A 113,382-nucleotide genomic window follows, 5' to 3' on the forward strand; every position below is an offset into this window, starting at 1 on the left:
CGCGGGCGAACAGCGCGTTGTAGATCGGCGACAGGAAGGCGCGGACCATGCCGGTCAGGGCGATGGCTGCATAGATCGGCCACACCACTCCGCTCTGCTTTCCGGCTGGCCGCTCTGCTTCCCAGGCGGCCTGCCCTGCCTTTCAGGCGGTCCGCTCGATCACCAGACGACTCGCCCTGTCTGCCGGCTGGACCGCGCGGGGTGGCTGGCCGGGCTGGCTTGGGGTTGGTGGGGTTAGGCGGCTTTCAGGGACCAGAGGGTTTGTTCGGAGAGCTGCCACAGGTGGGCTGCGGCTTCTGGGTCTTGGGCGTAGGGGGCCACGCCGGAGAGCACGCCGCCGGTGTTGGGCAGGGCCTCGTTGCCGTCCTCGAAGTACTTGCCGGAGATGCCTTCCAGGAGCGGGGAGGTGGCTACTACGAGGGTGGTGGCGGCGCCCTGTTCTGGGGTTTTGACGCGGCGATTGGTGGCGGCGCCGCTCAGGCGGATGCGTTTTTGGAGTTCGGCCTGGGTCAGGTGGCGCTGGAGGTTGGTGGCGATGCTGCCGGGCATCAGGGCGTTCATGGTGATGCCTTCGGAGGCCCAGCGGTGGCCGGCTTCCAGGCCGAAGAGGATGTTTGCGGTTTTGGACTGGCCGTAGGCCTGCCAGCGGTCGTACTCGCGGCGGGTGTAGTGGAGGTCGTCGAAGACGACTTCGCTCATGAGGTGGGCGGAGGAGCTCACGTTCACGACGCGGGCGCCCTCGGCTCGGAGGGAGTTGAAGAGGCCTGCGGTCAGGGTGAAGTGGCCGAAGTGGTTGGTGGCGAACTGGAGTTCCCAGCCCTCTGCGGTGCGCGTCAGCGGGGTGGCCATCACGCCGGCGTTGTTGATCAGGAGGTGCAGCGGGCCGTCCCAGTTGCGGGCGAAGGCTTTTACCGAGGCCTGGGAGGCCAGGTCCAGGCGGGCTACTGAGATTTTCTTGTTGCAGGTGGAGGCGGTCAGGGACATCGCCACGCGTTGGGCGGCGTCGATGTCGCGGGCGGCGATGGTCACCTCGGCGCCGGCGGTGGCCAGGGCGCGGACGGTTTCCACGCCGATGCCCGAGGCGCCGCCGGTGACGATGGCGCGGCGGCCGGAGAGGTCGATGCCTTCTACTGCTTCCAGGGCGGTGGTGTCGAAGCCGAAACCAGTGGTGATCATGCCTGCACCTTCAGTGTTTCCGCGGAGACCTTCCACAGCTGGGCAGCCGCTTCGGGGTCGATCGCGTAGGCGGCGAGGCCGTTGGTCATGCCAGGGGTGTTCGGCAGGGCCTCGTTGCAGTCTTCGAAGTAGAGGCCCGAGCGGCCTTCGACGAGCGGCGACACGGCCAGCACCAGCGTGGTGGCTGCGCCCTGCTCCGGCGTCTTGAGCTGCAGCGGCTTGTCGCCGCCGCCGCGGAGCCGGATGCGTTCGGCCAGTTCCTCGGGCGTGATGTGGCGCTGCAGGGCCGTCAGGATGCCGCCGGGCATCAGCGCGTTCATCGTGATGCCGTCGGACGCCCAGCGCTTGCCCGCCTCGACGCCGAACAGGATGTTCGCGGTCTTGGACTGGCCGTAGGCCTGCCAGCGGTCGTACTCGCGGCGCTCGAAGTGGATGTCGTCGAACACCACGGGGCTGGACAGGTGGCCCGCCGAGCTGACGTTCACGACGCGCGCGCCCTCGGCGCGCAGCGAGTCGAACAGGCCCAGCGTCAGCGTGAAGTGACCGAAGTGGTTCGTGGCGAACTGGAGCTCCCAGCCCTCGGGCGTGCGGGTCAGCGGAGTGGCCATGACACCCGCGTTGTTGATCAGCAGGTGCAGCGGGCCGTCCCAGTTGCGGGCGAAGGCCTTCACCGAGTCCTGCGAGGTCAGCTCCAGCGGAGCGACGAGGACGTTCTTGTTGCCCGTGGCGGAGGACACCTCGGCGGCGACCTGCTCGCCCGCCTCGACGTTGCGCGCCGCGATGGTGACCTCGGCGCCCGCGGCGGCCAGTGCCCGCACGGTCTCGACGCCGATGCCGGACGCCCCACCGGTGACCACGGCGCGACGGCCCGAGAGGTCGACGCCCTCGACGACCTCGAGAGCGGTGCTCTCGAACCCGAACGGGGTGGTGATGCGCTCACTCATTTCAGATCCCCAACCTGTGTCGTACACTGAAACGGAGGTTCCTCCGGTTCGAGTTCCACAGTAAACGGAGGACCCTCCGTTTGGCAAGTGACACGGTGCGAGTTACCCAGTGGAGTGAATGAAGTGCGCGCTGACGCTGTCCGCAACCGCGGGTTGCTCGTCGAGGTGGCGCTCGACGCCTTCACCCACGAGAAGGACGTGACACTCGGCGCCATCGCAAAGAAGGCGGGCGTCGGGATCGGCACGCTGTACCGGCACTTCCCCACGCGTGAGGCGCTGATCGAGGCGGTCTACCGCACGGAGCTGGAAAAGCTCTGCGACGCGGCCCCCGAACTGCTGGAGACCCACGGGCCAGAAGCGGCGCTCCGCGAGTGGATGGACCGCTTCATCGCTTACGCCGCCACGAAACGCGACCTCAAGGAAGCGCTGCAGGCCGTGATCGCGGCGGGCATCAACCCGTTCGAGCACAGCCGCGCGAAGATGACCGAGGCGGTCGCCACCCTGCTCGCCCCACTGGGCGCACAGACGGAACCGATGGACCTGATGGCGTTGCTGATCGGCGTCGCCCAGAACGGCGACCCGGATCAGGCGAAGCGGATGCTCGACCTGATCATGGACGGCGTCCTTCACGGCGCTGCTGCTCGAAGCGCTCCACCAGCGCCGGCGCCTCGTTGAGCAGGTAGGTGTAGAAGTCCCGCATGTAGATGAGCCGGTCGTGCGCGGGACCGGACTCGACCGCGTTCACACCCTTCTCCACCGCGTTGAGCACGTCGTCGACGACCGAGTGCTGCCGCGAGTACAGCGTGGTCCAGGCGTTGTCCCGCATCCGGAAGTGCTCACGCCTGCTGCCCGCCACGAAAATGCGCTCGATCAGCCCCATCTGGACGACCATCTTGATGGCGCCGGACACCGATCCGGCGCTCACGCCCAGCTCGTCGGCGAGATCTCCCGCGGTCAGCGAGTCCTTGTCGGAGAACAGGAACGCCGCCAGAGCCCGCGCTCCCATCCGCTGCATCCCGGCACCGACCAACGTGAGCGCCAAATGCTCGGCAGCCTCCTTGCGATCTGTCTCGCTCGTCACAGCGTTCCTGTCTTCAGAAATTTCTGAACGTTCGCTAGCCTCAATCCTAGGGGGAAGGGGCTGGTCATGGCCACAGCACTCGTCGTCGGCGCCGGGATCGCGGGCCTCGCGACCGCACTCCGGCTGAGCCGCAGCACGTGGGACGTCGTCGTGCTCGACCACGGCCCGCACCCGAATCCCGTGCCGCTCAAGGGCCCTGACCTGCACGCCGCGAAACGACTCGCCGCCCTGCCCTACCCGCTGCACTACGAGACCCGGCACAGCAAAGTCACCGCGCTGCACCCGGACCGGTTCGGCGTCACGGTCGCGTTCAACGACCACGACGACGAATGGTTCGACATCGTCGTGTGCGCCCAACCGTGCTGTGAAGCCGAACGATTACCCGGCCTAAGACTCGAATCCTGGTCCCGCGACCACGTGGCCCTGCTCTACCGCGCCGTCCGCGACACCGGCATCCCGCTGTGCGCCGCAGAGCTGCTCGCCGACGCGTTCGACATCCACCTCGACGACCACGACGCTTTTGCTTGGTGGGAAACCACTCTGAAGCCGCACACCGTTAGGCGGGCCTTTACCCGCGTTCGGTAAGCCTGCTCCTCATGACCACGTTACGGAGACGCACCTTCATCGTGGGCGGCCTCGCGGGAGCGAGCGCCGTAGTCCTCAGCCCGAGCACCGCCAGTGCCATCGGCTACCCCTTCACCCTCGGCGTGGCGTCCGGCGAACCCTCCGCGGACGGGTTCGTGATCTGGACCCGCCTCGCCCCCAACCCCCTCAACGGCGACGGTCTCGGCGGCATGCCGAACACCAACACCGCAGTCGAGTGGCAGGTCGCCACCGACGAACGCTTCACCGCCATCACCCGCACCGGCACGTTCACGACGCAGCAAGCGAGCGCGCACTCCGTCCACGTCACCCTCACCGGCCTCGAGCCCGGCCGCGAGTACTGGTACCGCTTCCGCACCGACGGCCACATCTCCCCCGTGGGCCGCGCCCTCACCGCACCGGCCGTCGGCACCTCCCCCGAACTGAACATGCTCTTCGCCTCGTGCTCGCACTTCGAGGAGGGCTACTTCACGGCCTACCGCCGGATGGCCGAGGAACACCCCGACCTGATCCTGCACCTCGGCGACTACATCTACGAAGGCGCCGCCACCACCACGAAAGTCCGCGAGTTCGCGCCCGCCACCGAGATCAGCACTCTTGCCAACTACCGGGTCCGGCACGCCCAGTACAAGACCGACCCCGACCTGCAGGCCGCGCACGCCACCGCGCCCTGGCTCGTGGTCTGGGACGATCACGAGGTCGAGAACAACTACGCCAACCTGATCCGCAACGACACGAGCCCGGCCGGCGACTTCAAGGCCCGCCGCGCCGCCGCCTACAAGGCGTACTACGAACACATGCCGCTCCGAAGCGCCCAGGCCCCCACCGCGGAGAACATGTTGCTGCACCGCAGGGTTCGCTGGGGCAGCCTCGCCACGTTCCACATGCTCGACACCCGCCAGTACCGCAACGACCAGGCGTGCGGCGACGGCACGAAGGTCTGCCCTGCCGCCGACGACCCCACCCGCACGCTCACCGGCACCTCGCAGGAGACGTGGCTGATCGACGGCCTCCGGCAGAAGCTCGGCACCTGGGACTTCCTGGGCCAGCAGGTGTTCTTCGCCCAACGGCTCGCCGCGGCGGACGGATCGAAGAGCATGGACGCGTGGGACGGCTACACCGCCAACCGCACCCGCCTGCAGAACGCCTGGGACACCAACGGCAACAAGGGCACCGTCGTGCTCACCGGCGACGTGCACCGCAGCTGGGCCGCGAACCTCATGCAGAGCTACCAGTCGCAGAACCGGATCATCGGCACCGAGCTCGTCACGACGTCGATCACGTCCAGCGGTGACGGCAACGCGGCCGACAACGGCCTCAACCCGACGCTGAACCCGCACGTCAAGTACTACAAGAACCTGCGTGGCTACGTGAAGACCCGCATCACCTCCACCGAGATGCGGGTCGACTTCCGCGCCGTCGACAAGGTCACCGTCCGCGACTACCCGGTGAAGACCGTCGGCAGCTACGTCGTCGAGGCGAACAACCCCGGATTGCAGGCGCCGTGAAAACTCTTCTGATCGCGAGCCTCCTGCTGGCACCAGCGCCCCTGACGTGGTCCACGGTCAACAGCGACTCGACCGGCGACCAGGACAACGCGTCCGTCTCGGCCACCCGCAACGGCTACACGGCCGTCGTGTGGGAGGACGACCGCGACACCGCCACCCCCGCGGACCCGATCCACTCCGACGTCTGGATCCGGCTGTACAAGGAAGGAACGTCGCTCTACGAGAAGAAACTGAGCACCGGCGGCACCGGGAACTGGCGCCACTGGCAACCGGACGTGTCGCTGCACGAGGACGGCAGCGCTGTCGTCGTGTGGTCGGAAGACCCGGACGGCAACGGTTTCTACAACATCGCGGTCCGCTCGGTCAGTGCCGCGGGCGCCGTCTCGGGTTCCGGCACGGCCAACGCCAGCGCGGACGGCCAGCAGCACTTCCCCAGCGTCGCGGCGGACCCGGACACCGGCGGCTTCGCCGTGACGTGGGAGGACCAGCAGGGCACGAACCCGCCCACCGTGCGGGTGAGCGGGTTCGCGTCGATCAGCTCCAAGACCTACGAGGCCCAGGTCAACAACGCCGGCGGCACCCACGCGAAGCCCCAGACCGCGATGGGCGCGGCGGGCAACGCGATCGTGGTGTGGGAGGCGGACGCGAACATCGCCCGCAAGATCCTCACCCCGTCCGGTGGCGTGAAGCAGGCGCAAACCACGACGGGGCAGGGAAAGCACCCCGCCGTGGCGGCCAACTTCAACGGCGACTTCGCGGTCGCCTGGGAGCAGTCCGGCGTGAAGTCGCAGTCCTTCACCGCCGCGGGTGCCGCCCGTGGAACCGCCGCGAGCACCACCGGTGCGGACCCGCAGATCGGCATCGACGACCAGCTCGGCGTCGCGGTGACCACGGCGGAGGCGCAGGACGTCTACACCCACGTCTACAACCCCGACGGCACCACCACCGGCCGGCCACCGAGGCAGCTCACGGTCTCGAACGCCACCGGCAGGCAGGACGAGCCCGCCGTGGGCGTCGATCCGTGGGGCCGCGTCACCGTCGTCTACACCGACGACAACGACGGCAACGGGTTCGACCAGATCTACCTCGGCACCGGCTTGAGCACCCAAGCCTGGTGAGCTACCCCAAGTGATCTACCTCTGGTCGAGAGGCCTGCGTCGCTGGTGGACGTCCAGCAGCGACGCGGGCTTCCAGAAGCCGTGCACGTCGTAGGTGTCGGTGCCGGGCGGCACGATCTCGTCGATCCGGTCCAGCACGTCGTCGGTCAGCACCAGCGAAGCGCCTTCCAGCAACGACTCCAGCTGCTCCATCGTGCGCGGCCCGGTGATCGCCGAGGTCACCGCCGGATGCGTCGTCGTGAACGCGATCGCGAGCGCGGGCAGCGACACCCCCATCTCGTCGGCGAGCTTCGCGAACGCCTCCACGGCGTCGAACTTCGCCGCGTTGCCCGGCAGCGACTCGTCGAACCGCTCCGGGCTCAGCGTCGCCCGGAACGCCTCGGCCGACGCGCCCCTCCGGTGCTTGCCCGACAGGAAACCGCTGGCCAACGGACTCCACACCAGCACACCCATGCCGAGCCGCTGACATGTCGGCAGCACCGACCGCTCGATCCCGCGCGCCAGCATCGAGTACGGCGGCTGCTCGGTCCGGAACCGCATCAGCCCGCGGTTCACCGCCACGTGGTGCGCCTCGACGATCTCCTCCGCCGGGAACGTCGAGCAGCCGAACGCCCGGATCTTGCCGTCCCGCACCAGGTCGGTGAGCACCGAGAGCGTTTCCTCGATGTCGGTCTTGTAGTCCGGCCGGTGCACCTGGTAGAGGTCGATCCAGTCCGTGCCGAGCCGGCGCAGGCTGGCTTCAACGGCGTTCACGATGTAGCGACGTGAGTTGCCGCTGCGGTTGCGCCCCTCCCCGAGCGGGAAGTGCACCTTCGTGGCCAGCACGACGTCGTCCCTGCGGTCTTTCAGTGCCTTGCCGACGATCTCCTCCGACTCCCCCGCCGAGTACATGTCGGCGGTGTCGACGAAGTTGATGCCGGCGTCGAGGGCGCGGTGGATGATCCGCACGCCCTCGTCGTGGTCTTTGTTGGCGACATCGCCGAACATCATGGCGCCGAGGCAGTGGTGACTGACCTCGATGCCGGTTCCCCCAAGTACGCGATAACGCATCGTCATGAGCGAGAACCTACGAACTAGAGTCGTCTCTAGGTCAAGGACCGAGCTCCCAACTTATGCTCACTGTCATGCAGTTGAGCATCGGACAGGTCGCCGAACGCACCGGGCTGAGCGTGCACGCGCTGCGGTTCTACGAGAAGGAGGGCATCCTCGCCCACCAGGTCCACAGAGGACCGGGCGGACGCCGGGTGTACACGCAGCAGGACATCGACTGGCTGCGCATGTGCATCATGCTGCGGATGTCCGGGATGCCGGTGCCCGAGATCCGCCGCTACACCGAGCTGGTGCGCGCGGGTGACGGCAACGAGCTGCAGCGCCTGGACATCCTCAAGGAGCACCAGGAACGCGTCCGGCAGCAGATGGTCCAGCTGCAGGAGTGCATGGACCTGATCACGTACAAGGTCGGCAAGTACGAGGACTACGTCAATTCGATCGCCCCGAAAGCGGTCGGCCAATAGGCTCGGGCCCATGCCCGTCGTGCTCTCACTGAACGTCGCCCACAGGACGGTTCCGGTCGACTACGCCCAGAAGGGCATCACCGGTATCGACAAGCGCCCCGTCGACACCCCGCTGGAGGTCTTCGCGCCCGGCCCGAAGGGCAGCGCGGGCAGCGGTGTCCGGGGAGACGCGATCGGCGACCCCGACCACCACGGCGGCGACTACCAGGCCGTGTACGGCTACGCCCGCGAGGACCTCGACTTCTGGCAGGCCGAGCTGGGCGTCGACCTCCACAACGGCCAGTTCGGCGAGAACCTGACCACGCAGGGCATCGACCACACGCACGCCCTCGTCGGCGAGCAGTGGCGCGTCGGCACCGCGTTGCTGGAGGTCACCGGGCCGCGCGTGCCGTGCCGGACCTTCGCCGGCTTTCTCGGTCAACGCGGATGGGTGAAGCGGTTCACGCAGGTCAAGCGGCCCGGCGCGTACTTCCGGGTGCTGGAGGCCGGCCTCATCGCGCCCGGCGACGAGATCGCCGTCGTACACCGGCCGGACCACGACGTCACGGTCGAGATGTTCTTCCGGGCCGTGCTCACCGAGGCCGACCTGCTCCCCCGCCTGCTGGAGGCGGGGGATTCGGTACCGCCAGAGGTGATCGAACTGGTGCACAAGCGCACCGTCGTCGAGCTCGATTCCTAAAGAGGTGGAAAGCGCCTGACCCAGCGCTTTTGCCACGGCGTTTCGACCGCGCGCTTGTGGTAATTCGCGCGCGTCCAGGCGACGGCTTCATCCGCGGGAACACCCGCCAGTACGGCGAGGCACGAAATGACGGTTCCGGTGCGGCCGACGCCGCCGCTGCACGCCACCTCGACAGGCTCACCGGACAGCGCGCGGGCGTGCAAGGACCGGATCACCCTGATCGCGGCGTCCTGATCACGCGGCAGCCGGAAGTCCGGCCAGTCGATCCAGTCGTGCGGCCACGGCACGTCAACAGGCCGTGGCTGCAGGTACACCCCGTATTGCGGATGCGGCTCCACGATCCTGCCGTCCCGCAGGCCACGGCCTGTGATCACGGCTCCGTCGGGCAGCTCAACGGTCTTCACGAACAGTTCCCCCAAACAGTCGCATTGCGCGAACAGCGCGAAATTCTGTCATGTGTGCTTCGCCGAATTCCACCATTCGTACTACGCTCGCGAATCTGCTGACTGGCGAGTCAATCATGTTCGACAGGTGGTGACGGGTGCGACGAGGCGCCAGGGACGACAAGCGGTTCACCGGCCTGACGATCCTCGCCGCCGCGACAGGTTTCGTGCTCTTCCTACCGCCTCTGCTCACCGCCGCGAACGACGGGGGCACCGTCGCGGGCGTGCCGGCGGTGGCGGCCTACCTCTTCGGCGCGTGGCTCGCCGTCATCGCGCTGGTCGCGCTGCTCGTCCGCCGGTCCGGCTGATCCACCGTGCTCACCACGTGGGTCGTCATCGGTGTGTCCGCCGCCTACCTCGGTGTGCTGTTCGCGATCGCGTTCTACGGCGACCGCCGCGCCGACGCGGGCCGCAGCATCGTCGGCCGCGGCACGATCTACGCGCTCTCCCTGGCCGTCTACGCGACGTCGTGGACCTACTACGGCAGCGTCGGGCGGGCCGCGTCGACCGGCGTCGGCTTCCTGTCGATCTACCTCGGGCCGACGATCATGCTCGCGCTCGGGTGGCTGGTGCTGCGCAGGATCATCCACATCAGCCGCCGCCACCGCATCACCTCCCTCGCCGACTTCGTGTCCGCCCGCTACGGCAAGAGCGTGCGGCTCGGCGGCCTCGTGGCGGCGATCGCGGTGGTCGGGGTCGTGCCGTACATCGCCCTGCAGCTCAAGGCGGTCTCCAACACGTTCGAGATCATCCGCCGCGCCCCGGCGGTCACGGAGTCGTCCGCACTGGGACAGGTGCCGCTGCTGGAGGACACCGCGCTGTACGTGGCGCTGCTGCTGGCGGGCTTCACGATTCTCTTCGGCACCAGGCATCTCGACGCGACCGAACGCCACGAGGGCATGGTCACCGCGATCGCGTTCGAGTCGGTGGTGAAGCTGGTGGCGTTCGTCGCGGCCGGCATCACCGTGACCTGGGGCCTCTACAGCGGTTTCGGCGACCTCTTCGGCCAGGCCGCCGCGGCCGGCCACACCGCGCTGTTCACGCTCGGCGACTCGACCGGCACGTGGGTGTGGCTGAACGTCTTGTCGCTCTTCGCGATCGTGCTGCTGCCGCGGCAGTGGCAGGTGGGCGTGGTCGAGAACGTCGACGAGCGGCACGTCAAGCAGGCCATGTGGATGACGCCGCTGTACATGCTGCTGATCAGCGTGTTCGTGCTGCCGATCGCGGCGGCGGGCCTGCTGCGGTTCGGTGCCGGGGCCGACGCGGACACGTTCGTGCTGACCGTGCCGATGGCGGCGGGCCTGGACGCGCTGGCACTGCTGGTGTTCGTCGGCGGACTCAGCGCGGCGACCGGCATGATCATCGTCGAGACGGTGGCGCTGTCGACCATGGTGTCGAACTCGATCGTCGTGCCGATGCTGCTCCGGCGCGGCTACCGCGGCCGGCTCGCGCGGCTCATCCTGGTCACCCGCCGGCTCTCGATCGTCGCGATCCTGTTGCTCGGCTACGGGTACTTCCGCCTCGCCGGCGAGAGCGCCGCGCTGGTGTCCATGGGACTGGTGTCGTTCGCGGCGGTCGCGCAGTTCGCGCCGGCGATCATCGGCGGCCTGTACTGGAAGGGCGGCACCCGCAACGGCGTCATGACGGGCCTCGCCGGCGGGTTCGCGGTGTGGACGTACACGTTGCTGCTGCCCAACTTCGCGGCCACGGGCTGGGTGCCGCGCGGGTTCCTCGACCACGGACCGTTCGGCATCGAGGCACTGCGTCCCGAACACCTGCTCGGCATCACGGGAATGGACAACATCAGCCACGGCATGTTCTGGAGCATGCTCGTCAACGTCGGCTGCTACGTCGTGGTCTCGTTGCTCGGCCGCCCACAAGCCCGCGAACAGGCTCAGGCCGTGCTGTTCGTCGACGCTCTGCACGACCCGTCCCGGCCACGCCTGTGGCGCAGCCGCGTGCCGGTGCAAGCGTTGCGCGACGTGCTCGTCCGCTCGATGGGCCACCGCGCGGCGGCGAAAGCACTCGAGGGCGTGGACCTCGCCGCAGCGGTCGAGTCCGGACAGGACGCCGACCCGGACCTCGTGCACCACGTGGAAACCGTGCTGGCCGGCGCGGTCGGTGCCGCGTCCGCGCGGATGATGCTCACCTCCGTCGCCGGCGAGGAACAGCTCGGCGTCGAGGAGGTCATGGAGATGCTCGACGAAGCCTCCCAGGTAGCCGCCCTCGAAGAACGCCACCGGCTGGCGCGCGAACTGCACGACTCGGTCTCCCAGGCGTTGTTCTCGATGACCCTGCACACCCGCGCCGTCGAACTGGCGCTGCAGAAGCAGGGCGGCGACCCCACCGGCCCGGTCGCCCGCGGCATCACCGAACTGCGCAGCCTGACCCAGGACGCACTTGCGGAGATGCGGGCCTCGCTGTTCCAGCTCCGCCCCGACGCGTTGCGCGAGGACGGCCTGGCCGAGGCGATCCGCAAGCAGTCGGCCGCGATCGCCTCCCGCGAAGGCGTCGCCATCACGGTGGAGGCGCCCGGCTACCGCCTCCCGCTGGACGAGCGCGCCGAGGAAGAGCTCTTCCGCGTCGTCCAGGAAGCCGTGCACAACGCGATCAAGCACGCCCACCCCGCTCGCATCGGCATCACGCTCGTGGACGACAGTGTTGATCTTCCGGGCGCAGTGGTCATCGAGGTGACCGACGACGGCACGGGCTTCGACCCGGCTACGGTCTCGTCGGGCGGCATGGGCTTGGTGAGCATGCGGGAACGGATGAAGCGAATCGGTGGCGGGCTCGTCATCGACAGCACCCCTGCGGGTTCCACGACGGTCCGCGCGGTGCTCCCCCGGGCAACGGCAGGAGAGGCACGGTGACGGCAAGGTGAGTGCGCGGTGACTCCGATCCGGGTGTTCCTCGTCGACGACCACGCGGTGGTGCGCCGCGGCATGCGGGCGTTCTTCGAGATGCTGGACGACATCGAGGTGGTGGGCGAGGCGGGCGACGGCCAGGCGGCCCTCGACGACCTCGCGGCCCGCGCCACCGCGAACGACCTCCCCGACGTCGTGCTGATGGACCTGCTGATGCCCCGCCTCGACGGCATCGGCGCCACGAAGGCGATCAAGCAGCTCTACCCCCAGGTCGAGGTGGTCGCGCTGACGTCGTTCTCCGAGGCCGAACGCGTCCACGTCGCCCTGGAGGCCGGTGCCGCCGGATACCTGCTGAAGGACGCCGAGGCCGACCAGGTGGGTGCGGCGGTGCGCGCGGCCATGCGCGGCCAGGTCCACCTCGACCCGGCGGTCGCCCGGACCCTGACCCGCTCTTTGGTCGCGCCTCAACGCACGGCCACCGCGCTCACCCCGCGAGAGCGCGAGATCCTGGTGCTGGTGGCGCACGGGAAGTCCAACCGCGACATCGCCGAGACGCTGGTGATCTCCGAACGGACCGCGCGCACGCACGTCTCCAACGTGCTCAACAAACTCGGCCTCGCCTCGCGGACCCAGGCCGCGTTGTGGGCGGTGCGCGAAGGGCTGGTGACCGGGCAATGACCGCGGATCGCACGGAAACGCTTGCGGCACAACTGACTGAGTTGCGCGCCCTCGACCCGGCGGGTCTGCCACCCAGCACGCCGGTGACGGTGGCCGAGCTGACGGACCTGGAACAGGCTCTCGGCGTCGCCCTGCCCGCCGAGTACCGGGCCTTCCTGCTCCGCGTGGGCACCGGGCCGGGGCCTTACTACGGCTTGCACCGACCCGCCGACCTCCACCTCAACGCGAAGGACCGCGGCGACACCGCCGAGTTGTTCCCGCTGACCCTCGCCGACTTCGAGGAACACTTCATCACGGCCAGGGCCAGGTCGATCGAGATGGACTTCGAAGCGTCCGGCTGCCTGGAGATCGGCCACCAGGGATGCGGGAACGCCACCGTGCTGGTCCTCACCGGCGAGCTGGCCGGCACGCTGTGCGATCAGTGGGAGAACCTGTGGTGCCCCGCCCGCACGCCGCACGGTTCCGCGAACGCGCCCGAGCTCGGCCTGACGCCCACGTTCGACGAGTGGTACGGCGCCTGGCTCACCGGCAGGCTGTCCGCGCTACAGGAATAACAACACCACCAGTGGCGGAATGCCTGCTGCCGCAACGCCTCCCCACGCCTGGTTGCGCGGCCTGCTCATCGCCAGTTGATCGGCGACGGCGAGCACCACACTGCTCAACACCATGAACGCGGACACATAGATCACCAACGTGCGCCCGACCAGTTCGTGTCCTGAGTGCACGGCGACGAGGCCCGCGATCAGGCCGCACGCCAGGAAGAGGTTGTAGAAGCCGACGCCGAACGCCCACAGCCGGATCGCCGGCACGTCCTCCGCGGGCTGCCGGAACACGCTGTAGTGGACGCGATGGATCAGGAACGCCTCCCACACCCATACGACGAGGTGCACCAGGGCCGCGACGGCCGCCGCGACCTGCGCCACGACGCTCACAGCGTCACCCCGTGGCGGGGCAGGGCCTCCAGTCCGTTCGAGGACAGGTCGCGGAAGAAGGCGCTCATCGCGTCGCCCGCTGCGAAGGCCAGGAACTGGACGGACGGGGTGTGCACGGTGAACGTGTGCGGCGCGTTGGCCGGGATGGCGATCGCGTCGCCCGGCGAGAGGTCGTGGAGTTCGCCGTCGAGCAGCACGGCCATGCGTCCGTGCAACACGTAGTAGGCCTTGGGCCACGGCGTGCGGTGCGGCGGTGCGGCGTCACCCCTGGGCGCGTCCACCTCGAACACTTCGTAGGCGCCGTCGGTGTGCTTGCCCGAGATGCGGACGGTGACAGTTGCGTCGGGCGCGACCAGTTCTTCGCCCTCGCCAGCAGTGGTCATCATGCGAAGCAGCGTCCACGCCGGCCGGACGCGGAGCCATCCCGGAAATCTGGGATGCCCGGACCTCCCGGTGTCGGCGCATACTGCCAACCATGTGGGAGGGTCGGGCGCTCAGCGTGCGACGCGATGTCACTGCGCTCGCGGCGGCGGGGCTGGACGTCGCGGAGCTGCACGCGGCGGCCATCGCCCTGGTGGACCGGGTGGTGCCGTGCGAGCTCACCTGCTGGGCGTCGATGGACCCGGACTCGGGCGCGATCAGTTCGATGACCAGCGGCGACAACCGCATCCCTCCGCAGTACGAGCCGCTGCTCGCGACCTGCGAGTACACGCCGGGCGAGCCGCACACGTTCACGGAGCTGGCGCAGCGCGGGGCCACCGTGGCACGGCTGGAGGACAAGCGGTCCACCCGGCTCAACGAGATCTGGCGGCCACTGGGACTCAGCCACGAACTGCGGTCGCTGTTCCGCGCCGACGACACGTGCTGGGGCGCGGCCGGCATGGTGCGCACCAAGGACTTCAGCGAACGCGAGGCGGAGTTCATGGCGTCGGTGGCGCCCGCGCTGGGCGCCGCCACCAGGGTCGCGGCGCGCACGGCCGCGAAGAGGCCTGGTGCGCCCGCGATCGTCGTGGTGGCCGGCGACGGCACGATCCGCGCCACCACCGCCTCGGCCGCACGGTGGCGGGACGAACTGGAAGAGGTCGCGCCCGGCCGGTTCGCCGTGATGCTGCGCGCGGCCGCGGCAGGAGCGAGGACAGGCACGTTCAAGGCGAGGATCCGCGACGCGCACAGCGGCTGGATCCTGCTGGAGGCCAGCGAGCTGGTGTCCGACGACGACGTCGAGACCGCGGTGACGATCAGCCGCGCGTCCGGAACCGAGCTGATCGGATTGCTGCTCAAGGCGCACGGCGTGACCGCACGCGAGCAGGACGTCTGCCACGAGGTGCTCGCCGGGCAGCCGACGGCGGAGATCGCCGCACGACTCGGCATCTCGCAGTACACCGTGCAGGACCATCTCAAATCGCTCTTCGCGAAGTTCGCGGTCCGCAGCCGTGCGGAACTCGTCGCGAAGCTGCGCTGACGGGACTTTCGGGGGATCGTTAAGGGAGCTTCGCTCTGCCAGCATGGCCGCCATGTACTCCGACCGCGCCCTCGTCATCGGCGCCGGCTTCGCGGGACTGCTGGCTGCCAGGGTGTTGTCCGAGTCGTACGGCGACGTGATCCTCGTCGAACGCGACCAGATCGCGGCCGATACCGTGACCAGGGCGAACTCCGGCTACCGGGCAGGCGTTCCGCAGGCTCACCACCCGCACGCGTTGCTGGCGCGCGGGGCCGACGTGCTCGAAACGCTCTTCCCCCGGCTCGGCGCGGAGCTGGAGGACGCGGGTGCGGTGCGCGCGGATCTCGGCAGCGACTTCCTGAGCCGCGCGCCGGCGGGGTGGGCACCACGCGACCACATCGGCCTCAGCGTGCTGTCGGTGACGCGGATGACGATCGAGCGGATCATCCGGCGCCGGGTGCTGAAGCTGCCGAACGTGTCCCTTGTGGACGGTGTCACGATCGACGGACTGCTGCACGACCGCGGCACGGTCACCGGTGTGCAGGGCCGCCGCGACGGCGAGCCGTTCAGCGACTACGCGGACCTCGTGGTCGACGCGTCGGGACGCAACAGCAAGCTGGTGTCGTGGCTCGCCGAGCACGGCGTGCACTGCCCGGCTCCGATGATCGTCAACGGCCACCTCGCCTACACCTCACGCCTGTACGAGGTGAACCACGACCTGAAGCTCGACTGGAAGACCGCCTACGAGATCACCTACGCGCCCACCACCAAACGCGGCGGCGCGGTCTCCTCCGTGGACGGCGGCCTGTGGTTCGTGACGTTGTTCGGCGCGGGCGGCGACGTGGCCCCGACCGACGAGGACGGCTTCCTCTCCTACGCCACGACGCTGGAGTGCCAGGACATCGCGGAGATCATCAAAACGGCCACCCCGGCGTCGAAGATCTACCGCGTCGGCAACCTGCGCAGCCGCTGGAACAGGTTCCACAAGGTGCCGGACTGGCCCCGCGGCCTGCTCGCGCTCGGCGACTCCGTGGTCTCGCTCAACCCCGTCTACGGGCACGGCATGACGCTCGCCGCCCTGAACGCCGCGGCGCTGCAGACCCTCCTGCAGGACCACGACCTGGCCAAGGAACCGCTCACCTTCCAGCGCGCGATCGCCAGGACCGCGCAGATCCCGTGGACGTCCGCGACGACCACGGACCTGGGCTGGGGCACCAAGAAACTCCCGCTGAGCACACGGCTGACGCAGTGGTACGCCAGGCATCTGTTCAAGGTGATCCCCGGCAACCGGCAGGTCTACCGGTCGTTCATCAGGGTCTCCCAGATGGTCGACCACCCGGCGGCGCTGTTCCGGCCCGCGGTGCTGTGGCGAGTGCTCCTGGGACGGGTCTTCAGCGGTTGGCGCCCTCGGGCCAGACAACGGTGACCGGCACACCCCGGGACCGCGCGTAGGCGACCACATCGGCGGTCCCACCGTGCCCACGCCCAGGCCGGCCGTCCCACACCGCGAGCAGCGAGTCGGACTCGTCGACCATCCGCTTGCCCGCCTCCATGTAGGCGTGCGGGTCCGGCGTGACGTACGGCAGCTCCACAACCTTGCCGGCGCGAGCGAGCAGCCGGTCGAAAACGGGCCGGTAGTCCTCGGGCAACGTCTCGCGGTAGTGCGCGGCGGGCAACACGGCGACGAGCGAACCACCCGCGTCCAGCACCGCCTGCGCGAACACCGCGTCAGCACCGTCTGCCAAACACGACACACCCACCACGGAGCCGTTCTCAGCACCGTTCTCCGCCACCACGGCACGGATCATCTGGTCGACCTCTGCCTCGAGCTCGGCGGAGAGACCGCGATGTCCGGTGATGGCGAGCTGGGTCGTCATCTGTGCAGGATAAGCCGCTACTGCGGCATCGTGCCCAAGGATCTGCCTACCCGTGCCGCAGCCGACACCCCTCGGCCAACATCACTCGGCCAACCCCCGTGGCCGACTCTTCGGCTGTTCACCGCGGGTCCGTCTCACGCGGCCAGGCAGAAGTCCGAAGACGCGAGGTGCGACCGCAGCGAGCGCAAAGCCGAGTGGATGCGCGACTTCACCGTCCCGACCGGGATGCCCATCACCGCGGACACCTCGTCAGGACTGCGGCCGTGCAGGTACATGTGCACGACGACCTCGCGCCGGCCAGGGGTCAGCTTCGCCATCGCCTCGGCGAGCGTGATCGAGTCGACGACCCGCGAGATCTCGCAGCGGACAGCCGGGATGTGCGCGAGCGCACCGTCGCCGGCCTCCTTCGGGCGGCGGTTGCGGTACCGGACGCGGTCGACGACCAGGTTGCGCGCGACCGTCACGAGCCACGGTCTGGCCGCCTCCGGGCGGCGGGCGAGACGCGGGGTGCGCCAGGCACGCAGGAACGTCTCCTGCAGGATGTCCTCAGCCAGCTGCGCGTCGCCGTTCGTGAGCGTGCGCACGTACTTGTGCACCGAACGGCCGTGCATGCGGTAGATGTCCGCGAGAACCCGGCTGTCCAGTGTTTCCGTGTCCAGCGTTCCCCGGTCCGGTGTTCCCGCGTCGATGCTCACGATGGTCATGCCACAGAACTGTGCTCCGCGCCACACGCGTCCGAATCGGTCGGCCGACCGAACCTGCCCGCGTAGTTGCGGAACCCCTGACCAGGACCGAAGTCCGGCCCCACCTACGTCATCCGTCGCGCTCCTGAAGCCCTTCCCCGCGCCCGTCCCCGAGCCTTTCCCCGCGCCCTTCCCCGCGCGCGGCGAGCAAAGCGCTCACCAGCAGATCCGAGTAACCGTCCTTCGCGAGGAACGCATAAGCCCCAGCGGCGATCGCGCTGTCCGCACACGCGTTGTTCAGGCTCATGGCCACCACGGGGATCCCGTGCTGCTCGGCGAAAACCTTGAGCAGCGACAGGCCTTCCCGTTCCGTCGGCATCAGCACGTCGACGATCGCCACACCCGGCGTGGTCTCCGCGGCGAGCCGCATGGCGGACTCGACCCCGCCGGCCTCACCGACGACCTCGAACTCCTGATGTGCCCCCAGAAACGTGCGCATGGCGCTGCACACCCGCGGGTCGTCGTCGACGATCAGCACACGGATGGGCCCTCGCCCGTCGTTCACCATCAACGGGCCTCCTACAACCACGACGTCACCGAGAAGTACACGCCCCGGTGACGTCGTGGGTGCAGCGGCGAATGACTGCTCTCACCCGAGACGTTTGTCGCGGTTCTCCTCCACCACGGACAGGTAGTGGGTGTTCGTCATGACCCCGAGGATGTTGCCGAACGGATCGATCACCGACGCCGTCACGAACCCCTCACCCCGCACCCGCGGTTCGTCGTGCACCTGAGCACCCAGCTCCAGCAACCGCGCCAGCGTCGCGTCGAGATCGTCCACCGCCCAGTACAGGATCTGGCCAGCCGGCTTCTCCGACGGCGTGACCTCGAACCGGCGGTTCACCAGCCCGAGTTCGGCCTGGTAGTCGCCGATCCGGAACTCGACGTACGCGAGCAGGCCGTCCGGGGTGCTCCGCTCGAAGTAGGCGTCGACCCCGAGGAACGCCGCGTACCAGGCGCGAGCCTCCACCAGGTCGTCGGCGTAGTAGGACACGGTCGACATGCCTCGCAACATCGTGACTCCCAAATTTTCTCGGTCGGTGTGTTTTCAGCTTGGGCCGTAAAGTGCTCATCCAGTGAGCACTTTTGCCAGAAACCTGGAGACATGCGCGCAGACCGACTAGTCGCCACGTTGTTGCTGATGCAGGCCCGCGGCCGGGTGACCGCCGCTGAGCTGGCAGAAGAGCTGGAAGTGTCCCTGGCCACCGCCCGCCGCGACCTGGAGGCGTTGTCCTCCGCGGGCGTGCCCGTCTATCCCCAGCCGGGCCGAGGCGGCGGCTGGTCGCTCATCGGCGGCGCCCGGACCGACCTCAGCGGCCTGACCTCGGCCGAGGCGCAGGCACTGTTCCTGATCGCGGGCCCTGCCGCCTCCGTGGCACCGGAAATCAAGTCAGCACTGAGAAAACTCGTCAAAGCGCTGCCGCAGACCTTCCGCGCAGAGGCAGAGGCCGCGGCCGGGTCGACGATCATCGACACCGCGGCATGGGGCGAGGACACCAGGGATCGGCCCGTGCTGGTGTCCCTGCTGCAGGAAGCGGTGGTGAAGCAGGTCCAGGTCCGCCTGACCTACCAGAAACGAGGCGAGGCACCGAAAGGCCGCACCGTCGACCCGTGGGGACTCGTCGACAAGGACGGCACCTGGTACTTCATCGCCGGCACGCGCGAGGGCCAGCGCACGTTCCGGATCGACCGCATCATGGGCGCCACGCTGACCGGCGCTCCGTCCTCCCGGCCGGCCGATTTCGAACTGACCGGCGCCTGGGACCAGGTCGTCACGAGGATGGAGGAACGCCGCTCGGAGACCACCGCCGTGATCCTGGTGCCCGAGCGGTTCCTCAAGATCTTCCAGCACCAGCACGGCCGCCACTGCACAGTGACGGAAACCGACGGCGACCACGTCAGGGTCGAGCTGACCGCCCCACGCCCGCTCGACATCGCCCGCAACGTCGCCGACTGGGGCGGCCTCATCACCGTCGAATCACCCCAGGAAGTGCGCGAACACCTCGCGACCATCGGCGCCGAGCTGGTCAGCCGATACCGGCGTGCTGCTCCAGCCGAGCCAACCGAGACATGATCATCTCCAGGATCTTCGCCGCGTCCGGGGTCGCCGCCTGCTGCTTCTTGAGGTGCACGATCCCGGCGAGCGCGGTCTGCACGGCCCGGCGCGTGCCCTTCAGATCCGCCCCCAGCGACCGCAGCACCTCACCGCCCGCGCCCTCCGGTTCCGCGACCAGTCCGAGCAGCAGGTGTTCGCACCCCACGTAGTTGTGCCCCAAGGCCATCGCCTCGACCACGGCCAGTTCCAGCGCGTTGACCGCGTCCGGGGCGAACCCGGTTCCGGAGACCTCCGATGACGGGAACCGCAGCGTCCGCGGATCGATGTCGATCGCCCGCAGCACGTCCAGGGCCAGGTTGCCGCCCTCGTCGACGAGCGCCTGCGCCAGCTCCGAGGTGGTCACGACAGGCGATGCGGCGGCCAGCCGGATCACCGTGCGCAACCGCTCGGTGAGCTGGGATCCCCGTTCACCGTCGAGGTCCTCGGGAGTCAGCCCGCGCACGGACGTGATCCGTTTCACCGAGACCTCCAGCGCGCGCTGACAGATCGCCGAGACCGGAATGTTGAGCTCTTTGACGGTTTCCGCCAGGTCATCGGGCAGGTACACGTTGATTTTCGGCATAACCCCATATGTACCCCCAGCTAGGGTTACAGTCAACGGAGAACGCGGCAACCGTCACACTTGTGAGTGATCAGAGGGGACGGGCAAACGCGTGGAGGAGAGCAGCAGGCTCATCGCGAGCCGCTACCGGTTGCGAGAGAAGGTCGGCCAGGGCGCGATGGGCGTCGTCTGGCAGGCGTACGACGAGCAACTGCATCGCGTCGTCGCGGCCAAGGAGCTCCTCGCGCTGGACGGTCTCGACGACGCCAAGATCGACCGCGCGAAGGCCAGGGCCATGCGCGAGGCACGGCTCGCCGCCCGTCTCGAGCACCCGAACGCCATCCGCGTCTACGACGTCGTGGAGGAGGACGGTCAGCCGTGGCTGATCATGGAGTACCTCCCCTCGCGCAGCCTCGCCGCCGTCATCGCCGAGCAGGGCACGCTGCCGCCACGTGAAGTGGCGCGCATCGGTTGCTACACCGCCGCCGCACTGGCCGCCGCGCACCGCCACGGCATCCAGCACCGCGACGTGAAGCCCGGCAACGTGCTGATCGGCGACCAGGAAGTCAAGATCACCGACTTCGGCATCTCGCGTGCCACCGACGACGGCACGGCCACCATGACCGGCACCGTCGGCACGCCCGCCTACTTCTCCCCCGAGGTCGCCCGCGGCGAGGACGCCGGTCTCCCCTCCGACGTCTACTCGCTCGGCGCCACCCTCTACACCGCCGTCGAGGGCGGTCCGCCGTTCGGCACCGCCGACAACCACATCGCGATGCTGCACCGCGTCGCCAGCGGCTCGATCATGCCGCCGGCCAACGCGGGCCCGCTGCTGGCCCCCGTGCTGTTCCGCCTGCTGTCCAACGAACCCGAGCGCCGTCCGTCCATGCAGGAGGCCGTCCACCTGCTGGCGGCGGTGGTGAACGAGTCGCCGCAGGTCTCCGCGGCGACCGTGGTCATCCCCGCCACCGTGGAGCTGCCGGCCGAGGCGCAGCCCGCGGAGTTGTCGAAGCAGGAGGCCGGTGCCGCCGCGGCCGGGTTGATCGCGGGTGCGGCTGCAGCGGAGGCGGCCGGACTGACCGCACCGCCCGCGAAGCCGGAACCGGAGCCCGAAGCAGTCGAGCCGGAACCCGAGCCCACGCCCGAACCAGAGCCGGAACCCGAGCCCGCACCCGCGCCCGTGCAGCCCGTCTACACGCCGCCGCCTCCCACCGAGCCCGCACCCCAGCCGGAGCCCGAGGAGAACCGCCGGAAGTTCCCACTGGTCCCGATCGCGATCGTGCTCCTCGTGCTCGCCGTGGGTGTCGGTTCGTTCCTGTTGTGGCCCAAGGGCAACAACCAGAACAACAACAACCCGGCGTCGGGCAACCCGTCGGCTTCGGGCACCCCGAACTCCAATCCGCCCTCCACCGGTCAGTCGCAGACCCAGCCGCAGCCGACGTCGGAAACCCCGACGCAGCCGACGAGCACCCCGCAGGACACCCCGAGCCAGACGCAACCGCCTCCCGCGGCGCCGCCGCAGACCGCCCAGCAGGCGATCGAGACCTACTACGCGGAGCGGCCCGGCAACCTCGAGGCAGGCTTCGCGACGCTCACCGACAACTTCAAGGTGAAACGCAACCAAACTTTCCAGACGTACCAGACGTTCTGGAGCCAGTACACGGCCGTCCGGGTGTCGAACCCCGTGCCACAGGGCGACAACGTCGTGACCGTGACGCTGCAGTACATGAAGGGCGACAGCGTCTTCACCACCGAGACGCACACGTACACGCTCGTGCAGCAGAACGGCAAGTGGATGATCGACAACCAGGCTTAGGGATCATGACTCGACGCGCACTCGTCACCGGAGCTTCCCGCGGCATCGGCGCCGCCATCGCCCACGCCCTCGCGGAGAGCGGTCACCAGGTGGCCGTCCACTTCCGTTCCGGGGCGGACGAGGCGCGGAAGGTCGCGGAAAACCTGCCGGGAGACGGTCACGTCACCGTCCAGGGCGATCTCGGGGCGAACCAGGCCGAGCAGGTCGTCAGCGGGACCGTCGAGCAACTCGGCGGCCTCGACGTCCTGGTCAACAACGCGGGCATCTACTTCCACCATCCAATCGCCACGACCGGCTTCGACGAGTGGCAGCAGGCTTGGCGCCGCACGATCGAACTCAACCTGTACGGCCCGGCCGACCTCACCTGGCACGCCGTCCGGCACATGGCGAGCGGGTCCAGGATCATCAACATCGGATCGCGCGGCGCCTACCGCGGCGAGCCCGACGCGCCCGCGTACGGCGCGGCCAAGGCCGGGCTGCACGCCATGACCCAGTCGCTGGCGCAATCCCTTGCCCCGCAGGGCATCGCGGTCGCCGGTGTCGCGCCGGGATTCGTGCGGACCGAGATGGTCACGGACTTCCTGGCCGGCCCCGAGGGCGACACCATCCGCGCCCAGAGCGGGTTCGGCCGCGTGGCCGAACCGGAAGAGGTCGCCGCGGCCGTCGCGTGGCTCGCCACCGAGAAGGCCACCTGGGCCAGCGGAACGATCATCGACGTCAACGGGGCGTCCTACCTCCGGTGATTCCCCGAACCGGACCGGAACCAGTTCCGGTCCGGAGTTGATCTTCCAGCAACCGGTCTAGACCACTAACGTCGCGAGTGGGCGCTCGACGAAGTGGAAGGCAACCCCTGCAATGCGTTCACTCCGATCACGCCTCGGTGCAGTCGGCCTAGCGCTGGCCGCCGCCGCGGCGACGATGACTGTCATGGCGCCTGCCGCGCAGGCCGCCTATCCCGCCGGGTTCAAGAGCGTCGGCTACATGCCTTCGTGGGCCGGCAACGTGAGTTCCATCCAGTACAGCAAGCTGACGCACATCAACTACTCCTTCGTGCTGCCGAACTCCAACGGCACGCTCCAGGGTGTTCCCGACCCCGGCAAGCTCCAGCAGCTGGTGAGCCTCGGCCACCAGAACGGCGTCAAGGTCTCGATCGCGGTCGGTGGCTGGAACAACGGCAACGACGACAACTTCGAGATCCTCGCGGCCAGCGCCAACGGCCGCACGACGTTCGTCAACGCGATGATCAACCTCGTCAACCAGTACAACCTCGACGGCGTGGACATCGACTGGGAGTACCCGGATCCGGGTGCCGAGGGTGACAACTACACCCTTCTGATGCGGCAGCTGGGCGACCAGCTGCACAGCCGCGGCAAGCTGCTCACCGCCGCGGTCGTGTCCGAAGGCGGCACGGCGAACGGCGTGCAGCCCGCGGTGTTCGGCATCGTGGACTGGCTGAACATCATGGCCTACGACGGTGGCAGCCCGCACGCGAACTACGACTGGTCGATCGCTTCCGTCAACTTCTGGAAGAACCGCGGGCTGCCGGCGAGCAAGGCCGTTCTCGGTGTGCCGTTCTACAGCCGGCCGACCTACATCGCCTACCGCGATCTGGTCGCGCAGGACCCGGCCAACGCCAACCGCGACTGCTACAACGGCAACTGCTACAACGGCCTGCCGACCATCCGTCGCAAGACGACGTGGGCGCTGTCCAACGCGGGCGGCATCATGAACTGGGAGCTGTCCCAGGACACGACCGGTGCCACCAGCCTGCTCAACGCGATCTGGGAAACCGCCGGCAACGGCACCCCGAACCCGCCTGGCGGCACCATCGTCGGCTACGGCGGCAAGTGCGTCGACGTGGCGGGTGCGAACGCGGCCAACGGCACCGCGATCCAGCTGTGGACCTGCAACGGGACCAACGCTCAGCAGTGGTCCCGCAACGGCAACTCCGTCCGCGCCCTGGGCAAGTGCCTGGACGCGACCGGTACCGCCAACGGCGCCGTGACCCAGCTCTGGGACTGCACCGGCGCCGGCAACCAGCAGTGGACCTCGGAGGCCAACGGCCAGCTGCGCAACACGGCGTCAGGAAGATGTCTCGACGCCACCGGTCCGAGTTCCGCCGACGGCACCAGGCTTCAGCTCTGGGACTGCGCCGCCAGCGCCAACCAGCGCTGGACGTTCAGCTGAATCGTTTGACCGCAGGAATTTCAGCCCGATGACGCAGGCGATGATCCCGGCGAGGAACACGATCTTCCACATGGAGACCGACTCCTCACCGGTGATCATCGCCCACGCCACGGTCAGCGCCGCGCCGATCCCGACCCACACGGCGTACGCGGTCCCGACCGGAATCCGTTTCATGGCAAAAGAAAGCCCCACCATGCTCACCGTCGCGGCCAGCACGAAGAGCACATAGGACTGATGGGACAACGAGGTCGCCCACACGGCCTCCAGCACAGCGCTGGCCAGCAGCACACCCCAGTACATCAGCTCACCGCCTTCAGGCCCGCGACGCAACCGATCAACGCGATCAGCAGCAACGCCTTGGCCACCCCGAGCTTCTCCTCCCGGCGGATCACCGCCACGAGCACCGTGAGCACGGCCCCCACGCCGACCCACACCGCGTACGCCGTGCCGACCGGGATCTCCCGCATCGCCCACGCGAGGCCGACGACGCTCAAGGTCATAGACACGGCGAACACCACCACCGGCCACGGCCGGCGGAAACCCTTCGACGCCGCGAGCGCCGTGGCCCAGACGGCCTCCAGCACTCCCGACGCGACCAGCACCATCCAGTACATTGGTACGACCGTACCAGAAACGCTCGACGTCGCCGCTACGATCTAGGACACATGGCACCCAGCCTGGAGAACCTGCTGGTCGTAGGCGTCGCGTCGAGCGCGCTGTTCGACCTGACCGAGTCCGACGCCGTCTTCTCGTCCGACGGCGAACAGGCCTATCGCGCCTACCAGGAAGCCCACCTCGACCGACCGTTCGGTGCCGGTGTCGCATTCCCGTTCATCCGCCGGCTGCTGCAGCTCAACTCGCTGGGGCCGCTGGTCGAGGTGATCGTGCTGTCGCGCAACTCCCCCGACACCGGGCTGCGGATCCTGCGGTCGGCCGCTCATCACGGGCTCACGATCTCGCGCGCGATCTTCACCCAGGGACGGGCGCCGCACGAGTACATGCCGGCGCTGAACATGTCGCTCTTCTTGTCCGCCAACGAGAACGACGTGCGCCGGGCGACGGCGGCCGGGTTGCCCGCCGGCCAGGTCCTGAAGTCCTCGTTCAAGGACGATGACGATCCGGCGTTGCGGATCGCGTTCGACTTCGACGGGGTGCTGGCCGACGACGCGTCCGAGCGGGTCTACCAGGCCGGTGGGCTGGACCGGTTCCAGGAACACGAGGCGACCAATGTGGTGACGCCGTTGGATCCTGGGCCGTTGCGGGATTTTCTGGCCGGGGTCAACCGGATCCAGCGGCTGGCTGAGGATCGGATCCGGGTTTCGGTGGTGACTGCCCGGTCCGCGCCGGCTCATGAGCGGGCGATCAACAGCCTCAAGGCTTGGGGGCTGACGGTGAACGACGCGTTCTTCTTGGGCGGGTTGAAGAAGGCGCCGATTCTGGACGTGTTGAAGCCGCACATCTTTTTCGACGACCAGCGCGGGCATTTGATCCAGACCGTGCCGTGCGTGCACATTCCGTTCGGCATCACCAACGAGTGATCAGGAGCATCAAGAAGTGCCTCTCCTCGTCGGCCCGTCCCTGCCCGCCGGTTCTCTTCGCGCGCTTGGCCAACCACACCTCGACGTCGGCGACGGCACGACGTTGCGGCCGTGGCGTGAGACTGACGTCCAGACCGTGATGGCTGCCTTCGCATGCCCTGACATCCAACGGTGGCACGTCAGGCGCATGGACACTGCTGACGAAGCCCGCTCGTGGATCACGGGCTGGGTGGCGCGCTGGGACGACGAAACGGATGCCAGCTGGGCGATCGCGGACAGCCGTGACCAGCCGGTCGGACAGGTCGGCCTGCGGGCCGTCTCCCTCTTCGAAGCGTCGGCGGACCTGTCGTACTGGGTGCTGCCCGAAGCACGTGGCGCCGGGGTCGCCGTGCGCGCCACGGATACCTTGACGCGATGGGCTTTCGACACCGTTGGGTTGCACCGGATCTCACTGGAGCACTCCACGGCCAACCTGGCGTCGTGCCGGGTCGCCACCAGGCTCGGGCTCGACCTCGAAGGCATCCTGCGAGGCGCCGTACGTCATGCGGACGGCTGGCACGACATGCACAGGCACGCCCGCCTGCGACATGACGAAGCCCGGCCACCCAAAGGATGACCGGGCTTCATCACCGAGAACTAGCGAGCGAGACCGTTCTCGATCGCCTTGATGATCGCCGGCCGCAGCTCCGCAGCCGAGATGATCGCGTCCACCGACCCGACCTCCACCGCGCGCTGCACGCTGTGCACGCGGTCGAACTCGGCAGCCATCTCGTTCAGCTTCTCCGTCCGCACCGACTGCCGAGTGGTCGCCAGTTCGGCGGTCAGAGCAGCACGCTCGGCACCGGAAGCCTCCGACACGGCGGACTCCAGCTTCTTCACCCGCGGGTCGTTGGCCGTGCGACCGTCGACCTCGCGAGCGAACACCACGGCCGCGGCAGGCGCGCCGCCGATGACCGAGGCGAAGGAGCCGTCGACGGCCAGGACCGTCATCGACGGGTTCAGGGCCTTCGAGAAGACCACGAACGCGCCGCCGTGGTACCGCGAGATCACGCAGAACACGATGGGGCCGTTGAAGTTCACGATCGCGCGGCCGATCTCCGCGCCGTACTCCAGCTGGAGTTCGCGCATCGACTCCGGGGAGCCGTCGAAGCCGGACAGGTTGGCCAGGACGACCAGGGGCCGGTTGCCGGAGGCCGCGTTGATGGCGCGGGCCGCCTTCTTCGACGACTTCGGGAACAGCGTGCCGGCGGTGTAGGTGTCCGGGCCGTCGGTGGGCGGGAAGCCGGTGCGGGCCACGCCGCGCGACTCGATGCCCAGCAGCGTCACCGGGATGCCGCCGAGGTGGACGTCCTGCACGACGGCGGTGTCGGCGTCGGCCATGCCCGCCCAGCGCTCCAGGACGTCGTGGTCCTGGTCGGAAAGGGCGCGCATGACGGTGCGGATGTCGAACGGCTTCTTGCGGTCCGGGTTCGACTCGACCGAGAAGATCTCGCCGACCGTCGTGAACGGGCTGTCGCCCACCACGTGCGGGTACGACGACACGTCGCGCGACGAGGGGTCCGTCGTGGGCACTCGGCGCGGGCCGGGCTCACCGGGAGCGATGTAGCTGTGCTCGTAGTGGGCCAGCAGCACGTCGAACGCCGAACGCAGGTTCGGGGCCCAGTACTGCGCCTGGCCGTTCGGGCCCATGACGCGGTCGTAGCCACCGATGCCGTAGTTGTCCTCGGCCGAGACGCCGCCGGAGAAGTCCAGGGCCTGCTTGCCGGTCAGCACCATGGCGGAGTCCGGCGTCATGACCAGGATGCCCTTGGTGTGCATGAGCATCGTGGCTTCGGCGTTCCAGTAGGGCTGGGCGCCGACGTTGATGCCGTTGACCACCACGTTGATCTCGCCACCGGCCTGCGTGAACTCGACGATCCGCTTCAGCGCGGCGGCGACCCAGTCCATGTTCTCGACACCGGAGCTCATCGAGATCTTGGCGCCGGAGGACAGCGAGAACCATTCCAGCGGAACGGAAAGCTCGGTCGCGAGGTCCAGGGCGTGAATGACCCGCGAGCACTCGGGCTCGGCCAGAGCGCCGAGGGACTTGGTCGGGTCGCCCAGCAGGACGACGCGCTTCATGCCCTCGGGGTACGCGGGCGTCGGCGTGGTCACCACACCGACGACGATGCCGGCCTTGTTGCCACCGCGCGGACGGTCCACCGGCACCAGCGAACCGTCGACGAGGTCGTGCTCCACAAAGGACCCACCGTCGCCGACGAGCATGTCGACCAGCTCGTACGGGTAGATCGTGCCGCGTGACTGGGCGCGCAGGACGTTCTGGCGGTAGTCGTCGAGCGGCTGGATCGGGTCGGTCGGCGGCTGCACGAACGAGAACCGCACGCCCGCGCCCGCGTCGTTCGCGATCCGGACGCCGATGTCGGTGAGCTCACCGGTGACGGGGTCCTTGCGGCGCGCCAGGAACAGGACCTCCTCCAGGTCGAGGCCCGTGGTCGTCGGCAGCACGCGGGAGGCGACGGCGTCCAGGTCCTTGGAGGACAGGTCGGTCGGCGGCCACGCGTAGAGCACCACGCGGTTCGTCGCGAGCCGGGTACGACCGCCGGCCTGCGCACGAGCCCGCCGGATGCCGTCCAGACAGGTCGCCAGCACGTCCTCGGCGGCGGGGAGCGCCACGATCCGGCCCTCGTCGTCGCGCAGCGGCGTCAGGTCGCGGACCTGGGCCAGTGCGACGAGACGCTCGTCGGACTTGTTCGACTTGGCCACCGCGCGGAACAGGTACACGTCCTCGTCCACAGAGGACAGACGCGTCAGGTCGAACTCCCGCAACCGCTCCAGCTGCATGCGTTCGGCGATGCGCGGGTGCAGCCCGCGCACCAGCCTCTCCTCCGCGAACCCGTTGGAAGACGGGCGGAACGTGAAGTGGTGGTGCATCGACTCACCACGGCGGCCCGCCACCGTGGTGGTGATGCGGGTGACCGTCGGCGGCAGCTGGTGCGCGGCCAGTGCGGCCCCCAGACCGGCGGCCATCTCGTCCTGGTCCGACGGCCCGTCGGGCCAGTTGACGTAGAGGTCCGCGACGACCGCGGTGCCGTTGCCGTGCTTGACCACGTCACCGATCGCGTCGGTCAGCGAGGGGAACTCCACCGCGGTCGACACGAGACGGGTCTGCTCCGGCTCGTTCTCCGCGATGAAGAACGCACCGCTCACGCGCGGCTTCTCCAGCGCCTTCTTGGTGTAGTAGCGGCGGGCCAGCACCTCCAGCAACGGGGTGTTGTCCGCGCCGGGCTTGCCGATGCGCTGACCGAGCAGGCGCACCAGCGGTTCGGCGGACGCCACCATGGCGGCGATCCGCTCCTCGCGGTCGGCGGCCTGCGGCTCGGCGTCCAGGTGGATCAGGTGCTTGCGGACCTCGCTGTGCACGCGGGCGCGGTTGCGGCGCACCAACGGCTGGGCGAACCAGGCGAACACCACGCTGCGGGCCAGGTCGGCGACCGCCGGGTAGCGGACCTGCGTCGCGGCGACGATGTGCTCCAGCACCAGGCCGATCTGCACCTGCTCGGACTCGACCGGCGGCGCCTCCTGCACCCACTGGCGCAGCAGGGTCGTCGCGACGGCCGCGTCGAACACGCCGCGGCGCAACGCCACGAACACGCGGAAAACGGCCTGCTCCAGCTCCGGCGTGCGGTCGAGCTCGGTGATCCCGTAGTGGCCGATCACGTTCTGCAGGCGGGCGCGGAAGCCCTCCGGCAGTGCCGCGCGGTCGGCGTCCAGTGTCTTCAGGTACGTGTGGAAGTGCTCGCGCGGAGAGTGGATGTGGTTCTCCGGCTTGGTCTCCTCACCGGCGGGGCGGTTGCGGGAGAGGTCGCACACGTCGGCGAAGATGCCGAGCAGCTTGGCCTCCTCGACCAGAGGCCGCTCCTGCAGGTCGTGCCGCGCGCCCATGTAGTTCGACAGCACTCGCGCGGTGTCGAGGGCGGTGGTGTCGAAGCCCAGCAGCAACGCGCGCAGGTCGTCGAGACCGCGGGCGACGAGCTCCTCCGGCCGCACGTCCGTGCGCGGCTCGGGCAGCTCCAGCTCGACCGACGACTCGGACTTCTGCACCTCGGCGGCGCCGTCCGCGTCCTCGATCTCCTCGAGCTTCAGCAACGGTCCACCGGCGGGCACCTGGGTGCCGACGGCGACGTTGAGCTCCTTCAGGCGAGCGCGGAACGGCGCGCGCAGCACCGTCTCCATCTTCATCGCCTCGAGCACCAGCACCGGCGCCCCGGCCTCGACCTCGGCGCCGACCTCCAGCGGGGTCGCGACGACCAGCGCGGGCATCGGCGAGCGCAGCACGCCGCCCTCGTCGCGGGTGACGCGGTGGGTGACGCCGTCGACCTCGACCTGGTGGACCGGGCCGTGCGTGCCGGTGACGACGCGGAAGCGCGTGCCGTTCACGGTGATGGTGCCGACGTGGTGGTCGAACCGCTCGACGTCGACGTCGCCGGTCAGCACGACGTCCGAGTCGGCAGCGGACACCCCGACGCGGTACTTCGCGGCACCGACGCGGGCGACCTGCACCAGGTACGGCTGGCCGCGCAGGACGAACTCCAGCTTGCCCGCGCCCTCGTGGTTCGTGCGCGGCTGGCCACCGCGGGCGGACACCAGCAGCTGGGTGCGGTTGAGCTGCTCCTCGTCCTCGTACACCTCGATGCCGGCCGCGGCCAGCGCGATGGCGGAGTGACGGTGCGAGACCAGGCCGCCCTCGGCGCGGACGCGGTCGATCCACGACGTGTCGGCGGAGCCGTCGATCACGGCGGGCTCGTCCAGCAGGTCGAGCACGAAGCTCTTGTTGGTCGTGCCGCCCTCGATGATGACGGTCGTCTCGGCCATCGCGCGGCGCAGCTTGCCCAGCGCCTCGTCGCGGTTGCGGCCGTACGCGATGATCTTCGCGATCATCGAGTCGAAGTCGGCGGGGATCTGCGAACCCTCGGCCACACCGGTGTCGACGCGGATACCGGGGCCGGCGGGCAGCTCCAGCCGAACGATCGTGCCGGGGCACGGCGCGAAGTCGCGGTCCGGGTCCTCGGCGTTCAGGCGGGCCTCGACCGCGTGGCCGAGCTCGACGGGCTTGGGGCCTTCCAGCCTGCCGCCACCCGCCACGTGCAGCTGCGCCTTGACCAGGTCGAAGCTGGTGGTGATCTCGGTGATCGGGTGCTCGACCTGCAGGCGGGTGTTGACCTCGAGGAACGCGAAGAGCTTCTCACCGGGGTGGTAGAGGAACTCGACGGTGCACGCGCCGCGATAGCCCACCGCGTTCGCGAGCCGTTCCGCCGACGTCTTCAGTTCGTCGACCTGGTGCTGCTCCAGCACGCAGGAGGCCGACTCCTCGATGATCTTCTGGTTGCGCCGCTGCACCGAGCAGTCGCGGACGCCGAGCGCCCACGCCGTGCCCTGGCCGTCGGCGATGACCTGCACCTCGACGTGCCGGGCGCCGGTGACGAGGCGCTCCAGGAACATCACGCCGGAGCCGAACGCGCGCGCGGCCTCCAGGCTGGTGCGCTCGAAGTTCTCCTCCATCTCGGCGGGGGAGGTGATCTTGCGGATGCCGCGGCCACCACCACCGGCGGTCGCCTTGAGCATCAGCGGGTAGGTGACCTCCTCGGCCACCTTGAGCGCGTGCTCCAGGTCGGTGACGGCACCCTTGCTCCACGGAGCGACGGGAACGCCGACCTCCTCGGCGATCAGCTTCGAGCCGATCTTGTCACCGAGCTTGCGCATGGCCTCGGCCGACGGACCGACGAAGGTGACCCCGACCTTCTCGCACAGTTCGGCGAACTCGGGGATCTCGGCGACGAAGCCCCAGCCGACCCACGCGGCGTCGGCCTTGGTCTCGACGAGTGCCTTCTCCAGCACCTCGAGGTCGAGGTACGGACGATCGGCCGCCAGGCCGAGGTTGTAGGCAAGATCGGCTTCCCTGACGAAGGGCGCCGACTTGTCGACATCGGTGAACAGGGCGACGGTCTCGATCCGTTCCCCTGACTCGGCGGCGAGTTCACGGACGGCGTGGATCAGCCGCATTGCGGCTTCCCCGCGGTTGACGATCGCTACACGACTGAACAACGACTTCTCTCCTCGCGGACAGACAACCTCAGCGGCAGTCGCCGCCCAATCGATGTACACACTCTCGTCTACTACCCGGTAGGAAAACCGCTAGATCGAAGCGAGTTGAGCAGCGTGCTTTGTATGAAACCAACAAGGCACCAGGTCCTCGGCACAGATTCACTTGAGCCCGTGTCCCAACTCACGACGGGGCTGTTCACCCACTTGCGACCACCCGATGCCCGCCACCAACACGAGCGGTAACGCCGTGATCACCAAGGCGGTTCGGACGGACACCGCGTCGGCCAGGACTCCCCCGGCCAGCGCACCCACGGGCTGCCCCACTCCGAAGGTCACCATGCGTCCTACCAGGCCGACTCTGCCCTGGAGGTGATCAGGTGTCACCAGCTGGCGCACGGTCAGCCCGTTCACGATCACGATCGTCGAGGTCAGACCCCACAACGCCGTGCTGATCACCGCGCCCCACCACAGCTGCACCCCGGCCAGCAGCCCCATCACCACGACCCCGGCGGAGAGCCCGATCACCGTGACGTGGCGGGGTGAGCAGGAGTCACTGATCTTGGGCATGACGACGGTCGCGGCGAACGACCCGGCCGCCAGCGCGCTGAACAGCACGCCGATCCGCGCGTCGTTCTCCGGGACGTCGAACACCCGGATCGCGTAGACCACCAGAAGCCCGGACACCGCACCGCCCGCGACGGCTTGACCGACACCCAGGGCGGTGAAGAGCCGGACTGTGGGTTCCCTCCACAGGAACTCGAGTCCTTCCCGGATGTCCGCGCTGAGCGAGATCCGGGGTTCTCGTAGTTGGTTCAGCGGCCTGAGGATCGTCCGGACCAACGCCGCCGACGCCGCGAAACTCAGCGCGTCGAGCGCCATCGTCCCGGCCGGCCCGATCACCGCGATCAGCACGCCCGCGACCGACGGCGCCACGACGTGCACGGCGGTGGAGGTACTCCAGATGGCGCTGTTCGCCCGCACGAGCTGTTCGTTCCCGACGAGCGCGGGCAGGGCCCCGAAGTTGGCCGCGTCGAACCACACGTTCGCGCTCGCCACTCCCCCGGCCACGACCAGCAGGTGGGCCGGGGTCAGCGCGTCGAACACGGCCGCCACGGGCACGCTCACCAGGAGCCCGGCGCTGGCCAGGTCGGTGACGACCATGACCGTGCGCCGGTGCATTCGGTCGACGAGCGCGCCCGCGAGCAGCCCGAACACGAGGTAGGGCGCGGCGGCCAGGGCCGCTAGCGCTCCCGTGTGCACGGCGCTGCCGGTGAGCGAGTACATGAGGACGGGCAGCGCGACGCCCGACAACGCGGACCCTGCGGTCGAGATCAGCCTGGCGAGCCAGAGCTTCCCGAACTCGCGATCGGTCCACAGGGTCCCCAACTCACGGGTCCGGAGATCAGGACTGCGGAATCCGGATCACGTCCCCGGGATGGATCACGTTGGGGTTCGTGATGACGTGCGGGTTCGCCCGGACCAGCCGCGTGTAGAGGTTGCCGTTGCCGTAGTAGTGCGCGGCGATCGCGAACAAGGTGTCGCCCGGCTTGATCGTGTACTCCTGGTAGACGCGGTACCCCGGCATGATCCGCGGCCCGTACACCACGGGCACGATGATCTTGTCGAGCTCCTCGCCGTCCTTGGGCGACACCCAGAACACCTCGACGAAGAGCCGGTCGAGCGCGAACGCCGCACCGGACACGTCGACGCTCACCTGGAACTGGCCGTGGCCACCGACCCCGTCACCGGCCATGAACCCGCCGACGACCTCGTCGTGCCCCTCGTGGATCCGGTAGTTGAACTGCGCCTCGAACGCCCCGCCCGCGGTACCGGCGATCTGGACGTGACTTCCGACGAGACCGAGCGGCCTCGGTTGCTGGACATCGATCGACATGGGTGAGTCCCTTCCTCGCCTAGTGGCGTGGCTCGAAACGTTGCCGAGCGAATTCGCGGTCAGACGGGCGCATCGTGGTGCCGCCCCCGCGTCCTCATACCGGAGTCGTATGGGGGCGCGGGGGCGGTGCCGCGAGGCGTCCTGCTGAGCGTGAATTCACCGCCAACGTTTCGAGCCACACCACTTAGGTCGCGGCGGGGAACAGGGGTGTTGCCGGGGGTCACCCCGGTGGCGCAACGGGTGGTGATGGAGGACGGAGTCGAACCGCCTTTGCCCGAGGCTCCTGTTTTACAGACAGGCGGGGCTCCACAGCCCCATCTCCACCATTGTCGCAACTCATTTATCCGGCCCCTGAGCTGCGGTAACACGGATATTTTGGGGCTCAGCGCCAGGTTCGCTCAACCCATTTTCGGAAACGCGGATAGGTGCGAACGCGATGTCCGGGTTGTGAAGGTGGTGGGACGCGGCCGCGAGCTCGCGCTGGTGCGGTCGTGGCTGGCGGCGGAGACCGGCGGGCTGGTGCTGTGCGGCGGCGAGCCCGGCATCGGCAAGACCCGGCTGGCCCAGGAGCTGGCCGGGCACGCGCTCGCGCGCGGCCGTGAGGTCGTGTGGGGGCACTGCGTCGAAACCGAAGGCGCGCCGGCGTTCTGGCCGTGGCGCCAGGTGCTGAAGGCGGCGGGTGCCGACCCCGACACCGTCCTCGCACACGACGCCGAGGTGCCGCAGGACAGGTTCCGGGTGTTCGACGCGATCGCGACCGCGCTGGACCGCGACGGCATGGTGATCATCGTCGAGGACGTCCACTGGGCCGACCGGGCCTCGCTGCTCGTGCTCGCCCATCTCGCCACGAACCTGCGCCGCGTGCTGCTGTTCGCCACGTTCCGCGACCCGTGCCCGGCAGCCGCGGATCTCATGCGCTCGGCCGTCCGCATCGACCTGCACGGCCTGTCCGCCGACGAGGTCGCCGAACTCACCGGACCGGAGCACGCCGCCACGATCACCGAACTGACCAGCGGGAACCCGTTGTTCGTCACAGAGATCGCCCGCGCGGTCGAGGACGGCACCTGGCGCGCGGACCAGCCGCCGCGCAGCGTCCGGGACATCGTCACCGCCCGCCTCGACCGGCTCGGCCCGGACGCCCGTGAGCTGATCAAGACGGCCGCGCTGATCGGCCGCGACTTCGATCTCGACCTCGCCGCTCAGGCCTCGGGCCTGCCGATCAGCGCGTTGGACGAGGCGACGACGCTGATCGACGCGACGGGGCACCGGTTCGTGCACGCGCTGACCCGTGACGCCGTCGAAGCCGCGCTCACCACCGCCGAACGCCGCGCGATCCACCGCCGGATCGCCGAGGCGATGGCGGACAGCACCCACTACGCCGATGTTGCCCGGCACTGGAACGCCTGCGGCGCACCGGAAGAAGCCCGCTTGTGGACGATCCGTGCTGCCGAGGACGCGGTTGCCAGGCTCGCCTACGAGGAGGGCGCCCGGCTCTACGCGGCTGCCGCGGCGTTCGAGGACAGCTGCGAAGTTCAAGTGGCACTGGGGAAAGCGGCGTACTTCGCGGGCGACCTCGCGACGTGCGTCCAGGCCGCCCAACGCGCCGCCGGGCTGGCGCGGACTCCCGAACAGATCGCGGAGGCCGCGCTCGTGCTCGAAGCGGCACCCGGCGCCGGCGTGAACGCGATCGCGACCCCGTTGTGCGACAACGCACTCCGCCAGGAGGTCAGTCCCGCGACCCGCGCCAGGCTGCTAGCCCAGTGCAGCCACCTCGCGTTCTACCGGGGTGAACAGCACCGGCTCGACGACCTCAGCCGCGAGTCGCTCGACCTGGCCCGGCGCAGTCACGACGACCGCGCGCTCGCCGAGGCCCTGCACGCCCGCCAGGAAGCCTGCCCCGGTCCGGCCGGGCGCGCCGAACGGTTGCGGCTGGCCGCCGAGATGATCGACCTCGCCCACCGCACGCACAGCCCGCGCGGTGCGATGTGGGGCTCGCTGTGGCGCGTCCACGCGTTGATCGAGAGCGGTGAACTCGCCGCCGCACAAGAAGAACTGCCCGCGCTGCAACTCGCCTGCGACCGCGTCGGCGGCCAGGTCCCGCAGTGGCACGTCGAAGTCGCGACAGCGTGCCTGGCCCAGGCACAGGGCCGGTTCGCTGAAGCCAAGGAGGTCGGACGGCGAGCCTATGACCGCATGCGCGTGATCGAACGTGAACCCGCGTCCGGCGCCTACTTCGCGCTGCAGTGCGGTCTCGCCTGCCACCTCGGCGTCTCCGAGGACGGCCTGACGCTCGCCCGCCACTTCCACGACCCGCCACCGCGGTTCCGGCTGATGTCGAAGCTCACGCGGGCGTTCCTGTTGCAGCGCGCGGGTTTCCGCGACGAGGCGCTGGAGTGGTACCGCCGCAGCGGCCCGATCGCCGGCTGGGACCTGCCCGCGTTCTTCGTGCTGCCGGGCCTGGTCGACGCCGTCCTGGTGACCTCCGCACTGGGGCTCACCGACGACCTGCAGGTGATCCTCCCGCGCCTCGCGGAGTTCCGCGGCGCGCACGCGGCCGGCAACGGCGTCGCCTACATGGGCCCGGTCTCGCTCGCGCTGGGCCGCGGTCACCTGGCGCTCGGGGACGTCGACCAGGCCGTCACGGACCTGACCACCGCCGTCGACGAGGCGTCCCGGGCCGGCGCCCCCGCGTTCGCCGCCGAGGCCCGCTGGCACCTCGCCGCCGCGTTGCGCGCCCTGGGCCGTGACGCCGACACCGTGCAACGCGCCGCGGACCGCGCCATCCGCGCGTTGGGCATGACGGCGTTCACGACGACCGAGCTGAGCAGCCGCGAACACGAGGTCGCCTGCCTCGTCACCGACGGCCTCACCAACCGCCAGATCGCACAACGGCTCGTGATCTCCGAGCGCACCGCCCAGAACCACGTCCAGCACGTCCTGACCAAGCTCGGCTTCAGCACCCGCAGCCAGATCGCGGCGTGGATGAGTACCCGTCCGAGTACTCCGGCGGATGGCTGACCAGCGCGAACTTCCTAGGTTGGAGCCACACCGACTTCAGGAGGAACACCATGTGGCTCACCATCGCGACCCCGCCCGTCACGTCCCTCGACCAGCTCGACAAGATCATGGGCGCCTTCACCCCGGACGGCATGCGGGCCCGCTACGCCTGCCAGGCAGGCGACGAGTTCCGGGTCATCGCCGTGTGGGAGTCGAAGGACCACGCCGACCGGTTCTTCAGCGAGGTGCTCGGCCCGCACCTGGCCCGCGTGCTCGGCCCGACGCCGTCCGGCGCGCCCACGGCCACCGGCATGGAGGTGCTGCGGGAGTTCGTGCCCGTCAGTTGAGGGTCGCGATCGACACGTTGAGGGCCGCCGCGAAGCTCACCCACGCCAGGTAGGGCACGAGGAGCAGCGCGGCGGCCTTGCCGCGCCACCAGAACACGACGATCAACGCCACGATCGTCAGCCACAGCACCAGGATCTCGGCGAACGCGGTGCCGAACCAGCCGAGCCCGAAGAACAACGGCGTCCACAGCGCGTTCAGCACCAGCTGCACGCCGAACAACGTCAGCTCGCCGCGCCGGGCACCAGCGCGCCACGCCAGCCAGCCGGACAACGCGATCAGCCCGTACAGCACCGTCCACACGGGACCGAACAACCAGGCGGGCGGCGCCCAGGACGGCCGTCGCAGGCTGAGGTACTCGTCCCCGGCCGACACCGAGAACAGCGATCCCACCACGGCCGTCACGACAACCGCCGCGACGAACACGAACAGGACCCGCACGGGGTGATGGCGCATCGGCAACGCGGTCATGAAGAACTCCCGACAGGCAGGGCACGGACGATGGCGAGCACCGTGGCGCGGCTCGGTGCCGCGCGTTCGGAGTCGTCGAGCAGGGACAGTTCGTCGGCCAGCACGGCCTGGCGGATCTTGTCGAACCGGCCGGGCACCTCCCGGGCGAGCACCTCGACCAGCCGGTTCCTCAGGGCCCGTCCCGACAGATCGTCGGACGGCAACACCCGCCAGTGCTCCTTGAGCACGCGCTCGGCCACGTCCTCGCCACCGGCCGCCCACAGGAGGCGGATCATGCGGTCGGCGAGGCTCATGCCATGAGTCTAGATTCGATTCAAAATCGTTTCAACCGAGGTGGCGAGCGTGCGCACCCTCTCGACACCCTCCGGCAGCGTCACCGAGTCCCACCCCGGCCCGCCCACCAGCACCGACACCCCGGTGAGCTCGGCCAGCGGCACCTGTTCGGCATATACCCGGTCGTGTGCCCACACGAACACAACGCGCGGCTCCAACCGCCCCACCGCACTGGTGAGCGCGTCAGCAGGCACGCGGGCACCGAGGTTGCGCGACACGCAGTTCTTCTCGGCGAGGGCCGCGGCCAGCACGTCCAGCGGCAGGCTGTGCTGCTCGTCCGGCGCACACGCCAGCAGCACGCTCGGCGTTCCCACGGCCACCCCGGACACCCGCATCGCGTCGGAGATGGTGCCGCTCGCGACGTGCTCGACGGCGACACCGGCGGTGGTCGACGAGATCCGTTCGCCGAGCTCGATCAGGAACGGCATCAGCACCGCGTCCCACGTGTGCACGACGCCATGGCGAGCGATCAGACCCACCGCCACCCGCCGCATCTGCGCCGCGTCGAGCCGATCGGCGGCGGCCTCGAAGTCCAGGTCAGCGTCCGCGGACGGGGTCAGCGACCCAGGCGGAACGAGGGAGGCCGCGGCCGACGCGGGCGCGACCCCCGAACCGGTCAGTTCGAGCATCCGTCTGAGGCGCGCGAGGTCTTCGTCGTTGTAGCGGCGGTGCTTGCCCTCCTGGCGCGTGCTGGGGCCGAGGCCGTAGCGGCGGTCCCAGGTGCGCAGGGTCGTGGGCGAGATGCCGAGCATCCGCGCGACCGCTCCGGCACTCCACTCCACCGCTCACCTCCGCTGCACCGATTTTGAATCGTAATGCGCGGACGCCGGAACAGCGCAAACGGCTGTTCCGGCGCAGCGGTGGAACTACTACTTCTTCTTGCCGGTGAACAGGTCCTTGACCTGGTTCCCGCGCCGGCGCAGGCCCCACTTCGTCACGCGGATCAGTGCCTCGCGGACGATGTTGCCGCTCATCTTCGACTCGCCGAACTCGCGCTCCAGGAACGTGATCGGCACCTCGCGCACCCGGAAACCGAGCTCGAGCGTGCGCCACAGCAGGTCGATCTGGAAGCAGTACCCGGCCGACGCGACCGAGACGAGGTTCAGCTTGCGCAGGGTGTCCGCGCGGAACGCCCGGTAGCCGCCCGTCATGTCGCGGATCGATGCACCCAGCGCGAGCCGCGAGTACAGCGAGCCGCCCAGCGACAGGAACTTGCGCTTCGCGGGCCAGTTCACGACCTCGCCGCCGGGCACCCAGCGCGAGCCGAGCACGAGGTCGGCCTTCGGCAGCGCGTCCAGCAGCCGATGCAGCTGCTCCGGCGCGTGCGAACCGTCGGCGTCCATCTCGCAGATGACGCCGTAGTTGCGGTCGAGCGCCCACTGGAAGCCCGCGACGTACGCGGCGCCCAGTCCGGCCTTCTCGGTGCGGTGCATCACGTGGACGCGGTCGTCGGCGGCGGCCATCTCGTCGGCCAGCTGGCCGGTGCCATCGGGGCTGCCGTCGTCGACCACCAGCACGTGCACGTCGGGCAGTGCCGTGTGCAGTCTCTTGACGATCTTTCCGATGTTGTCCCGCTCGTTGTAGGTCGGGATCACCACCAGCACCTGCCCGAGTTCCTGGTCAGGCTGCTGCGCCATTCGAGTCCTTCCGTCGTCGTGCGAAGCCCAGCGCCAATGCGACAAGGCCCAGAGCGGTCATCACCCACTCGGGCCAGGCTCCTAGCCAAGTCGCCAGCGTAGTCTGCGACCTCAGCGGCAGCTCCGCGACCAGGGCATCAGGCACGAAAAGGCCAGTCTTCTGAGTGACGGAACCGTCAGGCTGGACGATCGCGCTGACCCCGGAAGTGGCCGCCACGACCACCGCCCGGCCGTGCTCCACGGCCCGCACTCTTGACATGGAAAGCTGCTGGTAGGTCATTTCCGTGTAGCCGAACGTGGCGTTGTTCGTCGGGATCGCGATGATCGTCGCGCCCGCCGTCACGGTGTCGCGGACCACTGAGTCGAACGCCACTTCGTAACATGTGTCAATCGCGACCTTCGCCGGCCCCATGACGAAACCTTCCGGGTCCGAACCGGGCTGGAACACCCCCGCGCGGTCCACCTCGGAGGCGAACAGCCGGAAGAACGACCGCATCGGCATCGTCTCGCCGAACGGCTGCAGCTTGCGCTTCGTGTAGGTGTCCGTCGGCCCCTTCTCCGGGTCCCACAGCACCACCTGGTTGCGCGGCAGCCCGTCGCCGCGGTCGACCACCACGGCACCCACCGCGATCGGCGCCTTGATCGCCTTGGCGGCCTCGTCGATCCGCGCGGCCGCGTCGACGTTGCGGAACGGGTCGATGTCGGACGAGTTCTCCGGCCAGATCACCACGTCCGGCTGCTTCACCTTGCCCGCGGCGACGTCGGCTGCCAGCTCCATGGTCTTCTTGACGTGGTTGTCGAGCACCGCGCGGCGCTGCGAGTTGAAGTCGAGCCCGGCGCGCGGCACGTTGCCCTGGATCGCGGCGACCGTCACGGTCCCGGCCGAGGCGTCGACGCCCACCGGCACGACGAACCCCACCAGCAGCGGCACCACGACCAGCGGCAGGCCGAGCTTCCAGTTCTTCACCACCCAGAACAGCCCGAACCCGGTCAGCACCACCGCGAACGACACCAGCGGCGCGCCACCCAGCGACGCCAGCGGCAGGTACCAGCCCTCCGGCTGCCCGAACGCGATCTTGCCCCAGGTGAAGCCGCCGAACGGGAACACCCCGCGCAACGCCTCGTCCGCCACCCACAACAACGCCGCCCACAACGGCCACCCCGGCACCCGTGAGGCGAACGCCATCGCGGCCGTGCCGATCGCGATCATCAGAGCGCACGCCAGCGCCAGCGGCAGCCACGCGATCAGCCCGACGAACTCCCCCGTCCATCGCAGCAGCGGCACCAGGAACCCGAGTCCGAACAGCAGGCCGTAGCCGAACCCGGCCCGCGCGCGTCTGTCGTAAATCACATACGCGAGCAACGCGAACCCGACCGGCGCCAGAAACCACAGCGGTCGCGGCGGAAAGCTCAGGTAGATCAGCACGCCGCCGGCGACGGCGAGGGCCATGCGCGACAGCACCGGCCGGCTCACCCGCCGTCTGCGAGCGGGCAATTCCGGCGATTCCGGCGCGATGGGGGGTGCGACCACCCGATCAGCCTACGAGGCCCAGGAGTACACAGGAGGTATGACCTATGTCGATCTAGTGCTGCGACGCCTGGCGACGGAGGGGGACCGCGAGTTCATCGTCGGCGGCGACACCCGGCTCACCCGTGCTCAAGCCCGCGACCTGCTGTTCCGGCTCGCCGACGGACTCACCCGGCGCGGCGTCCGGCCCGGCGACGGGGTGGCGGTGTACGTCGGCAACACCCCCGAGGCGGTCCTGCTGAACCTGGCGGTCCACCTGCTCGGCTGCCGGCTGGTGTACGTGCCGCCGGAGCCCGGTGCCGGCGAACTGAAGGCGCTCATCGACCGGGCCGAGGTCGCCGCGGTCGTGGTCGATCGTGAGTTCAGCACGCGGATCGACGGCTGGCACCTCCAGGACCTGCCGGGAGACCCCGTCGAACGCACCCCGGCACCGGACTTCGCCACGGTCGGCTACACCGGCGGCACCACCGGTCTGCCAAAGCTCGCGGTGCACCGCCCCTACAACCGCTGGCAGGCGTTCGCGGACCGCCCTCCGACGACCATGCTGTGCAACACCCTCATCACCCACGGCAGCGGCGCCTCCGCATCGCAGCTCGCGCTGGTCACCGGGTCGAAGCTGGTGCTGGGTCCGTCGACGTTCGACGCGGACACGTTCGTGCGCCTGGCCCGCGACGAGCAGGTCAACGTGACGACGTTCGTGCCGCCGATGATGTACGAGGTCCTCGACCACCCGGAGTGTCCCGGCCCGCAGTTCGGCGCCATCATCGTCGGCGGATCGCCGCTGGCCCCGAAGCGACTGCGTCAGGCGATCGAGAAGTGGGGCCAGGTCGTCCACCAGGGCTACGGCATGACCGAGGCGCCGGCGATCTCGTCGATGCCCGCCACGGACGTCGACCTCGACCGGCCGGACACCCTGCGCACGGTCGGCAAGCCCAACCCCGTGATCGAGGTCGAGACCCGCGACGGCGACGTGTGGGTGCGCGGCCCGATGGTCATGGAGGGCTACTGGGGCGAGCCGCCGTTGAAGGAGACCAGCGACGGATGGTTCAACACCGGCGACATGGGCTACTTCGACGACGACGGCTACCTCTACCTCAACGACCGCAGCAAGGACGTGATCGTCACCGGCCGGACGTCGGACAACGTCTACTCACGCCTGCTTGACGACCTCCTCATCACGCTTCCCGGTATCCGGCAGGCGGCGGCGGTCGCGCAACCGGACGAGGCGCTCGGCGAGGTGGTCCACCTGTTCCTGGTGACGGACGGACAGGAAGTCGACTTCGACAGCGTTCGCGATTCCGTCGTTGACGAACTGGGTGAGCTTTATCAGCCCCGAGGCGTCACGATCGTGCCCCAACTGCCTCTGACCAAGGTGGGAAAGGTCGACAAGCGCAAGCTTCGTTCCCAGTTTCGGTAAGGTTCGGCCCAAATCAGGAGGTGACGGATGCCCCGTCCAAGCGTGGAAGCCGAACGCAAGGCGCAGATCCTCGCGTCCACCTGCAAGGTGATCGCGTCCGAGGGCTTCCGCCACCTCCGGGTGTCCGACGTCGCCAAGGACGCGGGAGTCTCCGGCGGCACGGTCCACTACTACTTCGAGACCAAGCGCGAGCTGACCGACGCCGCGTTCGAGCACTGCTTCGAACTCTCGGTCAGCCGCCGCCGCTGGATCCTCGAGTCCGACGAGCCGCCGCTGTCCCGCCTGCGCATGGTGGTGGAGTCCTACCTGCCGGAGGGCGCGGAGACCGTCGAGGCCTGGAAGGTCTGGGCCGAGCTGTGGGTCGAGGCCATCCGCAGCCCCGAGCTCCAGGAGCTGAACGAGCGCTTCTACGGCGAATGGCGCGACATCGTGGCGAGCATCTTCCGCGACGGCCAGGAGTCCGGCGACATCCACTCGCCAGGCGACCCGGTCGAGCTGGCGAACATGATGGTCAGCATGCTCGACGGCCTGGCGCTTCAGGTGCTGGCCGGGTCGAACGCCATGACCGTGGACGTCATGCGCACCACCTGCCTGAGGTTCGTCGACCAGCTCTCCACGGCGTCCGTCGGGTAACTGAGCCCGCTGCTCAGCACGCACAGCACGATCAGCAGCGCGACGGGTGTCCTGGTGAACCCGAGGAACAGCAACCCTTTCGGCACCGGCACGGTCTCGGCGAACCGCTGCGCCTCGCTGAGCACCAGCCCGGCGAACATCAGGAACACCACCACGAGCGGCAAGGTGCGCCCCAGCGCGCCCACCGTCACGAGGCTCGCGCTCGACACCACCACGATCGCGGCCGTGAACCACCAGTGGTGCGGCGTGTGCGAGGGCCCTTTCGCGCTGCGAGCCATCAGCCAGTCGCCGAACAACACCGCCACGCAACACAACACCAGCACCCGCATCGCCGTGAGCACGCTCTGGCCGTCCGCCTCGTACGCCATTGGCACGTAAGCGATTGCGAGTGCGGCAAGTGGCGTAACCGCGAGCCCGCGCGCGACCCGCATCACGGCCGGTCGCTGTTGCACGCTCGGTCTCATCGCGGCCCTGGCCCTGATCATGTCCGCCTCACCGCGTTTGCTCTCCGCGGCATCGGCGTCTTCCAACTCCCAGACCACCCACACCAACCCAAGCAGCACAACGAGCCCCAGCACCACCGCGTACCCGGTCAACTCCCGCGGCCCGTAAATCCACCCGACGACACCGACCACGACGCACAACGCCAGCCTGATCAACGCCCCCAGCTCGGGCCGCGCACTGCGCCACGTCTTCTGCGGCCAGGACGTCAGCACGAGCCTGCGCGTGACGAACCAGACGCTCGCCCCCATCGCCACCGTCGCGATCCACACCGCCAGCCCCACCCCTGGCTGCCGCAGCGACCGCGTGTCGCCGAACAGCAGGATCACCGCCGTCAGCACCACGATCACCGCAGGAACCCTGAGGCGCCCGAACGCCCACAGGTGCTGCCGCACCCACCGGTCCCGGTTGCGCCACGCGGATTCCACGACCACGAGTGCCAGGAACCCGAGCGCGACGAAGCCCATCGGGTTACCCGCCAGGTGCGCCACCGCCAGCACCGTGATCGGCACCGCCCGCGGATACGGACTACCGGCCAGCGTCAGGCTGCGAAGCGGCGACGGCGGCCCTTCGAGTTCCTTCGCGCGCAGCCACTGCCAGGCATGCCACAACAGCGGCGCGTAGACCGCGATGAACACCGTGTCGACAAGGAAATCAACGCGCATCTCGGCTCCCCACGGTTCGGGACAACCGTGGAGTCGCAGGTCACAGCCTCGGGGTTACGTCCTGTAACACGTCCGGGTGAAATCAGGGTTCATCCCCGATGCAACAGATGGACGAAACTGGGCATTCTAGGTATATGACCACGACAGTTGCTTTGAGCCGGCCCAGGACCAACCGGATGATCGCGGGTGTGTGCGCGGGGCTCGCCCAGCGCTGGGGCATGAAGGCGAGCACCGTGCGCCTTCTGTTCGTGCTGTCCTGCCTTCTGCCCGGACCGCAATTCGTCGTCTACCTCGTGCTTTGGGTGATCATGCCCGACCGCGGTTACTGACCGACCGCAAGAACGCCGTCCACGCTGCCGGGCCGACCGGCACGTGGGCGGCGGGCGCTTTGGAGTCCCGGATGCCGACGCCGTGCCCGATCTCAACACAGTCGGATTCAGTCGCGCTGTAGCTGCTCTTGCGCCATTCGGTCATCCGGGCCGCCTCCTCAGGACACGATGCTGGTGATCAGTTCCCTCGAGTCTTCCCTACTCAGCGCGATGCGGTCCATCATCTTCAGCGCCTCCTGGTAGATCCCGATCGACACCTTGTCTTCGAGAAACAGCGCCGAGTTCAAGTTGGCCCTGTAGACCAGCGGCTCGAACTTCTCGAACTTCAACAGGCTGAAGTCACCTGTCAGGGCACGCCCCGCGGGAAGGATCCGCATGCTGATGTACGGCCGGACCGACATGCGTAGCAACTCGTGCAGTTGCTCAGCCAGCACATCGGCACCACCGACAGGCGAGCGCAGCACTGGCTCATAAAGGTAGAAGACGAACTTCTTGTGCCCCGCCACGATGCCGCGTCGTTCCATCCGGGCCGCGACCCACTCGGGAATCTCCTCTGGCTCGATGAACGGAGAGTCCTCAGCCACGGCGCGTGCGTACAGCTCGGTTTGCAGCAGACCCGGTATGTACAACGAACTCCAGTGCACGATCTCCTTCGCGATCCGCTCATGCTGCACCAGGGTCCGGACGTGAGCGGGCAACACCGAGTCGAAGATCTGCAGCCAGCCTTTCTCCCTCGACTCCAGGAAGAAGCGTTTCATAGAGTCGAACTCGTCCGACCCGACGCCGCACATACCGAGCAAGAAGGCGAACTCATCAAGCGAAGTCCCGCCCTTGCCGTTGACGAGATCTGACATCTTGGCGTGCTCCCACCCGAGCTTTCGTGCCAGCTCGGACTCCAGCAGCCCGATACTCCGGATGAGCTCGCGCAGGCGCTCGCCGAACTCACGTCCTTGCACAGTGGACACTCTCTTTGGCATGCCAGCGAAACTAGCGCCGCGACTCCCGTCGCCTCCAACTTTTCGACCCCAAATTGACCTGAAAGTATCAGGCGTAGAAGGGTTCTACGACTTTCAGCCGCTCTGCTCAGCCGGTATCCCCGCGAGTTCCTCACTCACGCTCGTGAACGCCTCCGGCTCAACCCGCAACATCCCGGTAAACGGCTGTGTCATCCCAACGCACAACACACACACGAACGCCAACACCGCCGCAGTAAGGCACAACTGCAAAACGTGCCGCACGCGCGAGGTGAACCCGATCAGCAACGGGAACAGGATCATCCCCACCGCCCCGGTGATGGTCCCGATCAGCATCAGCTTGCCGGTGTTGTCCAACCCATCGGCCTGATCCAGCCGATCCCGCCGCAGGTCCGTGATCTCCCGCAGCCGCTCCAACGACCGTTCGCGCGAGCTCTTCACCTGATCCGGAGAGGCAGGCAGCGACAGGATCTCCGAGTGCAGCGAGTTCAGTGTCGAGGTAGTGCGCTCGTCCGACTCCCCCATCGCCAGGCGCGCCCATTCCTTGTCCGCCACCAGCTTCGGGTACTCGGTGAGCAGCGACCGAATGTGATCACGTTGCGGCTGCGGCATCACGGCCGTCTGCCAGTAGGCGTCGGCGATGGCGGCGGCTTCACGGGCGGCGTTGTCCTCGGCGGCGCCGTTCTCCTCCCACACGATCACCACGTAGAACGCCAGCGCGATGATGAACAGGCCGCTGATCACCGCGCCGAGGAACCCGCGCGAGTCGGCGTCGCGGTCGTCGGACTGTTCGTGCGCACGGGAGCGCCCGAGCAGGAGGCAGGCGACGGCCGTGACGACCACCGACGCGACGACGACTACAAACGCGGTCCACATGGCCTCAATCTCCCCACAGCGGCCACCGTTTGACCACCAACACCACGCTTCTCGGCAGTCTCACCCGCCCATCAAGAGCAACGGCGGTGGATCAAGCACACAGCAGGTCCACATCGGATCTCGTCCGCGAAACCCGTTGACACGAATGGGAGAACCGAACCGAAGAGTCCTCAACGGAGAGTGAGCGGGCGCTGATCAACGGGCGGTGACAACGCCGCCCCAGCGTGCCAACCTGTGCGCCGACCCCACCGAGAGGCGTGGCATGCGTGTACCGATCCTCATCGCCGTCGTGCTGCTGGTTCCGCTGCTCGCCCCCGGCCCGCCGGTCGCCGCGGCCGAGGTCTGGCACACCCAGTTCGACGAGGCGGTGTACGGAGACGTCATGGTCGTCGGCAACGCCGTCCTGACCTGCCCGACCCCAGAACAGGCCGGCCCCGACCCGAAGTACCCGCAGAAATCCTGTGTGGACGCCCAGAACCGCCAGGGTCACGGCCCGTCCGCGCAGAACAACGCTCACCGGATGTCCTACGCCGACGTCGACGACAACCCGGCGACGTTCAACTCCTCCAGCGCACAGCTGCAAATCCCCGCCGGGGCAGCCATCGCCTACGCCAAGCTGGGCTGGGCCGGCAACGCGACCTGCCGCGACGCCGGACAACCACCCGGCAAGCCGCAGGACCCGGTCACCCTGAACGGCACCAGCGTCAGCCCGAGCCGGTTCCTCATCGACTCGCCGGACGACCTCTCCCACACCGACAACGCCTTCTACAGCGCCGAAGCCGACGTCACCCCGCACATCAGAAGCGGCACCATCACTGTCGGCAACGTCTGGACGCCCCAAGGGTTCGACTGCTTCGGCGGCTGGTCGCTGACCGTCGTCTGGAAGTTCGCCGGCCCCGCCGCGGCCGCACCGGCCCGCAGGCACGTCTCGGTGCACGGCGGCCACGTCCGCCTGCCCACAAAGGCCCCGGCCATCCGCACCCCGATCGCGCCCACGCACCCCGCCGGGGGCACGATCCGCCTCGGCATCACCGCGTACGAGGGCGACTGGGCCACCGACGGCGACCAGATGCTGGTCAACGACCACTCGATCGCCGGCCGCAACGCGTTCGTGTCGAACGCACAAGGCGCCGTACAGCCCAGCAGTCCCAACAACATGAGTGTCGACGCACGCACGTTGACCCTCACCGACGACGTGCTCAAGCCCGGCACCAAGAGCGCCGAGCTGGCGTTCAAACGGGCCGACGACGCGTTCCTGATCCAGAGCATCGCCTGGTCGTTCCCACTGCCCGAACTGACCCTGGCCGTCGACCCCGAACAGCCCGCCGCACACCCCAAGGACAACGTCGCCCAAACGGCGACCGTCACGAACACAGGTGACGCCCCTGCCGCAAACGTGTCCGTGTGCGGCCAGAACATCGGCACGATCGCCGCGAAAGCGAAGGCCACCCGCACGTGCACCACGCTGGCCGCCGACGGCGACTACGCGGCCACGGTCACCGCCAGCGGCACCAGCCTCGCCGGTGACCCGATGGCGACCCACCTGACGTCAGCGGTCGACGTGCTGCACCCGGCGTTGCGCGCGACCACCGCGACGGACCCGCTGACCGCGTTGCCGGGCCAGGCCGTCAAGTTCACGACGACCGTCACGAACACCGGCGACACCCCGCTCTACAGCCTCAGCGGCCGGGCCCAGGGCGGGTGCGCACCGATGCAGGGCCAGCTCGACCCCGGCGCGACCTCCACCGTGGACTGCACGGCCCCCGCGGGCGACGAATCCGGCGCGTTGACCTCCACCGTGAGTGCCGCCGACAAGATCGGCGGCAAGGTCGAGGCGAGTGCGTCCGTTCAGGTCAAGGTGATCTACCCGCGACTGACCATCAGCGCGCTCTGGTCGAAGGACCGCGCGGAGGACGGCGAGCTCGTCACGGTCACGATCACCGTCGGCAACCCGTCCGAGTACCCGATCGACGACGTCGAGGTCGGTGGTGAGCCCGCCGCGTGCCGGCGCGGCTTCCCCGCCCTGCGGCCCCGCGAGCGCATCACCTACACGTGCCAGGTCACCGCGCCGGTGAACTCCCGGTTGACGGTGTCCGGCGCGGGTGCCGGGCAGGCGATCAGCGAAAGCGCCGTCGTGCGGATCGCGTCGGCCACCACGCCGCTGCCGCCCGAGCCGGAAGAACCTGCATCGACACCTGACGAACCAGCTCCTCCACGGCCGGTAGCGCACGTTCAGCAGGTGTCGAAACCGGCGGTCGGTGGCGTCGCGGCGATAATCGGCGTGATCGGCATGGTGATCGTGGCGAGCGCGATTTCCGGGCTCGGCCGGCGGTGAATTCTGAAACCGTGTGCTTTCCCGGTCCGGACAGAGGCGTGTTCCTCCAGTCCGGAATGCGGTAGAAGGACTTCATGGAGATCACCGCCTTCCTGGACCGCAAGCTGGCCCGCCGGTTTCGGACGTACGACTCCGACGGCGACGGGTTCATCGAGCGCGAGGACTTCACACAGGCGGGCGAGCGCACCACGAAGGCGTTCGGGCTGGCCGGCGACGACCCGAAGGCGGTCAGGTTCCACGGCACGCTGATCGGGCTGTGGGAGCAGCTCTCCTCGGTCACCGACCTGGACCACAACGGCAGGATCAGCCTCGACGAGTACAAGAAGGCGTTCGCGAACGGGCTGCTGGAGACGCCCGAGTCGTTCGACCAGGGGTACGTCCCGTTCCTCGACGCGGTGATGGCGATCGCGGACGAGGACGGCGACGGCAAGCTGACGCTCGAGGAACACGTGACGTGGACCGGTGCGTTGATGGGCCTCTCGGAGAGTGACGCGCGCGGAATTCACGACCTGTTGTCCGATGAGGACGGGTTGTTGTCCACTCAGGCATTGCTGGACGCGATCCGCGAGTTCTACTTCTCCGAGGATCCCGCGGCCGCCGGAAACTGGCTGCTCGGATCGCTGGACTGACGTGCTGCTCAAAACGCTGCAGGAACACGCGGCACGGGCCCAGCCCGCCGCCCACGTCGAAGAGGCCGGCGGCTGGTGGCTGCGGCACTCCCCCGGCGACGCCTGGTGGGTCAGCGCGGTGCTGCCGCACGACCGGGAGGACCGGGTCGCGCTCGCCGAGGAGTTCTGCGCCGAACGCGGGTCCGGGGTGCGGTTCCAGATCACGCCCGGCGTGTGCGCGGACGATCTGGACGCGCGGCTGGCGGACCGGGGTTACCAGCGGGAGCACACCATGTCCCTGCAGATCGCGTCGACCGCCGAGGTGCTGCGGCACGCCCAGGCCGACGCGGGCGCGGTCGAGACCCGGCCGACCGACAAGTGGCTGGCCGCGTGGCGTGCGGTGACGACGCGGGACGTCAGCGCCGAACGTGACCTGCTCAGCCGGGTCGAGCACCCCAGCGCGTACGCGTATGCCGAGGTGGACGGCGAAGTGGTGGCCGTCGGACGTGCGGTGGCCGAGAACGGCTGGGCGGGCGTGTTCGGGATGGCAACGCTGCCGCACGCACGGGGTCAGGGCGCCGCACGGTCGGTGCTCGCCGCACTGGCGTCGTGGGCGGCGGCGAGAGAGGCCGACCGCATGTACCTGCAGATGGAGAAGGGGAACAGCAGCGCGTTCCGGCTGTACGAACGCACGGGGTTCCGCGAGGTGTGCACGTACCACTACCGAATCGGGCCACTTCCGCATCGGGGTGACAACCAATCAGGAATCAAGAAGGCAGGAGCGGGACACGCGAGTTAGTTTTGCGCCATGACCAGGACAGCACCGGCGCCGCATGATGCCGACACCCACGATCTGATCCGCGTGCAGGGCGCGCGAGTGAACAACCTGCGCGACGTCGACGTCGAGATCCCGAAGCGCCGGCTGACGGTCTTCACCGGTGTCTCCGGTTCCGGCAAGAGCTCGCTGGTGTTCGGCACGATCGCCGCGGAGTCGCAGCGGCTGATCAACGAGACCTACAGCGCGTTCATCCAGGGCTTCATGCCGACGCTGCCGCGGCCCGAGGTGTACCTGCTGGAGGGCATCACCACGGCGATCCTGGTCGACCAGCAGCGGATGGGCGCCGACCCGCGCTCGACCGTCGGCACCGCGACCGACGTGAACGCGATGCTGCGCATCCTGTTCAGCCGCCTCGGCGCCCCGCACATCGGCGGCCCGCAGGCGTTCTCGTTCAACGTCGCCTCGATCTCCGGCGCGGGTGCCGTGACGATCGAGAAGGGCGGCCAGAAGGTCAAGGAGCGGCGCGAGTTCTCCATCACGGGCGGCATGTGCCCGCGCTGCGAGGGCCGCGGCCAGGTCTCCGACATCGACATGACCGAGGTCTACGACGAGTCGAAGTCGATCCTCGAGGGCGCGATCAAGGTGCCCGGCTACAACGTCGACAACCAGTGGACCGTGCAGACGTTCGCGCAGTCCGGTTTCCTCGACCCGGCCAAGCCGATCCGCAAGTACACCAAGAAGGAACTGCACGACTTCCTGTACAAGGACCCGGTCAAGATCAAGGTCAACGGCATCAACCTGACCTACGAGGGCCTGATCCCGAAGCTGCAGAAGTCCATGCTGTCCAAGGACCGCGAGGCGCTGCAGCCGCACATCCGGGCGTTTGTGGACCGCGCGGCGACGTTCGGCACCTGCCCGGACTGCGACGGCACGCGGCTGACCGAGGCCGCCAGGTCGTCCAAGATCAAGGGCGTGTCGATCGCCGACCTGTGCGACATGCAGATCACCGATCTGGCCGACTGGACCCGTGGCCTGAAGGAGAAGTCCGTCGCGCCGCTGGTCGACAAGCTCGTGCACACCCTGGACTCGTTCGTCGAGATCGGCCTCGGCTACCTGTCGCTGAACCGGCCCGCGGGCACGTTGTCCGGTGGTGAGGCGCAGCGCGTGAAGATGATCCGGCACCTCGGATCCGCGTTGACCGACGTGACGTACGTGTTCGACGAGCCGACGATCGGGCTGCACCCGCACGACATCGAGCGGATGAACAACCTGCTGCTCCGGTTGCGGGACAAGGGGAACACCGTTCTCGTCGTCGAGCACAAGCCCGAGACGATCGCGATCGCGGACCACGTCGTCGACCTCGGTCCCGGTGCGGGCCGGGGTGGCGGCACGATCTGTTACGAGGGCACGCTGGAGGGGTTGCGCAAGAGCGACACCGTGACCGGGCGGCACCTCGACGACCGCGCCCAGCTGAAGCCGGAGGTCCGCAAGTCCAACGAGGTGCTGGAGATCCGCGGCGCTTCGACGAACAACCTGCGTGACGTCGACGTGGACATCCCGCTGGGCGTGCTGACGGTGATCACGGGTGTGGCGGGCTCCGGCAAGTCGTCGTTGATCCACCAGTCGATGCCTCGCGACGCCGGTGCGATCGTCGTGGACCAGACGCCGATCAAGGGCTCGCGGCGATCGAACCCCGCGACTTACACCGGGTTGCTGGAGCCGATCCGCAAGGCGTTCGCCAAGGCCAACGGTGTGAAGCCCGCCCTGTTCAGCGCGAACTCAGAAGGCGCGTGCCCGAACTGCAACGGCGCGGGCGTGGTGTTCACCGATCTCGGCATCATGGCGACGATCGAGTCCCCGTGCGACGTGTGCGAGGGCAAGCGGTTCGACCAGGCCGTGCTGGAGTTCAAGTTCGGCGGGCGCGACATCTCCGAGGTGCTGGCGATGCCGGTGTCCGAGGCCGTCGAGTTCTTCGGGTCCGGCGAGGCGAAAACCCCTGCGGCGCACGCGATTCTCTCGCGGCTGGCCGACGTCGGTCTGGGCTACCTGTCGCTGGGTCAGCCGCTGACCACGTTGTCCGGTGGCGAGCGGCAGCGGCTGAAGCTGGCGACGCACATGGCGGACAAGGGCGGCATCTACGTCCTGGACGAGCCGACCACCGGCCTGCACCTGGCGGACGTCGAGCAGTTGCTCGGCCTGCTGGACCGGCTGGTCGAGTCGGGCAAGTCGGTGATCGTGATCGAACACCACCAGGCCGTGATGGCGCACGCCGACTGGATCATCGATCTGGGTCCCGGTGCTGGTCACGACGGTGGCAAGGTCGTGTTCGAGGGCACGCCCGCAGACCTGGTGGCCGGCCGGTCGACGCTGACCGGCGAGCACCTGGCGGACTACGTGGGTGCCCCGGCCCGCCGCAAGAAGCGCTGACCAGGTACTAAGAGGGCATGCACATCACGTCGTTCCTGGATCGCAAGCTCACCCGCAGGTTCGAGACCTACGACAGCGACCAGGACGGGTTCATCGAACGCTCGGACTTCGAACGCGCCGGTTCCCGGACCACGGCGGCGTTCGGCCTGAGCGACGACGACCGCCGGGCGAGGCGGTTCCACGAGCACCTGCTGGGTGTGTGGGACCACCTCATCGCCGTGACGGACACCAACGACGACGACCGGATCAGCCTCACCGAGTACAAAGCGGCGTTCGCCCGGCAGCTGCTGGAGCGGCCGGAGTCGTTCGACGACAGCTATCTGCCCTTCCTCGACGCCCTGATGGCCGTCGCCGATCACGACGGCGACGGCCATCTCGGCGTGGACGAGTACGTGCGGTGGAGCGGGGCGTTGATGAACCTGCCGTCGTCTGACGCGCGTGTCGTGCACGCTCGGCTCGATCACGACGGCGACGGCCTGATCAGCAGTGACGACCTGCTGGCCGCGATCAGGGCGTACTACTTCTCGGAGGACCTCGACGGTCCGGGCGCGTGGCTGTTCGGCCCGCTGGGCTGACCGTGCGGGTGCGCGGCGTCAGGAGCGCTCGGCGAACTTCCTGATCGTCTCGGCCTCGGTCTCGACGTACTGCTTGGCCAGCTTCTTCGTGAACAGCCAGCCGATCCCGCCCAGCGGGCCGGAGATGCCCAGGGTGAGGGTGAGCAGGGTGCCGTCCGGGTGCGGCTCGACGAGGTGCGAGGCGACTCCGGTGACACCGGGCGACTTCTGCTCCCAGGTGTAGGACTTCCCGTCGGTGAGCTCGGTGACCGTCCACACCGCCTCCGGCAGCTTGGGCTGCCGCAACCGGGTGCGGGAGCCGACCGCGAGTGGTCCGTCGTCGAGACGCTCCACCTCGTCGACCGTCGGGATCCGCTCCGGCCAGCGCTCGACGTCGATCAGCACCGCCCAGACACGCTCCGGTGGGGCCGCGATCGTGATGACGTGCTGGAGACCGGCCATTCGCCAAGTCTACGACTTCGTTACAGGCCCTGGAATCGTTGTTCGATCTCTTTCACCGCGGCGGCCGCGATCTCGGCGGCGGCCTGCCGTGGTGACTCCGCGTCGACGATCTTCGCGACGAGCTTGCGCATGTTCGTGCCGATCTTGTCGAACGCCGACTCGGCGGTGGCCTCGATGTCGCCGAACAACGTCCACCACCACCAGGAGTTCGTGGCGGAGTTCGCGACGACGTCCGGGATGATCAGCGCGTCGATCTGTTCCTCTGCCTCAGCGGTGACGGGCATGTTCGCCGCTTCGACGATCAGCTTGGCGCGCACGGACTTCGCGTTGTCCTGGTTGATCGCGTAACTCGTGGCGGCCGGGACCAGCACGTCCGCCTCGACGCCGAGCCACTGGCCGCGGTCGAGCTGGACGTCGGTGTCGCGGAGTTTCGCCCGGTCGATGCCGCCGTGCGAATCCCGGGACAGCAAAAGGGTTTCCACGTCGAGCCCGGCAGGGTTGGCTACGACACCGTGGACATCGGCGAGCCCGACGATCTCGACGCCGGCCTGGGCGAGGTAGCGGGCCGTGGCGCCACCCATCGAGCCGAAGCCCTGGACGAACGCGGTGGGGTTCTGCAGGTTCAGGTGCTCGATGCCCGCCAGCACCGCCTGCGCCACGCCGTAGCCGCCGACCAGTTCGTCCAGGCTCACGCCGTCGACGGTGACCGCGAAGGCGTCCGCGAGGCGCCGGCGGGCCTTCTCCTCGTCGTCCAGCAGCGGGTAGACGGCCTGGATCGACGACTGCAGGCCGATCTTCTCAATGGCCCGGTCGATCGTGGACTGCCGGAGCCCGAGGTCCTCCCCCATCGTCCAGAAGCGTTCGACGTAGGGCGACATGGCGAACAGGTAGGCCGTGAGGACCTCTTCCGCCCGCGGGTCGTAGGGGTCGAAGTCGATGCCGCCCTTGGCACCGCCGAGCGGCACGTAGCGCGCTTCGGGGTCGTAGTTGAGGGCTTCCTTCGCGGTCATGCCTTCAGCCAGCCCGCGCACCTCGTCGAGCGTGCAGCCCTTGCGCATGCGCAGTCCCCCGCTGCTCACCCCGCGCACGAGCCGGTCGATGACGAGGTAGCCGCGCGCCCGCGTGGCCGGGTCGGTCCAGGTGACCTGGAGAAAACTCATCGAACACACCCCTTGACTTCAGCGTATGACCGCGGTCACATGGTCCGGCCAAATAACTGACTGACGACTCAGTTAACCATCTGGAGGGCCCCGTGAGCGAGGTACAGCCTCTCAGCGGCAACTGGCTGGGCGAACGCACCCACCTGCGCAAGTCGCTGCGCCGCGTGGACGTGACGTTCTACCTGCTCTGCACCCTCGTCGGCCTGGACACGATCGGCAGCGTCGCCGCCAACGGGCCCCAGGGCCTCGTCTGGATGGTGATCCTGGCGGTGGTGTTCTTCCTGCCGTACGGGTTCCTGACCACCGAACTGGGCACGGCGTTCCCGATCGAGGGCGGCCCCTACGTGTGGACCAAGCTCGCGTTCGGACGTCTCGCCGCCGGGGTGAACCAGGTTCTCTACTGGCTGTCCAATCCACTGTGGATGGGCGGCACGCTGGCGATCATCGCGGTGACGACGTTCGAGACGTTCTTCCTGCCGTTGGGCATGGTGGGCAAGCACATCGCGGGCCTGGCGTTCATCTGGATCGGGGTGCTGGCTGTTGCCGCCTCCTTGCGGATCGGCAAGTGGGTGCCCATCGCCGGCGCGTTCGCCCGGATCGTGCTGCTGGGGTTCTTCACGCTGTCCGTGGTCGTCTATGCGGTGAAGAACGGCGTACAACCGTTGTCCGGCGGAGATTTCGTGCCCACGTGGGCGGGTTTCGTGGCGCTGGTGCCGGTGCTGATCTTCAACTACGTCGGCTTCGAACTGCCCTCGACCGCGACCGAGGAGATGCAGGATCCGCAGAAGACCGTGCCGTTCGCGATCCTGCGGGCGGGCATCGCGTCGTTCCTGCTGTACGGCGGGCCGATTCTCGGGATCCTGCTGGTGGTTCCGGCTTCACAGATCCAGGGCCTGGGCGGGTTCATCGACGCCGCCAAGCAGGTCCTGACCGTCTACGGCGGATCAGTTGCCGCTGATGGGACCGTGACCCTGACCGGTGCGGGAGCGGTTCTCGGGTCCGTCTGCGCGGCCGGTTTGATCATCGGCGTGCTGACTTCCGGTGTCTCGTGGGCGATCGGCGCACACCGGGCACAAGCGGTGGCGTGTGCGGATGGCGCGGGCCCCGCGTATCTGGGACGGCTTTCGTCGCGGCACGGCACGCCGATCCGCGTGAACGTCCTTTCCGGACTGCTGGCTTCCGTGGTTCTGGTGACAGCTCTGAACCTGACGGGCGGGAACTCCGAGAAGTACTTCACCGCCGGACTGGCTCTGGTGATCTCGACGACGTTCATCAGCTACCTGCTGACGTTCCCGTCAATGCTGGTGCTGCGCCGGCGTCTGCCCGACGCTCCACGACCGTTCCGAGCACCTTTCGCGGTGCTGACAACGGTTCTGACCACAGGCCTCGTGGCGTTCACCGTCGTCGTGCTGATCTGGCCGCTCGATCTGCCCTCGGCCTTCGCCGGCGAGCGGACGGCTTACACGCTGTCGCAGGTGGTTCCGCTGCTGATCGTGATCGCCATCGGCTTCCTGTTCTACGCGCTGGGTGCCCCGACCCGCGCGCTGGATCGGGAACTGCGGCAGGAGGTCACCTCGACATCTGCATGAGGAACTCGGCGTTGCTCTGCGTCTTGCGCAGCCCTTCGAGCAGCACGTCGATGTCGCGGTCCGCCATGGCCCGCCGCATCGCGTCGGTGATGGCGAGTTCCTGCGGCGAGACCAGCAGCTCAGCCTTGCGAGTGCTGGACTGGTGCAGGTCGACCGCGGGGTAGATGCGCTTCTGCGCCGCCTTGCGGTCGAGCTTCAACTCGGCGTTGCCGGTGCTCTTGAGCTCCTCGAAGATCGCCGTGTCGGCCAGCGACCCGGTCTCGACCAGCGAGGTGGCGAAGATCGTGAGACTGCCACCGTTCTCGATGTTCCTGGCAGCACCGAGGAACTGCTTCGGCGGCGTCAACGCCCTGGCGTCGATACCACCGCTGAGGATGCGCCCACCGTTGGGCTGCGCCAGGTTGTAAGCGCGCCCGAGCCGCGTCAGCGAGTCCAGCAGGATCACCACGTCCTGTCCGTCCTCGACCAGCCGCTTGGCCCGCTCGACAGCGAGCTCCGCAACGCGAATGTGCTCGTTGGGGTGCTCGTCGAAGGTCGACGTGAACATCTCGCCGGGAATCGTGGCACGCATGTCGGTGACCTCTTCAGGCCGTTCCCCGACGAGCGCGACGATCAGGTGAACCTCGGGGTTGTTCTTGGCAATCGCCTGCGCGATCTGTTGCAACACAATGGTCTTGCCTGCCTTGGGCGGCGCCACGATCAACGCCCGCTGCCCCTTGCCGATCGGCATGACCAGGTCGATCGTCCGGCTGGTCAGCTCGTCGGGATCGTGCTCCAGCCGCAACCTTTCGTTGGGGTAGAGCGGCGTCAGGTCCTCGAACCGCGGCCGCTTGTGCGGCCTGAGCCCGTTGACCGTGTCAACGCTGACAAGCTTGTCGTTCTCGGCCTCACCGCTGATCTGGTCGCCACGGCGCAGGTCGTGTTGCCTCACGAGACTCTGCGGCACCTGCGGCCCATCAACGAGAAAAGCCTTGCTGTTACGTACGTCTAGTACACCGATGTGCATCGGGTCTGTCCTTTCAGGAGGGTTGTTGAACACGCGCTTCATCAACTCCGCACGCAGGGCATGCCCTGCTGGAGGAGAGCGCTTGCAGATGCGTTCTGACGGCATCTGATGTGGTTCCACCAGCGTGAGAAGCTGGGGAGTGTGAGCTGCGGACTCAAGAGCGTCCAGCAGCTGGTCGGAACTTACGTGCACTGACCGCGCACCGCCGGTTACAAACGGACTGTAGCAGACAACGCCAAGCCCGCGCCTGTTATTCCGAGCACTTCTTCCAGGACAGCCGGAACGTGGTGCTCACACTCGAGTCGGTCGAGTCCATGGTCATGAAGCTCTCGCTCCCCTTCCCAGTGACCTTCAACTCGGCCTCGATCGTCAACGGCTTCCGATCCTTGCACGGCCCGTGCGCAACCCCACCCGGCGTATCGGTGACCTGCCAGTTGTCACTCATCGGCCCCTGATACGTGTGCATGCTGTGCCGCGTAGGAAACCCCGGAAAGTGGTAACTGTTGCGCGCAACACCCTTCGCCTTGTCCGTCAGGTGCGCGAACCCGCGGAAGTCCGTGGCCGCGATGCCGTACGTGTACCCGGCCGAATGGTTGATCCGAAGCGCGATCGTGCAGCTCCTCTTGGCCTCGCTCCCGTTCCCCTGCACCAAAAAGTCGCTGTAGTTCACCGTGAACGCCTCGTTGTCCTGCGACATGGCCACAGTCGTAGTGCCCGCCGGACACCCGGACCCGCCGACGCTCACGACGTCGATGGTGACCGGACCGGGCGGCGGCACAAGGGTCGCCAGCAGTGCCACCACAGCCAACATCGAGGCCTCCTCACATCGCTGTTGGAGAACCTATCGGTCCGCACAATCACGCAATCGGCTCATCACGGCCTCCGCCAAGAAGTGGACAACTCATTGACATAGCCGCGTCGTAACTCGCCTCCTGCCCGACAACTGCGGATCATCAGGTCGTGCCACGCGTGTTCATCTCGTACGCGCACGGGTCCGCCGACCACGAAGAGGCCGTGCGTGACCTGTGGATCTTCCTGCGCCGCCACGGCGTCGACGCCAAACTCGATCGCAGCGCGGCGGGCCGGCGCCAGGACTGGGCTCTCTGGATGGGCGACCAGGTGCGCGAGGCCGACCACGTCCTGATCATCGCCTCGGATTCCTACCGCGAGCGAGCCGAAGGACGCACAAGCGCCGACGAGGGGCGCGGCGTCCAGTTCGAGGCGCGCCTCATCCGCGACGCCTTCTACCGCGACCCCAAAGCTCTCGACCGCTTCCTCCCGGTGGTCCTCCCCGGCCAGTCTGTCGAGGGAATCCCGGACTTTCTCGCGCCCGCGTCGAGCACCGTCTACCGGATCGCCGAGCTGTCGCCGACCGGAGCCGAGTCCCTTCTGCGCCTGTTGCTCGGCCAGCCCGCCGACGAGGAACCTCCGCTGGGTGACGTTCCGATCCTGAGCCGCCAGGTAGTGGTGTCGGCCACCTCGCACGAGATCACGCTCAACCTGACCACAACGGACAGCGGCGTGCGCACCGAAACCGTCCTTGCGGGCACCCCACTGGGCGAGCATGCCGCACCACTCCCCGCGGGCCTGGCCTCCTGGCAGGCCGAGTTGAGGAGCCCGTCCGGGGAAGACAGGTTGACGGAGCTGGGGCACGCCCTCTGGCGCACGTTGCTGGACGAACCAACCGGCCGCCGCCTGCACACGTTGATCAGCGGCAGCCCGTTGGGCAGCACCTTCACCGTGGTCGTGCGTCTGTCGGACGAACTCTCGTGGCTTCCCGTCGAGTTGCTCCGCCTCCCGGACGGGCGGCTGGCCGCAACGGTGCCCGGTGTGCGCTTCAGTCGCAGGTTCGACGGACTCGACCGCCCGGCGACCCCCGCGCTGCCGGGTCCGTTGAAGATCCTCGCCGCCGTAGCCGCACCGGATGAGAGCACGACTTCGACCGCCTCTCTGGACGTGGAGGCCGAGATGCAGGCACTGCTCGACGCCGTGACCGATCTCGAAGGCGGCGCACAGGTCCGCATCCTCGAAGTGGCTTCCCTCACCGAGATCGGGAGGGCCTTGGCCGCCGATCAGTACCACGTGCTGCACCTGTGCGCTCACGGGAGCGCAGACACCATCGAACTGGAGGACGAGGTCGGTCAGGCCGTTTCCGCGGACGCGGACAGTCTCGTAGCTGCACTGAGAGCAGGCGAACGCCCGCTGCCCCTAGTGGTGCTGTCCAGCTGTCGCGGCGCCGAAACGGGTACCGCCGGGATGGCCGCGACTCTGGTCCGGCACGGCGCCGACCGCGTCATCGCCATGCAGGCACCGATCTCCGACGGCTTCGCCACCAGGCTGGCTCGCGAGCTCTACCGGGTCCTCGCCGAAACACCACGTGCGACAGCCGGTCAAGCCCTGGCCGCCGCCAGGCGCAGCGCCCTTGAGGACATCGGTGACTCGGATCATCCGGCGCTCCCGGAGTTCGCGGTCCCCACGCTTTTGTCCGGAAGCGCAGACCTTCCGTTGCGCAACCCGGCACTGCCACAACAACCACTCCCCCGCGAAACCGTTCCTTCGACGGGCAACGGTGTTCGTGAACTTCCCATCGGGCAGCTGATCGGCCGCCGATCCGCTCTCCGCGCCGCCGCGGCCGTACTCCGCCGCAACTCGCAGGACCGCGAACGCTACGGCGACTGGTCGGGCCTGGCCTTGACCGGCGTGGGCGGAATCGGCAAGACCGCCGTTGCGGGCCGCATCCTCGCCAGGGCCCGAGAGGCGGGATGGGCGATCGCCGAGCACGTCGGCGTGTGGAGTCCCGCGAACCTCATCGCCGCCGTAGCAGCTGCTCTCCCGCACATCCCGGCCCTGCGGGACGACCGTCCCGACGACGAGAAGTTCTCCCTGGTCCTCGCCGCACTGCGGGAATGCCGGCTGGTGATCCTCTTCGACGACTTCGAGCAGAACCTCACCACCGACGGCGAGTTCACCGACCTGGGCTTCGCGGAGATCTTCGAGCGGCTGTGCGACAGCGTGGGCGAGGGCCGTCTCCTGCTCACCTCCCGCTATCCCGTGGCGGATGCGGAACTGACCCTTCTGCGCGTCGAACTATCCGCGCTCTCGTCTGCGGAGCTCAGCCGGCTGGTACTGCGCATGCCCGCCCTCCGGAAACTGTCCACTGAGGACAGAACGCTGGTGGCGCGCACGATCGGCGGCCACCCCAGGCTCACCGAGTTCCTGGACGTGTTGCTGCGGCACACTCCCAGCGCGAGCTTCCGGCACGTGACGACCAAACTTCGTCATCTCGCCAAGACGGCAGGAATCGATCTCAAGGCCGGCCGCGATGTCTCCGAGGCGATCGCGGACGTCGTGCGACTGGGTAGCCGGGACATCCTGCTCGACGCCCTCTACGCGGAACTGACTCCCGGTCAGAAGGACTTCGCACTGGTGGCTTCGCTGTGCCGCGCGTCCCTCAGCATCGAGAACTTCGCCCACACCCGGCACGGCGCAGAAGCCACCGCCACGCAAGTCGCCGAGGTACGCGCGGATGCAAATCGCCTCTGCGATCTCACGTTGCTGTCCGGCGCGGCTGACGGCCGATTCACCATGCATCCGTGGATCGCCGCCTCGCTCGCCCGGTACCAGACAGCGGAGGAACGCATGGCGCGCCACGAGCGGGCGCGCGACATGCGAATGCACGACCTGGACTCAGGCCTCGCCACCGCAGACGACTTGATCGACGTGACGCTCCACGCCGCGGGCTGTCACGACTACGACTTCACCGTGGAGGCGTTGGCTTTCGGCTCTCAAGCGCTGGGTGCGATCTCCAGAGCCGCGTTGCTCGCCGAGGTCGTCCCGCTGATCCCCACCGATCACGTGGACTACCTGGCGCTGGTGGAACTGGAGTGCGACGTGTTGACGTCACTCGGGCTGGTCAGCGCGACCATGGCGCGACGCTCCACCATGCTGTCGATCAGCAAGCTACGAGCGGACGCACATCCTGAAGACATCGGCGGTCTTGTTCTCGTGAGCGCCTGCCATGACCGACTGGGCCAGCTCGCGCTCGTGCTCGGGGACACTTCGAGCGCAGAAGAGCACTTCCAGTCCGCACTCGACATCGCCCGCACCCTCGCGGCAGCGCACCCGGCCGACGCCGAGCGACGGTACGACCTCGCCCGTGCGTTCAGCAGGATGGGCGAGCTGGCAAGAAACAGGATCGACTCGGCCACTGCGGAGATGCACTTCCAGGCAGCGTGCGACATCGAGCGAGAACTCCTCGCGGACGATCCGGACAACGACTTGTACCAATACACGCTCTGCACGATGTTGGCCAAGCTCGCGAAGTACGTGTGGCGACGAGGAGATCGCGCGAGTGCGGAGTCACTTCTCCACGAATGCGGCACCATCAGCGCAAAGCTGGTCGAGGATCAGCCGCAGGTGATCGAGTACCAACGCCTTCTCATGGAGACTCACGGTCTGCTGGGCGAGCTCAAAGAGAGCGCGGGAGACTTCGCTTCGGCGAACTCCTACTACCAGTCCGGGCTCCTGCTCTCCGAACGCCTCGCCGAGTCCGATCCGCACAACGTCACCTACGTCCGTGACATCTCCGTCGCTCACAGCAGGCTGGCCACGCTCTCGGAAGCAACGGGGGACTGGACAGCCGCGGAGTCGCACACCCGCTCGGCCCTCGCGATCATGGAGAAGCTGGCCGAACTCGATCCCGGCAATGCCCTCAACGCTTCCCACCTGTGCTTCCTCCACACCGAACTCGGCGACCTCTTGCGGGCACAGCAGAACCACGACACCGCTCAGAAGCACTTCGTGGCGTCCCTTCACATCTCGGAACAGCTCATCGTGGCCGAGCCGGCCAACAGGAGATACCGCTTGATCATCAGCAGGGCACACTCCGGCTTGGCGACCAGCTTGCTGGCAACCGACGCGATCGCTGGTGAGAAGTTCCTGCGGAAGTGGCTCGCCATCTCTGAGCGCCTGTCCTTGGAAGAACCCGACGACGCGTTGTGCCTCAGCGACCTCAGCAAGATCCACTGGATGCTTGCGCACACGGCGATCGCGTTCAACCAGAGCTCCGCGGCAAGAGCCCATTTCGAAGAGTCCTTGGAATGCCTCGAACGAGCGTCCACCCTGGAGCCGGCCTATTCGAACGAATCGCGGAGGAATCAGATCGTGCAGTCTCTCGCCGATCTCGACTCAGACGGTGAGCAAACCTAGGCGCCCGCCAGGTCGCCGATCACGTGGATCACGGTTGGACGGTCGGCGGTGAAGGCCTTGCGCAGGGCCGTGGCGAACCTGTCCTGGTCGTCGACCGTGACACCGTGGCAGTTCAGGCCCTTGGCCACCTTGACGAAGTCGACGCCGGGCAGGGCAACGCCGTGCACCGGGTCGCTGCGGTCGGCCATCTCGCGGCGGATCTCGCCGTAGCCGCCGTTGTCCGCGATGATCACGGGCAGTGGCAGGCGTTCCTGGGCCGCGGTGGCCAGTTCGGGGAGGGTGAACATCACGCCGCCGTCGCCGTGCAGGGCCACTACCTGGCGGGTGGGGGCGCCCATCTTGGCGCCGATGGCCGCTGGCAGGCCGTAGCCGAGGGTGCCGAAGCCGGTGGGGTACAGGAAGCTTGCCGGGCCTTCCAACGGCAGGTTGGACAAAGTGCCGTAGTAGCAGGCCATTGCGCTGTCGCCGGCGATGATTGCGCCTGGGGACAGGACTTCCTGCATGGCTTCCACCAGCGGCAGCCAGGGGGCGCCTTGGGAACGGGCGTGTTTGCGGAAGAGTTTCTGCCAGCGTTCGGCGCGTTTTGCCGACTCCTCGGTGGTTTTGGCCTTGCCCAGGCGTTGGTTCAGGGCGGCGACGGTGGCTTGGGCGTCGCCCACCAGGCGGTAGTCCGGGAGGGCGTTGGTGATCATCTGGGCTGGGTCGACGTCGATACGGATCAGGTCGCCGGTGAACTTGAGCGGGCCGTTCCAGAGGTCGGTGGAGGCCAGTTCGGTGCCGATGGCCACCACCACGTCGCACTCGGCCACCAGCTCGGCCGCTGCCTTGTGGTGCAGGCCCGCGCCGATGGACAGCGGGTGGCGTTCGGAGAAGGTGCCTTTGCCGTTGGCGGTCGAGACGACTGGGGCGCCCAAGCGTTCGGCGAGGGCGGTGATCTCCTCGGCTGCGCCTTTGGCTCCGCCGCCGATGATCAGGCCGGGGCGGGTCGCGGTGTTGAGGCGTCCTGCGGCTGCGGCGATGGTGACGGCGTCGGCCGGTGGGTGGGCTACCAGGACCGGGGCCACGTCGCTGACCTTGTCGACGGCGTCGATGAGGTCGAGCGGGATTTCCAGGTGTGCTGGGCGGGGGCGGCCGGAGGTCATGTGGGCGAAGGCTTGTGCGACGGCCAGCGGGATTTCGGCGACGCTGTGCACGCGGTTCGAGTAGCCGATGACGGCTTCCAGTGCGGCGCTTTGGTGGCGGACCTCGTGCAGGGTGCCGTTGCCGCGGCCGGGGTGGCGCAGGGGCATGCCCGGCGAGATCAGCAGTACTGGCACGGAGTCCGAGTACGACTGGGTCACGGCGGTGATCGCGTTGAGCACGGCCGGGCCGCTGGTGGTGAGGCAGACGCCTGGTTTGCCGGTGACGCGGGCGTAGCCGTCGGCGGCGAAACCGGCGCCCTGCTCGTGGCGCGGGGTGACGTGCTTGACGTCGTGCTCGGCCAGGGCGCGGTAGATGCCGAGGTTGTGGGTGCCGGGGATGCCGAACACCAATTCGGTGCCGTGCGCGACGAGTGCGCGCACCAGCGCGTCACCCCCGGTGAGGCGAGGAGGGGTCATGCTCATGCCACGCGTCGTCCGCTCGTGTCGTTCAAAGTGTCCCCCGAAGGGATGATCAGCGCGTCGACGGCCAGCACGCCGTCGGGCCCCACGCGCACGGGGTTCAGCTCGATCTCGGCGAGGTCCGGTCTGGCTGCGAGCGTCTCGGAGACCTGGGCGATCACCTGCGCCAACGCGGTCACGTCCGCTGTCGGCGCACCACGCCAGCCGGACAGGAGCGGGGCGGAGATGAGGCGTGCCAGCATGTCCCGGGCTGTGGCAGGCGTCACGGGAGCGAGCTCGATCGCCGTGTCCTTGAACAACTCTGCGTGGATGCCGCCCGCCCCAACGAGAATCACTGGGCCGAACGAGTGATCGCGCTTCGCACCGATGATCAGTTCGACGGTGTGCTCGCGGGTGTCCATCTCTTCGAGGACGTAGGTGCCGGGGCCGAGCCTGGCCTCCATCTCCGCGAACGCCGCTGCCGGGTCCGTGACGTTGAGCTGCACGCCGCCGTGCTCGGTCTTGTGGGCCAGCCAGTCGGCTTTGAGCACGTATGGTCCGTTGAGCGTGGTCGCGTGCGCCTCCGCGGCTGAGGTGACGGCATGCGCCTGCGGGAACCTGACGAAGCTGAGCAGCTCACGTGCGGCGAGGTAGCCTGGCTGGAGCGGTCCGGCAGCCGCGACCGGCCTGGGCACGCTCACGCAGGGGTCCCCTCCAGGGGGTCCCCCAGCTTCAATTCTTCCAGGCAGCACCGACAGTTCTGGGCCGCCAGCGGTGACGATGGACCGTTGATCAAGGCCGCCGAGCCGTGCCGCGTCACCCAGCGCAGCCACCGCGCGCTCGATCGTGTGCTGCACGGGCACCCCGCCGGCCCGCAGCGCCCGTACGGCCGCCGAGTCCGCACGCATGCTGTGCACGACCACCGGCACGCCGGTTTCCCTTGCCAGCGAGCAGATCTGCGCCGCGATCGCCACCTCTGACGACTCCAGCGAGGGCGTGTCCTCTCCGTAGCTACCGAAGTAACCCGACAACACGACAGTGTCGACTTCACCGCCGCGCACCAGCGCCGAGACCGCGCGCGAGTAGTTCTCCAGGTCCCGCTCCCCCGCCCCCGCGAGGTCCACCGGGTTCCGCGGCAGAACATCCGCGGGCAGACCGTCCACAGAAGACAGAACTGGCACCGAAAGTCCAGCGGCAGCAGCGAGATCCGCCGCGATCGCACCCTGCCCACCGGAGTCGGAGATGATCCCCACCCTGCCTCCCCGTGGCACGCCGGCAGAAAGCACAGCCGCCAGGTCCACCAACGCGGCAGGCGTCGCCACCCGCACCGCACCGGCCCGGCGGCACGCGGCGTCCACAACGTCCAAAGAGGACGTCAAAGCACCGGTGTGCGAACGAGCGGCTTCCTGGGCGGCAGAAGACGAACCGACGGTCAGCAGCACGACCGGCTTCCCGGCGGCACGCAGTTCCGACATCGCCGCCACGATCCCGCGCCCGAAACTCTCCAGATAGACACCCACGACCGTGGTCAGATCGTGGGAAACCAGTTCCAGCAACGCTTCCGTGGCCGTCACGTCCGCCTGGTTGCCCACCGAGACGAACCGCGAGACGCCGATCCCCGACGCCGCCGCGAGCCCGGCGATCTCAAGCCCCACCTGCCCGCTCTGCGACACCACACCCAGCGAACCCGGCTGGAACTGCCCCCACGCGAGGTGCAGCGACGTCGCCGCGTCGAACACACCCAGGCAATTCGGCCCGAGCAACCGCGCCCCCGCCTCACGAATCCGGCCGATCACCCTGTCGTCGATCCCCGTGGGAATGCCGACGAATCCCCGTACCCCAACGGCCAACGCCTCGTCCACCACAGCGGGTACGTGCGCGGCCGGCACCGCCAGCACGACGAGTTCAGGCGCCTCAGCCAGCTCCGAGAGGGACCGCACGGTCGGATACGAGAGAACCGATCCGCCGCCGCGGTTCACGAGGTGCACGGCGCGGCGATCACGCCCGGCCAGCGCACCGCGAGCGAGCCAGTGGCCCCATTTGGCGGGGTCGTCGCTGGCACCTACGACCGCGACGGACGCGGGATCGGAGAAGATCATCTCGCACCGAGGCCGCGGGAGATGATCAGGCGCTGGATGTCCGAGGTGCCTTCCTCGATCTCCTCGAGCTTGGCGTCGCGCATCCAGCGCTCGACGGGGTACTCGCGCGAATAACCGTAGCCGCCCAAAGTCTGCACGGCCGCGTGCGTGCACCACATGGCGTTCTCCGAACCGACGAGCTTCGCCATCGCCGACTCCTGCGCCACGGCATGCCCCGCGTCGTACAGCGTCGCCGCGCGCACGGTCAGCAGATGCGAGGTGTCGACACGCGTCGCCATGTCCGCGAGCCGGAACGCCACCGCCTGGTGCTGGATGATCGGCACGCCGAACTGCTCACGTTCGCGCGCGTAGTCGGCAGCGAAGTCGAGCGCGGCGCGGGCGAGGCCGGTCGTGGCGGCGCCGATCAGGATGCGCGAAGCGTCGAACGTCCGCATCAGGCCCGAGAAACCCTGCCCCTCGTCGCCGAGCCGGTTCTCGAGCGGCACGCGCACGTCGTCGAGGAACACCTCGGCGTTGACGATCGCGCGCTGCCCCATCTTCTGGAACGGCGGCCCGACCTCGAGCCCCGGTGTGTCGCGCGGGACCACGAACGCCGTGACGCCCTTGGCCCGCTTGGCCGGGTCGACCGTCGCGAAGATGACGAAGTGCTCGGCGTAGGGGGCGTTGGAGATCCAGGTCTTCTGTCCGTTGAGGACATATCCGTCGCCGTCTCGTTTGGCCGACGTCTGGATGCTCGCCGCGTCCGATCCGCTGCCCGGCTCGGTGACCGCGACGGCGGTGAGCGGCGGGTTCGGAGTCCCCAGTGGACTGAGGAACCGCTCCTGCTGCTCGGGTGTGCCGAGGTGCTCGATGGGCGCGCTGAAGAAGCCGTTGGACGTGATCAGGTTGCCGATGCCGATGTCGCCGTGGCACAGCTCCTGCTGGACCAGCACCTGGGTCAGCAGGTCGGTGACACCGCCGCCCCCGAACCTCTCCCCGATCATGAACGACGTCAGCCCGAGCTTGGACGCCTTCTCCCACACGTCGAGGGGCGACTCGGTGTCCGCCTCGTCGACGGCACGACCGCGTGGACGGATCTCGTTCGCGGCGAACTCCCTGGCCAGCTCGACGAACTGCTCCTGTTCGGCCGTGAGCCGCAGGCCGTCGCGGACGGTCCGCCCCATCTCGCACCCCTAAGTTGACTGACGAATCAGTTATTCACGATCCACGGGGCAGCCTAGCTCTGTCAAGACGCATCAGGAGGGTCGCGAACGGGTGACTGCTAGCGTCCGGACGTGGAGATCGTCGAAGGTCCGAGGACCGTGTCCAAGCCGGAGATCCACTACGTCGGCATCCGCGTGATCACCCCGTTTCGGGGGATGCTGGCCGTACGTGACAGGTTGATGGAAGAGCTCTACGAACGGGACCTGCCGATCGCCGGACCGATCTTCCACCGGCTGCACGTGATCGACATGGACGGGCCGATGGACATGGAGGTCGGCATCGTCACGGAGCCACTGGACGTGGAGGGCGCGGGCATGCTGCCGGCGGGCCGGTACGCGAGCCTCACCTACGTCAACCACGCCCGCCGCGCGAACGGCCTGCTGCTGGAGTGGGCACGCGACAACGGCTACGCGCTCGACCGGTGGGACGCACCCGGCGGTGATCAGTTCGCCTGCCGGTACGAGGCTTTCCTGACCGACCCGCGGACCGAGCGGATGAAGACGAAGTGGCAGGTGGAGTTGAACATCCGGCTGGCGGGCGAGCCGTGAGCGCACGGCTCGCCGACCTCCTGCCGGTGACCATTGTGGAACGTCGTTGTCCCACAATGGTCAGGGACGCAGCGCCGCCCGGACGATCTCCAGGGCTTCCTGCGACGTGAGGCCCAGTTCCGCGGACATCGTCGCGTACTGGGACGCCGCCGCACGGATGCGCTCGCGGTTGTTGTCGCCGTTCGCGCTCACCACGGTTCCGGCGCGGCCCCGCGTCTCGACGAGGCCGGCTTCTTCCAGTTCACGGTAGGCGCGTGCCACCGTGTTGACCGCCAGGCCCAGGTCTTTCGCGAGGGCGCGCACGGTCGGCAGCTTGGCGCCCACCGGCAGTTCCCGATTCGAGATGGCGCTCGCGTAGTGCACACGCACCTGCTCGTACGGAGGCATCTCCCCGTGGTGGTCTATCTTCACTGCGCCCCATCCTCCCCGCATGTAACTACCTCTGTATTGACCAACGGAGGAAAGGCGCTGAGGTTGCGGTCGAATCAGCGGAGATTGGTCTGGTCCGCTCCCATCCGCACGTAGAGCTCGCGCCAGCCCTGGTCGGCGGCCGTGGCTGCTTTGCCGTCGCAGTAGGGTTTTGTGCCGTTCGAGGTGTAATAGCGCAGGATGGATAACGAGACGACGGTGTCCCAATTACCTTCGTCGAAGTACGTCTCACCCGGTGTCTGGTCCTGGTGCTTCAGGCACGAGATGTCGGACTGCTGTTCGTCGTCGAACTGAGCGGTAACCGCCTCTGGCGAGGTGGAGCACGCGGCCAGAGCGAGCGCGGCCAGCACGATGAGCTTCTTCATGATCCCTCCAATTAACCGGCCAGCGCACGCGTGGCCAGACCGACTCCGACGAGCATCACCAGCGCCGCGGTGCCCAGCGGCGTGAAATCCGCGAACCTGCGGAAGCGGGCCAGCCGCGGGCCGAAGCGGTCTCGCAGCGAGACCAGCAGCAGCCCGGCGGCGCTCAGCGTCGCGGCCATGCCCAGGCCGTACGCCAGCACCAGCACCACGCCGAACCACGTGCGGCCCAGTGCGATCGCGCCCAGCAGCACGACCAGCGCGGACGGCGACGGCACCAGGCCGCCCGCGACTCCCATTCCGGCGAGCCCCGCCCGGCGGTGCCCATGACCATGTCCGTGGCCGTGTCCATGACCGTGCCCATGACCATGTGCGTCGCCGTGTTCGTCCCCTTCTCGGGCACGCTCACGACGACGCGACAGCACCGCCGAGCGGAGCAGCACCCCTCCGATCACCGCGACCAGCAGACCGCTCGCCACGCCGAGCCAGCGCAGAACTGACTCACCGGCGATCACGCTGGACACGCTGAGCAGCAGCCCCAGCACCAGAACACCCGCCGTGTGGGTGACGGTGACCGTGGCTCCTACGAGGAATGCGTCACGGCGGGTTCCTCTCGAACCCGCCAGATAGGCGGCCATCACGGTCTTGCCGTGGCCGGGCAGCGCCGCATGGGACGCGCCCAGCACCAGAGACAGCAGGACCGCACCGATGCCGACCAACGGGGTGAGATCACCCACGAGGCCGACGGCCGCCTTTGTGGCTTCACCGAGTGCTCCAGGCGGGGTGACGACCGTCCCCTCACCTGGTTTCGCGACGAACCGCACCGCCCGCACGTCCAGCGGCGAAGACAGCAGGTCGTCCGGGTAGGTGCGCAGCTCGTTGCTGATCGTCTCGGCCGGCGCGCCCGACACCGCGACGTCGACACCGACGACGGTGATCTCGCGCCAGCCGAGCTTGTCCTTGAGGTACGAGTCGCTGAACGTCACCTCGACCTCGCCGCGCACCGGCAGCAAAGCCGTGTACTCGCAGGTCAGCCGCATCGTGGGCAAGCCGGCCTCACCGGCGGGCCGCACGACGTCGGCGTCGCGCACCTCGAACGCCAGCTCCCGCTCGTCGGCCATGGCGTTCAACGACTTCCCACGTTCCGTGCACCGCTTTCGGGCGTCGACGAACTCGCGGTCCTGCAGGGTCGGGATCTCCGCACTGTCCACAACGGACCGCAGCTCGATCCGGTCGGGGAACACCCGCAGGCCGTCGTAGTGGTTCACGCTGAGGTTGCTCAGCGGGTGCGCCTGCGCGACCCCGCCCATCAGCAGCATGCCGAACACGACCAGCAAGAACACCCTCATCGCTGGCTCCCCAGGATCGCCTCGCGGTGCCGCAGGACCTCCGGGTCACGCCAGCCCAGCGACACCGCCTTGTCCGAGTACGGCAGGGCTTCCGCGGATCGCTTGTTGACGTGCAGAGCCCACGCCATCGCGTCCGCGGTGAAGACGCTCTGCCGCTTCGCCCACTCCTTCTCGGCGAACCGCAACGCCTCCGCGGGGTCGCCGTGATCAGCCGCGATCAGGGCGGCGGTGAGGTCGTCGCCGCCCAGAGCGCGCAGCTGCCGCAACGCGAGGTCGTACTGCGTCCGCGCCTCGACCGGTTTGCCCGCCTTGTCGAGCGCCTCGCCGTACCTCACGAGGTGCTCTGGCGACGGCACCTTCGACACCAGCTCGCGAGTTGCCTCGAGAGACTCGTCGACTCGCCCTTCCAGCTTGTCCAGGTGGAGCCGGCAGAACGCGACCTCGTCCGGTGAGGAAGCGGACTCCAGCGCCCGCTCCAAAGCCCCGTGCGCCTCGTCCAGACGACCGTGCAGCTCGAAGTGGTAGGCGGCACGCGTGAACGACGCGACACCCGGCCGCAGGTCCAGCATCCGTTGCAGCGCAACAGAAGCACCCGCATCGTCACCGAGCTGCGTCAGTGCGTCGACCAGCACGCCCTGGGCCGAGGCGGAATCCGGTAGCGCCGAGACAGCACGCTGACCCCAGTCACGGGCGGCGGCGAAGTCGTGTTGAGCGTTGGCAAGCGCACCGCGGCCGATGAACGCCTCACCGTTGCCGTCCGGCTTGAGCCGCAACGACTCGGTCAGCGCGCGTTCGGCGCGGCTGTAGTGCTGTGCATCGAACGTGACGCGGGCGAGCTCCACCTGGGTGGCGCCGAGCTGTGCCCACGCGGCTGCGTCGGCGGGAGTTCGGCGGAGCTTGGCCTGCAGGGACTCGGCGTTGCGCTGCAAGGAAGAAGTCTGCGTGGCGGCGGGTGTTGCCGCCTGCGGGGAGGCGCAGGCGGCAACGGCGAGCAAAGCTGCCAGCAGCGGAATGGTTTTCCACATCTGAGGCACCTTCGCTTAGCGGGAGTTGACCGCCCTGTTGCTCGGCAGGCCGACGTACGGGAACTTGTCACCGAAGCGAACGTCGTTGCCGTTCACCCGGTCGCCCTTGGCGAGCGCCGGCACGAGCTTGCCGGTCTGCGCCGCACCGACCACGGCCTGGATCTCGATGTCCACCACGTCGTCGGCGAGCCTGCGGCCGTTCGGGAAGCCCTGCAGGTCACCGCCGAGCACGCCGAGCCGGTTGGGGTTCTTCGTCACCGGCGTGGACATGTTGAGCCGCAACATCTCCGACGGCGCGAACTTCTTCGGGTCCACGTCGGCGTTGTTCAGCTGCGAGTTGAGATCGGCCTTGATCGGACCGCCCGCCTTCGTGGTGATCCCCGTCAGGAAGATCTCCACCAGGTCGGCCCGTGGCGTCTTCGGCGCCGGGATGCCGTAGATCGCCTGGATCAGCCGGGCCAGCTCCGGGTCGTTCACCCGGTCCAGCAACGCCTGAACCTTCGCGTCCCCCACGGGTTCGAGACCGTTGAACGCGTCCTTGATCGCCGCCGACGACACGACCTCGTTCACCAGCGGGTTGCCCAGCCGCGACACCTGCACGAACGGTCCCTGCGGGGTGGCCTTGCCGGGGTCGAGCTTCAACGTGCGGCGCTCGGTGTCGCTCCACACGCCGATCACCGGGTTGCGCTTCGGGTCGCCCTTCAGCGCGAGCATCGTCTTGGGCACCTGAATGGCGATGGTGTTGACGTTGTAGCCCATCAAGGTGTCCTGGTTGACTTCCTTGAGGTTCCCGCCGTAGAGCAGGTCGAACACCCTCAGGTCAAGGAAGAACGAATCCTCCGACGGTCCGATGTAGACCTGGCCGCCACCCGGGATCTTGGCCGTCGCCTGGTCCCTGATCGCCCCGAAGTTCGGGAACGACGCGGGGCCGGTGTTGGACGGCGCCGCGCGGCCGTCGCGCACGAGCTGCGTGGTCTTGCCGGGTTCGATCAGCTCGAGGTTGTAGTTCTGCCGGAACAACAGGTTGTCGTCGTTGATCGACGTGACCGGCCCGTTGTTGTAGAGGAAGGTGTTCTTGCCGCGCCGGTCGTCGGTGCTGAACGTGAACCGGAAGGTCTTGTCCGGCACCGCGTCGCCGTCGGCGTCGATGTTGAGGTCGTACCTGGCGTCCGTGGCCCAGGGGTAGAAGTTGGGGCCACCGTTGGGTTCCTGCAGCCCGAACCAGTTCGCGACGAGCGTGACGGTGTCGGGCCTGTCCGGGCTGGTGAAGGCGTACACGTCGGTGTTGTCGACTGCCGGGTCCGCCGCGATGAGCGGTGCTTCGCGGTGGCTGGAGGCCTCCGCTGCCGGGATCGCCGCGGCCACCGCGACGACTGCCGCGGCGATCGCACCGCGGCGTAATCGCTGTTTGTTGCTAGATGGCATTGTCCTGCTCCCTTCCAACAGCCAGGGATTCGGAGCAGGACGCCTGCCGGTTCGGTCTGAATTTTTGTTGTTATTCGGCGGCTTTTGGAGCAACGACCGTGCCACGGGCGCGCGTTACGACGATCGGCTCAGCCAGTACGTCCGCCGCCGAAGGACCACGCTCGGGCGCCGAACGGCACACCACCCGTGCCTCGAACTCGATCTCACGCGACCGCTTTCCGATGCGCACCAACGTCGCCGTGGCCTCCACGACGTCACCGGCCTGGATCGGCGCCGCGAACTCGACGGAGCTGTAGCCGGCGAAGAGCCCCTCGTCGGAGTCCGTGTGGATCAGCAGCTCGGTGGCGACGTCACCGAACATGCCGAGCCCGTAGGCACCGTCGACCAGGTTGCCGCCGTAGTGCGCGTGCGAGTGCGGGACGTACCGGCGGTGCGTCACCGAAAAGCCTTCGACCAAAGCCCCGCTCACGCGGCGACCCCCTTTTTCTCCTGCATCGCGTGCACCAGGTAGCTCGCGACCTCACCCGGGGTGGTACCCCGGCTGAACACTCGATCAACCCCCAGCTCGCCCGCCATCAACGGGTCGAACCGCGGGCCGCCCGCGACCAGCAACGGCCGCCTGTCCCCCATCGCCTCGCGGAACGCCGCGGACATCTCCTGCGTGTTCAGGATGTGCGCGTCCCGCTGGGTCACGACCTGGGAGATCAGCACGGCATCCGCCTTCTCCGCACGGGCGGAGCGCACCAGTTCGGGCACCGACACCTGCGCGCCGAGGTTCACGACCTTCAGCTCGCGGTAGTACTCCAGGCCCTTCTCGCCGGCGAAGCCCTTGATGTTGAGGATCGCGTCGATGCCGACCGTGTGCGCGTCGGTGCCGATGCAGCCGCCGACGACAACGAGCTTGCGCCGCAACACCTTCTTCAACGTGGTGTTGACCTCGGCCGGACTCAGCAACGGGTACTCGCGCTCGACGACCTTGACCTCGTCGAGGTCCACGAGGTGCTTCACCGAGCCGTAGACGACGAAGAACGTGAAGTCGTCGCCGATGGGGTTCGAGTGGACCACCATCGCGGGGTCCATGCCCATCTTGTTCGCGAGCTGCTGCGCCGCGCCGTCCGCCTTGGGACCGAAGGGAATCGGCAGCGTGAACGACGTCTGGATCATGCCGTCGCCGGTGGTGTCGCCGTACGGCCGCACGTACCTCTTGGACTCGGTCACTGCGCCGCCTCCAGCATCTCGCTCGCGGGGTTGAAGTACGCCTCGGCCTTCTCGACGACGCCGTCCGCGCCCTTGCCCTTGTCTGCGGGGCGCTTCATCAGGCCGAACGTGCCGTCCGCGATGGCGTTGAGCAGACCGTCGTCGACGATGCGCTCGAGGAGGTCCACGGCCTCGCCGAGCACCTGGTGCGCGCGCTTGACGATGAGCCCGTCCGGCGAGGGCCGGAAGTCCTCGGCGAGACTGCCCGCCGCGTTGAGCACGTACCGGACGTTCTTCAGAGCCAGGTCGCGGTCGGACAGGAACGGCGTCACGACGGCCTCGGTCATCATGCCGACGAGCAAAATGGACTGTCCTGTCAGGACACCCGCGAGGTTGAAGAACCCGTCCAGCAGATAGCCGTCGAAGACATCGCCGGTCATGTGCTTGGTCGGCGGCATCCACTTGAGCGGCGCGTCCGGGAAGAGTTCGCGGGCCAGCAGCGCGTGCGCGAGTTCGAGCCGGAACGAGTCGGGCACCTTCGGGTTGATCTCGAAGGCGTGGCCGAGGCCCAGCAGGTGGTCGGGCAGTCCCGCCTCGTGGGCGAAGTGCTCGTTGAGCAGCTGGGAGACGGTGACGGTGTGCGCGGCGTCGACGGCGTCCGCGGTGGTGAGGTAGTTGTCCTCACCGGTATTGATGATGATGCCTGCCCGCGCGTGCACCTGACGGCTGAAGCGCTGGTCGACGAACGTGCGGATCGGGTTGATGTCGCGGAACAGAATGCCGTACATCGAGTCGTTCAACATCATGTCGAGCCGCTGGAGCCCCGCCAGCACAGCGATCTCCGGCATGCACAGCCCGGACGCGTAGTTGGTCAGCCGCACGTACCGGCCGACCTCCTTCGACACGTCGTCGAGCGCCGCCCGCATGATCCGGAAGTTCTCCTGCGTGGCGTACGTGCCCGCGAACCCGTGGTGTGTAGCGCCTTCCGGCACGTAGTCGAGGAGCGACTGCCCGGTCGACCGGATCACCGCGATGATGTCGGCACCCGCCCGTGCCGCGTTCTGGGCCTGGACGACGTCCTCGTCGATGTCGCCGGTCGCGACGATCAGGTAGATCCACGGCCGCTGGGCGGGGTCGCCGAGCTTGTGGACCAGCTTGTCGCGCTGGACCCGGTTGCGGTCGACCGTCTTGAGCCCCTTGGCAACGGCGGCGGTGGCGGCCTTCTTAGTGGTGTTCAGGTCCCTGCCAGTGGGGATCGTGAACTGGATCTGACCGGCCGCGGTGGCTTCCGCGAGTTCGGTGAGGCTGCCGAGGTTGTGCTGCTTGAGCGCGTGGAAGGCCGGCAGCACCACGCCGTGTTCGAGGCCGCACTGCTCGCGAACCGTGTCGATCACGCGGTTGACCCACGGCACGTCACCGGCGCGGTGCGTGGAGTCCGCGCCGGTGATGCCGGCCAGGCGAAGTGTGGCGCGCTCGACGGCAACGGTGGTGTGCGCCTTCGCGATGGACACCACCGGTTCGGCCGCCCGCGCGGCGAGTCCGCGCGCGGTGGCGACGACCTTGGGGTCGAGGTCGAGCAACGCCATGAGTCACTTCCCTTCTAGCTTGTTCGCCTGGGACTTGCGTTGAAAGACCGGATTCTGGGCAAGAACCGAGCGACGATTGATGTCCCTGACGGCCAGCAGGATCTCGTCGAGCACGTCACGATCCGACCGCTTCGCCGCCACGTCGATCTGCCCGGTGGCTTGCCGGAACTGGTCGACATGCGCTTCGAACGACGGCCATTCGCGTTCGAGGAAGTGATCGAGGTGCTGAGATCCCAGAGGCTCTGGGAGCCGCGAGTTCATCGCCTCCAGCAGCATGCGCACATCGGCCTTGTCGGAAGCGTCCACAGCCTGGAACTGACTGAGCGGCCCCACAACATCGCTTTTGCGCACATCGAGCAGAAGCGGGATGACGCTCGACTCCCCGACGCTCTTCGAGATCGCTCCCGCCTCGAAGTTGATCCAGGGCGAATCCTGGTTGGCTGCGGTCAGAACCATGATCCCGAACTCGGCGCCCTGCAACTCGTTGCCGAGTTCTGTCATGCCGCGAGCGCCCTTGGCGACGTCGAACTCGGACATCCACGGTCTTACCGACTGGATCACGAGCCGCAGCCACTCACGAAGGAACAGGGCGAACGGCCTCGTCTCCGGGCCGGCCCACGAGATGAAGACCTTCATCAGGCCTCCCGCTCGTAGATAGTCCGGCCGTTCAGCACGGTCCGCACACACACGGGCGCGGGCCCGGTCAGATCGGGCAGTCCAGGCACACCGGAGCGCGGGTCGGTGGACCAGCGCTGCACCCGCGAGTCGCTCCCGGCCACCACGAGCTCGCCGGTCTCCCACACCGCGTACGTCGCGGGCGCGCCAGGCTGAAGGGTGCCGGTCACACCGTCGTCCACGCCCGCCGCGCGCCAGCCGCCACGCGTGTGGGCGGTGAAGGCGGCGCGAGGAGAAATTCCGTGGCCCTCGGTGCGGTGGTGCACCGCGGCGGTGACGGCGGCCCACGGGTCGATGGCGGTCACCGGGGTGTCCGAGCCGAACGCCAGGACCACACCGGCCGCGGCGAGACGTGAAAAGGGATTCAGCCCCACTCCGCGTTCGGCGCCGAGGCGCTGGACGTACATTCCGGACGGTCCGCCCCACTCGGCGTCGAAAAGGGGCTGGACTGAGGCGATGACGCCCCACCCGGCGAGTTGCCGGGCCTGCTCGGCGGACACCATTTCGACGTGTTCGAGGCGGTGGCGGGCCGATGCGAGCTCGGGCGTGCCGATGGCCTTCTCGGCGAGGGAGAAGCCCTCGATCACGGCGGCCATGCCGGCGTCGCCGATGACGTGGAAGCCCGCCTGCACGCCCAGCCCGGCGCACTTGATCAGGTGGTCGGCGATCTGCTGGCCGTCCAGGTAGAGCGCGCCGGAGGTGTCCGCGTCGGCGTAGGGCTCGACCAGCGCGGCAGTGCGGGAGCCGATGGCGCCGTCGACGAAGTGGTCGCCGGCCAGGCCGCGAACCTGCACGCCGGGCAGGTCGTGCGCGCCCCAGTAGGGCACCACCTCGGGGCCTTCGCCGAGGGCGAGAAGTTCCCGCAGGTCGTCCTCGCCGGAGATGTCCGGGCCGGCGCACTCGTGCACCGAAGCGATGCCCATCGACGCAGCGTGCGCCAAGAACGCGCGTTGTGCTGCTTGGCGTTGCTCAGGCGTGATGGCGGCTTTGGCCGTTGCACGCACGTGGTGGTGTGCGGCGCGCGAGAGAGGGCCGTCGGCGGAGAAGCCGTCGGCCGCGCGGGTCTCGTCGGTGATCAGGTTCGACGAGACGAGTGCCGAGTGCACGTCGATGCGAGACAGGTAGACCGTCTTGCCCGCCGCAGCCTCGTCGATCTCCGCCCGCGTGGGCGGGCGGTTCTCCGGCCAGCGCGTCTCGTCCCAGCCGTGACCCCACACGAGCGGGCCCGATGCGTTGCGCACCTGCTCCAGCAGGGAGTCCACAGAGGACGTGCGGGTCAGGTCGAGGCCGGTCAGCAGCAGGCCGGCCGACGTGGCGTGGACGTGGGCGTCGACGAACGCGGGCGCGACGAAGGCACCGTTCAGCTCCACGACCGTGGCGTCGGGGTGCAGCGCACGGCCTACGGAGTCCTGTCCGATCCACACGACGACGCCGTCCGTGACGGCCATGGCCGTCGCATCCGGTGCGTAGATGCGGCCGCCGACCAAAAGTTGCGTACTCACGTCACGCAGTCTGCCGTTGCTCGAACAACGCCCGCACACCCGGCTGCGTCCGGACCAGGTCCAGCGCGAACTCGGCGTGACCAGGCACATACCCGTTGCCGACCAGCATCTCGACGTCGGCCGCGAGACCCTCCGCTCCCAAAGCGGCGGCACTGAACGAGGTCGCCATGGAGAAGAAGATCACGGTCCCACCGTCGCCGGTCGCGAGGATGGCGCCGTGCTCGCACCCCGGCACGTCCACACACACGACCGTGACGTCGACCTGCTTGCCAACGGCCTCGGCGACAGCCACGGGATTGCGCGCGTCCGCGATCACGACCTCGTCCGCAAGACCAGCCGCACGCACCTGTGCGGCCTCACGCTCAGTCGGCACCAACGCGACGAGGCGCGACGCACCTGCCTGACGTGCGGCCGCAAGAGAGAGCGAGCCCGACTTACCGCCACCGCCAAGCACCAACACCGATCCACCAGAGTGCTTCCGCACCACACGGTCGGTCAGCGCCGGTGCGCCACACACGTCCAGAACAGAAAGCGCGAGCTCGTTGGACATGTCGGACGGCAGCACGGCCGCGATCGACCGCCCGAACAGCACCGCGGTCCCCCGGCACGGCACCTGCTCGTCCTCGCCGGTCCAGTCCTGCAGGCCGTCGTTGATCCGCAGCGGCGTCAGCGTGAGGCTGACCAGCGTCGCGATCCGGTCGCCCGCCTTCAGCCCGAGCGGCGACGACGGCCCGACCTCCAGCACCGTGCCGAGCAGCATGCCGCCAGAGCCGGTGACCGGGTTCTGCATCTTGCCGCGCTCGGCCACGATGTCCAGCACCGCCTGCCGGACCGCGTCGCCGCTGCCGTGCTGCTCCCTGAGCTGCCGGAACGACGCCGCGTCCAGGTTGAGCCGCTCGACCGCGACGATCACCTCGTCGTCGGCGGGCACGGGTTCCGCGTCCAGCCGCCACGCCTGCTGCGGCAGGACACCGCTGGGCTCGAGGACGCGGTGCAGTCCGTACGCGCTCACCTGAAAATCCTTCGGTTGACGACGCTGTCTCGACAATATCTTCACGTGAAGCATCAAGATCCCGCAAGTATCGCTCAGCGATCCGCACCCTCATCAGCCACCGGAGTCAAGCGAGTCAGCCCGGCGGAGGTAGTCCTGAGCCCGCTGAGTGTCGCCGACGGCATCCCACGCAGGTGCCAGCTTCCGCAGCAGTTCAGCGGCCTTCACGGGTGCGGCGTACCTGATCAGTGAGTTCGAATGCTTATGGACGGGTTCGAGCATCTGCCGCTCGATCGGCAGCTCCGAGGCATACCGGCGAACGACCGGGTTCACCCACAGACCCACGGGTGAGGAAGTGACCAGCGACATCCGCATCAGCTCACGGACAGCGCGATCGGACTGGAACCCGCCAGGAAACGATGACCGGCCGAGGAGAGACAGGACGATCAACATCGAACGTGACTCTTCATCGACCTGATCGATCGCACGAGACAGAACGTCGTGCAACGACAGCGGGCCGTACCTGACGACAGCTACACCGCTTTCGTCGAGCATGCGCAGGTAGTCGCGCACGGGCTGGCCGGTTTCTCGCAGTTGAAGCTTGGCACAGGCGAGTGCCAGCGGGAGGTCTCCGAGCGGTTCAGCCAGCGAGCCCCCGTCCGGCAGGAGCAGATATTCCACCGACTGGTCCCTGGTGAAGGGGCCGACCTCGACCATCTGACCGTGGTCGCCCCAGTCGCGGTTGTGCGTGGTGACCATGATCAATCCCGAGTCGAGCCTCGGCAGCGCCGCTGCGAGGTGCACGTCGTCGAACCCGTCGTAGATCAACAAGGTGTTGCGCACGGACGCAAGTCGTTCGGCGACGTCGGCTGTCTGGACGGAGAGGCTCCTCGCGAGCGCGTCCATGTCGTCGTGATAGGTCTCGGCACGAATGACCCAGGCGACGCTGAAGTCAGCGCGACGTTTCTTCGCGTACCGCAGCGCCAGCGTGGTCTTGCCGCTGCCAGGCGGACCGACCAGGACAACGACAGGGCCTCGTGGCGCACGCTCCGGCAGATCGCCGCGCCACACGAGATCCTCGGGAAGCTTGGGAAGGTTGTCTGGCGGAGGCCGGAGCGGCGCACGCGGTTCATCCATCAGCCGTGGGCGGGAGATGTATGGGTGGCCGAACCGCGCCAGAAGAGTCGTGGCGAACTCGCCGTCGTCCATCGCCGCGAGGTTCAGTGACTCCTGTCCGTCGATGAAGCGGGACCCCAGCCCGTTCTCCACCCGCACGGCCAGGAACGGCACACCCTTCGCCACGCAGGCGGCCCACTGACGTTCCGCCTGCTCGGAATCTGTGGACGCCCGCGTCCACACGCCGATGACGAAATCGGCGCCCACGACGTAGCCGTCCTCGATGAAGGCGAGGTGGACGACTTCTCCCGCACCGCGCAACAGCCGCCGGATCCGGACGCCCCACTCCTCATCCTGGTGCAGGCAGTTCACGATGATCGTGCCCCGTCCCGACCTCTGCGGGAGTTCGGGCGCGGGTTCCTCGGCCACGGCCACCGTGTCGACGATCAACAGGTAAGCCTCGACCGACACCGCCGAGAAGGTGTCCACCTCGTCGTCCCCCAGGCAGAACAACGCTCCGAGTCCCGGATACAGCTCCGAGAACCGCTCCACCTGCGCCTTCAGCACCGCGTCAGCGTCGTCGTCCGGCGACCGGTAAGCCCGTTCCAGCCTGGCCAGCACACCGTTGTCGTTGACGGCCGCGCGGTACACCTGCCGGAACTGCGCCTGGATCACCACCAGCTTGGCGAGCACCGACGGCACCGGTTCGAGGTCTGCGGACAACTCCTTGAGCAGCGTGAAGGCCTGCACGCTGCGCTTGATCCGCCGCGGGTTGTACGGAGTGGTGCCGCGCAGGATCGGCAGGCACGCCAGCACATCGGGATCGGACGAGATGCTGCGGATGTAGGACTCGACTCGCCCCTCGGCCGGCGACGGCAGCGAGTACGGCAGCTGCACGATCTTCTCGAAGAACGTCTCCCCCAGCTCGCCGACCGACGGCAGGTCCTTGTACTTCACCCGGATCGCGTGCTCGATGACCTCCCGGTCGACCGCGAGCAGGAAGACGCAGCCGGGCTCGTCGAGGAAGAGCTTGACCGTCTCGATGATCTGCAACGTCTGTTCCGGCAGGCAGCGATCGAGGTCGTCGATGATCACGACCAGCGGTTTGTCGCGGTACACGACCTCCAGCACGCCCTGGAACTCGGCGGTGAAGTCGTCGAGCAGTGCCGTCTGCGACCGGTGCAAGCGACGGCGCCGGAACGCCCCCAGGTCGGCGCCCAGCTTGACGTCGAACAGCTTCAGCAACGCCTCCGGCTTGGTGCCCAGCGCCGCCACGACACCGATCAGCACGCGGATCCAGGGCGAGCCCAGCAGCGGGCTTCCGGCCAGCCATCCCGACACGGGGTTGCCGGCGACGGGGACCAGGCTGATCGCCATCAGGATCAGCAGGGTCAGCGTCGCCACCTTGAACGAGATCGCGAGCAGCTTGCGGAACAGCTCGAAGAAGCCCGAGCCGAAGTCGATCGACCGCAGCCAGATCCGCAGCCGCACGTCCGGCACGCGGTACCAGGGCACCGAGCGGCGCGCCTCGACCACGATCTTCTCGATCAGCGCGGCCCACAGGTTGTCGTCGCGGGCGTATTTCCACGCGTTGAACCAGATCGGGCGCACGCCGGACGGCAGCAGCGCCTTCTCGACCAGCCGCAGGAACGTCGTCTTGCCGCTGCCCCACTCGCCGTAGACGCCGATGGTCCACGGTGTCGTGGAACGGTCCGTGGCGGCGATCGTCCGTGCGAGCGGGACAGCGAAACGGTCGAACCCGAGTTCGTCGGTCGAGGCGGGCGTGTCGGGCACCGGCATGCTCGTTAGTCGCCCACCGGCGGCGTTTCGCTACTGGACCAAACGGAACCAGCGGCAGTCGTAGGGCGCGAGGTCGACCTTGGCACCGATCTTCGCGGGCTTCACGCGACCGCCCGTCAGCAGGTCGTCGAGCACCCCTTCGGCCGGAACGCGCACGGTGACCTCCTGGTCGGCGAAGTTGTGCACGGCGATCACCGCGCCGCCGTCGCAGTCGGCGCGGTGGGCGAACACGCTCGGGTCGCCCACGTCGAGCACCTGGAACTCGCCCCACGCCAGTTCCGGGCACTCCCGGTAGAGCTCGATCAGCCGGCGCATCCACACCAGCAGCGAGTCCGGCGCGTGCCGTTGCTCCGCCGCCGCCTTCCAGTCCATCGGCACGCGCACCGCCAGCCTGCCCTCCAGCGACAGGTCCTCGACCAGACCGAGTTCCTCGCCGTAGAACAGCACCGGTGTGCCCGGCAGCGTGAACAGCAGGCTGTAGACCATGCGGATGCGGCGCTGGTCGCCGCCCAGCATCGACGGAAGCCGCCGGCGCAGGCCTCGGCCGTAGAGCTGCATCGACTTCTCCGGGCCGAAGGCGTCGAACACCTCCTGGCGTTCGTCCATCGGCAGCTTGTCCAGCGTCAGCTCGTCGTGGTTGCGCACGAACGTCGCCCAGTGGCCGTCGCGTGGCGGCTGCGGGCGTTCCTGCAGCGCCTTGACCAGCGGACCGGTCGACTTCCGCGCCAGGGCCAGGTACATCGCCTGCATGCCAACGAAGTCGAAGCACATCGTCAGCTCGTCGCCCACGCCCTGGCCGTAGAACGCCATCGTGTCCTTGTACGGCAGGTTCACCTCGCCCAGGAGCACACCTTCGCCGTTGCGGCGGTTGAGGAACGCGCGCAGGTCGGTGAGATAGTCGTGCGGGTTCGGCAGCGAGAGGGCGTCCATCGAGTCGTTGTGTTCCAACAGGAACGGCACGGCGTCCACGCGGAAACCGCTCAGGCCCAGTTCCATCCAGAAGCCCATGATCCGCGCGATCTCGTCGCGCACCTCCGGGTTGGACACGTTGAGGTCGGGCTGGTGCTTGTAGAAGCGGTGCAGGTAGTACTTGCCGACCTCCTTCGAGTACTGCCAGAGGCTGTTCTCCTTGTCCGGGAACGTGATCCCCTGCGGTCCGTCCACCTGCGGCTCGTCGGCCCAGACGTACCAGTCGCGCTTGTCCGGATCGTGGAACCACGGGTGCTCGTCGGAGGTGTGGTTGACGACGAGGTCGGCGATCACGCGCATGCCCCGGTCGCGAGCCGCGCGCACGAACTCCACGAAGTCGCCCAGTGAGCCCAGGCGCGAGTCGACGCCGTAGAAGTCGGTGATGTCGTAGCCGTCGTCGCGTTCGGGCGTTGGGTAGAACGGCATCAACCACACACACGTGACGCCGAGGGCGTGCAGATGGTCGATGCGTTCGGTGGCGCCGCGGAAACCGTCGGAGGAGAAGGTCTCCACGTCCAGGCAGTAGAGAACGGCGTTCTTCCACCAGACGTCAGACGTGCGGATCACTTCGTCACCTCCGGTAGGACGTGCTCGCCGAACGCGTCGATGAAAGGCATCAGGTCCTGGCCCACGTGGTGCAGGTAGATCTCCTCGAAGCCCAACGACGCGTACTGGTGCAACTGCTCGATGTGCCACTTGAGGTCAGCCGAAACGTCAACGACCTGTGCGACCTGATCTGGCGTGACGTGCTCGGCGACGACATCGAAGTGCTCGGCCAGTTCCAGGTCCCAGCACACAGGTGGGCGGAACACGTTGGAACGCCACTGTTCGTGCGCGATTGCGAGTGCTGTCTCGTCGTCGGCCGCCCAACTCACGTGCACCTGGAGATGCAGCTTGCCCCGGCCGCCCGCCTCGCGATAGGCGTCCGCGACCTCCCGCACCTGGTCCGGCGCGGCGTTGACCGTGATCAACCCGTCGGCCCACTCGGCGCACCACCGGGCGGTGGCAGGGCTGACGGCGGCACCGATCAGCAGCGGCACCTCGTCCGGCAGCGTCCACAACCGCGCGCGGTCGACCCGGACCAGGCCGTCGTGGCTGACCTCCTCGCCCGCGAGCAGCGCGCGGATCACGTCGACGCACTCCCGCAGCCGGGCGGTGCGGACGTCCTTGCGCGGCCAGCCGTCGCCGGTGATGTGCTCGTTGCTCGCCTCACCGGTACCGAGCGCCGCCCAGAACCGGCCCGGGTACATCGAGGCGAGCGTGCCGATGGCCTGCGCGGTGATCGCCGGGTGGTAGCGCTGGCCGGGGGCGGTGACCACGCCGAACGGCAGGCTGGTGGCCTGCAGCGCCGCGCCCAGCCACGACCAGGCGTACCCGGATTGGCCCTGGCGCGCACTCCACGGTGAGAAGTGGTCAGAGCTCATCGCCGCGGTGAACCCGGCCTCCTCGGCCCTGCGGACGGCGTCGAGCAGTGCGGTGGGGTGAATCTGCTCATGGGACGCATGGATGCCGTAAACGGTCATGGCACTCCAGGTACCCCGCGCGACGATCGAGGCAACCCTCGCGAGCCAGGAGACCCACGCCGTCGCCGCTCCGAGATTTCTTCGCCGGAGCGTTGAACCGATCCCGAACAGCGTCCGTGTGGACATCAACGCCCTCGATGCGGAGGAGGAACGGCGATGTTCAACGAGACGCGGATCGGCACCGCCACCGTCGTTGAGTTCATTCGGCCGGACGGCACCGTCGAGCCGATGAACGTCGACCTCCACTACCGCTCAGACGATCCGCACGCCGTCACGCTGCGGTTTCACACCAGAGACCAGGAGTCGACCTGGCTGGTGGGGCGGGAGCTGCTGTCGGACGGGTTGCTGTCGCCCGCGGGCCTCGGGGACGTGCGGCTGCGGCCGCACCACGGCGACGTGCTGGTGCTGGAGCTCTTCACCGAGGACTCGCACGCCGTGTTCCACCTGTCGTTCGACGAGCTGCACCGGTTCCTGGAGTCCACCTACGCGGTGGTGCCGGCCGGGCGTGAGGTCCTCGACTTCGACCTGCTGCTGAAAGACCTCCTCGCCTGACGTTCCGGCGTGTTCCGCGACGTTCCGGGACAGCGGTTTCTCCCCTGCGGCTCGGGCATGGTTCCGCCCCTCGCGGGGTCAGAGGCGCAACCCCAGGACGAGCTTGTCAGCCGAGTCGATCACGCGGAACCCGAGGTGTTCCCAGAAACCGATCGCGTGTGTGTTGTGGTGCCGCACATGCACATGAACGCCCTTCTCGAGACGTTCGAGCACAGTGCGTACGAGAGTGCCGCCGAAACCCTTGCCCTTAGCGCGTGGCAGCAGGTTGGTGTGCATGTGCGCGGGATAGTCGAGGGTCAGCAACGGGTCGACCTGCGCCGGCTTGTGGATCTGCTGCACGACCCGATTCGCCCCAGGCGTGAGTGGGTACCGAATGCGCAGGTCAGGCCACCAGTCCCGGTCGCAACGATCTTCGAACGCCACGCTGTCGGCCGCCGCGATCGCGTAACCGCACACCCCGAGGTCGTCCTCCACCACGAACGCCAGGTCAGGCTCGAACGCCACGTACGGGCCCACGTACGCGTGCCCCATCAGGCGCGGATCGTCGAACAGGTGACGCGCGCCCAAGCCACCGTTTCCGGTGTCCAGGCAGATGTCGTACAGCGCGTCCAGGTCAGCGGGCCGGTACGCGCGGATCACCGCAGCTCGCGCCGTTCCGCGATGATCACCGGCTCGGCGTCGACGTCGATCACTTCGCCCTCGACGACCTGACCAGCGCCGAAGCGCCGTTCGTGCTCGAACTTCAACGCCGCAGCTTCCGCCTTGCGCGCGATCCGGCGGCTCACCAGCCTGCGCGTGGGCGGGAACAGCAGGAACAGCGCCGCGACGTCGCTGATGAAGCCCGGCACCATGATCAGCGCACCGGCCCCCGCGATCAGCACGCCGTCGGCCATCTCCTGGTGCGGCTGCTGACGCTCCCACACGGCCTCGGAGAACGCGGCCATCGTCTGCGCACCCTGCCGGCGCACCAGCGACAGGCCCACGAGAGTGCCGACCAGCAACAACGCGATCATCCACAGCCCGCCGATGGCGTTGCCGACGGCGACCATGACCGCGATCTCGGCGAACATCCCGAGGAGCAGCAGCGCGAAAACAGGCATACCCCCTCAACGCGCGAGGGCCGCCAAATGCTCCCGACCCGCCGTCGACCAGGCCTTGAGCTGAAATATTTACGGCAGGCTAGCGGTATGACAGGATATCTTTACGCGACCTCGACACTGAGGAGTACGGATGACTGCGCTGCACGACGCCCCCACGGCGCTGGAGCGGCTGGACCGCCAGCCGTACACCTACGTGCGCCGTGAGCTGGTGGAACCCGACTGGCGGCGCTTCCCCGGCTGGTCCCACGTGACCGAGGCGCAGTGGCGCGACGCCCAGTGGCAGCGCGTGAACTGCGTGAAGAACGTCAAGCAGCTCCGCAAGGTCACCGGCGACCTGCTGACCGACAAGTTCTACGACGACCTGGCCGCCGACCAGGAGAACTTCGCGACGATGTCGATGCTGCTCCCGCCGCAGATGCTCAACACCATGGCGGTGGACGCCGGCCTCACACCGTCGGAGTTCACCGACGCCTTCCTAGCCGACCCGGTCCGCCGCTACATGCTCCCGGTGCGCTCCGACCGCGACCCGCGCTGGCCGTCGCACCCGCACTCCCAGCGCGACTCGCTGCACGAGGCCGAGATGTGGGTCGTCGAGGGGTTGACCCACCGCTACCCGACCAAGGTGCTGGCCGAGATGGTGTCGACCTGCCCGCAGTACTGCGGCCACTGCACACGCATGGACCTCGTCGGCAACTCGACGCCGCTGATCGACAAGCACAAGCTCTCCCTGAAGCCGGTCGACCGCCAAGACCAGATGATCGACTACCTCAAGAAGACCCCCGGCGTCCGCGACGTGGTGGTCTCCGGCGGCGACGTGGCCAACGTGCCGTGGCCGCAACTCGAGTCGTTCCTCATGCGCCTGCTGGACATCGACACCGTCCGCGACGTCCGCCTGGCCACCAAAGCCCTGGCCGGCCTCCCCCAGCACTGGCTCCAGCCACGCGTGGTCGAAGGCCTCGAACGCGTCGCCCGCACCGCCTCACGCCGCGGCGTCAACCTGGCGATCCACACCCACGTGAACCACGCCCAGTCCGTGACACCTCTCGTCGCCGAGGCCGCCCGCACCGCGCTCGAAGTCGGCGTCCGGGACGTGCGCAACCAGGGCGTGCTGATGAAGGGCGTCAACGCGACGTCGGACGACCTGCTGGATCTTTGCTTTGCGCTGCAAGGGGAAGCGAACATCCTGCCGTACTACTTCTACATGTGCGACATGATCCCCAACGCGGAGCATTGGAGGGTGTCCGTCTGGGAGGCCCAAGAACTTCAGCACGCGATCATGGGCTATCTGCCTGGGTATGCGACGCCGCGCATCGTCTGCGACGTGCCGTACGTGGGCAAGCGCTGGGTGCACCAGCTCGCTGAATATGACCGTGAGCTGGGCATTTCTTACTGGACGAAGAACTACCGCACCGGGATCGAACTCGAAGACCCCGAGGCGCTGGACCGCCGCTACCCCTACTACGACCCGATCTCCACCCTCGGCGAGACCGGCCAGAAGTGGTGGGCCGACCAGACCTGATGGGTCGCGATGGGGCCGTTTTCGGCGCTACTTCCGAGGGCGGCCCCATTGACATGTTTGCCTGTTCAGACCCGTTGCGTCTCGTTGAGCCCCGACGCCAAGGGGCTCAGCAAGTCCAAAGTAGACAGTATTTCGCATCCATAGTGGACGCTTCATGTCGGCTCGAGCCACCCCCTGCTCCGCCCTACCATGAGCGCCGTTGCAAGGGCCGCAACCGAATTCCACCTCCAACTACCGAAGCCGGAATTCGATGCTCCAGCCCGCGATTGTGATCTCGTCACCATTCTGCAATGACCTCAGACCTACGAACTGGCCGTTCACGAGCGTGCCGTTGGTCGAACCGAGGTCCTGAATGTGGTAACTCCCATCGCGAAACTCGATGTATGCATGATGAGAGCTGACCTCATGATCTTGAAGCTTGAGGTCTGCCTTCGGCGACCGGCCGATAGTCGTGACAGTACCCAATGGGTATCGAATTCCGCTTGGCAGAACAAGTTCACCTGCGGTGTCACCGATCTGACCGCTGAGGACATCCGACATGTACAGCGCTTCACTCGCGATCACGTCAACCATCAGTTCGGTCTCCGACGACCAGGGCAGCCACAAGGACTCAATCCAGGCAGTACCGAGAACCTCGTCACGTCGGCGATCGAGCACGTAGGCGACGAGATCGTATCTTCCACCTGGGACCTCTACGATGAAGATTTCCTCGAGCGTGCAGGTGAACAGCAGGCTCTCGAACGCCGGATCACCACCGGAAGGCCATAACAGCACCAGCGCCGAATCGCCGGTCGTCAGCCTGCGAGCCGCAACATCGTCAGCAGGAAAGAATTGACCGATTACAGTTGCGCAGGTCGAGTAAGCCGGGATCATGACATCTGGTGCCATCAGTGCAGCCCCGTGGTGGTACAGCGGATGCAGATACCCGGACCGATCGGCTGACAGTTCAAGCTTGTCGCGTCTGCCGCTGCGCCACTCACGTATTTCTCGAAACACGGATGCACTGGCAGATGCTGCGGAGGCTATAGCCGCGAGGATGCTGAACGGTTCCATCGAGTGCCCTTTTATTGTCTACCTTCACCCAAGGGAATGCTGGGCGCCACTGTGCGCTTGCCTCGCCGTGGACTATGCGGGCAGATTGCCCAGCACAACCACCAGAAGGCTCCGTAGTGTGTACGACGTTGAGCAGTTGGACTCGCACTAACTGGCACAGGTACAGATTTTGTCGCGCAGCGCGACCCCCGTACTCGTCGTCGCGATCAAGTCGAAATTGTCACTGATCTGCCCCAGGGAACTCGTCCAGCTCTCCCGTGGGCTGGACAGCACCGCGGTCGGCTCGGCAAGAATGGCAAGACCATGATCACCTTCTCCCCGTTCGACGACGCTCGTTCGTTCGTCTTCAACGGTGACCATTCGACATCAACCGACATTGAAACCGATGGCCCGCAATACCCATCCCAGCGTCTCGTCGGCCCAGCCCAGCAGGTCCAGACCCGCCGTGAGGTTCTGAGGCGGCCGCCGCACCAGGGTGTCGCGACGAATCAGCCGGTCGAAGTCAACCGCCACAGCGCCGGTTCGCACTGTCCCGTTGGGGTGGCGGAACACCACGCCCGCCGTCTGCATGATGTTGATCATTTCCTGGGCGATGACGCCGTACGCCACCGTGGTCGGGTGCACGCCGTCCAAAGAGAACAGACCACCATTGCTGCGACCACCCTTGCCGTCGCCCGTGAGGAAGCGGGAGTTCGGCGGCGGAGACAAGCGCGCTAGTTGCGGTGGCAGCGGATACTCGCTCCACCATGAAGGCCGAATGTCGGGGTCATCAATGTAGCGCCGACTTGCGAGTCGATCCATCATGCCCGCGATGTCGAGCAGGTACCAGTCGCGCCGGGCCCCCACGGTGGCGGAACGAGCTGCTTGTACGACTCCGGTGATCGCTTGGTTGTAGCAGTCGATCGCGGCGTCGATCGCGCGAGCTTCTTGATCAGTGAGGTGCTTGTCCCTGCCTGGATCGAAGTCCGCGTCCGAGATCCACGGCCGCGTGTAGAACTGGAAGTACCGGGACCCTGGGATCTTGTCCCCGACACCACGTGCGATAGGTGCGATGGTCACGTGGGGCACGGTGCACCAGATGACATGCCTGGCCTTCACCTGCTTGACCCGCTCCACCACTTCGTCGAGTTCTTCCTCGAAGTGCTCAGGCCGCCAGACCGTGTAGCGGCGCTTGGCTCGAAGGTCCCGGAAGCCGCCCTCGCTCCACACCACCTTGAGCTGTGTCACTGCCCCGAGAGCGTTGTTTGCTCCGAGGAACACGACGAGCGTGTCGATGCCGGATTCCGTCGAGCCGTCGTGATCATCGCCGAGAGCTGCGGCCGCTTCAAAGAGCGTCAGGCGTCGCGTGGCTTCGGAGTACCCGGGGTAGACGCGCAAAGCGGCCCGTTCACTGGCGTGCTCGACATACGGGAAGAGAAGATCATCGCTGGCCTGTTCGACCGCCGCCTCAAGTTCGGCCGCGTTGCGTGTTAGCGCGTCGCGCAGGTCCCAGCCATACATCGCCAGGCAGTGGTTGATAGCCGAAACCGACGGATTGATGCTGCCGGCTCCCCGTTCCCAGTGGTTTTCGATCTTGTCCATCAGGTTGCGGGCCTCGAACAACGCCAGTGGAACCTCCCAGCCACTGATGTTGGGACCGAAGCGCTCCTCCAGCGTGCGCATCATGAGTTCGAGGTTGAGCGGCAGGCCGCCGAGACCGGAGTACCGCGGATAGCGGAATCGCTCCGACCACCCCAGCTCGTGGGCGATGATGGCCGGGTAGGAGAGATCCGTGTTGAACACGGCTCCGCTCTGGAACCCGTGGGACAAGGAGTCACCGATCACCACCAGGCGGTGGGGTGGCTCCCCGCGTTGACCGCTCCTGCTGGGACCAGGGATACCGAGGGCCGGCTCGAAGGTCGGCACTCGAGGATGCTGTGCGCTCGCCTTCACGCTGTCCGGCGCGTCAGCGGGCACTCTCTCGTCAATCACAGCCGGCATCGCAGCACCTCATATCCGCTTGTTGTATCGCCAGATATGACGGCGGCGGTCGCCGCCAATAGCGCCGTTTTCCTGTTTCCCATGGAATTTCCTCTCGGATCAGACAGCTCTACTCCGAAAGGCGTGACTTGGTTGTGCCACTGCAAGGCACAACCGTGGCCGGAGCTGGCAGGCTGGGCTCCATGGGGTCCACTCGTATCGTGGGCCGGGATTCTGAGTTGTCCCGACTTGATCGCGCCTGCCAGGCGAGCCGCGGCGGGCATGGGGCGGCGATCTGCCTGACAGGTCCCGCTGGAATCGGCAAGACAGCGCTGCTGCGCGCCGCTGGGCAGCAGGCGCGGCATCTGGATGTGGTGACAGCGAGCACCTGGTGCTGGGCGGAGGGCGCACCACCTCTGTGGCCATGGCTGGACCTGTTGGCACAGCTCGATGTGCTCCCCGATGCGACTGACCTCGCATTGCAGGGCATTCGGGCGTTCCGGCTGGTGGAGCGGGCGGTGGCCTCGGTGGCGTCGAGCACTCCGTTGTTGATCGCGATCGACGACCTGCACAACGCTGACGAAGCAACCATGTTGCTCACGCGGTACATGGCCGCACGAATCCCTGAGTCTCATGCGGTCCTGTTGGTGACACATCGGCCCCTTGAACAGGCGCTGGAGCCGGAGCGGGAGATCCGGTTGTTGACCGAGATCGACCGGGCCTGCGACGTCGTCACGTTGCCGGCGTTGCCACCGAACTCCATGGCAGAGCTGGTTCTCGTCCACGGTCACCGACCTCTGCCGTCTGATGTCGTCGAGGCGCTCACAGCCGCGAGTGGCGGCATCCCCCTGCATGCCGTCACCGCTCTCGATGCCTGGACGTCCGACACGAGCGAGCCTGACTTCACCGTCAAACTCCAGGGAGTCGTCCTGTCCAGGCTGCGTGGACTTCACTCCGACGACGCGGCGATAGTGGCGCGGGCCGCCGTCCTCGGTAGAGAGGTGGACGTCGACACGATCGCCACAGTGTGTGGAACCACTCCGGTGCGAGTCGCCGCGGCGATCGCGGCGGCACAGTCGAGGCGCCTGGTCAGCGCAAACCGCCAGGGCACGATCGATTTCGGCCACGACCTGGTGCGAGATGCCGTGTTGGGCTGGCTCAACCCTGACGACGTCGCGACCACGCACTCCGCGGCCGCTGCACTGTATGAGGCAGGGTCGCTCGCTGGCGTGGCCGACGTTGTCCGCGCTGCCCGGCATGCTCTTCAGGCGGCTCGTCGGTCGCCGTCCGATGCGACACGTGCAGTCGATCTCGGCCGAAGCGCGGCCACTGTCCTGGCCCGCGGTGGCGCGCCTGAAGACGCCGCAGCACTGCTGGAGCAAACGATTGTGGCCAACGAGATTGCAGGCAGTCCCGTCTCCCGTGCTCGGCTGCTGCTGGAGCGCGCATCCGCCGTTCTGCTCACGGGAAGGCTCAGCGCTGCCCGTGATCGCTTCGACGACGCCGTCACCGCCGCTCTCGCCGAAGGAGACCCAGTCGCGGTGGCCGAGGCCGCCGCCGGACTCGGTGCTCTTTGGGTGAACACGGTGCGGTCCCCTGTAGCGCAACGCCGAGTGCTCCGAACGCAACGGACGGCGCTGGCCCAATTACCGGCGGGCCACGAGTCAGTGCGGCTTCGTCTTCGGGCACGGATCGCCGGAGAGGCGATGTTCTGGGAAGGCAGCGACGCCGAAGACCTGATCGACGTCGTGAACGACGTGCGGGAGTTCGACGATCCGGCTACCGCTCTCGAAGTGTTCTCCGTCGCGCACAACCCCTTGCTGGCACCCGAACACACTGCTCTTCGGATGCGCATGGCTGACGAGATGCTGACGAACGCGGCCGAAGATCCCGGCGGAATCCTGCCGCTGATGGCGCTGTGCTGGCGCGCGGTGGACCTGTTCCTGGCAGGTGACGAGCGAGCCGAGCGTGCGCTCGCGGACCTGAGGGAGGCAGCCGAGGCCATGCAGAGCCTGTCCGTGCTCTACATCGTCCGCGTCATCGAGACCATGCTGATGATCTGCCGCGGTGAGTTCGCACGAGCCGAGCAGGCTGCACACGCAGCGTTCGAGCTGGGCACTCGCGCCCAGGACGCAGACGCGTTGAGCTATCTCGGTGGCCATCTGGTCGCCATTCGCTGGTTCCAAGGCCGCGAAGCCGAAATGCTCGACCTGGTGGAACGTATCTCAGGCTCCACGCAGGTGGATGTTGTCGACCACTCCTTCGAAGCCGCCATCGCCGCACTCGCGGCCAGAGCGGGACTGCCGGACGTTGCTCGTAGGCACCTCGACCGGGTGAAGGGAATCGGCCTCGCGTCGCTCCCCCGGTTCAGCACCTGGCTCGTCACCATCGCCACCATCGTCGAGGCGGCCATTGCACTCGACGACCGGCACACGGTGGCGGAGGCATACGACCTGCTCGAGCCGTTCGGTGACCTGCCTGTCGCGCCATCGCTTGCGGTCGTCAGCTTCGGCTGCGTCCATCATTGGCTCGGTACAGCGGCACTCACCACCGGCAGACCAGAATTGGCCGAACGTCATCTCAGAGCGGCGGTGGACACCAACCTGCGACAGGGCCACGTGCCTGCGACGGCCGTCGCCCGCGCGGAACTGGCGAGCATTTTGACGGCGCATCGACCGACGCCCGCACGTGACGCGGAGGCCAGGCAGCTGCTGGCGGCTGCGGTCGGCACAGCCACAGAGGTGGGGATGGATGCTCTGGCCAGCCGGTGGGGCGAAACAGCGAACCGACTTGACCGATCCGCCCGCGTGCTGCTGACGCGGAACGAAACGAGTGGCCACGGCGGCTGGTTCGTCGACTTCGCAGGTCGCCGAGTCACGGTCCGGAACCTGGCGGGCATGCGCATGCTCGCGGTGCTGACCGCCTCACCGGGGCAGTGGATTCCCGCAGGGCAACTCGCGTTCAGCCGGCCGTCCGTCCCACACGGAGCACCACCTCCGCTGCTCGACGCAGCCGCTCGGCGGGCGCTCGAGTCGCGGATGCGCGAGCTCGCGTCCATGGTCGCCCGATCTCGTGAGCAGGGCGACGTGACCGCGCAAGCGGCTGCCGAGGACGAGATGGACGCCATAGCGGAGCATTTGTCCGCCACATCGGGGCTCGCCGGACGTGGACGGAGCTTCATCGACGAGGACGAACGCGCACGTACTTCGGTTCGCAAGGCCATCGTGCGCGCGAGCCAGGAGATCGAAACCCACCATCCCGCAGCTGCCGCCCACCTCAGGAGTCACTTGGTCACTGGCGCGCATTGCCGCTACGGATGAGTTGCTCACTGTGCCATCTCATGGCACAGGAGCGGTCAGGCACGTCACGCCCTTGGAGTGAGAAGTGACGCAATCCGCGTTTGCTCTCATCACTGGCTCGGGTTGATTCCCTTGCCGCTCAGGGAGATGTCACATGGCGAACGAACGATACGTTGTGAAAGTTGACAAGTTCCGCTGCGGTGATGAGTCAGGTGTGGACTGGTTCGGTTCGGACGAGCCGTACTGGGTGTTCACTGCCAAGACCGACAACGACCGGGCGCGGACAACTCGCTCTCAGGTGTTCAGCAACGTCGACTCAGGAGACGTGCGGCCGTTCAACACGGCGGACAACCGGAACGTTGTCTGGCCCGGCAATGGGGCAGCGAGCGGTGCAGCCGGCCCCATTGGCCTGTCAATCCAGTTGTGGGAGAACGACCAGGGTGACCCGGACAAGGTGCGTGCGGTCACCGAGACCACGCTGAACATCGCGGGTGCCGTCCTGCCGTGGGTCAACCTGGTTCCAGGTCTCGTCCGGGAGCAGATCATCGACCTGATCCGCGATGACGTGATGGGGTCTCACACCCTGCAGGTGCGCGCCGAGCGGCTTGCACGACTGTTGCCCAACGTCGGGGACAGCAGGCCGATGATCCTGCACTTCCACGGACGTAGCGGTGATCTGCCGTTCGACGTCGCCGGTGGGCCCGACTACGACCTCCACCTCAGGCTGATCCGCACCGCCTGACAACCGATGGCGATCGCGGTGCCGATCGACATCCGGCACCGCGGTCATCCCGGTCACGGCGGAGAAAGCCGCGGTGGGGACACCGGCGGGTTCCAGGCGAGTTGGCCCGGCTCGGCCAACGGTCTCGCAGGGAATCGCCTGTTCTCGTCCAGACGATCGATGACTTCTGGCCATACGCTCAGCAGGTCAGTTCGCGGTCGAGTGGCTGCTGTTCGCTGCCGACGCTGTCAAGGGCCGGGTTGGTCCTGAGCCCGCACTTCGACCTCAGAACCAGTCGACCACAGGTTCGGCCACTCTGGCACCAGTCGGCGGATTTCAGCGTCGCTCAGCACGTTGCCGGCCAGTTCAGTGAGCTCACGCCGGAGGCAGTCGATGCCCACGTGCCACAGCGTCACGAGACCGTGCTCACCGCCGGACAGGACATGTTCACCGTCCGGCGACCAGTCGAGGGCGTGGACTGCCTCGCTGTGCCGGAGTTCTTGTACGAGAGCACCGGTCGCCGCATCCCACACGCGGATGACGCCGTCCCGGCTGCCGGTGGCGACGAGCCTGCCGCTGGGGCTCCAACCAACGGCGAATGCCTCCCCGGCGAGCAACTTCGCGATCTGCGATTCCTCGGACGTGTTCCAAATTCGCGCGCTGCCGTCGCCGCTGGTGCTCACCAGCTGCTCGCCGGTGGGCGCCCAGGCGAGGCTGTGCACCCCGGCCGTGTGCCCGTCCAGTTTCACCAGCGCTTGGTCCGATCCCATGCGCCAGAGGTGCACCTTGCCGTCCCAGTCACCGACGGCGAGGAGCTCCCCGGTGTTGTTCCAGGCGACCGCGTCCAACGGTACGTCGTGCTCGATGCTGGCGATGACAACGCCTGTGTCGAGGGCGGTGACAAGCACGGTGCCGTCGTAGCTCGAGGTGGCGAACATCGTGCCGTCCGGGTGCCAGCAATTGTCCGTGACCCGATCGCGGTGCTGCGGAAAGCTGCCGATGAAGGCGGGCTCGACGGCGTCCACGACCCGGACCTCGCCCTGGAAGCCGCCGGTGGCGAGCAGCATGCCGTCGGGGTGCCAGTCAAGACACAGCACACCCATGTCAGCCATCAACGTGCCTTCCGCGTCAGCGACTTCGTAGTCCGCGAACGCCCGGACGCACACCGTTCCGTCACCACTGGCCCAAGCCGCACGGGACCCGTCGGCGCGCCAGCGGATCGAGCTGATCCAGCCTCCGCGTTGGTCGACGGTGCTGAACCGTCGCCGTCCCGGCAGGTGCGTGAGGCGGGCGGTGCCGTCGCCACTACAGGAGGCGATCCACTCACCGTCCGGGCTCCACCGCACCGAGGACACCCAGCTGCGGTGTCCCGGCGACGTGAACTCGAGCTGACCGGAGTCGAGGTCGAACACGCGGACGATCCCGTCCTCGCTGCCGGTGACCACGCGGCCGCCTGAGGGGTCCAGGTCGAGGCAGTAGGTGGGACTGGTGTGCACGGCAATGGTCCGCAAATGGTGTGCTTCGCCGACATTCCAGAGTCGGATGGTGCCGTCCTCGCTGGCGGTGACGGCACTGCGACCGTCTGGCAGCCATCTCACGGCTGGTACCGCGTCGGTGTGGCCGCGCAGCACGCTGAGCCGCCTCCCGGTCCGGGCGTCCCACAGCGCGGCGGTGCCGTCGTAGCTACCGGTCAGCACGCGCCTGCCATCGGGGTGCCATTCCACCGACCTGACCCATTCGGTGTGGCCTCTCAGCCGACGGCTGAGCAGTCCGCCCGCAACGTCCCAGATGCCTGCGGTGTTGTCCTGGCTGGCTGTTGCCAGTTGTCGGCCGTCTGGGCTCCAGTTGACCGCTGAGACCCAGTTGTCGTGCCCGGTCAGCACGGCCAGACCGACACCGCTGGCGGGGTCCCAGATCCGGGCGGTGCCGTCCCAGCTCCCCGTTGCGACTCTGGTGCCGTCGGGGCTCCAGGCGACGCACACCACGGGCCCGTCGTGACCGACGAGGATGCGCTCCGGCGTGCCGTCGCGCAGATCCCACAGTCGACCGGTTCCGTCGTAGCTACCGGTCAGCACGGTACGACCGTCCGGGCTGAACGCGATGGCGGACAGGCGGTCGGCGTGCTCCCGAAGGACGTGCCGGAGCCGCACTTCGTCCAACGCGGCGTGCACCGACTGGATCACCTCTGGGGTCTGCTCATCACCATCGGTCACCAGCGCAGCCAGCGCCAGCAGCACCGCCTGTTCAGGTGCCCGGCTCAACTCCGACAACGACGCCCGCGCCCAGCTTTCGGCCTGTATGCGACGGGCGAAGCGGCCACGTTCCTCGGCGGCCGCCGCCTCGCGGTCGGCGACCTCGACGCACGCGTCGAGAAAACGGCGGTCGACCGCGCCGATGTCGTGCGCATGCTGCCGAGCCCATTCCCGGAAGACGGCCAACCTGTTGCCGCGCAACAGATAGGACTCGTCGTGCCCGCCTCGGTCCCAGTCGTTGGCCAGCCGCTCGACCTCCGAGCGCATGCGCAGGCCGTCCTGCTCGTCGATGATCGCCTGGGACAACGGCGGCCACTGGCGCAGCAGCGCCTCGTGCGCCACCTCGACCAAGTCCTCCGCGCCGATCCGGTTGCTGGTGAGCAGTCTGGCGTCGACGAACAACTGCACAACGGAGTTCTCCGCCGCCGAAAGTCCGCGACGCCCGACCCGCCGGCGGGTGGGCTCGCCCGCCTCGTCGACGTTGACCAGTTTCAACAAGGTGGGCAACACGAGATGGCCTTGCTCCCTGCGGTGCAGTTCCTCGGTGAGCCGGTCGGCCTGGCGTTGCAGCGAGCCGATCACGCCACCGACTGCCTCGTAGGACTCCGTGGTCACCAGCCGGTCCCGACCGGCACGGTGGTACAGCTGCTGGAGAGTCCATGCCAGCAGCGGCAAGGCGTCGCCGCCCGTGGTGTCCTCCACCATGCGCTGCACCAGACCTGGGGAGAAGTCCACGCCCGCCCGCTGCGCCGGGCGTTGGATGACCGCCGGCAACTGCGCTCGGCTCAACGGTTCGAGCAGGATCGTGTGATCGACGGCCGCAGCCAGTCCGGCTCGCTCGGGCGCGTCGGAGAGGAACTCCGCGCGCATGGTCCCTACTATCCACAATGGACTGTCTTCGTGCAGTGCTTCGCGCACTAGCGCCAGAAACTGTTCCTGCTCACGCGATCCGCTGCGGGTCACCAGTTCCTCGGCCTGATCGATCACGAGCAGGACGTCGCTTCTCCCCTCACCGACGGCCTCGCCGAGCTCCTGGGCGAACTCGACGAGGCGCTCAGCCCCGTCATCGAGGTGTCGGACCAGGTTCTCCAGGTCGTGCTGCTGGCCAGCAGCACGCAGTGCCGCCTGCAGGCTGCGCGCCAGGCTCCGCAGCGGGTGACGCCCCGGTTGCATCAACGGCAAGATCTTCCAGCGTCCGATCGACCGTTCCAGCCGGGGCAGCAAGCCCGCACGCAGCAGCGAGGATTTGCCACTGCCGGAAGGTCCAGCGATCATCACGAATCGACCGGGTCTGCGCAGCGGCGCATTCGACAACAACTCGACCAGGCGGTCCACTTCACGCTCGCGACCGAAGAACACCGCGGCGTCCTGCCGCTCGAACGGCTCAAGTCCGGGAAAGGGCGGCCGGGCCGGATCCCAGGCGAAGGCATCGTCCGGCCGGAGTCCCGCCCGGCGGAGTCCGTCCAGTAACCGGTCCAGCGCTCCAGTGCCGTCCTCCAAGTCGATCCACTGCACGTCCTGAAGCAGGCTCAACTCCGCGCCTGGCTCCAGACGGAGCGGGAAGACCGGACGGCCCATGGAACGGGCCAGACTCAACTCAGCGAAACACCACTTCGATTCCACCGAGGTGGTGCTGGCGAGGAAGACCACGCCATCGGCCTGCCGAAGCTGGCCGTACAGCTCGACTTCCCACTTGCGGCCGAGTGGAATACCAGCTGTCGGATCGAAGTCGAGGAAGACAGCCTGGTATCCCGCGTCACCCAGCCACCGACGGACCAGGCGCGCCGCGTCCTGGTCCCGGCTCGCGTGACTGAGGAACAAGGCAGTCATCGACCGTACTTCGGAGTTCGCCTCGGCTGCGTTAGCCGGTTGGCAGGGTTGTCAAACGAACGGCGTAACTCGGCGCTCTGACAGCCCACACCGGAACGTCGACAGGGCCGATCCAAGCGCTGGTGCCACGGCATCCGCCAATACCAACCAGAACGCACGGTCCGGCCAGGGACTGTGAGCCCGTTGTCTATACCTTGCTCGCCACCACCATGTAGTTCTCGGCCTCAGGGTTGAACGTGCTCATTTCCATCCGAAGTCCGACCCGGTGCAACTCGACCTCGAGTTCGTCGTATCGGTAGGGCCAGCACGACAGCAGTTCCGAGTGGACAAGAACCGACCCAGCCGCATCAACTTGCGCGACCGCAATCTCGATGTGGTGCTCCTCCTCCCAAAGCGGTGCAATCTCCCAGCGGTAGACCACGACGGCATCGCGACCGTTCCGGCGGACGAGTCGGTCACTGATGTCCAGTCGGGAACCTTTGGCTCTCACGAGTTCCCACGTGCGGGAGGTGAGCACCAAGCGCCCGCCACGGCGCAGAAGCCGTGACATCGACTCCAGAGCAGCAACCCTGCCTCTCGCGCCGACGGCATGGTGCAGCGAGTTGCCAACGCAGAACACCATGTCGAAGGTGACGTCATCGAAATGGTCGGGCAACTCTTCCCAGTCTGCCCGCACTGTCCGAACAGATGCCCCGAACTCCTCTGACAACTCCGCAGTCCGACGAACCATCGCTTCGCTGGCGTCAGTTGCGACAACCTGGATGCCAAGACCGGCGAGGCCGACCGCCAACTGTCCGGTTCCGCACGAACAATCGAGGACGTGGGCGTTCGACGGCAGGAGACTGAGGACATCATCAAACGACGCAGCGAACTCGGCCGGAGCCAGCTTCGCATCGGAGATGAGCCACTCGTACACCTCGGCAAGCGCGTCATAACCCGTCACAACTACGACCTCCGTCACGCGGCAGACTCACGGTCGCAGATCAGTACATCAGCGGAGAAGTCGGTTCACCAATGGTTTCGCAGGGCAACCGTCTAGTCAGGTTCGGGCGACACGTGTCGTTCCAGGGAACCACCTTCCACGGGAAGGCGTCGTTCAAGGGCGCGGTGTTCGCCGGCAGCGCGGACTTCCGCAACGCCGAGTGGATCAGCGAAACCGCGACCGCCGAGTTCCAGGACACTGTCGTCGAGAATCCAGAAACGACGAGCCCGGAAGTGGATGCGAGCTCAAGCATTTGGCCTGACGGATGGTGCCTCGACACCACAGGCGACCATGCCACCTTGAAGCGGAGTTGATCCGTAAGCCCGGCCGGCCATCAGCGCCCACTCATGCCGACGACAGGATGTCCCGGCGGCGATCGTGGCCCTCTCTCCGGGACTGGACGGCACCCGCACGGACGAGAACAGGGACACCAAAGACGGCGTCGACCGTTCTTCACCCGTGAGAACTTCGAGCCCACCATCGCGATGTATCTTGCCGGCGAGAATCCGCACCAGGGAACTGGTCAGTCCCGCGCTGTTCCGTGACCTGGCCGGCTTCCCGCCGATACTGTCGAAGTCACCAGGTGGAATCGCGACGCACACACTTGCGGGGTGGCTTTCCGGACGGAGATCCGGAGGCTCGACGTGACCGACAACCGGGGGTGTGGCGATCACCTTGCTCCAAGGTCAAGAGCCGGGTTCAGCGACGCCGGCCGAGTCCAGGTCGACATGCCCGCGACCGGACGACCTGAGATGCCGGTCGCGGAGCTCGTCGGCAAGCGCGGAGCGGGACGCGTGCAACGACGCCAGGAGCCGCAGCCGGTCCGCGTCAGCGCTGCCCGGCTCGGAGGTGAACACCAGCATGACCGGTCCGGGGTTGCCAGGCAGCGGATAGGTGTCCCAGTCCAGGACGATGTCGCCCACCTCGGGCACCCGGAAAGTCTTGGCTCCGCTCACCGACTCGCGAACGTCGTGGCGGGCCCACAACCGCTGGAACTCGGCGCTGCGGATGCTCAGCTCGCCGACGATCGCGGCGGCGCGGGGGTGGGTGGGGTCGGTGGCGACGGCGGCGCGCATCATGCCGATGTAGTCCAGCGCCTGCTTCTCCCAGTCCGAGCAGCTCTTCTGGTCGGTCCGCGCGTCGTCGAACAACAGCAGGAGCATGTTGAGCCGGTCCGGCGGGTAGTCGCCCGGATCGCCGAGCAGCGCCTCGGCCATCGGATTCCAGTCGAGCAGGTCCAGGTGCCTGCCGAGCACGACCGCCGGGGTGTCCATCACCCTCAGCAGCCGGCGTGTGCTGTCCGGCACCCGCTTCGGCTCACGGTTCACCGGGGCGCCAGCCGGCCGGCGGGCGGCGTGGCCCAGGGCGAACAGGTGCCGGCGTTCCTCGTCGCCAAGGCCGAGCGCGCCGGCGAGCGCCGCCAGGACGTCGTCGGACGGGCGGACCTCGCGACCCTGCTCGATCCGCTGGTAGTAGTCGGTGCTCAGCCCGGCCAGCAGAGCCATCTCCTCGCGCCGCAGCCCGGTGACCTTGCGCCGGCCGCCCGGTTCCAGGCCGACGTCGTGCGGACGCAACCGGGTGCGCCGGGCACGCAGGAACTCACCGAGCTCGCGAGCGTAGGGACGAGGACTGCTCATGCCACCAGTGTGTCTGCTCCGCGGGTGCCCAAGGTAGGCCTCGCAGACCCAGGCAACCAAGGACGACCGAGCCGGCCCGGACAACTCCTAACGTCGTCGGCACAGTGCACCGACACCCTCCAGGAGCAGCAGATGACCGGATGGACCGCCGACCACATCCCCGACCAGCACGGTCGTATCGCCGTCGTGACCGGCGCAAACTCGGGCCTCGGCCTGGTCACCGCCACCGAGCTGGCCCGCCACGGCGCCCACGTCGTCCTCGCTGTCCGCGACACCGCCGCCGGCGAGCAGGCCGCCCGCCGGATCGACGGCGACACCGAGGTGCGCGAGCTGGACCTGGCCTGCCTCGACTCGGTACACGCGTTCGCCGCCAAGCTGGCCGTCGACCACCCCGCGATCGACCTGCTGGTCAACAACGCCGGCGTGGTCCTGCTCGGCCCGCGCCGCACCTCGGCCGACGGCTTCGAGCTGCAGTTCGCCACCAACATGCTGGGCCACTTCGCCCTGACCAGCCTGCTGCTCGACAACCTGGCCGCGGCGCGGGAAGCCCGCGTGGTCAGCCTCAGCTCGATCACCCACAAGACCGCGCACCTCGACTTCGACGACCTGCTGTCCGAACGTGGCTACCGGGCCACCACCGCCTACGGCAGATCCAAGCTCGCCACCACGATCTTCGGCCTCGAACTGGACCGCCGCCTGCGTTCCGCCGGACTGCCGATCATCAGCGTGCTGGCCCACCCCGGTCTCACCCGGACCAACCTGACCCCGCGCGCCTGGGAACACCGTGGCCGGCCAGGGCAGGTGATCGCGCGGCTCGGCCTGCTGGCCACCCAGTCGGTGCAGCGGGGCGCGCTGCCGCAGTTGTACGCCGCGACCGCGGCCGGCGTGCAGGGTGGCCAGTTCTTCGGGCCGGCCGGCCTCGGGGAGACGCGCGGCCGCGTCACCGAGGCCCGGCTCAACCGGGACGCGGCCGACCCGGCCATCGGCAGGCGACTCTGGGCAGCGGCCGAGGAACTGACCGGCATCAGCTACCTCTGAAACCCAGGTACCCAGGGGCCGGCCAGCACGCCGGCGGCTGTCCCGACCGCGGAGGCGCACTCCTGCCATCATCGAGGACAGCTGCGGCGTCCAACCGTTCGTGTTCGATGTCCTGTTGCCCACACTCGAACGGGTCCGCGACACCGGACTCACCGCCACGACAGTCATGGCCGCACTCTCATGCCGCAGGTCGTTCGCTCATGCCGATGTCAGGACGGCGATGTGCCGTTCCTGTTGCGCTTGGCAGCCGATCCCTCGGTGCCCCGCCGGGGCGAACTGTTCGATCTGGTGCTGGCGGCCGCTGCCCTGTCACGTCTTGACGAGAACCCGAGCGGCAGGCCACCACTTACGTGAGCTCCAGCAACCCCCGGCGCACTGCCTCGGAAACGGCCGCCGCCCGGTTGTCGACACCCAGTTTCCGGTAGACGCGTACCAGGTGCGTCTTGACCGTGGCCTCGCTGAGGAACAGCGACTGAGCGATCGAACGGTTGCTGTGACCGTCCGCCATCAACCGGATGACTTCCTTCTCGCGCTCGCTCAACTCCAGCGGAGGTGTGACCACTCGGCCGACCAGGTGCCCGACGACCTCGGACGCGAGGCCGATGCCCCCGGTGGCGGCCTCGCGCACGGCGCGGAAGAGTTCCTCTGGCAGTCCCGCTTTGAGCACGTAGCCGCGCGCACCGGCCTGCAACGCGCGGACGACATCGGCGTGTCCGGAGTAGCTGGTCAGCATCACCACCGCCGTGCCGGGCAGTTGGGCGGTCAGCAGGCGGACTGCCTCGACCCCGTCGATGCCGTGTTCCGCGTTTCCGAACCGCAGATCCATCAGCACGACGTCGGGCCTCAGGCCGACAGCAACCCGCACGGCCTCCTCGCCGCTGCCCACCTCTGCGACGACGTTGAAGTCGGGTTCACCTTCGAGCAATGCCCGCAGCCCGGCTCGCACGACCGTGTGGTCGTCGGCGATCAGCAGGCGCAACGGGGTGACGGTCATGAGACCGCTGCAGTCAGGAGAGGAACGGCGGCCACGATCCGGGTGCCTCGACCAGGTGCGCTGTCGATGTCGAGGTGTCCCCCGCACTCGAGCAGCCGGGCCTTCGCCGAGTGCAGGCCGAAGCCTCTGCCCGTTCGGGACACCTCACCGGCGAGCTCGAAGCCGGCGCCGTCGTCGCGCACCTCCAGCTCGACGCGCTCCTGCTGTTGGCGAAAGACCACCGTCACGGTGGTGGCGTGCGCGTGTTCGCGCACGTTGGCCAGCGCGCTCTGCGCCACGCGGAACAACGTGGTGGCGACCTGTTCGTCGAGGCCGGGACGGTGCGGCCCAACGGCGCGAAACTCGACGCGCTCGGCGGTCTCGTTCTGCCGCGCGCGGTCGCACAGCAGGCGCAGCGCGCCCGCGAGTCCGGCGTCGGTGATCTCGGGCGGCGTGAGGTCGGTGATGATGCGCCGGGTCTCGGCGAGACCCGCGCTCAGACCGTCGGCGACCATGCGGACCTGGGTGCGCGCGACGTCCGGCTGCCCCTCCCAGTTCCGTTCGGCCGCCTGCAGCAGCATCACGCCGCCGGACAGTTCCTGGGCGAGTGTGTCGTGCAGATCCCGGGCGATGCGGGTGCGTTCCTCCAGCACACCAGCCCGGTGCTGTTCCCGCACCAGCACGTCGCGCGTGCCGCGCAACTCCTCCACGAGGCGCTGCCGCTCCTCGGCGTCCCGTTGTTGGGCCCAGTACAGGGCCACGGTGCCCCACACCGCCACCAAGGGAATCAGCACGACCTCGGCGTCGAACCCGCCGGTGGCCCAGACCAGCCGGGCGACCAGCACGGTGGTGATCGCTCCGACCGCGACCAAGGCCCCACGGTGGCCGAGCACGCGCAGGACCGCACACGCCAGCGGCACGGCGCACCAGACGTACGCAACGGTCAGGAACGGCGGGGTGAGCGCGAGAAGCGCTGCCCAGAGCAGGATCAGCGCCACCACCCAGCCGTGCCTCGCGAGCGGGCTGAGCCTGGCGCACAGTGTCATGCCTGCCGCGTACACGGCGGCGAGCGCCGAGCTGATGGTCACGATCTGCCAGCACAGTGCGACGTTCAGGTCCACGAGCCGGACCGTCGCGGCGCAGACGATGATGAAGAACACGAGCTGCGGAAGGTATTCGAGAACCATCCGGCGTCGATGTGCCGACAGCGGAGGCCGGGCGGACCCGCGGTCGGACAAAGCAGCCCCCGGGGATTGTTGCTCCACTTAGGACCAGCGAAGCCCCAGTGTATCCACCCGCGGTGTGACCGATGTGAAGGGCGAGGGCCACGTTCAGCGGCCCTCGCCCTTCACCATCAGGCGCCGGGACGCAATCCGGGCCATCCGGGCGTGGGATCGCCCTTGACCTCACCGAAGTACAACGCGAAGGTCTGCTTCCAACGCTCCACCTCGGCGCGGTCGGCCATGAATCGCGGGAAGCCGTCGACGTGCGCGTTCGGGTACTTCCAGATGGGCTTCAGGCCGGCCGGCGGGGTGACGTCCGTACGCACCGACCAGCCGTTGAACGACGCCTGCTGCTGGGCGAGGGACAACTGCCAGTTCAGGTACAGCTTGGCGGCGGTGGGGTTCTTGGCCTGCTTGAGAATCGCGGCCCGCTGACCCCAGGCCATGAACGGATGCCCGTCGGCCGCCACGAACCTCAGCGGCGACGACGGGGGCGCCACCAGTGAGCCGGCACCGCCGATGCCGATGGCCTTCTGCCCGGCGACGACCGCCTCGCCCGGCGAGTTGCTGCCGCGGGCGAACCGCACGTCCTGAGCCGCCAGCTTGGCCACCCAGTCCCAGCCGTAGGTCTGGGCGTAAAGCGCATAGAGGTAGAGCACGGCGTCGTCGTCGTGCGGATACGACGAGGCGATCTTGCCCTTCCACTTCGGGTCGACGAGGTCGAGGGGCGTGCGCGGCGCGTCCGAACCGACGGCCGCGGGCCCGTACATGAAGCTGAAGGCGATCGCCGCGACCGCGACCCAGGCGCCCTCACGATCCTTGAAACCGTCGTACACCTTCGAGAACCCGGCGGGCCTGTAGTGCAGCAGGCGCCCCAGTGCCTTCCATCGCACGAAGTCCTGCAGGGTCTGCAGCTGCACGACGTCCGGCACGACGGTGCCGGTGGCGAACTGGTTGTCGAGGCGGACGTCGTGGTACTTGCTGTAGTCCACGATCAGCGTCAGGTCGATGCCGGGGAAACGGGCCTTGAACGCAGCCTTCGTGCCGTCCTGCTGGGTCGGGGTGTCGCCACCGGCGTAGATGGCGAGCTTGCCGCCTTCCCTGAGCGCGGCCTGGTAGATCTCGTCAAGCGTCCTGTTCTCCTCGGGCCCGGCGATCTGCGGTGTCCCGACGGCTTCCGCTGACGCCGCAGAACTGCCGAAGGCACCGAGGCCGAGCGCTGCGCCGGCACCTGCGGCAAGGACACGTCGTCTGCTGAGCGAGCTCGACACGGTGAAACCTTTCTGTCCCAGGGTCAGCCTGTTCGACGATGCCAATCATGTTGCGGTCGAAAGATCTCCGCGTCATCCGTGCGGAGCGTCACCGCACAGCGGAGGATCGAATCCTCGTTCAACCGAACGATTGAACGAGGAACGCCCAGCAGGTCGGCCGCCGGACATCAGCGAGTCGGGAATGAACCCACAGTGGCCGCATGTTGACACGGCGGTTGGACGCTCCTACCCCGGAAGAGGCAAGTCCATGATGTCCTCGCCGATCACCATGCGCGCCGTCCAGCTCTCCGCCCCCGGCCCTGTGGACAACCTGCGGCTGACCACCCTCCCGCTCCCGCCCGAGCGTGACGGCTGGGTGCGCATCCGCGTCGAGGCGTTCGGGCTCAACCGCTCGGAGCTGAAGCTCCGGCTGGGTCTGGGCGAGGGCGTCAGCTTTCCCAGGGTGCCGGGTATCGAGGCCGCCGGCACCGTCGACGCGGCCTCGGACGGCAGCGGGTTGGCTCTCGGGCAGCGTGTCGTCGCGATGATGGGGAACATGGGGCGTACCTACGACGGCGGCTATGCCGAGTACACCTCGGTGCCACTGTCGCAGGTCATCCCCGTCGACACCGACCTGCCATGGGAGATGCTGGGCGCCCTGCCGGAGATGGTGCAGACCGCCTACGGCTCGCTCACCGTCGGCCTGGACCTCAAGCCCGGTCAGACCGTGCTCATCCGCGGCGGAACCTCCTCGGTAGGTCTGGCCGCCGCCGCGCTGGCCACATGGCGCGGCGCTACGGTGCTGTCCACCACCCGGCGGCCCGAACGCCTCGCACTGCTGAAGGAGCACGGCGTCCACCACCCCCTGCTCGACACCGGCGAGGTCGCGCCGGCCGTGCGCGAGCTGTACCCGGAGGGCGTCGACGCCGCCCTTGATCTCGTCGGCACGCCGACCCTGCCCGACACTCTGCGCGCGGTGCGCGTGCACGGCACGGGTTGCTTCGGCGGCAGCCTGTCCAACCAGTGGACGGTGCGGGAGTTCTCCCCGAACGAGTACCTGCCGAAGGGCGTGCGCCTGGCGGGCTACTTCGGCGACGCCACCGACCTGCCTCGGGAGGCATTCCAGGAGATCCTCGACGCGATCGCGGCTGGCGGGCTGGCGTTCCCCGTGGACCGTGTCTACGACGGCCTCAAGCAGGTGTCACAGGCCCACGACGACATGGAGCACGACCGCGCCACCGGCAAGCTCGTCGTCCGCGTCCGGCACTGAGGCCTGGAATCGCAGGCCGCTCTGACCACCGGGATGAGAGGCATGGCTGACGCGAGCTGAACAGCATTTCGTCATCGACGCGGAGCGGCTCGGGCAACGGTGGTGCTGGCCCCATGCCCGTTTCTGTTGGCGAGACAGCGGTGCTCGTCGGCCCTGATCCTGGCTTGGAGACGACTCTCGCCTGACGACGAGGTCTCCACTCGGTCATGTAGTTGCAACGGCCACCCGACGGCAACCGCATCAGTCCGATTGGCGACAGGCCGAGCCAACTGAGCCGTGACCGATGGAGTCGCGCTCCAAGCTGCCAGAACGCGCCCCTGCGGCTCGCGTAGTCGCCCAGCCTCCGCGTCGACTGGAATTTACCCGCAGAAGGCAGCACGGCGAGACCTCGAGGGTGTGTACTGACAGGTGTCTGCCTCGGGCGGGCACGGCCCGTGATGCTCGTGGCATGACGAAAAAGAGCGTTCCGATCACCGTCTTCGCTCGTACGACGTCCAGCCCCGCCCACACCCACCGGATCATCGTGCCGATCGATCTCCCCCAGGTGTTCAAGCCGTGGGGACCGTTCCCCGGCGTCGCGGAGGTGCGCGGCCAGACCGGTACCTGGGACCGGCCGGGGACCTCGCGTCAGACCTGGTTCACCGACGGCTCCAAGGCCGACGAGCGGCTCACCGAGGTCGTGGACGGACACGGGTTCGCCTACGAGCTCAGCGGCTTCACCAACGTGCTGGCCAAGCTGGTCTCCGGGGTGCGTGGCGAGTGGTCGTTCCTCCCCGACGGCACCGGCACGTCGATCCGGTGGACCTACGACTTCCAGCCGCTGCCTGGCCGCCGCTGGATCGTCGCCGGGCCGTTCAATCCGCTCTGGACCCGCTACATGCGCGCCGCGCTCGCTCGGATGGTGACCGTGGTGCAGGACACGCCCGGTGCGATCATGGAGGAGTGAGCGACCTGAGCTTCGGTGCCCTGGTGCGCGGCTGGCGAGACCGCCTCGACCCGGCTGATGCCGGCTACGCCCGGTCAGCTCGTCGGCGCGCCCCCGGCCTGCGCCGCGAGGAACTCGCCGAGCTCGCCGGTCTTTCCCACGAGTACGTGCTGCGGCTGGAGCAGAGCCGGGCCACCAACCCGTCCGTCCAGGTGGTCTCGGCCCTGGCCCGCGCGCTGCGGCTCTCCCCTGCCGAACGCGACCAGCTCTTCCGTGCTGCGGGCCTGCTCGCGCCCCGCGACCAGACCATCGGCACCCACGTGCCGCCGAGCATCCGCCGCCTCGTCGACCGCCTCGGCGATCTCCCGATCGGCGTGTTCGCCGCTGATTGGAGCCTGCTGTGGTGGAACGACATGTGGACGGCTTTGCACGGCGATCCGTCCGGCCTGCCGCCCGCCGAACGCAACCTCGCCCGCGCCCTCTTCGGCACGGGCGAGGGCCGCTGGCACCTGCGCCCGGTCACCTCGACAGCCGGACCGTACGCTTTCGAGACCGCGATCGTCGCGGACCTGCGCGAAGCGGCCTCCCGCTACCCGGCCGACCCGGAACTGGCGGCGCTCGTGGACGGCTTGCGGGCGGCCTCGCCCTTCTTCGGTGAGCTGTGGCCGGTGGCGGGCATGGGACAGCTCACCGGCGATCTCAAGACGATCAGCCATCCCGAGCTGGGTGACGTCACTCTGGACTGCGACGTGCTGACCGTGCCCGGCGTCGACCTGCGCATCGTCACCTACACGGCAGCCCTGGGAACCAGCGGCGCCGACCAGCTCGACCTCCTGCGTGCGTCCCGGCTCAGCGAGGCTCGCTGACGACCGAGCCGCTCGTGGACCGGGCCGGCAACACCAGTTCGTTCAACAGCACCGGCACCGAGAGCGGAGCGGAGGCGTGGTCCCCCACGCAGGCTGAAGGCCATCGCAGGTGTTGAGCGTGGTGCCCTCCCACCGGTCGTTCAGGTCGAATACTCCGCGCACGGATGCGATGACTGCTTCAACAGCCTTGGCCTCAAGATCGACGGTTGGGTGCTGAACGGTGCCGCGCTCATGCCGACGACAGAGCGTTGTCGCGTGACGACGTGGACCAGTCGGCTCGGATGGAGCGGCAGCGGTCAGATGTCCGTGATGGGAGGAGGATCATCGAGCGGAGAAAGGTCGATTACGACTCTTCCCGCAGTCCATGCGGCGGCAGCGGACGCAAGCTCGCTCCACTGCGCGCGGGTCAGGTGCTGCGCGTCCACCAGGTGCCGCTTGCGCGAGCCCTCGCCGTTGCTCGTCGTCGCGTACAGAGCGAGAGCGGCATCATACGTACCCGAATCGAGGTACGCCTTGTAGATCTGCTTCCACTCGAATCCGACGTACTCACGCCAGGCGCTGCCTTGTTGGCTGTGCACCACCAGCCCATTGCCGTTCACCGTGACTCGCACCCGACGTCCGACCACGATGAACTCCGTGACAGGCGGCACCGGCCGTCGCGCCCTCGGCGGAGATGAAGACCGCTCAGTCGGAGAACGCTTCATGGCGACCCCAGGAGTCACGGATGTCCGCTGACGAATGCCAGGGGCCTTCCCGCCCAGTCGACGTCGAGCGAGTAGCAGCGCACTCAACAACGCCAGCACGACTCCGACGGCGATCACCACCAGCCACATGGAGCTCATGCACCACAGCATGGCCCGGCAATCCGAGATCCGAGTCGCGCCACGGGGCCCGACACCCGGATGGCGCAGATGTCGACACTCGTCGAGCACCGCCCCGAACTGCGGACACCAGTTCCTCCACGACCAGGACACACGAACGCACTGTCATGCCGCTGATCGCACAGCGACCAACGCGCGCTCATGACACCCTTGGCCTCGAACGAGTCGTCTGGCTCCACGCGACAGAGTGTTCTGGGCCCACTTGGCGATCATTGGTGTGGTGCGAACGAGTGGATTGGTCCCAGCAGGCGCGTCTGCATGCCGGGAGGCGAGGGCCGCGAGACGGTTATCGACGGACGGCGACGATGAACAGCCGGTCGGCGGTCTTCCGTCCGGCTCCGGGGCCGATCTCGATGTCGTGGAAACCTGCCGTGGACAGACGTTGACGGAGTTCTGCCGTGCTCCAGGGACGCATCATGAAGTCGTAGCTCGACCTTTGCTGAGGCTCGTCTTGTGCAAGAAGGTCGTACTGCTCGTGGACATGCAGCAGTCCTGCCTGCCATGTGACGGTGCTGGTGAAGGTCAGCTGTTTTCCCGGGCCGAGTTCCACTGTCCGTTCACGGGGCGTCCCGTCTGCGCGTTCCCGGGACCCGTGCTCGTCGCGGACGTCGAGTATCAACAGACCGCGCTCCTGCAGACTGCTCGCGAGCGAGACGAGAACCGCGTCGCGTTCGGCATCGGTGATCATGTCGTTCAGCACGCCGCGGCAGGTCACCGCCTGGTATGGCGATACGACGTCAAGCGAGCACAGGTCGGCCTGGTAGCGCCGTGCTGCGGGACACCGTTTCGCCGCCTGGTCCAGGAGTGTGCCGGCTGCATCGGCGAGGTCGACGTGGTGGCCTTTGGCAGCGAGGGCGGCGGCATGCCGGCCGGTCCCGCAGCCTGCGTCCAGAACTGACGCCGCGTGATGTCCGGTTCGCACGAGCACGTCGTGGACCGCGTCGACCCAGGGCTCCACCGGATCCGTGATGAGCAGGTCGTAGGCCGCGGCATGATCGGCGTAGAACGGTCGGGACTGGCTCACCTGCGCGGAGTGTGATGTCACGGTAGACATCCTGCCCAAGCCGCGGACTTCCAGGGCGTCAGGCTGTGTTGGATTTCAGTGCTCTGGTGTGGGCGAGGCGGTAGGAGTCGCCTCCGGTCTCGATGATGTTGCCGCCGAAGGTGAGGCGGTCCACGACGGCCGCGCAGAACCGGGGGTCGGTGAAGGTCAACCGGGGATCGGTGAAGGTCTTGGTCCACGAGGAGAACGACTCGTTGGAGGCGATCGCCACGCTGTTCTTTTCCTCGCGCTCGGTCAAGACTTGGAACAGCAGTTCGGCCCCGCGCCGGTCCAGCTCCACATAGCCCAACTCATCAATACAGAGAAGATCGACCCGTCCGCAGCGGGCGAGGCGGTGCTGACTGCAGAACGTCGCGTAGTCGATGGTCGGTGATCATGCGGGCGTAGACGACGTTGGACAGGCCGCGCTTGAGAGCGCGCATCGCCTCCATCGAGGTCTTCCCGTCGGCTTTCCTTCTGTTGTAGCAGGCGCGGCCTGCGGTGGGGGTTGCGGAGCTGGACCACGGCCATGATGTGCAGGACCCGGTTGGCGCGGCGGGTCCCCGCGCGGGAGAGCCGGTGCCGGACCTGGTCCCGGAGGAGGCGTCCAGCGGTGCGTTGCCGTTCCAGGAGGCGAACCGGTTTTGGGTCGTGAACCGGCCGATGTCGCCGACATCGGCCAACAGCCGGGCCGCGCCGGACGGTCCGACGTCGTGCAGCTGCGGCAGGTCGAGCCGCGGGCCGCGACCAGGTCCCGGGGTTCCGCGTCCGCGGTGTGCTGCTCGATCTCGACGGTTCGCAGGCGGTGGAGTTCGCCGAGGACGACGTCGCGGACACGGCCGACCTGGCGTGCCCGGTGCGCGGCTACTGCTCCGGTCGCCTGGAGGTCCAGGTGGGTGTCCGCGACGGCGAACCGCTCGTGCTGCGGGTCAGGGACGGCGAACTCGGGTTCCAGAGGTCGGTGCTGCGGGCTTGGCGCAGGCTGCGCGTCGAGTGGGCGCTCGGCGACGGACCACGTGGTGGGACCGGGGTGGCTGTCGGTGCGTTGAGATCACGGGCACGTGCCGGTGATCGTTCCGTGGCCGGGACGAGTCGCCGTCACCGGTCGGCGAGTGGCGCTCGTTCCGCGTGGATCGTCGTGCGCATCTGTCGTGCTCGGGTGGTGCTCACCGGCCGGGTCAGCCCGGTGCGTGATCGGACGCGGCGGCGCGGCGGGTCGACGTGATGTGGGAGTCGATGTACCGGGTGAGGATCACCGGGTCCTCGGGGGCGTCGGCGTGGAAGGTGTTACGTCGGAGGAGGCCGACGTTGTCCAGTGCGACGCCTTCGCGGGCGAGGACGAAGACGAGGGCGAGGAAGGCGGCTCGGGCGTTGCCGTCGTCGAAGGGGTGGAAGAAGCAGACGTCCAGGTAGGCGCGTGCTGCGCGAGCGGTCAAGGCGAGGGGCCGTTCGGTGTCCTGTGCGCTCTGGGCCAGGCAGGCGTCGAGGCGGGTGCGGGTGGTGGGGTCGATGCCGTAGCGCTCCCGGCCCCTTTTGGCGAAGGCGGGCGAGGTGCGGAACGGGGGCGGTTGTGGCGTGCCCAGGACATGCTGTTGCCAGCCGCGAAGCAAGGGGAAGTCGAGTGAGGCGCCGCGTCGCGCGTCGGCCCGTACCAGTCCAATGGCGGCGAGCATGCCTTCCGCGCGGGCGGGGTCCACGACGCCGTCGAAGGCGCGGATGTCCACCGCCGCGCCGTCGACGGCGGGGACCACCGGCCCGTCCGGGCCACTGCCCGTGGCCTGCGGCCAGGGCACGGCCTCGCGCACCGCGAGCCAGCGTTCCAGGTGGTCGGGCGCGGGTTCGGAGGGTGGTGGGTCGTCATCCGGTCGCAGTGACAGCGCGAACTTCTCCGCGACGTCGCCGACCAGCACCGCGTCGGGAGTGGTCCAGCTGTGGAACCGCCCGCCGATCGCCTGGTCGACCAGGTCCGGTGCGAGCTCGGGTGCGATGTCCCGGCGGCTGAGGTACCAGGTGAGGACCTGCCTGCAGTGCCGGTGCCAGCCGCTGCCGCAGCCGGTGCGGTCGACGATCTGGAGGATCAGGTTCCGGGCGGCGCACTCCCACAGGATCCGCTGGTCCTCGACATCCGCCGGCTCCAGCAGGTAGGCATCGAACCACCCGGCAAGGCTTTCCAGCCACCCGCGCCACTCGCACAGCGCCGCGGTGACCCGGGCCAGCGTTTCCTCCGGGGTGGTGATCGAGTGCTTCGGGCAGCACCAACTCTCCACCGGCCCGCCGTCGAAGTCCCCCTCGTCGTGCGCCCAGCGCCAGCCCAGCGCCCACAGGCCGTAGCGTTCGACGAGGGCGCGGGACATCGCGTCGGCCCAGAGGTTGCCCTCGCTGTAGGACCAGCCGCTCATCGCCGGATCAGGGGACGGGGCGCGAGGCACCCGCCGGGCCGGGCCGAGCGAGTTCACCACCCGCGCTGCCGAGAGGCGGTCGAACGGGTGGCGGGAAGGATCCACTTCGTCCCAGCTCAGAAAAACAGGAGCCAGATCACTGATCACCGCGCAATCCTGCACATCGCCCGTCACCCGTTCAACCGGATTGCCTCGGATCCGACAGCACGAAGCAGCACCCCCACCACCGGCACCGACACACAACTGCGGACACCACCACTTCGAGACCAATCGAACATCCGCTCATGACGTAGATTTATGTGGTGGCAACGCTTTCGTGGCCGAGCCAGACGGCGATGACGGTGATGTCGACGCCGGCGTGAGATCCAAGATCCTTCTCAGAGGTACACCCGGATCGGTTACCCAAGGGACAGCTGGTCGGGAAGTTCCTGGCCGATGCTGCGGTGCAGCCACGGCTTGTGCCCAGGCGGCGGGTACACGATGGGGAACTCAGCGAACCTGCGCAGCCGATCTTCCGCGCGTTCTGGGCATTGAAGGGCGTCCGAGATCTCCGACAGCCGGGACACGTCGTCCGAAGTGCGGTTCCGCAGGGCGAGCAGGTAGT

At 68.1% G+C, this 113,382-nt stretch carries 104 protein-coding genes, 1 tRNA gene and 1 pseudogene (1 of these 106 only partly in view); 41 read left to right on the top strand and 65 right to left on the bottom strand.

All coding sequences use genetic code 11. The features are described from left to right. Positions 1–234 precede the first annotated feature (234 nt). Both ACWGE0_RS25545 and ACWGE0_RS25550 read right to left on the bottom strand, forming a co-directional pair. Positions 235–1,176: an SDR family NAD(P)-dependent oxidoreductase gene (locus ACWGE0_RS25545; protein WP_452263420.1), complete on the bottom strand. Its 942-nt coding sequence runs from the start codon at positions 1,174–1,176 to the stop codon at positions 235–237. Then, positions 1,173–2,120, bottom strand: a complete 948-nt coding sequence (locus ACWGE0_RS25550; RefSeq protein WP_452263421.1) for an SDR family NAD(P)-dependent oxidoreductase — start codon at positions 2,118–2,120, stop codon at positions 1,173–1,175. Before ACWGE0_RS25550 ends, ACWGE0_RS25545 begins: the two co-directional genes overlap by 4 nt. Positions 2,121–2,243: 123 nt before the next feature. Here ACWGE0_RS25550 and ACWGE0_RS25555 point away from each other — a divergent pair, with 123 nt between their 5' ends. Next, on the top strand, positions 2,244–2,795 hold the full coding sequence (locus tag ACWGE0_RS25555) for a TetR/AcrR family transcriptional regulator (protein ID WP_452263422.1): 552 nt from the start codon (positions 2,244–2,246) through the stop codon (positions 2,793–2,795). Here ACWGE0_RS25555 and ACWGE0_RS25560 read toward each other — a convergent pair. Then, positions 2,731–3,201 carry a GbsR/MarR family transcriptional regulator gene (locus tag ACWGE0_RS25560; protein ID WP_452263423.1) on the bottom strand — a complete coding sequence of 157 codons (471 nt, stop codon included), beginning with the start codon at positions 3,199–3,201 and terminating at the stop codon, positions 2,731–2,733. The two genes, ACWGE0_RS25555 and ACWGE0_RS25560, sit on opposite strands and share 65 nt — an antisense overlap. A gap of 66 nt (positions 3,202–3,267) precedes the next feature. On the opposite strand from ACWGE0_RS25560, the gene ACWGE0_RS25565 reads away from it, so the two are divergent. The 3 genes from ACWGE0_RS25565 to ACWGE0_RS25575 are packed head-to-tail and all read left to right on the top strand — an operon-like array spanning position 3,268 to position 6,430. Continuing rightward, complete coding sequence (locus ACWGE0_RS25565; protein ID WP_452263424.1) at positions 3,268–3,786, top strand: FAD-dependent oxidoreductase; 519 nt, start codon at positions 3,268–3,270, stop codon at positions 3,784–3,786. 11 nt (positions 3,787–3,797) lie between these two features. Further along, a complete protein-coding gene (locus ACWGE0_RS25570) occupies positions 3,798–5,312 on the top strand; it encodes an alkaline phosphatase D family protein (RefSeq protein ID WP_452263425.1) in 1,515 nt (504 codons plus the stop codon). Then, positions 5,309–6,430 carry a hypothetical protein gene (locus ACWGE0_RS25575; RefSeq protein ID WP_452263426.1) on the top strand — a complete coding sequence of 374 codons (1,122 nt, stop codon included), beginning with the start codon at positions 5,309–5,311 and terminating at the stop codon, positions 6,428–6,430. Before ACWGE0_RS25570 ends, ACWGE0_RS25575 begins: the two co-directional genes overlap by 4 nt. Positions 6,431–6,445: 15 nt before the next feature. Here the strand turns inward: ACWGE0_RS25575 and ACWGE0_RS25580 are convergent, their stop codons facing one another. Further along, positions 6,446–7,480 carry an aldo/keto reductase gene (locus tag ACWGE0_RS25580; protein WP_452263532.1) on the bottom strand — a complete coding sequence of 345 codons (1,035 nt, stop codon included), beginning with the start codon at positions 7,478–7,480 and terminating at the stop codon, positions 6,446–6,448. Positions 7,481–7,554: 74 nt separating this feature from the next. Between ACWGE0_RS25580 and ACWGE0_RS25585 the strand changes: the two genes are divergently transcribed. Further along, positions 7,555–7,944, top strand: coding sequence for a MerR family transcriptional regulator (locus ACWGE0_RS25585; protein WP_452263427.1), 390 nt, complete (start codon positions 7,555–7,557; stop codon positions 7,942–7,944). 10 nt (positions 7,945–7,954) lie between these two features. Continuing rightward, positions 7,955–8,623, top strand: a complete 669-nt coding sequence (locus ACWGE0_RS25590) for an MOSC domain-containing protein (protein ID WP_452263428.1) — start codon at positions 7,955–7,957, stop codon at positions 8,621–8,623. On the opposite strand, the gene ACWGE0_RS25595 is transcribed toward ACWGE0_RS25590, so the two are convergent. Beyond that, a complete protein-coding gene (locus ACWGE0_RS25595; RefSeq protein WP_452263533.1) occupies positions 8,620–9,033 on the bottom strand; it encodes a protein-tyrosine phosphatase family protein in 414 nt (137 codons plus the stop codon). The two genes, ACWGE0_RS25590 and ACWGE0_RS25595, sit on opposite strands and share 4 nt — an antisense overlap. A gap of 131 nt (positions 9,034–9,164) precedes the next feature. Here ACWGE0_RS25595 and ACWGE0_RS25600 point away from each other — a divergent pair, with 131 nt between their 5' ends. Genes ACWGE0_RS25600 through ACWGE0_RS25615 form a run of 4 tightly spaced genes read left to right on the top strand, consistent with a single transcriptional unit; the run spans position 9,165 to position 13,162 of the window. Then, positions 9,165–9,374 (top strand): hypothetical protein, encoded by a 210-nt coding sequence (locus tag ACWGE0_RS25600; RefSeq protein ID WP_452263429.1) that lies wholly within the window; start codon positions 9,165–9,167, stop codon positions 9,372–9,374. Positions 9,375–9,380: 6 nt separating this feature from the next. After that, positions 9,381–11,936 carry a histidine kinase gene (locus ACWGE0_RS25605; RefSeq protein ID WP_452263430.1) on the top strand — a complete coding sequence of 852 codons (2,556 nt, stop codon included), beginning with the start codon at positions 9,381–9,383 and terminating at the stop codon, positions 11,934–11,936. Positions 11,937–11,954: 18 nt separating this feature from the next. Continuing rightward, positions 11,955–12,608, top strand: a complete 654-nt coding sequence (locus tag ACWGE0_RS25610; RefSeq protein WP_452263431.1) for a response regulator — start codon at positions 11,955–11,957, stop codon at positions 12,606–12,608. Continuing rightward, a complete protein-coding gene (locus ACWGE0_RS25615; RefSeq protein WP_452263432.1) occupies positions 12,605–13,162 on the top strand; it encodes an SMI1/KNR4 family protein in 558 nt (185 codons plus the stop codon). Before ACWGE0_RS25610 ends, ACWGE0_RS25615 begins: the two co-directional genes overlap by 4 nt. Here the strand turns inward: ACWGE0_RS25615 and ACWGE0_RS25620 are convergent. Then, complete coding sequence (locus ACWGE0_RS25620; protein ID WP_452263433.1) at positions 13,151–13,540, bottom strand: DUF1304 family protein; 390 nt, start codon at positions 13,538–13,540, stop codon at positions 13,151–13,153. The genes ACWGE0_RS25615 and ACWGE0_RS25620 overlap by 12 nt on opposite strands. Continuing rightward, entirely contained in the window at positions 13,537–13,926 is a 390-nt protein-coding gene (locus ACWGE0_RS25625; protein WP_452263434.1) for a cupin domain-containing protein, read from the bottom strand. Before ACWGE0_RS25625 ends, ACWGE0_RS25620 begins: the two co-directional genes overlap by 4 nt. A gap of 89 nt (positions 13,927–14,015) precedes the next feature. Here ACWGE0_RS25625 and ACWGE0_RS25630 point away from each other — a divergent pair, with 89 nt between their 5' ends. Together ACWGE0_RS25630 and ACWGE0_RS25635 are read left to right on the top strand one after the other, a co-directional pair. Further along, positions 14,016–15,002, top strand: coding sequence for a response regulator transcription factor (locus ACWGE0_RS25630; protein WP_452263435.1), 987 nt, complete (start codon positions 14,016–14,018; stop codon positions 15,000–15,002). 52 nt (positions 15,003–15,054) lie between these two features. After that, positions 15,055–16,407, top strand: coding sequence for an FAD-dependent oxidoreductase (locus ACWGE0_RS25635; RefSeq protein WP_452263436.1), 1,353 nt, complete (start codon positions 15,055–15,057; stop codon positions 16,405–16,407). On the opposite strand, the gene ACWGE0_RS25640 is transcribed toward ACWGE0_RS25635, so the two are convergent. The 4 genes from ACWGE0_RS25640 to ACWGE0_RS25655 all read right to left on the bottom strand — a co-directional run bounded on the left by ACWGE0_RS25640 (position 16,373) and on the right by ACWGE0_RS25655 (position 18,604). After that, positions 16,373–16,858: a hypothetical protein gene (locus tag ACWGE0_RS25640; RefSeq protein ID WP_452263437.1), complete on the bottom strand. Its 486-nt coding sequence runs from the start codon at positions 16,856–16,858 to the stop codon at positions 16,373–16,375. The two genes, ACWGE0_RS25635 and ACWGE0_RS25640, sit on opposite strands and share 35 nt — an antisense overlap. 134 nt (positions 16,859–16,992) lie before the next feature. Then, on the bottom strand, positions 16,993–17,562 hold the full coding sequence (locus tag ACWGE0_RS25645) for a sigma-70 family RNA polymerase sigma factor (RefSeq protein ID WP_452263438.1): 570 nt from the start codon (positions 17,560–17,562) through the stop codon (positions 16,993–16,995). A 109-nt stretch (positions 17,563–17,671) separates the two neighbouring features. Further along, positions 17,672–18,109 (bottom strand): response regulator, encoded by a 438-nt coding sequence (locus ACWGE0_RS25650; RefSeq protein ID WP_452263439.1) that lies wholly within the window; start codon positions 18,107–18,109, stop codon positions 17,672–17,674. 81 nt (positions 18,110–18,190) lie between these two features. Further along, positions 18,191–18,604 carry a VOC family protein gene (locus tag ACWGE0_RS25655; RefSeq protein ID WP_452263440.1) on the bottom strand — a complete coding sequence of 138 codons (414 nt, stop codon included), beginning with the start codon at positions 18,602–18,604 and terminating at the stop codon, positions 18,191–18,193. Positions 18,605–18,706: 102 nt separating this feature from the next. Between ACWGE0_RS25655 and ACWGE0_RS25660 the strand changes: the two genes are divergently transcribed. Beyond that, the gene (locus ACWGE0_RS25660; protein WP_452263441.1) at positions 18,707–19,675 is read left to right on the top strand and encodes a helix-turn-helix transcriptional regulator; all 969 of its coding nucleotides are present in this window, start codon (positions 18,707–18,709) and stop codon (positions 19,673–19,675) included. On the opposite strand, the gene ACWGE0_RS25665 is transcribed toward ACWGE0_RS25660, so the two are convergent. Next, positions 19,629–20,279: a Clp protease N-terminal domain-containing protein gene (locus ACWGE0_RS25665; RefSeq protein WP_452263442.1), complete on the bottom strand. Its 651-nt coding sequence runs from the start codon at positions 20,277–20,279 to the stop codon at positions 19,629–19,631. The two genes, ACWGE0_RS25660 and ACWGE0_RS25665, sit on opposite strands and share 47 nt — an antisense overlap. Before the next feature lie 91 nt (positions 20,280–20,370). Between ACWGE0_RS25665 and ACWGE0_RS25670 the strand changes: the two genes are divergently transcribed. The 3 genes from ACWGE0_RS25670 to ACWGE0_RS25680 all read left to right on the top strand — a co-directional run bounded on the left by ACWGE0_RS25670 (position 20,371) and on the right by ACWGE0_RS25680 (position 24,261). Continuing rightward, entirely contained in the window at positions 20,371–22,074 is a 1,704-nt protein-coding gene (locus ACWGE0_RS25670) for a serine/threonine-protein kinase (protein ID WP_452263443.1), read from the top strand. A gap of 5 nt (positions 22,075–22,079) precedes the next feature. Then, a complete protein-coding gene (locus tag ACWGE0_RS25675) occupies positions 22,080–22,817 on the top strand; it encodes an SDR family NAD(P)-dependent oxidoreductase (RefSeq protein ID WP_452263444.1) in 738 nt (245 codons plus the stop codon). A 184-nt stretch (positions 22,818–23,001) separates the two neighbouring features. Further along, complete coding sequence (locus ACWGE0_RS25680) at positions 23,002–24,261, top strand: glycosyl hydrolase family 18 protein (protein WP_452263445.1); 1,260 nt, start codon at positions 23,002–23,004, stop codon at positions 24,259–24,261. Here ACWGE0_RS25680 and ACWGE0_RS25685 read toward each other — a convergent pair. Together ACWGE0_RS25685 and ACWGE0_RS25690 are read right to left on the bottom strand one after the other, a co-directional pair. Then, a complete protein-coding gene (locus ACWGE0_RS25685) occupies positions 24,157–24,561 on the bottom strand; it encodes a DMT family transporter (RefSeq protein WP_452263446.1) in 405 nt (134 codons plus the stop codon). The genes ACWGE0_RS25680 and ACWGE0_RS25685 overlap by 105 nt on opposite strands. Next, positions 24,561–24,875 carry a DMT family transporter gene (locus ACWGE0_RS25690; protein WP_452263447.1) on the bottom strand — a complete coding sequence of 105 codons (315 nt, stop codon included), beginning with the start codon at positions 24,873–24,875 and terminating at the stop codon, positions 24,561–24,563. Before ACWGE0_RS25690 ends, ACWGE0_RS25685 begins: the two co-directional genes overlap by 1 nt. Before the next feature lie 51 nt (positions 24,876–24,926). Between ACWGE0_RS25690 and ACWGE0_RS25695 the strand changes: the two genes are divergently transcribed. Together ACWGE0_RS25695 and ACWGE0_RS25700 are read left to right on the top strand one after the other, a co-directional pair. After that, positions 24,927–25,799: a 5'-nucleotidase gene (locus tag ACWGE0_RS25695; protein ID WP_452263448.1), complete on the top strand. Its 873-nt coding sequence runs from the start codon at positions 24,927–24,929 to the stop codon at positions 25,797–25,799. 16 nt (positions 25,800–25,815) lie between these two features. Beyond that, positions 25,816–26,415 carry a GNAT family N-acetyltransferase gene (locus ACWGE0_RS25700; protein WP_452263449.1) on the top strand — a complete coding sequence of 200 codons (600 nt, stop codon included), beginning with the start codon at positions 25,816–25,818 and terminating at the stop codon, positions 26,413–26,415. Between the two features lie 20 nt (positions 26,416–26,435). On the opposite strand, the gene ACWGE0_RS25705 is transcribed toward ACWGE0_RS25700, so the two are convergent. The 4 genes from ACWGE0_RS25705 to ACWGE0_RS25720 form a co-directional block, all read right to left on the bottom strand. Next, on the bottom strand, positions 26,436–31,901 hold the full coding sequence (locus ACWGE0_RS25705; protein WP_452263450.1) for an ATP-binding protein: 5,466 nt from the start codon (positions 31,899–31,901) through the stop codon (positions 26,436–26,438). 159 nt (positions 31,902–32,060) lie between these two features. Then, the gene (locus ACWGE0_RS25710) at positions 32,061–33,287 is read right to left on the bottom strand and encodes an MFS transporter (RefSeq protein ID WP_452263451.1); all 1,227 of its coding nucleotides are present in this window, start codon (positions 33,285–33,287) and stop codon (positions 32,061–32,063) included. Positions 33,288–33,303: 16 nt separating this feature from the next. Beyond that, the gene (locus ACWGE0_RS25715) at positions 33,304–33,795 is read right to left on the bottom strand and encodes a Gmad2 immunoglobulin-like domain-containing protein (protein WP_452263452.1); all 492 of its coding nucleotides are present in this window, start codon (positions 33,793–33,795) and stop codon (positions 33,304–33,306) included. A 241-nt stretch (positions 33,796–34,036) separates the two neighbouring features. Then, positions 34,037–34,120 (bottom strand) — tRNA-Tyr (locus tag ACWGE0_RS25720). Positions 34,121–34,242: 122 nt separating this feature from the next. Here ACWGE0_RS25720 and ACWGE0_RS25725 point away from each other — a divergent pair. Together ACWGE0_RS25725 and ACWGE0_RS25730 are read left to right on the top strand one after the other, a co-directional pair. Further along, complete coding sequence (locus tag ACWGE0_RS25725; protein WP_452263453.1) at positions 34,243–36,813, top strand: AAA family ATPase; 2,571 nt, start codon at positions 34,243–34,245, stop codon at positions 36,811–36,813. A 50-nt stretch (positions 36,814–36,863) separates the two neighbouring features. Continuing rightward, the gene (locus ACWGE0_RS25730) at positions 36,864–37,139 is read left to right on the top strand and encodes a hypothetical protein (protein WP_452263454.1); all 276 of its coding nucleotides are present in this window, start codon (positions 36,864–36,866) and stop codon (positions 37,137–37,139) included. Here ACWGE0_RS25730 and ACWGE0_RS25735 read toward each other — a convergent pair. The 5 genes from ACWGE0_RS25735 to lnt form a co-directional block, all read right to left on the bottom strand. Beyond that, positions 37,132–37,608 (bottom strand): TspO/MBR family protein, encoded by a 477-nt coding sequence (locus ACWGE0_RS25735; RefSeq protein ID WP_452263455.1) that lies wholly within the window; start codon positions 37,606–37,608, stop codon positions 37,132–37,134. The genes ACWGE0_RS25730 and ACWGE0_RS25735 overlap by 8 nt on opposite strands. Then, positions 37,605–37,901 carry a hypothetical protein gene (locus ACWGE0_RS25740; protein WP_452263456.1) on the bottom strand — a complete coding sequence of 99 codons (297 nt, stop codon included), beginning with the start codon at positions 37,899–37,901 and terminating at the stop codon, positions 37,605–37,607. Before ACWGE0_RS25740 ends, ACWGE0_RS25735 begins: the two co-directional genes overlap by 4 nt. 9 nt (positions 37,902–37,910) lie before the next feature. Beyond that, positions 37,911–38,723: a MerR family transcriptional regulator gene (locus ACWGE0_RS25745; protein WP_452263457.1), complete on the bottom strand. Its 813-nt coding sequence runs from the start codon at positions 38,721–38,723 to the stop codon at positions 37,911–37,913. Positions 38,724–38,810: 87 nt separating this feature from the next. Then, positions 38,811–39,578: a polyprenol monophosphomannose synthase gene (locus tag ACWGE0_RS25750; protein WP_452263458.1), complete on the bottom strand. Its 768-nt coding sequence runs from the start codon at positions 39,576–39,578 to the stop codon at positions 38,811–38,813. Continuing rightward, complete coding sequence (gene lnt, locus ACWGE0_RS25755) at positions 39,562–41,109, bottom strand: apolipoprotein N-acyltransferase (RefSeq protein WP_452263459.1); 1,548 nt, start codon at positions 41,107–41,109, stop codon at positions 39,562–39,564. Before lnt ends, ACWGE0_RS25750 begins: the two co-directional genes overlap by 17 nt. Positions 41,110–41,146: 37 nt before the next feature. On the opposite strand from lnt, the gene ACWGE0_RS25760 reads away from it, so the two are divergent. Both ACWGE0_RS25760 and ACWGE0_RS25765 read left to right on the top strand, forming a co-directional pair. Next, positions 41,147–42,523 carry a class I adenylate-forming enzyme family protein gene (locus tag ACWGE0_RS25760; RefSeq protein ID WP_452263460.1) on the top strand — a complete coding sequence of 459 codons (1,377 nt, stop codon included), beginning with the start codon at positions 41,147–41,149 and terminating at the stop codon, positions 42,521–42,523. A gap of 27 nt (positions 42,524–42,550) precedes the next feature. Next, positions 42,551–43,156, top strand: coding sequence for a TetR/AcrR family transcriptional regulator (locus ACWGE0_RS25765; RefSeq protein WP_452263461.1), 606 nt, complete (start codon positions 42,551–42,553; stop codon positions 43,154–43,156). Here ACWGE0_RS25765 and ACWGE0_RS25770 read toward each other — a convergent pair. Next, positions 43,060–44,322 (bottom strand): hypothetical protein, encoded by a 1,263-nt coding sequence (locus ACWGE0_RS25770; RefSeq protein WP_452263462.1) that lies wholly within the window; start codon positions 44,320–44,322, stop codon positions 43,060–43,062. The two genes, ACWGE0_RS25765 and ACWGE0_RS25770, sit on opposite strands and share 97 nt — an antisense overlap. A gap of 134 nt (positions 44,323–44,456) precedes the next feature. Between ACWGE0_RS25770 and ACWGE0_RS25775 the strand changes: the two genes are divergently transcribed. Next, the gene (locus tag ACWGE0_RS25775; RefSeq protein WP_319971939.1) at positions 44,457–44,651 is read left to right on the top strand and encodes a PspC domain-containing protein; all 195 of its coding nucleotides are present in this window, start codon (positions 44,457–44,459) and stop codon (positions 44,649–44,651) included. Here the strand turns inward: ACWGE0_RS25775 and ACWGE0_RS25780 are convergent. The 3 genes from ACWGE0_RS25780 to ACWGE0_RS25790 all read right to left on the bottom strand — a co-directional run bounded on the left by ACWGE0_RS25780 (position 44,629) and on the right by ACWGE0_RS25790 (position 46,501). Beyond that, complete coding sequence (locus ACWGE0_RS25780; RefSeq protein WP_452263463.1) at positions 44,629–44,796, bottom strand: DUF397 domain-containing protein; 168 nt, start codon at positions 44,794–44,796, stop codon at positions 44,629–44,631. The genes ACWGE0_RS25775 and ACWGE0_RS25780 overlap by 23 nt on opposite strands. 13 nt (positions 44,797–44,809) lie before the next feature. Next, the gene (locus ACWGE0_RS25785; RefSeq protein ID WP_452263464.1) at positions 44,810–45,607 is read right to left on the bottom strand and encodes a helix-turn-helix domain-containing protein; all 798 of its coding nucleotides are present in this window, start codon (positions 45,605–45,607) and stop codon (positions 44,810–44,812) included. Positions 45,608–45,721: 114 nt separating this feature from the next. Then, a complete protein-coding gene (locus tag ACWGE0_RS25790) occupies positions 45,722–46,501 on the bottom strand; it encodes a bestrophin-like domain (protein ID WP_452263465.1) in 780 nt (259 codons plus the stop codon). A 262-nt stretch (positions 46,502–46,763) separates the two neighbouring features. On the opposite strand from ACWGE0_RS25790, the gene ACWGE0_RS25795 reads away from it, so the two are divergent. The 5 genes from ACWGE0_RS25795 to ACWGE0_RS25815 all read left to right on the top strand — a co-directional run bounded on the left by ACWGE0_RS25795 (position 46,764) and on the right by ACWGE0_RS25815 (position 53,224). Beyond that, a complete protein-coding gene (locus ACWGE0_RS25795; RefSeq protein WP_452263466.1) occupies positions 46,764–48,836 on the top strand; it encodes a hypothetical protein in 2,073 nt (690 codons plus the stop codon). Between the two features lie 74 nt (positions 48,837–48,910). Further along, positions 48,911–49,465 (top strand): EF-hand domain-containing protein, encoded by a 555-nt coding sequence (locus tag ACWGE0_RS25800; RefSeq protein ID WP_452263467.1) that lies wholly within the window; start codon positions 48,911–48,913, stop codon positions 49,463–49,465. A gap of 1 nt (position 49,466) precedes the next feature. After that, the gene (locus tag ACWGE0_RS25805) at positions 49,467–50,243 is read left to right on the top strand and encodes a GNAT family N-acetyltransferase (protein WP_452263468.1); all 777 of its coding nucleotides are present in this window, start codon (positions 49,467–49,469) and stop codon (positions 50,241–50,243) included. A 9-nt stretch (positions 50,244–50,252) separates the two neighbouring features. After that, positions 50,253–52,649, top strand: a complete 2,397-nt coding sequence (locus ACWGE0_RS25810) for an ATP-binding cassette domain-containing protein (RefSeq protein ID WP_452263469.1) — start codon at positions 50,253–50,255, stop codon at positions 52,647–52,649. Positions 52,650–52,666: 17 nt separating this feature from the next. Further along, positions 52,667–53,224 (top strand): EF-hand domain-containing protein, encoded by a 558-nt coding sequence (locus tag ACWGE0_RS25815; protein ID WP_452263470.1) that lies wholly within the window; start codon positions 52,667–52,669, stop codon positions 53,222–53,224. 18 nt (positions 53,225–53,242) lie between these two features. On the opposite strand, the gene ACWGE0_RS25820 is transcribed toward ACWGE0_RS25815, so the two are convergent. Further along, positions 53,243–53,665, bottom strand: coding sequence for an SRPBCC family protein (locus tag ACWGE0_RS25820; protein WP_452263471.1), 423 nt, complete (start codon positions 53,663–53,665; stop codon positions 53,243–53,245). Between the two features lie 20 nt (positions 53,666–53,685). Beyond that, entirely contained in the window at positions 53,686–54,825 is a 1,140-nt protein-coding gene (locus tag ACWGE0_RS25825) for a Glu/Leu/Phe/Val dehydrogenase dimerization domain-containing protein (protein WP_452263472.1), read from the bottom strand. A gap of 92 nt (positions 54,826–54,917) precedes the next feature. Here ACWGE0_RS25825 and ACWGE0_RS25830 point away from each other — a divergent pair, with 92 nt between their 5' ends. Continuing rightward, complete coding sequence (locus tag ACWGE0_RS25830) at positions 54,918–56,414, top strand: APC family permease (RefSeq protein WP_452263473.1); 1,497 nt, start codon at positions 54,918–54,920, stop codon at positions 56,412–56,414. Here ACWGE0_RS25830 and rho read toward each other — a convergent pair. After that, positions 56,395–57,345, bottom strand: a complete 951-nt coding sequence (gene rho / locus ACWGE0_RS25835; RefSeq protein WP_452263474.1) for a transcription termination factor Rho — start codon at positions 57,343–57,345, stop codon at positions 56,395–56,397. The genes ACWGE0_RS25830 and rho overlap by 20 nt on opposite strands. Positions 57,346–57,670: 325 nt before the next feature. After that, positions 57,671–58,231, bottom strand: a complete 561-nt coding sequence (locus tag ACWGE0_RS25840) for a DUF4360 domain-containing protein (protein WP_452263475.1) — start codon at positions 58,229–58,231, stop codon at positions 57,671–57,673. Positions 58,232–58,380: 149 nt separating this feature from the next. On the opposite strand from ACWGE0_RS25840, the gene ACWGE0_RS25845 reads away from it, so the two are divergent. Further along, on the top strand, positions 58,381–62,628 hold the full coding sequence (locus tag ACWGE0_RS25845) for a CHAT domain-containing protein (protein ID WP_452263476.1): 4,248 nt from the start codon (positions 58,381–58,383) through the stop codon (positions 62,626–62,628). Here the strand turns inward: ACWGE0_RS25845 and ACWGE0_RS25850 are convergent. From ACWGE0_RS25850 to ACWGE0_RS25860, 3 genes are read right to left on the bottom strand one after another with little or no spacing between them, the layout of a single operon-like run. Further along, the gene (locus ACWGE0_RS25850) at positions 62,625–64,232 is read right to left on the bottom strand and encodes a thiamine pyrophosphate-binding protein (RefSeq protein ID WP_452263477.1); all 1,608 of its coding nucleotides are present in this window, start codon (positions 64,230–64,232) and stop codon (positions 62,625–62,627) included. The genes ACWGE0_RS25845 and ACWGE0_RS25850 overlap by 4 nt on opposite strands. Next, complete coding sequence (locus tag ACWGE0_RS25855) at positions 64,229–66,307, bottom strand: acetate--CoA ligase family protein (protein WP_452263478.1); 2,079 nt, start codon at positions 66,305–66,307, stop codon at positions 64,229–64,231. The genes ACWGE0_RS25850 and ACWGE0_RS25855 overlap by 4 nt, the downstream gene beginning before the upstream one ends. Next, positions 66,304–67,470, bottom strand: a complete 1,167-nt coding sequence (locus tag ACWGE0_RS25860; RefSeq protein WP_452263479.1) for an acyl-CoA dehydrogenase family protein — start codon at positions 67,468–67,470, stop codon at positions 66,304–66,306. The genes ACWGE0_RS25855 and ACWGE0_RS25860 overlap by 4 nt, the downstream gene beginning before the upstream one ends. Positions 67,471–67,581: 111 nt before the next feature. Here ACWGE0_RS25860 and ACWGE0_RS25865 point away from each other — a divergent pair, with 111 nt between their 5' ends. Next, complete coding sequence (locus ACWGE0_RS25865) at positions 67,582–68,058, top strand: hypothetical protein (RefSeq protein WP_452263480.1); 477 nt, start codon at positions 67,582–67,584, stop codon at positions 68,056–68,058. 60 nt (positions 68,059–68,118) lie between these two features. Here the strand turns inward: ACWGE0_RS25865 and ACWGE0_RS25870 are convergent, their stop codons facing one another. From ACWGE0_RS25870 to ACWGE0_RS25935, 14 genes are all read right to left on the bottom strand, one after another. After that, positions 68,119–68,445 carry a GntR family transcriptional regulator gene (locus tag ACWGE0_RS25870; protein WP_452263534.1) on the bottom strand — a complete coding sequence of 109 codons (327 nt, stop codon included), beginning with the start codon at positions 68,443–68,445 and terminating at the stop codon, positions 68,119–68,121. Positions 68,446–68,543: 98 nt separating this feature from the next. Then, on the bottom strand, positions 68,544–68,852 hold the full coding sequence (locus ACWGE0_RS25875) for a hypothetical protein (RefSeq protein ID WP_452263481.1): 309 nt from the start codon (positions 68,850–68,852) through the stop codon (positions 68,544–68,546). 11 nt (positions 68,853–68,863) lie between these two features. After that, positions 68,864–70,198: a nickel/cobalt transporter gene (locus ACWGE0_RS25880; protein ID WP_452263482.1), complete on the bottom strand. Its 1,335-nt coding sequence runs from the start codon at positions 70,196–70,198 to the stop codon at positions 68,864–68,866. Next, on the bottom strand, positions 70,195–71,223 hold the full coding sequence (locus ACWGE0_RS25885; RefSeq protein WP_452263483.1) for a tetratricopeptide repeat protein: 1,029 nt from the start codon (positions 71,221–71,223) through the stop codon (positions 70,195–70,197). The genes ACWGE0_RS25880 and ACWGE0_RS25885 overlap by 4 nt, the downstream gene beginning before the upstream one ends. 15 nt (positions 71,224–71,238) lie before the next feature. Then, entirely contained in the window at positions 71,239–72,648 is a 1,410-nt protein-coding gene (locus ACWGE0_RS25890; protein ID WP_452263484.1) for a DUF4331 domain-containing protein, read from the bottom strand. A 70-nt stretch (positions 72,649–72,718) separates the two neighbouring features. Continuing rightward, a complete protein-coding gene (gene kal / locus ACWGE0_RS25895; protein WP_030470206.1) occupies positions 72,719–73,117 on the bottom strand; it encodes a 3-aminobutyryl-CoA ammonia lyase in 399 nt (132 codons plus the stop codon). Further along, the gene (gene kamE, locus ACWGE0_RS25900; protein WP_319967621.1) at positions 73,114–73,866 is read right to left on the bottom strand and encodes a lysine 5,6-aminomutase subunit beta; all 753 of its coding nucleotides are present in this window, start codon (positions 73,864–73,866) and stop codon (positions 73,114–73,116) included. Before kamE ends, kal begins: the two co-directional genes overlap by 4 nt. Next, positions 73,863–75,431 carry a lysine 5,6-aminomutase subunit alpha gene (kamD, locus tag ACWGE0_RS25905; RefSeq protein ID WP_452263485.1) on the bottom strand — a complete coding sequence of 523 codons (1,569 nt, stop codon included), beginning with the start codon at positions 75,429–75,431 and terminating at the stop codon, positions 73,863–73,865. The genes kamE and kamD overlap by 4 nt, the downstream gene beginning before the upstream one ends. A 3-nt stretch (positions 75,432–75,434) precedes the next feature. Continuing rightward, positions 75,435–76,067 (bottom strand): toll/interleukin-1 receptor domain-containing protein, encoded by a 633-nt coding sequence (locus tag ACWGE0_RS25910; protein WP_452263486.1) that lies wholly within the window; start codon positions 76,065–76,067, stop codon positions 75,435–75,437. Next, positions 76,067–77,617 carry an amidohydrolase gene (locus ACWGE0_RS25915; RefSeq protein WP_452263535.1) on the bottom strand — a complete coding sequence of 517 codons (1,551 nt, stop codon included), beginning with the start codon at positions 77,615–77,617 and terminating at the stop codon, positions 76,067–76,069. The genes ACWGE0_RS25910 and ACWGE0_RS25915 overlap by 1 nt, the downstream gene beginning before the upstream one ends. Continuing rightward, positions 77,610–78,620: an L-erythro-3,5-diaminohexanoate dehydrogenase gene (gene kdd, locus ACWGE0_RS25920; RefSeq protein ID WP_452263487.1), complete on the bottom strand. Its 1,011-nt coding sequence runs from the start codon at positions 78,618–78,620 to the stop codon at positions 77,610–77,612. Before kdd ends, ACWGE0_RS25915 begins: the two co-directional genes overlap by 8 nt. A gap of 93 nt (positions 78,621–78,713) precedes the next feature. Continuing rightward, positions 78,714–81,509 carry a P-loop NTPase fold protein gene (locus ACWGE0_RS25925; protein WP_452263488.1) on the bottom strand — a complete coding sequence of 932 codons (2,796 nt, stop codon included), beginning with the start codon at positions 81,507–81,509 and terminating at the stop codon, positions 78,714–78,716. A 36-nt stretch (positions 81,510–81,545) separates the two neighbouring features. Further along, on the bottom strand, positions 81,546–83,051 hold the full coding sequence (locus ACWGE0_RS25930) for an alpha-amylase family protein (RefSeq protein WP_452263489.1): 1,506 nt from the start codon (positions 83,049–83,051) through the stop codon (positions 81,546–81,548). Further along, the gene (locus tag ACWGE0_RS25935) at positions 83,048–84,007 is read right to left on the bottom strand and encodes a TIGR03885 family FMN-dependent LLM class oxidoreductase (protein WP_452263490.1); all 960 of its coding nucleotides are present in this window, start codon (positions 84,005–84,007) and stop codon (positions 83,048–83,050) included. Before ACWGE0_RS25935 ends, ACWGE0_RS25930 begins: the two co-directional genes overlap by 4 nt. A gap of 156 nt (positions 84,008–84,163) precedes the next feature. Here ACWGE0_RS25935 and ACWGE0_RS25940 point away from each other — a divergent pair, with 156 nt between their 5' ends. After that, complete coding sequence (locus ACWGE0_RS25940) at positions 84,164–84,559, top strand: SsgA family sporulation/cell division regulator (RefSeq protein ID WP_319967628.1); 396 nt, start codon at positions 84,164–84,166, stop codon at positions 84,557–84,559. 78 nt (positions 84,560–84,637) lie between these two features. Here the strand turns inward: ACWGE0_RS25940 and ACWGE0_RS25945 are convergent, their stop codons facing one another. Both ACWGE0_RS25945 and ACWGE0_RS25950 read right to left on the bottom strand, forming a co-directional pair. Continuing rightward, the gene (locus ACWGE0_RS25945; protein ID WP_452263491.1) at positions 84,638–85,198 is read right to left on the bottom strand and encodes a GNAT family N-acetyltransferase; all 561 of its coding nucleotides are present in this window, start codon (positions 85,196–85,198) and stop codon (positions 84,638–84,640) included. Then, positions 85,195–85,659 carry an FxsA family protein gene (locus ACWGE0_RS25950; protein WP_452263492.1) on the bottom strand — a complete coding sequence of 155 codons (465 nt, stop codon included), beginning with the start codon at positions 85,657–85,659 and terminating at the stop codon, positions 85,195–85,197. Before ACWGE0_RS25950 ends, ACWGE0_RS25945 begins: the two co-directional genes overlap by 4 nt. Before the next feature lie 130 nt (positions 85,660–85,789). Between ACWGE0_RS25950 and ACWGE0_RS25955 the strand changes: the two genes are divergently transcribed. Continuing rightward, positions 85,790–87,178, top strand: a complete 1,389-nt coding sequence (locus ACWGE0_RS25955; protein WP_452263493.1) for a KamA family radical SAM protein — start codon at positions 85,790–85,792, stop codon at positions 87,176–87,178. A 231-nt stretch (positions 87,179–87,409) separates the two neighbouring features. Here ACWGE0_RS25955 and ACWGE0_RS25960 read toward each other — a convergent pair whose 3' ends face one another. From ACWGE0_RS25960 to ACWGE0_RS25970, 3 genes are all read right to left on the bottom strand, one after another. Beyond that, positions 87,410–88,231: an FHA domain-containing protein gene (locus tag ACWGE0_RS25960; RefSeq protein WP_452263494.1), complete on the bottom strand. Its 822-nt coding sequence runs from the start codon at positions 88,229–88,231 to the stop codon at positions 87,410–87,412. A gap of 147 nt (positions 88,232–88,378) precedes the next feature. Then, positions 88,379–88,591 carry a hypothetical protein gene (locus ACWGE0_RS25965; RefSeq protein ID WP_452263495.1) on the bottom strand — a complete coding sequence of 71 codons (213 nt, stop codon included), beginning with the start codon at positions 88,589–88,591 and terminating at the stop codon, positions 88,379–88,381. A gap of 6 nt (positions 88,592–88,597) precedes the next feature. Further along, positions 88,598–90,211 (bottom strand): hypothetical protein, encoded by a 1,614-nt coding sequence (locus ACWGE0_RS25970; RefSeq protein ID WP_452263496.1) that lies wholly within the window; start codon positions 90,209–90,211, stop codon positions 88,598–88,600. A 182-nt stretch (positions 90,212–90,393) separates the two neighbouring features. On the opposite strand from ACWGE0_RS25970, the gene ACWGE0_RS25975 reads away from it, so the two are divergent. Both ACWGE0_RS25975 and ACWGE0_RS25980 read left to right on the top strand, forming a co-directional pair. Continuing rightward, positions 90,394–93,510 (top strand): ATP-binding protein, encoded by a 3,117-nt coding sequence (locus tag ACWGE0_RS25975; RefSeq protein WP_452263497.1) that lies wholly within the window; start codon positions 90,394–90,396, stop codon positions 93,508–93,510. 154 nt (positions 93,511–93,664) lie between these two features. Beyond that, positions 93,665–94,231 carry a hypothetical protein gene (locus ACWGE0_RS25980; protein WP_452263498.1) on the top strand — a complete coding sequence of 189 codons (567 nt, stop codon included), beginning with the start codon at positions 93,665–93,667 and terminating at the stop codon, positions 94,229–94,231. Positions 94,232–94,458: 227 nt separating this feature from the next. Here the strand turns inward: ACWGE0_RS25980 and ACWGE0_RS25985 are convergent, their stop codons facing one another. Next, positions 94,459–98,292 carry an nSTAND1 domain-containing NTPase gene (locus ACWGE0_RS25985; protein WP_452263499.1) on the bottom strand — a complete coding sequence of 1,278 codons (3,834 nt, stop codon included), beginning with the start codon at positions 98,290–98,292 and terminating at the stop codon, positions 94,459–94,461. A gap of 187 nt (positions 98,293–98,479) precedes the next feature. Then, the gene (locus tag ACWGE0_RS25990; RefSeq protein WP_452263500.1) at positions 98,480–99,235 is read right to left on the bottom strand and encodes a class I SAM-dependent methyltransferase; all 756 of its coding nucleotides are present in this window, start codon (positions 99,233–99,235) and stop codon (positions 98,480–98,482) included. 113 nt (positions 99,236–99,348) lie between these two features. Between ACWGE0_RS25990 and ACWGE0_RS25995 the strand changes: the two genes are divergently transcribed. Continuing rightward, positions 99,349–99,588 (top strand): pentapeptide repeat-containing protein, encoded by a 240-nt coding sequence (locus ACWGE0_RS25995; protein ID WP_452263501.1) that lies wholly within the window; start codon positions 99,349–99,351, stop codon positions 99,586–99,588. Positions 99,589–99,960: 372 nt separating this feature from the next. Here ACWGE0_RS25995 and ACWGE0_RS26000 read toward each other — a convergent pair whose 3' ends face one another. Next, positions 99,961–100,911 carry a helix-turn-helix transcriptional regulator gene (locus tag ACWGE0_RS26000; RefSeq protein WP_452263502.1) on the bottom strand — a complete coding sequence of 317 codons (951 nt, stop codon included), beginning with the start codon at positions 100,909–100,911 and terminating at the stop codon, positions 99,961–99,963. Positions 100,912–101,043: 132 nt separating this feature from the next. Here ACWGE0_RS26000 and ACWGE0_RS26005 point away from each other — a divergent pair, with 132 nt between their 5' ends. Then, positions 101,044–101,949, top strand: coding sequence for an oxidoreductase (locus ACWGE0_RS26005; RefSeq protein ID WP_452263503.1), 906 nt, complete (start codon positions 101,044–101,046; stop codon positions 101,947–101,949). A 346-nt stretch (positions 101,950–102,295) separates the two neighbouring features. On the opposite strand, the gene ACWGE0_RS26010 is transcribed toward ACWGE0_RS26005, so the two are convergent. The 3 genes from ACWGE0_RS26010 to ACWGE0_RS26020 form a co-directional block, all read right to left on the bottom strand. Then, positions 102,296–102,943, bottom strand: a complete 648-nt coding sequence (locus tag ACWGE0_RS26010; protein WP_452263504.1) for a response regulator — start codon at positions 102,941–102,943, stop codon at positions 102,296–102,298. After that, positions 102,940–104,109: a sensor histidine kinase gene (locus ACWGE0_RS26015; protein ID WP_452263505.1), complete on the bottom strand. Its 1,170-nt coding sequence runs from the start codon at positions 104,107–104,109 to the stop codon at positions 102,940–102,942. The genes ACWGE0_RS26010 and ACWGE0_RS26015 overlap by 4 nt, the downstream gene beginning before the upstream one ends. Before the next feature lie 167 nt (positions 104,110–104,276). Then, positions 104,277–105,416 carry an ABC transporter substrate-binding protein gene (locus ACWGE0_RS26020; RefSeq protein ID WP_452263506.1) on the bottom strand — a complete coding sequence of 380 codons (1,140 nt, stop codon included), beginning with the start codon at positions 105,414–105,416 and terminating at the stop codon, positions 104,277–104,279. 247 nt (positions 105,417–105,663) lie between these two features. Here ACWGE0_RS26020 and ACWGE0_RS26025 point away from each other — a divergent pair, with 247 nt between their 5' ends. The 3 genes from ACWGE0_RS26025 to ACWGE0_RS26035 all read left to right on the top strand — a co-directional run bounded on the left by ACWGE0_RS26025 (position 105,664) and on the right by ACWGE0_RS26035 (position 108,456). Then, complete coding sequence (locus ACWGE0_RS26025; RefSeq protein ID WP_452263507.1) at positions 105,664–106,665, top strand: zinc-binding dehydrogenase; 1,002 nt, start codon at positions 105,664–105,666, stop codon at positions 106,663–106,665. A 448-nt stretch (positions 106,666–107,113) separates the two neighbouring features. Continuing rightward, positions 107,114–107,611, top strand: a complete 498-nt coding sequence (locus tag ACWGE0_RS26030) for an SRPBCC family protein (RefSeq protein ID WP_452263508.1) — start codon at positions 107,114–107,116, stop codon at positions 107,609–107,611. Continuing rightward, the gene (locus tag ACWGE0_RS26035; RefSeq protein ID WP_452263509.1) at positions 107,608–108,456 is read left to right on the top strand and encodes a helix-turn-helix domain-containing protein; all 849 of its coding nucleotides are present in this window, start codon (positions 107,608–107,610) and stop codon (positions 108,454–108,456) included. Before ACWGE0_RS26030 ends, ACWGE0_RS26035 begins: the two co-directional genes overlap by 4 nt. A 296-nt stretch (positions 108,457–108,752) precedes the next feature. On the opposite strand, the gene ACWGE0_RS26040 is transcribed toward ACWGE0_RS26035, so the two are convergent. The 4 genes and pseudogenes from ACWGE0_RS26040 to ACWGE0_RS26055 all read right to left on the bottom strand — a co-directional run bounded on the left by ACWGE0_RS26040 (position 108,753) and on the right by ACWGE0_RS26055 (position 111,062). Continuing rightward, complete coding sequence (locus tag ACWGE0_RS26040) at positions 108,753–109,298, bottom strand: hypothetical protein (RefSeq protein WP_452263510.1); 546 nt, start codon at positions 109,296–109,298, stop codon at positions 108,753–108,755. A gap of 325 nt (positions 109,299–109,623) precedes the next feature. After that, a complete protein-coding gene (locus ACWGE0_RS26045) occupies positions 109,624–110,361 on the bottom strand; it encodes a class I SAM-dependent DNA methyltransferase (RefSeq protein WP_452263511.1) in 738 nt (245 codons plus the stop codon). Positions 110,362–110,419: 58 nt separating this feature from the next. Beyond that, positions 110,420–110,731 (bottom strand): annotated as a pseudogene (locus ACWGE0_RS26050) (ATP-binding protein); the annotation flags it as partial. Continuing rightward, positions 110,694–111,062, bottom strand: a complete 369-nt coding sequence (locus ACWGE0_RS26055) for a transposase (protein WP_452263512.1) — start codon at positions 111,060–111,062, stop codon at positions 110,694–110,696. The gene ACWGE0_RS26055 and the pseudogene ACWGE0_RS26050, both read right to left, overlap by 38 nt. 92 nt (positions 111,063–111,154) lie before the next feature. Between ACWGE0_RS26055 and ACWGE0_RS26060 the strand changes: the two genes are divergently transcribed. Then, positions 111,155–111,604 carry a hypothetical protein gene (locus ACWGE0_RS26060; protein ID WP_452263513.1) on the top strand — a complete coding sequence of 150 codons (450 nt, stop codon included), beginning with the start codon at positions 111,155–111,157 and terminating at the stop codon, positions 111,602–111,604. On the opposite strand, the gene ACWGE0_RS26065 is transcribed toward ACWGE0_RS26060, so the two are convergent. Together ACWGE0_RS26065 and ACWGE0_RS26070 are read right to left on the bottom strand one after the other, a co-directional pair. Next, positions 111,558–112,925, bottom strand: coding sequence for a Fic family protein (locus ACWGE0_RS26065; protein ID WP_452263514.1), 1,368 nt, complete (start codon positions 112,923–112,925; stop codon positions 111,558–111,560). The genes ACWGE0_RS26060 and ACWGE0_RS26065 overlap by 47 nt on opposite strands. A 251-nt stretch (positions 112,926–113,176) precedes the next feature. Next, on the bottom strand, positions 113,177–113,382 hold the final stretch of the coding sequence (locus ACWGE0_RS26070; protein ID WP_452263515.1) for a hypothetical protein. 247 nt of this gene lie beyond the right edge of the window; the window shows 206 of its 453 coding nt (coding positions 248–453); its start codon lies beyond the right edge, outside the window; it ends in the stop codon at positions 113,177–113,179.

It is taken from the genome of Lentzea sp. NPDC054927, from assembly GCF_053610285.1.

Excerpts from the sequence above, each read along its gene's own strand:
- ACWGE0_RS25545 (WP_452263420.1), bottom strand. The coding sequence starts at position 1,176 with ATGATCACCACTGGTTTCGGCTTCGACACCACCGCCCTGGAAGCAGTA.
- ACWGE0_RS25550 (WP_452263421.1), bottom strand. The coding sequence starts at position 2,120 with ATGAGTGAGCGCATCACCACCCCGTTCGGGTTCGAGAGCACCGCTCTC.
- ACWGE0_RS25565 (WP_452263424.1), top strand. The coding sequence starts at position 3,268 with ATGGCCACAGCACTCGTCGTCGGCGCCGGGATCGCGGGCCTCGCGACC.
- ACWGE0_RS25570 (WP_452263425.1), top strand. The coding sequence starts at position 3,798 with ATGACCACGTTACGGAGACGCACCTTCATCGTGGGCGGCCTCGCGGGA.
- ACWGE0_RS25580 (WP_452263532.1), bottom strand. The coding sequence starts at position 7,480 with ATGCGTTATCGCGTACTTGGGGGAACCGGCATCGAGGTCAGTCACCAC.
- ACWGE0_RS25585 (WP_452263427.1), top strand. The coding sequence starts at position 7,555 with ATGCAGTTGAGCATCGGACAGGTCGCCGAACGCACCGGGCTGAGCGTG.
- ACWGE0_RS25590 (WP_452263428.1), top strand. The coding sequence starts at position 7,955 with ATGCCCGTCGTGCTCTCACTGAACGTCGCCCACAGGACGGTTCCGGTC.
- ACWGE0_RS25615 (WP_452263432.1), top strand. The coding sequence starts at position 12,605 with ATGACCGCGGATCGCACGGAAACGCTTGCGGCACAACTGACTGAGTTG.
- ACWGE0_RS25625 (WP_452263434.1), bottom strand. The coding sequence starts at position 13,926 with ATGATGACCACTGCTGGCGAGGGCGAAGAACTGGTCGCGCCCGACGCA.
- ACWGE0_RS25630 (WP_452263435.1), top strand. The coding sequence starts at position 14,016 with ATGTGGGAGGGTCGGGCGCTCAGCGTGCGACGCGATGTCACTGCGCTC.
- ACWGE0_RS25635 (WP_452263436.1), top strand. The coding sequence starts at position 15,055 with ATGTACTCCGACCGCGCCCTCGTCATCGGCGCCGGCTTCGCGGGACTG.
- ACWGE0_RS25640 (WP_452263437.1), bottom strand. The coding sequence starts at position 16,858 with ATGACGACCCAGCTCGCCATCACCGGACATCGCGGTCTCTCCGCCGAG.
- ACWGE0_RS25645 (WP_452263438.1), bottom strand. The coding sequence starts at position 17,562 with ATGACCATCGTGAGCATCGACGCGGGAACACCGGACCGGGGAACGCTG.
- ACWGE0_RS25650 (WP_452263439.1), bottom strand. The coding sequence starts at position 18,109 with ATGGTGAACGACGGGCGAGGGCCCATCCGTGTGCTGATCGTCGACGAC.
- ACWGE0_RS25655 (WP_452263440.1), bottom strand. The coding sequence starts at position 18,604 with ATGTCGACCGTGTCCTACTACGCCGACGACCTGGTGGAGGCTCGCGCC.
- ACWGE0_RS25660 (WP_452263441.1), top strand. The coding sequence starts at position 18,707 with ATGCGCGCAGACCGACTAGTCGCCACGTTGTTGCTGATGCAGGCCCGC.
- ACWGE0_RS25665 (WP_452263442.1), bottom strand. The coding sequence starts at position 20,279 with ATGCCGAAAATCAACGTGTACCTGCCCGATGACCTGGCGGAAACCGTC.
- ACWGE0_RS25675 (WP_452263444.1), top strand. The coding sequence starts at position 22,080 with ATGACTCGACGCGCACTCGTCACCGGAGCTTCCCGCGGCATCGGCGCC.
- ACWGE0_RS25680 (WP_452263445.1), top strand. The coding sequence starts at position 23,002 with ATGGCGCCTGCCGCGCAGGCCGCCTATCCCGCCGGGTTCAAGAGCGTC.
- ACWGE0_RS25685 (WP_452263446.1), bottom strand. The coding sequence starts at position 24,561 with ATGTACTGGGGTGTGCTGCTGGCCAGCGCTGTGCTGGAGGCCGTGTGG.
- ACWGE0_RS25690 (WP_452263447.1), bottom strand. The coding sequence starts at position 24,875 with ATGTACTGGATGGTGCTGGTCGCGTCGGGAGTGCTGGAGGCCGTCTGG.
- ACWGE0_RS25695 (WP_452263448.1), top strand. The coding sequence starts at position 24,927 with ATGGCACCCAGCCTGGAGAACCTGCTGGTCGTAGGCGTCGCGTCGAGC.
- ACWGE0_RS25715 (WP_452263452.1), bottom strand. The coding sequence starts at position 33,795 with ATGTCGATCGATGTCCAGCAACCGAGGCCGCTCGGTCTCGTCGGAAGT.
- ACWGE0_RS25730 (WP_452263454.1), top strand. The coding sequence starts at position 36,864 with ATGTGGCTCACCATCGCGACCCCGCCCGTCACGTCCCTCGACCAGCTC.
- ACWGE0_RS25735 (WP_452263455.1), bottom strand. The coding sequence starts at position 37,608 with ATGACCGCGTTGCCGATGCGCCATCACCCCGTGCGGGTCCTGTTCGTG.
- ACWGE0_RS25740 (WP_452263456.1), bottom strand. The coding sequence starts at position 37,901 with ATGAGCCTCGCCGACCGCATGATCCGCCTCCTGTGGGCGGCCGGTGGC.
- ACWGE0_RS25750 (WP_452263458.1), bottom strand. The coding sequence starts at position 39,578 with ATGGCGCAGCAGCCTGACCAGGAACTCGGGCAGGTGCTGGTGGTGATC.
- ACWGE0_RS25760 (WP_452263460.1), top strand. The coding sequence starts at position 41,147 with ATGACCTATGTCGATCTAGTGCTGCGACGCCTGGCGACGGAGGGGGAC.
- ACWGE0_RS25765 (WP_452263461.1), top strand. The coding sequence starts at position 42,551 with ATGCCCCGTCCAAGCGTGGAAGCCGAACGCAAGGCGCAGATCCTCGCG.
- ACWGE0_RS25770 (WP_452263462.1), bottom strand. The coding sequence starts at position 44,322 with ATGCGCGTTGATTTCCTTGTCGACACGGTGTTCATCGCGGTCTACGCG.
- ACWGE0_RS25775 (WP_319971939.1), top strand. The coding sequence starts at position 44,457 with ATGACCACGACAGTTGCTTTGAGCCGGCCCAGGACCAACCGGATGATC.
- ACWGE0_RS25780 (WP_452263463.1), bottom strand. The coding sequence starts at position 44,796 with ATGACCGAATGGCGCAAGAGCAGCTACAGCGCGACTGAATCCGACTGT.
- ACWGE0_RS25790 (WP_452263465.1), bottom strand. The coding sequence starts at position 46,501 with ATGTGGACCGCGTTTGTAGTCGTCGTCGCGTCGGTGGTCGTCACGGCC.
- ACWGE0_RS25795 (WP_452263466.1), top strand. The coding sequence starts at position 46,764 with ATGCGTGTACCGATCCTCATCGCCGTCGTGCTGCTGGTTCCGCTGCTC.
- ACWGE0_RS25800 (WP_452263467.1), top strand. The coding sequence starts at position 48,911 with ATGGAGATCACCGCCTTCCTGGACCGCAAGCTGGCCCGCCGGTTTCGG.
- ACWGE0_RS25810 (WP_452263469.1), top strand. The coding sequence starts at position 50,253 with ATGACCAGGACAGCACCGGCGCCGCATGATGCCGACACCCACGATCTG.
- ACWGE0_RS25815 (WP_452263470.1), top strand. The coding sequence starts at position 52,667 with ATGCACATCACGTCGTTCCTGGATCGCAAGCTCACCCGCAGGTTCGAG.
- ACWGE0_RS25820 (WP_452263471.1), bottom strand. The coding sequence starts at position 53,665 with ATGGCCGGTCTCCAGCACGTCATCACGATCGCGGCCCCACCGGAGCGT.
- ACWGE0_RS25825 (WP_452263472.1), bottom strand. The coding sequence starts at position 54,825 with ATGAGTTTTCTCCAGGTCACCTGGACCGACCCGGCCACGCGGGCGCGC.
- ACWGE0_RS25840 (WP_452263475.1), bottom strand. The coding sequence starts at position 58,231 with ATGTTGGCTGTGGTGGCACTGCTGGCGACCCTTGTGCCGCCGCCCGGT.
- ACWGE0_RS25850 (WP_452263477.1), bottom strand. The coding sequence starts at position 64,232 with ATGAGCATGACCCCTCCTCGCCTCACCGGGGGTGACGCGCTGGTGCGC.
- ACWGE0_RS25855 (WP_452263478.1), bottom strand. The coding sequence starts at position 66,307 with ATGATCTTCTCCGATCCCGCGTCCGTCGCGGTCGTAGGTGCCAGCGAC.
- ACWGE0_RS25860 (WP_452263479.1), bottom strand. The coding sequence starts at position 67,470 with ATGGGGCGGACCGTCCGCGACGGCCTGCGGCTCACGGCCGAACAGGAG.
- ACWGE0_RS25870 (WP_452263534.1), bottom strand. The coding sequence starts at position 68,445 with ATGCCTCCGTACGAGCAGGTGCGTGTGCACTACGCGAGCGCCATCTCG.
- ACWGE0_RS25875 (WP_452263481.1), bottom strand. The coding sequence starts at position 68,852 with ATGAAGAAGCTCATCGTGCTGGCCGCGCTCGCTCTGGCCGCGTGCTCC.
- ACWGE0_RS25880 (WP_452263482.1), bottom strand. The coding sequence starts at position 70,198 with ATGAGGGTGTTCTTGCTGGTCGTGTTCGGCATGCTGCTGATGGGCGGG.
- ACWGE0_RS25885 (WP_452263483.1), bottom strand. The coding sequence starts at position 71,223 with ATGTGGAAAACCATTCCGCTGCTGGCAGCTTTGCTCGCCGTTGCCGCC.
- ACWGE0_RS25890 (WP_452263484.1), bottom strand. The coding sequence starts at position 72,648 with ATGCCATCTAGCAACAAACAGCGATTACGCCGCGGTGCGATCGCCGCG.
- kamD (WP_452263485.1), bottom strand. The coding sequence starts at position 75,431 with ATGGCGTTGCTCGACCTCGACCCCAAGGTCGTCGCCACCGCGCGCGGA.
- ACWGE0_RS25910 (WP_452263486.1), bottom strand. The coding sequence starts at position 76,067 with ATGAAGGTCTTCATCTCGTGGGCCGGCCCGGAGACGAGGCCGTTCGCC.
- ACWGE0_RS25935 (WP_452263490.1), bottom strand. The coding sequence starts at position 84,007 with ATGACCGTTTACGGCATCCATGCGTCCCATGAGCAGATTCACCCCACC.
- ACWGE0_RS25940 (WP_319967628.1), top strand. The coding sequence starts at position 84,164 with ATGTTCAACGAGACGCGGATCGGCACCGCCACCGTCGTTGAGTTCATT.
- ACWGE0_RS25950 (WP_452263492.1), bottom strand. The coding sequence starts at position 85,659 with ATGCCTGTTTTCGCGCTGCTGCTCCTCGGGATGTTCGCCGAGATCGCG.
- ACWGE0_RS25955 (WP_452263493.1), top strand. The coding sequence starts at position 85,790 with ATGACTGCGCTGCACGACGCCCCCACGGCGCTGGAGCGGCTGGACCGC.
- ACWGE0_RS25960 (WP_452263494.1), bottom strand. The coding sequence starts at position 88,231 with ATGGAACCGTTCAGCATCCTCGCGGCTATAGCCTCCGCAGCATCTGCC.
- ACWGE0_RS25965 (WP_452263495.1), bottom strand. The coding sequence starts at position 88,591 with ATGGTCACCGTTGAAGACGAACGAACGAGCGTCGTCGAACGGGGAGAA.
- ACWGE0_RS25970 (WP_452263496.1), bottom strand. The coding sequence starts at position 90,211 with ATGCCGGCTGTGATTGACGAGAGAGTGCCCGCTGACGCGCCGGACAGC.
- ACWGE0_RS25975 (WP_452263497.1), top strand. The coding sequence starts at position 90,394 with ATGGGGTCCACTCGTATCGTGGGCCGGGATTCTGAGTTGTCCCGACTT.
- ACWGE0_RS25985 (WP_452263499.1), bottom strand. The coding sequence starts at position 98,292 with ATGACTGCCTTGTTCCTCAGTCACGCGAGCCGGGACCAGGACGCGGCG.
- ACWGE0_RS26000 (WP_452263502.1), bottom strand. The coding sequence starts at position 100,911 with ATGAGCAGTCCTCGTCCCTACGCTCGCGAGCTCGGTGAGTTCCTGCGT.
- ACWGE0_RS26005 (WP_452263503.1), top strand. The coding sequence starts at position 101,044 with ATGACCGGATGGACCGCCGACCACATCCCCGACCAGCACGGTCGTATC.
- ACWGE0_RS26010 (WP_452263504.1), bottom strand. The coding sequence starts at position 102,943 with ATGACCGTCACCCCGTTGCGCCTGCTGATCGCCGACGACCACACGGTC.
- ACWGE0_RS26015 (WP_452263505.1), bottom strand. The coding sequence starts at position 104,109 with ATGGTTCTCGAATACCTTCCGCAGCTCGTGTTCTTCATCATCGTCTGC.
- ACWGE0_RS26025 (WP_452263507.1), top strand. The coding sequence starts at position 105,664 with ATGATGTCCTCGCCGATCACCATGCGCGCCGTCCAGCTCTCCGCCCCC.
- ACWGE0_RS26030 (WP_452263508.1), top strand. The coding sequence starts at position 107,114 with ATGACGAAAAAGAGCGTTCCGATCACCGTCTTCGCTCGTACGACGTCC.
- ACWGE0_RS26040 (WP_452263510.1), bottom strand. The coding sequence starts at position 109,298 with ATGAGCTCCATGTGGCTGGTGGTGATCGCCGTCGGAGTCGTGCTGGCG.